Genomic DNA, 113,642 nt, shown 5'->3' on the forward strand with positions numbered 1-113,642 from the left:
GGTGACGTTGACCTTGTCGCCAGCGACTTCGACCTTGGAGGCGAAGGTGCCCTGGGCGTAGCCAGTCAGCGCCGCCAGCATCTGGCCGGTCTGGTTGTTGTCGCTGTCGATGGCCTGCTTGCCGAGGATGACCAGCTGCGGCTGCTCTTTGTCGACGAGGGCTTTCAGCGACTTGGCGATGGCCAGGGAATTCAGCTCGTCGTTACTCTCGACCAGCACGGCGCGGTCTGCACCGAGGGCCAGCGCGGTACGCAGTTGCTCCTGCGCGCCATTCGGGCCGACCGAGACCACCACGATCTCGCTGGCGACGCCTTTCTCTTTCAGGCGGACGGCTTCTTCCACGGCGATTTCGCAGAAGGGGTTCATGGACATCTTCACGTTGGCCAGATCGACGCCGGAGTGGTCCGCCTTGACGCGGACCTTGACGTTGTAATCGACCACGCGCTTGACGGCTACGAGGACTTTCATTCGGGAACTCCAGAAAAAAACCGGGCCTTGCGGCCCGGAACAAGGGGTGACTCTGTGCAGGTTCGGTCCGTAGGGCGCATAACCGCTTGCGGTTATCCGCCGTCATTCGGGCCAGCGGCGGATAACGCTGGCGCGTTATGCGCCCTACGTTCTGTGTTTTAGGCAACGTCCATCAGTCGACTGAACGCCTGCAGATGATGGTCGTCGTCGCCGAACTGGTGGCTGATCATCACCAGGTGCTTGGCGTAGTGCGAACCCAGGTACTCGTCGGTGAGGCCGATGCCGCCGTGCAGCTGGATGCACTGCTCGGAGATGAAACGCCCGGCACGGGTGGTGATGTACTTGGCCGCCGCCAGGGCGCGGCTGCGCTCGGCGCTGTCGGGCTGGTCGGCAACGCAGGCGGCGAGGATCGCCATGCTGCTGGCCTGGTCCAGCTCGGCGCGCATGTCCACCATGCGGTGCTGCAGCACCTGGAAGGTGCCGATGGCGACACCGAACTGCTTACGGGTCTTCAGGTATTCCAGGGTCAGCTCGCAGGTAGCCTCCATGGCGCCGACCGCCTCGGCGCACTGCGCGGCGATGGCTCGGCCCTGCTGGTAGCGCAGCGCGTCGAAGGCCTTGCCGGGCTCACCCAGCACACACTCGCGGGCGACGAAAGCACCGTCCAGGTAAAGCTCGCAGGCCTTCAGACCATTGGCGGTCGGGTAGACGCGGCGCTTGACGCCCGCTTCGCTCGGGTCGAGCAAGAACAGGCCGATGCCCTGCTCGTCCCGTTCGCTGCCCGACACGCGGGCCGAGACCAGAACCAGCCCGGCGCTGTGCCCGCCGATCACCGCAACCTTGCGCCCGCTCAGACGCCAGCCACCGTTCACCGGCTCGGCGCGGGTGGTCACGCTGTTCAGTTCGTAGTGGCTCTGCGGTTCCTCGAAGGCCACCGCCAGTTGCAGCTCGCCGCTGGCAACGCGGGTGAGCAACTGGTCCTTCTGCGCGTCGTTGCCCAGCTGGGCCAGCAGGCCGCCGGCGAACACCACCGATTGCAGGTAAGGCTCCAGGCACAGGCCACGGCCCAGTTCGGTGTGTACCAGCAGGCTGTCCACACCGCCACCAAAGCCACCGTAGGCTTCGGGCAGGGAAACACCCGTCAGGCCCAGCTCGCCGAGCTGGCGCCAGAAGTCGGTGCTGTAGCCCAACTCGCTGCGGCGATAGGCCTCGCGCTGTTCGAATCCGTAGGCGTCACGTACCAGACGCGCCGCCGTGTCTTGCAGCATCTGCTGCTCTTCATTGAGTTTGAAGTCCATGGTCGGCTGCCTCTCAGAGCCCGAGGTTCACTTTGGAAACGATGTTCTTCTGGATCTCGTTGGAGCCGCCGTAGATCGAGAGCTTGCGCATGATGAAATACTGGCTGGCGGCGGTGGTGCTGTAGTCGGTGTGCAGCAAATCGCCGGCGCAGGCCTCCATCTCCTCTTCGAGGAACGGCAGCGCATAGGGCCCGACGGCCTTGCGCAGCAGGTGGGTGATCGCCTGGCGGATCTCGGTGCCGCGCACCTTGAGGATCGAGCTTTCCGCACCGCTGCCAGCGCCTTCGCGCGCGGCGGCGAGGATGCGCAGGTTGCTCATCTCGGCGGCCATCAGCTGCATCTCGATTTCTGCCACCTGGGCGCGGAACAGCGGGTCGTCGATCAGCGGCTTGCCGCCCTTGCGCTCGCGCGCCGCGATGCCCTTGAGCTGACGCAGCAGCTGCTTGGAGAAGCCGATGCCGGCAAGCCCGGTGCGCTCGTGGGTGAGCAGGTACTTGGCGCAGGTCCAGCCGTCGTTCTCCTGGCCCACCAGGTTCGCCACCGGCACCTTGACGTTGTCGAAGAAGACTTCGTTGACCTCGTGCTCGCCGTCCAGGGTGATGATCGGGCGCACGGTGATGCCGGGGGTCTTCATGTCGATCAGCAGGAAGCTGATGCCGCGCTGGGCCTTGGCCTGCGGGTCGGTGCGCACCAGGCAGAAGATCCAGTCGGCGTGCTGGGCCATGGTGGTCCAGGTCTTCTGGCCGTTGACGATGTAGTGCTCGCCTTCGCGCACGGCGCGGGTCTTCAGGCTGGCGAGGTCGGAGCCCGAGCCCGGCTCGGAATAGCCCTGCGCCCACCAGTCGGTCATGTCGAGGATGCGCGGCAGGAAGTAAGCCTTCTGCTCCTCGGTGCCGAAGTTGATGATCACCGGGCCGACCATCACTGCGCCGAATGGCAGCACCCGCGGCGCGCCGAAGATCGCGCACTTTTCCTCGAAGATGTACTTCTGCACCACGCTCCAGCCCGTGCCGCCGTGCTCCACCGGCCACAGCGAGGCGTGCCAGCCGCGATCGTTCAGGGTGCGCATCCAGAAGACGTTGTCTTGCTTGCTCAGGCGCTTGCCGAGCTTGACCTTGGCAGCCAGTTCGGCCGGCAGCTTGTCGCGCAGGAAGGCCCGCACTTCCTCGCGGAAGGCCAGCTCTTCGGGCGTGTAGTGGATATCCATCGAGGTGTTCCTCAGACCTGTTGTTCTTGTGCGCCGCGCAGGGGCGGCGGGTTGGGTGCTGTGGTCGAGTATCGGGATGCGGCGCGGGGCTGGCTGTAGTTCGTTCGGACCAATTTCGGAGGGGATTTTCCTCCCGTTCGGAAAGCAGAAAGCCCGCACGGCATGGGCCGGACGGGCTTTCTGTGATCTTCTGGCAGTCCCGTGCTCGGGCCTCCCCCTCACCCCAGCCCTCTCCCTCAGGGAGAGGGAGCCATCCGTGCCGGCTGACGCATGGGTTTCCTCCTGCACCGCACGGTCCCCTCTCCCCCTGGGAGAGGGTTAGGGTGAGGGCTGCGGATGACCAGGCTGAATCAGTGCTAATGCCTGGCTCCGCCCCCCTCCCTAGCCCTCCCCCGCAAGCGGGAGAGGGGACCGTTCGGCGCGGTCGGTTAGATAGAAGTCAGCCGGAAGACCCAGAGAACTAGAGCGCCGCCTCGCTCCCCAGGAACGCCGTGACCTGGCTCGACAACGTCCCGCCGTTGCCATGCAGCAGCGCGATATCGGCCTTCTTCAGCTGCCGCGCGCCGGCCTGGCCGCGAATCTGCGTCACCGCTTCGAGGATCAGGAAAATCCCGTACATCCCCGGATGCACGCAGGACAGGCCGCCACCATTGGTGTTCACCGCCAGCTCGCCACCGGGGGCGATGCGCCCGCCCTGGACGAAACGCCCGCCCTCGCCCTTCGGGCAGAAACCGAGGTCTTCGAGGAACAGGATCGTATTGATGGTGAACGCGTCGTAGAGCATCACCAGGTCGATGTCGGTGTGGCTCACGCCGGCCATCTGCATGGCGCGCGGGCCGCTTTCGGAAGCGGCGGTGACGGTCAGGTCCGGCATGGCGACGATGGAACGGTGCCACTGCGCACCGCCGGCACCGAGGAAGTACGCCGGCTTGTTCGGCAGGTCACGGGCGCGGTCGGCGCGGACCATGATGCAGGCACCGGCGCCATCGGTGACCAGGCAGCAGTCGGCGGCGCTCAGCGGGTCGCTGACCATCCGCGAAGCCAGCACGTCGTCCATGCTCAGCGGGCCACGGGCGAAGGCTTCCGGATTGAGGTTGGCCCAGCCGCGCGCGGCCAGTGCCACTTCCGCCAGTTGCTCGCGGGTGGTGCCGTACTGGTGCATGTGCCGGCTGGCCGCCAGCGCGTAGGAAGTGATCGGGTGGCGCGGCTTGTAGGCCGTCTCGTGCCACTGCGGCTCGCTCATCGACACCAGCTTGCCGCCAGCGGTGCGCTGGTTGGAGCCGTAGCAGATCAGCGCCACGTCACACAGGCCGGCCTGCAGCGCCAGGGTCGCCTGCAACAGGTGCCACTCGAAGCTGGAACCGCCGACGTTGGTGCCGTCGACGAACCTGGGCTTGATCCCCAGGTACTCGCAAACCGACAGCGTCGGGAAGGCATGGGAACTGGTGGCGGAGAACACCGCATCGACGTCGGAGAGTTTCAGCCCGGCATCGGCGATGGCCTTCAGCGAAGCCTGGCCGAGCAGTTCCATGGCGCTGAAGCCGTGGGCTTCACCGATCCCGGCGCTGCCGATGCCAACGATGGCGGTCTTGCCGCGAAGGGACGAATTCATGCCTGCACCTCTTCGATCAGGTCGAACACCACGAGCGCCTGCCCGTCTTCCTCGATCACCCGCGCCTTCACCCGGCTGCCGACGGGCGCGGTTTCCCGGCCTTCGATGCGCGACATCATGCGCACGCCTTCGTCGAGATCGATCAGTGCCACGTTATGGCTGGCGTTGCGCGAGCGGTTCACGGTGATGGCGTAGATGCGCCCGGTGCCGGCGGCCTCGACCCATTCCAGGTCGGTCTCGCCGCTGCCGGGAATGGCCACGCGCGGGTAGAACACATGGCGGCCAGTGGAAGCGCTGCGCTGGAGCATGAAGCGACCCTGCTGGAGGAACCGCTGGTACTGCGCCTCCGGCCCGACGGGCGCGGCGGCTGGGGGAGTCTCGGCCATGACAGGCTCCTGATTCACTTCTGATCGACGCGGCCGTGCAGGCTGCGCGTGTTGTTGATGAAAGTGCCCTTGCCGCGCGCCACCAGCTTGTCGCCGTCGAGCAGGTCGCAGCTGGCCACGCTGATGCTGCGGCCGAGCTTGTGGATCTGCACATGGACCTCGATCCAGCGCCCCGGCAGCGCCGGGCTCAGGTAATCCATGTCGAGGTTGATGGTGGCCGGTGGCAGCTCGCTGCCGGCGGTGAGCTTGATCGCCGTGCCGAAGCCGGTGTCGGCCAGGGTCGCGAGGAAGCCGCCGTGGGCGATGCCCAGCGGGTTCAGGTGCTCGGGCAGGATGCGCGCGGCCACCATGCGGCGCTCCAGATTCACGTAGACGCCCTGGCAGTTGGTGACGAAGCCGGGCCGCTCCATGGGCTGGAAGCCGGCAGGAACAGCGCCCTCCTCCTCGACGAAATCGGTAGCGCTCATGCCTCACCTCCCAGGTAACCACGGGCACGCTGCAGGCTGGCCCGGCACTCGCGGACCATGCGCTCCAGCAGCTCGGCGCAGCTGGGGATGTCGTCGATCAGGCCGACGCACTGCCCGGCGGTGACGATGCCGTCGTCCGCCTCGCCGCTCTCCAGCGCCGCGCGGCCACGGGCGCCGGCCACCAGGTGGCGGATGTCCTCGAACTGCGCGTTGCCGCGTTTCTCGATGCTCACCACTTCCTCGGAGATCGGGTTGCGCAGCACCCGTGCGGTGTTATGCAGGGTGCGGAAGATCAGCCGGGTGTCGCGTTCGGTGGCGCCGACCAGCGAGCGCTTGATGTTCTCGTGGATCGGCGCTTCGAGGGTGGCGCAGAAGCGCGTGCCCATGTTCACCCCTTCGGCGCCCAGCGCCAGCGCAGCAGCCATGCCTTCGCCATCGGCGATGCCGCCGGAAGCGATCACCGGCACCTGCAGGCGGCGCGCCGCCAGCGGGATCAGCACCAGGCCGGAGACATCGTCCTCGCCCGGATGCCCGGCGCACTCGAAACCGTCGATGGACACGGCGTCCACGCCCAGGCTCTGCGCCTTCAGCGCATGGCGCACGGCCACGCATTTGTGGATCACCGTCATCCCGGCCGCCTTGGCGCGGGCGATGAACTCGCCGGGGTTGTTGCCGGCGGTTTCCAGCACCTTCACGCCGCTGGCGATGATCACGTCCAGGTAGCGCTCGTAGGGCGGCGGGTTGATCGACGGCAGCAGCGTCAGGTTCACGCCGAAGGGTTTGTCGGTGAGCGTGCGGCAGCGCTCGATTTCCTCACCCAGCGCCTCCGGGGTCGGCTGCGTCAGCGCGGTGAGGATGCCCAGCCCGCCGGCATTGGAAACGGCGGCGGCCATCTCGGCGCGGCCCACCCACATCATGCCGCCCTGGATGATCGGGTAGCGGATGCCGAGCAGTTCGGTAATGCGTGTTTTCATGTTGCTGTCTCGAAATTCGGTTGGATGGGAACGCTGCCGGGAGCGGCGCACGCTCCCGGACAACGGACACTCACTGGTCCAAGATGATCACCGAGCGGGCCAGCTCGCCACGCTTGAGCTCGTCGAAGGCCTGGTTGATCTGCTCCAGCTTGATGCGCTGCGAAATCATCTCGTCGAGCTTCAAACGGCCCTGCATGTAGAAGTCCACCAGGCGCGGCAGGTCCACCGGGAAGCGGTTGGAGCCCATGAACGAGCCCTGCACCTTCTTCTCGCCGAGGAAATCCAGGCCAGGCAATTCGATCTTCACACCCGGCTTGATCATGCCGATGATGGTCGCGCTGCCGCCACGACGGAGCATGCCGAAGGCCTGCTCGGCGGTCTGCTTCAGGCCGATGCATTCGAAGGCGTAGTGCACGCCGCCGCGAGTCATTTCCAGCACCTGCTTCACGGCATCGCCATCCTTGCCGTTGACCACATCGGTGGCGCCGAAGGTCCTGGCCAGCTCCAGCTTGGAATCGAGCATGTCGATGGCGATGATCCGCGCGGCACCGGCCAGGGCCGCGCCATTGATGGTTGCCAGGCCAATGCCGCCGCAACCGATCACCGCCACGGTTTCACCGGGGCGCACGTTGGCGGTGTTGAACACCGCGCCGGTGCCGGTGATCACCGCGCAACCGAGCAGCGCGGCGCGGTCCAGTGGCATGTCCTTGCGGATCGCCACGCAGGCGTTCTCGTGCACCAGCATCTGCTCGGCGAAGCCACCGAGGTTCATGAACTGCGGAATCGGCTTCTGTACGTAGCTCAGGCGCGGCTCTTCGTCGCTGCCGCGCTTGGTGCTGGGCGACTGGCAGCGGTTCATGTGGCCGGTCACGCAATCGCTGCAGCAGCCGCAGAACGCCGACAGACAGGTGACCACGTGGTCGCCCGGCTTGACGCTGCGCACATCGGCGCCGACCGCCTCGACGATACCGGCCGACTCATGGCCGAGCAGCACCGGCAGCGGATAGGGATAGGTACCATCGACCACGTGCAGGTCCGAGTGGCAGACACCGCTGGCAACGGTGCGGATCAGCACCTCGCGCGGACCGGGCTTGGAGATGCTGACCTCTTCGATGGTCAGCGCGGCACCCGGTTGATGGAAAACGGCAGCCTTCATAAGGGAAAACCTCTTGGGCAGTGGTCGCGGACCATACCGCGCCCTGTGGGTCTTAACGGGTGATCAGGGAGGCGACTATCTGCTTGACCTGCTCGACGTAGGGCGGACGCATCAGGTCGGGACCATCTACCGGCTTCAACACCGCCTTGGCGTGGCTGAAGGTGCGGAAGCCATCGCGGCCGTGGTAGGAGCCCATGCCGGAAGGGCCGACGCCGCCGAACGGCAGGCTTTCGATACCGACGTGCTTGATCACGTCGTTGATGGTCACCCCGCCCGAGGTGGTGCGGCGCAGCACCAGCGCCTGCTCGTCGGCGTCGGCGCCGAAGTAGTACAGGCCCAGCGGACGCGGGTGGGCGTTGATGTAGGCGATCACCTCGGCGATGTCCTTGTACGGCTTGATTGGCAGCAGCGGGCCGAAGATTTCGTCCTGCATCACCTTCAGCTCGTCGCCGGGGTTGCGCAGCAGGGTCGGCGCCAGCTTGTGCCCGGTTTGCGCGGCGAAGTCCTCGCCGGCCGGGTTCAGTTCGATCAGTTCCACGCCCGCCGCGCGCGCTTCGTCCAGGTAGCCCTGCAGGCGCTGCTGGTGGCGGACGTTGATTACCGAGGTGTAGTCAGGGTTGTCACGCAGGCTCGGGTAGAAGCGTGCAACCACTTCGCGGGCGCTGGCGATGAAGTCGTCCAGCGACTCCTCCGGGACGAACACGTAGTCCGGCGCCAGGCAGATCTGCCCGGCGTTGTGCAGCTTGCCGGCGATGATCTTCTGCACCGCGGCCTGGAAGTCGGCCGAGCGGGAAATGATGGTCGGCGACTTGCCACCCAGCTCCAGGGTCACCGGCACCAGGTTCTCGGCGGCGGCGCGCATGACGTGGCGGCCGATGCTGGTGGCGCCGGTGAACAGCAGGTGGTCGAAGGGCTGGGCGCAGAACGCCTGGCCGACTTCCGGCCCGCCGGTGATCACCGCGACTTCGTCCTCGGCGAATACCGAGGCGATCATCCGCGCGATCAGTTCCGAGCTGTGCGGGGTGAATTCCGAGGGCTTGATGATCGCCCGGTTACCGGCGGCGAGTACCCCGGCGAGGCCGGTGAAGACCATGTTCACCGGGAAGTTCCACGGCGTGACGATGCCCACCACGCCCAGCGGCTGGTACTCCACCCAGGCTTCGCCACGCTCGCAGTGGCGCGGCTCGGGCTGCATCCAGCCGAGCAGTTGGGCCTTGGTCTGCTTCAGGCTCATCAGCGGCGAGAGCACTTCCACCACGCGGGAGAAGTCGTCGCTGCGCTGGCCGAAATCGGCGCGCACGGCGGCGATGATCTGGTCCTGGTGATCGACCAGCAGGCCGATGGCGCGGTCGATCAGTTCGATGCGCCGTTCGGCGCTCATCGGCTCGCTGGCCAGGTGGGCGGCGCGCTGCTTGTCGAGCACGGCGCGGATGGCGGCGCCGGGGCTGGTCTGGGTCATGGCGGGTATCTCGCTCGTTATTGTTGGGGTTCAGTCGTCGCGGCGCGACGGCCACTGGTATTGCGGGGCTTCCTTGCGCAGGAAGCGCGCGGAGGCTTCCTTCACGTAGCCGGACGTGAGCGCCACGGCCTGGGCGGCGGCTTCGGCGTCGAGCTGGGTGGCCAGGTCGTTCTCGAAGCTGCGTGCCAGCAGGCGCTTGCTCATGGCAAAGGCCGGCGGCGACATCTGCGAAAGAGCACGGGCCAGCTCCTCGGCGCGGACGGCGGCACGTTCGCCTTCGTGCCTTTCCAGGGCGATGCCCAGTTGCACGGCCTCAGCGGCGCCGATCTCGCGGGCGGAATAAATGATCTCGCGGGCGTGCTGCATGCCCACCAGGCGCGGCAGCAGCCAGGAGGCGGCCAGGTCCGGCACCAGGCCGATACGCGCGAAAGCCATGCAGAAGCGTGCGCGCTCGCTGGCGATGACGAAGTCGGCGGCCAGCGCCAGGCTGAAGCCGGCGCCGTAGGCCACGCCGTCCACCAGCGCGACCACTGGGCGGTCGAAGTCGGCCAGCGCGGCCAGCAGGCGGTTGGTCTCGGCCATGCGCATGCGCACGGCGGCGGCCTCGGGCGTGCCGCCCATGCTGCTGACGTCGCCGCCGGAGCAGAAGGCCCCGCCAGCGCCAGAAAGCAGCAGCGCGCGGACCTCAGGGTTGCGCCGTAGCACAGTGAGTGCGTCGATCAGCTCGGCAATCATCACCGTGGATAGCGCGTTCTTGCGTTCCGGACTGGCCAGCGTCAGGCGCGCCAGTCCGTCTTCGATAGAGAGCTCGATGCTCGACATGCGTACCTCGCGGCAGGCATCCCGGCGGGAATGACCGGGCCGCGCGAGGCGGCCCGGTCCACCCGCATCACAGGGTGCGGGCGATGATTTCCTTCATGATTTCGTTGGAGCCGCCGAAGATGCGGCCCACCCGGGCGTTGGCGTACATCCGCGCGATGGGGTACTCGAGCATGTAGCCGTAGCCGCCGTGCAGTTGCAGGCACTCGTCGATCACCTTGCAGTTCTGCTCGGTGCTCCACCACTTGGCGATGGCTGCGGTTTCACCGGACAGTTCGCCCTTGAGCACCTTGACCATGCAGTCGTCGACAAAGGCGCGGGCGATGACGGCGGTGCTCTGGCACTCGGCGAGCTTGAAGCGGGTGTTCTGCAGGTCCAGCAGGGTCTGGCCGAAAGCCTTGCGGCTGCGCACGTACTCGACCGTCTCGGCCACCGCGCGCTCCATGGTCGCCATTGCGCCGAGGGCGATGATCATGCGTTCCTGGGGCAGTTGCTGCATCAGCTGGACGAAGCCCTTGCCCTCCTCCGGGCCCAGCAGGTTGGCGGCCGGCACGCGCACGTCGTCGAAGAACAGCTCGGTGGTGTCCTGGCCCTTCTGGCCGATCTTCTCGAGGATGCGGCCACGGCGGAAGCCGGCCAGGTCCTTGGTTTCCACGACGATGATCGAGGTGCCCTTGGCGCCCTTCTCCGGGTCGGTCTTGGCCACCACCAGGATGATGTCGGCGTGGTAGCCGTTGGTGATGAAGGTCTTCGAGCCGTTGATCACGTACTCGTCGCCGTCACGCACGGCGCGGGTCTTGATCGCCTGCAGGTCGGAACCGGCACCCGGCTCGGACATGGCGATCGCCGCCACCATCTCGCCTCGGGCCATCTTCGGCAGCCACTCGAGCTTCTGTTCCTCGCTGGCGTAGCGCAGCAGGTAGTGCGCGACGATGCCGCTGTGCACGTTGGTGCCCAGGCTGGAACACATCGCCCGGCTCTGTTCCAGGGTAACGATGGCGTCGTGGGCGAAGGTGCCGCCACCGCCGCCGTACTGCTCGGGGATGCTGGGCAGCAACATGCCGAACTCGCCAGCTTTGAGCCACATGTCGCGGTCGATGTACTGCTGCTTCCACCAGCGCTCTTCATGGGGCGCCAGTTCGTTGGCGATGAAGCGGCGGATGGAGTCCTGGAAGATCACCAGGTCGTCGGTGATCCACGGCGATTGAGTGGCGCTCATGGCGGCTCCTCGGCAGTCGGTTCAAGAATTCGGGAAGAAGGCCGGCCGCGCTAGGCGGCCGGCAAAAGGGACGGTCAGGGACGACCGCCGCCGACAATCAGCACCTGGCCGGAGACGTAGTTCGACTCGGGGATGCAGAACAGGTACACGCCACCGGCGGCCTCTTCCGGGGTGCCGGCGCGGCCCATGGGGATCAGCGAGGCGGCGTTCTTCGCCATCTGCTCGCTGATGCCGACCTTCAGTTCGCGGCCGCCGACGTTGATGGTGGCGCCCTCGCCCGCCGCGGCGGAGGTCAGGCGGGTTTCGATCAGGCCGAAGGCGACACTGTTGACGCAGACCTTGTAGCGGCCCCACTCCTTGGCCAGGGCCTTGGTCAGGCCGTTGATCGCGGATTTCGCCGCCGAGTAGTTGGCCTGGCCGGGGTTGCCCATCACGCCGGAAACGGAGGAGATGTTGACCACCTTGCGGAACACCTCGCGGCCTTCCTCGGCTTCCTTCTTGGCGGCTTCGCGGAAGTGCCCGGAAGCGGCGCGCAGGATGCGGAACGGCGCGGAGACGTGAACTTCCATGATGTCGTCCCACTGCTGGTCGGTCATCTTCTGGATCACGTTGTCCCAGGTGTAGCCGGCGTTGTTGACGATGATGTCGAGGCCGCCGAAGGACTCCAGGGCGGTCTTCACGAAGCGCTCGCCAAAGTCCTTTTCAGTCACGCTGCCGACACAGGCGACGGCTTTGCCGCCTTCGGCGACGATCTGCGCGACCACTTCCTCGGCCGGGGCGGCGTCGAGGTCGTTGACCACCACGGCAGCGCCGTCGCGGTGCAGTTTGAGGGCGATTTCACGACCGATGCCACGGCCGGAACCGGAAACGATGGCAACCTGGCCGGCGAGTTTTTTGTTCATTGTTGTTCTCCTGTTTCAGGCGTCCAGGGCCACGACGGCTTCGCCGGACAGTTTGATTTCACCCGCCTGGTTGCGGGTGGTGATTTCCAGGCGCAGGGTGCCGGCGGCCTCGTCCTTTTCCAGCACGCGGCCGGAGCAGGTGATGGCGTCGCCCAGCTGGGTGATCGCGGCAAAGCGCACCGAGTAGCTGCGCAGGCGCTCCTGCGGCACCCAGTTGGTCAGCAGCCGGCCGAGGTAGGCCATGGACAGCATCCCGTGGGCGAACACGTCGGGCATGCCGGCCTTCTTCGCGAAGTCGATATCGACGTGGATCGGGTTGTGGTCCCCCGAGGCGCCGCAGTACAGCGCCAGGGTGGTACGGTTCACCGGGTCGGTGGTGAAGCTCGGCAGTTCGTCGCCGACGGCGATTGCATTCAGGTTCACGTTCGGCTCCTTATCCGTTGCGTACGACGAGGCTGTTGCGCAGCTCCGCCACCAGCTCGCCGGCACCGTCGGTGACGCGGGTCTCGCGCACCACGAACTCCAGGGCGCCGCCCTTCTTGTCGTAGATGTCGACGATCTTCGTCTCGAAGGAGAGGCGCTCGCCGGCGAAGGCCATGCGGTGGTAGGTGAAGCCCTGCTCGGCGTGGAGGATGCGGCCGAGGTCGATGTTCAGGCGCTTGAGCACCGAACCCGAGCCGCCGGCTTCCATGTCCAGGCAGAAGAGGAAGGTCGGCGGCACCGGCAGGCCGGGGTAGCCGGCGTCGCGGGCGGCGGTTTCGTCGCTGTAGCGCGCATCCGCCTGGCCGGTGGCCTTGGCGAAGAAGCGCAGGCGCCCCGCCTCGACCAGCTGCGTGTGGCTGGAGACCACCGCGCCGATATGGCTCTTGTCGATCATGCTCGCGGCTCCCGGATCACTGGCGCTGGAACAGGGTGACGACGCAGGCGCCGCCCAGGCCCAGGTTGTGTTGCAGGGCGAAGCGCGCGCCGTCCACTTGGGTGGCATCGGCGGTGCCGCGCAGCTGGCGAGTCAGCTCGAAGCACTGGGCAAGGCCGGTGGCGCCCAGCGGGTGGCCCTTGGAGAGCAGGCCGCCGGAAGGGTTGGTGACGATGCGCCCGCCGTAGGTGTTATCGCCGTCGAGGATGAATTTCTCGGCGGTGCCTTCGGGGGTCAGCATCAGGCCTTCGTAGGTGAGCAGTTCGTTGGCGGTGAAGCAGTCGTGCAGTTCCACGACCTGGATATCCTGCGGGCCAACGCCGGCCTTCTCGTACACGGCGGTCGCGGCATTACGGGTCATGTCGTAGCCGATGACCTTGCGCATGTCGGCTTCGTCGAAGGTGCTGTTGCGGTCGGTGGTCATGGCCTGGGCGGCGATCACCACGTCGGTGCGCAGGCCGTGCTTCTTGGCGAAGGCCTCGGAGCAGACGATGGCGGCGGCCGCGCCGCAGGTCGGCGGGCAGCATTGCAGGCGGGTCAGCGGGTCGAAGATCATCGGCGAAGCCATCACTTCATCGACGCTGACCACGTTGCGGAACACCGCCAGCGGGTTGCGCGCGGCGTGCTGGCTGGCCTTGACGCGAATGCGGGCGAAGGTCTCGCGGCTGATGCCGTATTCCTGCATATAAGCGCGCCCGGCACCGCCGAAGAACTGCGCGGCGCGCGGAGCCTGTTCGTCGAAGCCCTGTACCTGGGTCATGGTCTTGACGAAGCGGTCCATCGGCACGGTGCGGTCGGTGTAGGCGCCCTTCAGCGCGCCGGGCACCATCTGCTCGAAGCCCAGGGCGATGGCGCATTCCACCGCGCCGCACTCAACAGCCTGGCGCGCCAGGAACAGCGCGGTGGAGCCGGTGGCGCAGTTGTTGTTGACGTTGACCACCGGGATGCCGGTCAGGCCGACGCCGTAGACAGCGGCCTGACCGCAGGTGGAGTCGCCGTAGACGTAACCGACGTAGGCCTGCTGCACCAGCGCATAGTCGATGCCGGCGTCGGCCAGCGCGGCCTTGGCCGCATTGGCGCCCATGATGTGGTACTCGTCGCTCTGGCCCGGCTTGGTGAAGGGGATCATGCCGACCCCGGCCACCACTACTTTATTGCTCATGTGTTTCTCCTTGGGGATGGGCTTGTTGCGCGCGGTCAGTTGACAGCGCGGTTCTGGTCTTTCCAGTAGGGGGCGCGCAGCTCGCGCTTGAGCACCTTGCCGGCCGCCGAGAGCGGCAGCGCGGCAACGAACTCGACCGATTTCGGGCACTTGTAGCCAGCGATGTGCTGGGCGCAGTGGGCGCGGATGTCGTCGGAGCAGATGTCGCTGCCAGCGCGCAGCACGACCACCGCGTGTACCGCTTCGCCCCAGCGCTCATGAGGGATGCCGATCACCGCGCAGCTCTGCACGGACGGGTGGCGGGCCACCACGTTCTCGACCTCGGCCGAGTACACGTTCTCGCCACCGGTGACGATCATGTCCTTGAGGCGGTCGACGATGAACAGGAAGCCGCGCTCGTCCATGTAGGCGCCGTCGCCGGTATGCAGCCAGCCGTTGCGCAGGGTCTTGGCGGTTTCTTCCGGGCGGTTCCAGTAGCCGAGCATGACGTTGGGGCCGCAGACGATGATCTCGCCGACCACGCCGCGCGGGACTTCGTTGCCCTCCTCGTCGACGATCTTCACCAGGCCGCCGAAGCCGCCACGCCCGGCGCTGCGCACCAGGCCGCTGGCGATGCCTTCGGCCTGGTGGGTCCATTCCGGGCTCACCGAGATCACCGGCGAGGATTCGGTCATGCCGTAGGCCTGCATGAAGGCAATGCCGGGGAACTTGGCCAGCGCCTGTTCCAGCACCGGCAGGGAGATCGGCGAGGCGCCGTAGGCCATGCGCTTGAGGCACGACAGGTCGTGGCGCTCGAAGTCCGGGTGGTTGATCACCGCCTGGAGCATGGTCGGCACCAGCAGCATCTCGTTGATGCGCTCGCGCTCGATGGTCTGCAGCACTTCCAGCGGATCGAACATCGGGATGAACACGTTGACGTAGCCACCGATCACCTGGCTCAGGCAGCGCGCCATCGCGGCGGTGTGGAACATCGGCGCGGCGTGCAGGGTGCGCGAGTCATCCTCGGCGGGGAACTCGGCCATGCGCGCCACAGCGGAGGACCAGAGGTTCATGTGCGACTGCATTACGCCCTTGGGCAGGCCGGTCGTGCCGCCGGTGTACATGATCGAGGCGAGGTCGTTGCCGCCGCGCATGGCGTCCTCGATGGGCTCGTGGCTGGCAATCAGGCCTTCGAAGGAGTGCATGCCCTCGGGCGCCGCACCGTCACCGACGTGGATCAGCACCGGGGCGCTCTTGGCGCCGGCGCGGATGCCTTCGGCCTGGTGCAGGAAGTGGTCGTCGATCAGCAGGATTTCGGTCTGGCAGTCGTCCAGCGAGTAGACGATCTCCGGCACGCTCCAGCGGATGTTCACCGGGTTGAGCACGCCGCCGCCCCACCAGGTGGCCAGCATGTATTCCAGGTAGCGGTCCGAGTTCAGGGCCAGCATGCCGACCCGGTCGCCGCTGCGCATGCCCAGTTGCTGCAGGGCCGCGGCCAGGCGCGAGACGCGCTCGCCCTGTTCGCGGAAGGTCCGCGTGCGGCCGCGGAAGATGGTCGCTACGTGGTCCGGGTCCTGCTGCAGCATGCGCTGCAGGCCTTGGGTCAGGTACATGGCAGGTCTCCAATCGTGTTGTTCTTGTGAGTTCGATACTAGGGAGGGGCGTTGAGCGCGGCGTCGGTCGAAGGGATGAAGCTGCGGGGGATTGGCGGGTGGTTCGAAGGGACTAGGGGGGTAAGGCGTTGGGGGGAATCGATCGCGGACGGAGTCCGCTCCTACGCACACGGGTGGCGCGGTGCAGAGTCGTAGGGCGGCGGGGCAACCGGTGAGTTCGCTGCTGGGCGGTTCGCGAGCAATAACGGTGGCGTCCCCCTCGCTCCTACAGGGACGCGCCGGACCGCTCTTCGTAGGAGCGAGCTTGCTCGCGAAGCGAACTTGCCGGCAGCGCCATAAAAAAGGGCCAGGCGCCCGAAGCCGCCTGGCCCTCCCCCGTACAACTCCGTATCAGCTGACCTGCATCTCGCCCAGCGAAGCCACGCGGCTCGGCTCCGAGGCGTTGCGCTCGGCCAGCAGCAGGTCGGCGCACTTCTCGCCGACCATGATGGTCGGCGCGTTGGTGTTGCCGCCCACCTGCAGCGGGATCACCGAGGCATCGGCCACCCGCAGGCCCTGCACGCCACGCACACGCAGCTGCGGGTCGACCACCGACTGTTCGTCGCCACCCATCCGGCAACTGCCCACCGGGTGGTAAACGTTGTCGCAGTGCTCGCGGATCATCCGCTTCACCGCTTCGTCGTCGCTGCCGTCGAACTTCAGGTGGCCATGGAACAGCGGCTTGCCGCCGAAGCGCGTGAGCACCGGCTGTTCGAGGATCTGATGCACCAGCTTCACGCCCTTGAGCATGGTCGCCATGTCGCGCTCGTCCTGCAGCAGGTTCAGCTCGATCAGCGGGTCGTCGCGCATGTCGGCGCTGTGCAGGCGGACCTGCCCGCGGCTGTACGGGCGCAGCACGCAGACGTGGATCGAATAACCGCTGCCGTAGTGGAAAGTGCGCCCGTGGTTGTCACCGGAGGACATCACGAAGTGCAGCTGGATGTCCGGGTCGGCCAGTGCCGGGTCGGTCTTGAGGAAGGCTCCGGCCTCGGTGAAGGTGCGGGTGAACAGACCGCCGCGCTCGCGCTTGTACTTGCGCCACTGCCCCAGGTAGCTCAGGGCACCGCGCACGGTCACGCCGAACAGGTCGGTGCTGAAGATGCGCTTGTGCAGGATCAGGTCCGGGTGCTCCTGCAGGTTCTGCCCCACCTCGGGCGCGTCATGCAGCGGAGCAACTCCCATCTGCCGCAGGTGCTCGGCCGGGCCGATGCCGGAGACCATCAGCAGTTGCGGCGAGACCAGCGTGCCGGCGCAGACGATCACTTCCCGCGAGGCATGCAAGGTCACTTCCTGGCCGTCACGTTCCACCAGCACGCCAGTGGCACGCTTGCCCTGGAACAGGATGCGCAGGGCGCGGCTGCCGGTCAGCACCTGTAGGTTCGAGCGCCCGCCGTTATGCGTCGCATCGCCGGCATTGCCACGGTGCAGGTAGGCCCGCGCAGCGTTCCAGCGCTCGCCGTTGAACTGGGTGACCTGGAAGTAACCCACGCCCTCCTGCTGCGGCCCGTTGAAGTCGTGGTTGTAGGCGTGGCCGGCGCTGGCCGCAGCCTCGATGAAGTGGCGCGCCCAGGAGCACGGCGAGCGCGGGTCGACGACATGCAGTGGGCCGCTGCCACCGTGCAGCGCGTCGTCCTTGCCGGCGGCGCGCTCGTTGTTCTCGGCGCGCTTGAAGTAAGGCAGCACCTCCTTCCAGCTCCAGCCTTGGCAGCCGGCAGCGGCCCAGCCGTCATAGTCGGATGGCGTGCCACGCAGGTACAGCATGCCGTTGATCGAGGAGCTTCCGCCCAGCCCGCGCCCGCGTGGCAGGTAGCTGGCGCGCCCGGCCAGGCTGGGCTGCGCGGTGCTTTCGTAGGCGTAGTTGTAGTCGCCCTTGCGCGGAATGGTCAGCACCAGCCCCACCGGCACCGTCACCTTGCCGGTGTGGTCGTGGCCGCCGGTTTCCAGCAGCGCGACGCTGCAACCGGCATCGGCCAGGCGACCTGCCACGGCGCAGCCGGCAGAGCCTGCGCCTACCACTATATATTCGTACAAGCGTTCCATCGGTTCACCTTTCTTGTTGTTGTGCTTTTGGCCCCCGCCGCTGCGGGGTTCAGATGACACCGGCCTGCTGCAGGTCGGCGATGCGTTCGTCACTCAGCCCCCAGTCGCGCAGCACCGCTTCGCTCTGCGGCTCGCCCGGCGCCTGCGTCGGTGTTGCGGCCGGGGTGCGGCTGAAACACGGAGCTGGCGCGGGCTGAAGTACGCCGTCGAGTTCCAGGTAGGTACCGCGCTCGCGGTTGTGCGGGTGCTGCGCGGCCTCGGCCCAGTCGAGCACCGGGGCGAAGCAGGCGTCGCTGCCTTCGAGCAGCTCGCACCACTGGGCGCGGCTGCGTTGCAGGAACAGTGCGGTGAGCTTGACCTTGAGCTGCGGCCACTGACGCGGGTCCATCTGCTGCTGGAACTGCGGATCGTCGATGCCGCAGCGCTGCAGCAGTTCGGCGTAGAACTGCGGCTCGATGGCGCCCAGGGCGATGAAGCGGCCGTCGGAGCATTCGTAGGTGTCGTAGAAGTGCGCGCCGCCATCGATCAGGTTGGTGCCGCGTTCGTCACTCAGGCGGCCGGAGGCGCGGAAGCCGTACATCATCGCCGAGAGCAGCGCGGTGCCATCGGTCATGGCGGCGTCCACGACTTGCCCCTTGCCGGAGCGCTGCGCTTCCAGCAGCGCGCAGAGCACGCCGAAGCCCAGCAGCATGCCGCCGCCACCGAAGTCGCCGATGTAGTTGTGCGGCACCACCGGCTTCTCGCCGGGCCGGCCGATGGCGTGCAGCGCGCCGGCCAGGGCGATGTAGTTGATGTCGTGGCCGGCGGCCTGGGCCAGCGGGCCGCTCTGGCCCCAGCCGGTCATGCGGCCGTAGACCAGCTTCGGGTTGCGCTGCTGGCATTGTTCCGGGCCCAGGCCCAGGCGCTCCATCACGCCGGGGCGGAAGCCTTCGATCAGGGCGTCGGCGCCTTCCACCAGTTGCAGAAGCGTCTCCACGCCCTCGCTCCGGCGCAGGTCCAGGGCGATGCTGCGGCGACCACGACCGAGCACATCGAAGCGCGCCCGCTCGCCCAGCGCCTGGCCGGGACGCTGCACGCGGATCACCTCGGCGCCCATGTCGGCCAGCAGCATGGCGCAGAACGGTGCCGGCCCCAGGCCGACCATCTCGATTACCTTCAATCCCGTCAGCGGGCCCGCCATCGCATCGCTCCTGTCTGGCTGTGCAAGCGCCGGGATATCCGGCGGCTCCCAGCCTAGCGACGGGCCGACGGCCAACAATGGTTCGAACGGACGAAAACGCTGCCTAGTCCGCTCACGGGCGCTTGCGGGTCAGTGGCGTGCCTCAAACTACCGAGTAGTTCGAATGAACGACTGCGATTACGCCGCCGGCCGTGGCAAGATGCCGCGATACAGAACAACAAACGAGCCGGCGGCGCGCCCAGCGCAGCCACACGACCGGCCAGCGGAGTCGCCATGTCTGACCAGTTTTCCGCCAGCTCTTCCAGCCCTGCCGCTGGGGTCGCTGGGGCCACCGCGCCGCTGCGCATCCTGTCGAGCAAGTTCGCCACGCCGACCGCCTCGTCCAGCCACCTGCCGCGCCTGCACCTGCTCGATCAGATGGAGCAGTCCAGCGCACGGCTGATCCTGCTCCGCGCCGCCGCCGGCTTTGGCAAGACGACCCTTCTGCAGCAGTATCGCGAGCGTTGCCTGGCCCAGGAACGCCAGGTGCTCTGGCTCAACCTGGATGCCGCGGACAACGACCTGCAGCGCTTCGTCGCCCACCTCGCCAACGGCCTGCGCCAACTCGATGCCGCGCCGCCCGCCGAGCCGCTGGGCCTCGCGCAGCAGATGCAGGGGCTGCTGGAAGAACTGTCGGACCGCACGCGCCCCTTCGCCCTGCTGCTGGACGAGTTCGAGGCGATCCATAACCCGGCGGTGCTCAACTTCGTCCAGCAACTGATCGACTGCCTGCCACCCTGTGGCGTACTGGTGCTGGCCTCGCGCTCGACGCCGGACATCGGCCTGGGGCGCATCCGCGCCCGTGGCCAGTTGCTGGAGTTCAACCCCGGCGCGCTGCGCTTCTCCCTCGAAGAAGCGACCCGTTTCATCCGCGACAAGCGCGAGCTGCCGCTACGCGACGCCGAGATCGCCACGCTCTACCGCTGCACCGAGGGCTGGATCACCGCCATCTACCTCGCCAGCCTCTCGCTGCAAGGGCGCACCGACCACGCGGCCTTCGTCTCCAGCTTCTCCGGCAGCAACCTGGAGCTGGCCGAGTACCTCACCGAGGACATCCTCGCGCGGCAGACCGAGCCTTGCCGGCAGTTCCTCCTGCTCACCAGTGTCCTCGACCAGCTCAGTGTGCCGCTGTGCAACGCCGTCACCGGCGGGCGGGACGGCCAGGAAATGCTTGCCCACCTGGAGCGCGCCAACCTGTTCCTCTTCCCGCTGGACAACGAGCACCAGTGGTTCCGCTACCACAGCCTGTTCGCCAGCTACCTGCGCGATGCCCTGCAGCGCTACTACCCCGGCCACGCCGCGCAGTTGCACCAACTGGCGGCGCAGTGGTACCTGAGCGAGCAGCGCCCGGTACCGGCCATCGACCATCTGCTGCAAGCCGGCGCCCGCGACGAGGCGGCGCACCACCTGAGCCGTCATGTCGGCGAGTTCATGGACGTCGGCCGTTCGCGCCTGCTGCTGCGCTGGCTCGATCAGATTCCGCCGCAGACCCTGCAGCGCTACCCGAACCTGTGCCTGGGCTATTCCTGGACCCTGGCCCTGCACCGCCGCTACACCGACGCCCTGGCCAGCATCGCGCTGCTGCGTGGCGCCACAGAGGACGGCGAGCAACCGGCGGCCCTGGAGGCGGAAACCATCCGCTGCCTGCTGTTCGCCGTCACCGACCAGGTGGAAGCCTGCTGCGAGGCCGGCTTGGCGCATATCCAGCGCATCCCCGATGACGAGCAGTTCCAGTACGGCGTGATCGCCAACTGCCTGGGCTACAGCCTGGTCTCCACCGGGCGCTACGAAGAGGCGCGGCGCCTGCTGTCGCGGGCCATCCTGCGCTGTTCGCAGAGCCGCACGCAGTCCATGGGCAGCGTGGCCAGTTGTCTGGAAGGCGCGCTGGACATGATCCAGGGGCGCCTGGGCAACGCGGTGGCGCGCCTGCAGGCGGCCTTCCCGACGCAAGTCGCTGGCGGCGCGGAAAAGATCCTCGCCGGGCGTCCCTCGCTGGAAATCACCCTGTCCATCGCCCTCTACGAAACCGATGCGCTGGATGAAGTGGAGCAACTGCTGGGCGACGTGCTGCCCCACGCCAAGGAGAGCAGCCCGCCGGATTCGCTGATTTCCTCCCATGTGCTGCTGGCCCGCGTGGCCCTGCTCAAGGGCGACCGCGATGCCTGGCTGCGCCTGCTGGCGGACCTGGAGCAAATCGGCCTGCAAGCCGGCTCGGCACGGGTGATCTGCTCGGCGTGGCTGGAGCGCGCCCGCGCGGCGACCCTGGAGAATCGGCTGGAGTCGGCACGCCAGGCCTTGCGCTACGCCGAGATCCATGGCGACTGGGAACGGCCAGGTATCCTGCTGCATGGCAACGATGTCGACACCCCGAGCATCGCCCGCTTCCGCCTGTGCATCGCCCAGGGCGACTGCGCGGAAACCGAGCTCGAACTGCGCGCGGCGATGGTTGAAGCCCAGAGCCGCCAGCACCATCGCCGCGAACTCAAGCTGCGCCTGCTGCATGCCCTGGCGCTCAGCGCCCTGGAGCGCACCGAGGAATCCTTCGAGGCGCTCAGCGAGGCGCTGCGCTTCGCCAGCCACGAAGGCTTCATGCGTACCTTCCTCGACGAAGGCCCGCGCCTGGGCAGCCTGCTGCAACGCTGGGCGGTGCCGCATCAGGCGCAGTCGCGGGCGCTGGGCATCGAGCCGCGCTTCCTCACCACCCTGCTGCAACGCTTCGTCGGCCACGGCGAAACGCCGAGCAACGGCCAGGCGGCCGGCGCCGCCGGTGAAGGCCTGACCACCCGCGAAATCCAGGTGATCCGCCTGCTGGCGGCGGGGCACCGGAACAAGGTGATCGCCGAGAAGATGTTCCTCTCCGAATTCACCGTGAAATCGCACCTGCGCAACATCAACGCCAAGCTTGGCGCCCAGGGGCGTACCGAGGCGGTGGCGATTGCGCGGGCGCGCGGCCTTCTGGATTGATCACCGCCATTCCCCTGCAGCGGACCGGACCCTGCCCTGGCCCGATGCAACGAACAGGCGCCCCCACCCACAAAAAAGGCCGCCCGAAGGCGGCCTGAAAGTGCGGTGACACCGCACACTGTGACCACTTACTGCTTGGCGGCCCAGGCGTTGAAGCGCTGCTCCAGTTGCTCGCCATGGTCGGCCCAGAAGGCCGCATTCATCGCCACCTGGCCGGCCAGGTTGGCTTCGTCGGTTGGCATGTTGGCGCGGCGCGCAGCGTCCACCAGCGGGACGGCGGCGCGGTTCACCGGGCCGTAGGCGATCTGCTGGGCGTAGTTCTTCTGCTGCTCGGTCTGCAACGCGTACTGGATGAAGCGCAGACCTTCCTCGGTGTTCTTCGCACCCTTGGGAATGGCGAAAGCGTCCATGTCGTAGATGCCGCCGTTCCACACCACGCGCAGCTGGCTCTCGTTCTGTACTGCGGCGATCCGGCCGTTGTAGGCGGAACTCATCACCACGTCGCCCGAGGCGAGGTACTGCGGCGGCTGGGCGCCGGCTTCCCACCACTGGATGCTCGGCTTGATCTGGTCGAGCTTCTTGAAGGCGCGGTCCTGGCCTTCCTTGCTCCCGAGCACGGTGTACACATCCTTCGGCGCCACGCCGTCGGCCATCAGGGCGAACTCCAGGGTGTACATCGCGCCCTTGCGCAGGCCGCGCTTGCCGGGGAATTTCTGCGTGTCCCAGAAGTCCGCCCAGCCGGTCGGCGCGCTCTTGAGCTTGTCGGCGTTGTAGGCCAGCACCGTGGACCAGACGAAGAAGCCCACGCCGCAAGGCTGCACAGCGCCATCCAACAGATCGGGAGCGAGCCTGGCGATATCCGCCTGCTCGCCGATTTCCTGCAGCAGGCCGTCATCGCAGGCCCGCGCCAGTTCCGGCATTTCCATCTCCACGACATCCCAGGAGACGCTGCCGGTGTCCACCTGCACCTTGACCTTGGCCATTTCACCGTTGAACTCGTCGGCGATCAGGCGGCTACCGCTCTGCTGCATGTAGGGCTGGTAGAAGGCCTTGACCTGGGCGGCCTTGTTGGCGCCGCCGTGGGAGACCACGGTGAGGTCGGCGAAAGCAGGGAAAGTCGCCGCGCAGCCAAGGGCGCAAGCGAGGGAGGAACTCAGGATCTTGTTCATTGTTATGGTCTCCGGTGAGTAGACGGCCCGCCTTGCGGCAGGCGGCGCCATCCGGGCCTCCAAGGGCTCGCATGGCGCACTGCCAGCTAGTCTTGGGGCTCGCAGGCAAGCTCCACAATCAGACGGAACTACAATTCGGAAGGCCCCGCTCGTATCCCGGTACGAAGCCCGCAAGGCTCGTTCAAGCCAGGCGCGACAAGGCCTCGCGCTTGGTGGCATCCTTGCCGGCCGAATCACCCGTCATCCCGTTTGCGGACCTGCCATGCCTTTTCATATCCAGGACATCCTCGACAACGCTTCCCTGCGCACTCGCCTGCTCGGCGGCAGCGAGGGCGTCGGCCGGCGCCTGCGCTGGGCGCACGTGTGCGAACTGGCGGACCCGAGCGAGTGGCTGGGTGAAGGCGACCTGCTGATGACCACCGGCATCGGCATTCCTGCTGCGGCCCAGGCGCAGCGGGACTACCTGCAACGCCTCGCCGGGGCGCGCATCTCGGGGTTGATGATCGGCGAGAACATGCAGGCGCCGGCGGATATCCAGGCCTTGCAGGACGAAGCGTGCCGGCTGGGTTTTCCGCTGCTGATGACCGATTACGCGGTGCCCTTCTCCGCCGTGACCCGCGCCATCGTCGACGCCAGCAAGCAGGAAGAACACGAACGCCGCAGCGCCGTGACGCGCATCTATGAAAGCGCCCGCATCGGCCTGCGCGGGTTCGGCCTGGCCGCACTGTTGAAGCGGCTGTGCAGCGACGTGCGTGCGCAGCTCTATCTGTTCGATTCGGCCAGCCTGCAACCCTGGCAGGAGGGCCTGCCGCCGCTGCCCGAAAGCTGGCGCGCAACCCTGGCCCAGCGCCGCTCGGTGCCAGACACCGTGACCCGCTGCAGCAATGGCGAGCAGGAAGCGCTGGTGATGCCGTTGCCGTCGCTGACCACCTGCGAGATTCTCGCCACCGGCGGCGAGCTGCTCGACTACGGCCTGCTGCACCACATCGTGGCAGTGCTGGGCATCGAGCTGGAGCGCGCCCAGGTCGAGCACGAGCGCATGCTGCGCCTGGGCTCGGAATTGCTGGATGACCTGCTGCAACAGCGCCTCACCGAGCGCGCCGCGCAGGAACGCCTGGCGCAGCTGCATTGCCCGGTGGAAGCGGCCTGCATCGTACTCGCACGGGCTGCCGGCGAACTACCGAAACACTGGCAACAGCGCCTGCAGCGACTGGGCGCGGGCCTGCTGGTGCGCAACCAGGGCAACGAGCTGATCCTGCTGCTGGACGACCCTGCTCGCGCTGCGGCGCTGCAAGCCGAACTGGCGTGCACCCTCGGCCGCAGCAACCCGCTGGGCCACGCGCTGCGGGCGCTGGAGGCGTTGCGCGAGGCGCGACTGGCGCTGGCCCATGCCACCGCACAGCGCCCGCTGGTGGCCTATGCCGATGCCCAGGGCGAACAATCCTGGCTGCCGGCAAGCCTGGAGGAAGCACGCCGAGTGCATCGCCGGGTGCTGGGTGCGCTGGCGGATTATGACGCACAACAGGGCGGCCAGTTGCAGCACACCCTGCGGGTTTTCCTCGAACAGAACCGCTCCTGGCAGAAGGCCGCGCAACTGCTCAACGTGCACAAGCAGACGCTGGTCTACCGCATCCGTCGCATCGAGGAAATCACCGAGCGCTCACTGGATTCCACCGAAGACGTGGCCGTCCTCTGGATCGCGCTGCGCTCGGCGCAGATTGCCGGAATCGACACCGGACTCAGGGAATGATCACGAAACTCTTGCGCACGGTCTCGCGGATATCCCAGGTGCCCTGACAGTTCGCCGGGAACAGCACGGCATCGCCGGCGCGCAGTTCGATCGGCTCGCCGTCGTCTGGGATGAACAGGCAATGGCCGCTGATGAAGTGGCTGAACTCCCGCGACAGCACCTGGCGCCGCCAGCGGCCGGGCGTGCATTCCCAGACGCCAGTGAGCAGGCCGCCCTCGCCCTCTTCGGCATGGGTCGCGGCGCTGGAGACCGGTTCGCCCTGGGGCTCTTTCACCGGTTGTGCAGTGGGAAGTTCAAGGCCGGCAGTACCGGTGAGCAGGATCGGTTGGGGCATGGGGCTTTTCTCCTAGAGGTCCTTGTCTTCGAGCCCTGCCGGGGCAAAGCCGGCCAGGGTACGGTCGAGCCAGCCGCCTTGGCGGTTCTGCGCCTCGGCCTGCTCCTTGCGGTGCACAGCACTGCGCACCATCAGGCCGCCGATATAGCGCAGCGGTTCGAGCGGGAAGCGCTTGGGCTGCCGGCCAACCAGGCCGCAACGGCTCCACTCGTCATCGATGCCCAGCGCCAGACTGGCGAGGATGCGCCCGCCCAGGCGGCTCGGGCCGACGCCGTTGCCGCTCCAGCCGATGCCGTAGACGATGTGCGGCGCACCGTTCAGGTGGCCGAACACCGGCAGGCTGTCGTAGGTGCGGTCAATGGGGCCGGACCAGCTGTGGGTCACCGCTACGTCGTGCAGTTGCGGGTAGGTGCGGCGCAGGTCCTGCTCGGTGTCTTCGCTGAGCTGCGGGTTGTGGTCGTAGCTCTCGTCGATGCGGCTGGCGAAGCTGATCATCCCGGTGCCCTTGCCGAAGGCGATGCGGCCGTCCTGCGTGGTGCGGTAATAGTCGACCATCAGCTGTGAATCGGTGACGGCTTCGCCGCCGGTCCAGCCGATCTGCTCCAGACGCTCGGGGATCGGCGCGGTGGCGACCACGGTGCTGGTCACCGGCAGGATGGTCCGGCGCAGTTCGGGAATCGCCGCCGCCCAGGCATTGGTCGCCATCACAACCTTCGGTGCGCGCAGTTCACCGCCGGGCGTGCGAATCACCGCCGGCTGGCCGCGATCCAGGCTGAGCATCGGGGTGTTCTCGAAGATCTGCACGCCCTTCTCCAGCGCCACCCGGCGCAGGCCGCGCACCAGGCGGGCCGGCTGCACGGTGGCGTTGCTGGCTTCGAGCACGCCTTCGAGGTGTTTCGCGGAGCCGGCGCGGCGCGCCACTTCGCTGTCGGGGAGTGACTGGAACACCGGCTCGCCGAGACGTTCGCAGGTTTGCTGCACGCCCTTCCAGGCGCCGCGCTGCGCATCGGTGGTGGCGGTCCACAACCAGCCGGCGCGGCGGAAGTGCGCGTCGATGTCATGGGCCTGGCAGAACGCCTCGATCTCGCCGATGGCTGCCGCCGAAGCGCGGGCCAGGCGCAGTGCCTCGTCCTTGCCGCACTGCGCGGCGAGCGAGCTGATCTTCGGCCACCAGGACATGACGAAGCCGCCATTGCGCCCGGAGGCTCCGCCGCCGCAGATGTCGCGTTCGATGATGGCGATGCGGCAGTCGGGCTTGAGTTCCAGCAGGCGCAGCGCGGTCCAGAGGCCGACGAAGCCACCGCCGACGATCGCCACGTCGACCTCTAGCAGGCCTTCAAGCGCAGGCAGCGGTGTCAGCTCGGAGGCGATTTCCTCCAGCCACAGGGAACGTTTCATGTGCGGATTCCAGATTGAACGGTAGTGGCGCCACTGTCCTGCGTCAGGCCAGTGGCGAACAATCGTCCATTCCATGCAATCCGGGGGAAGGCCTCATACGAAGATATGAAGCGTGTGAGCGAATGCGCTCTTCGCCCTGTACCGTGCCTGAGCTCACCCCCCCAGCCCTCTCCCTCAGGGCGAGGGAGCAGACCGTGCCGGCTGACGCTACGATGGTTTCATCCTGCGCCGAACGGTCCCCTCTCCCGCTTGAGGAGCGGGGCGCGCAGCCAGGGTTAGGGTGAGAGGCTCTGTTCCTTTGGGAGCGGGTTTATCCGCGCGGATCAGGCCTTGGGCTTCTTCGGTGCCAGGCCCGGCTTGGAGAACTTCACGATCAGCCAGTTATCCGATTTGCCGTGCTTGACCGTAACCTCGGCCACGCGAATGCTCGCCAGCACCGTGGCCAGTACCTGGCGGGCGTCCAGGCCCGGCTTGATGTATTGGTCGAGCTGTTCGTAGAGGCGATAGCTGATCATGCCGTTGCGCAACGCATGGGTCTCGAAGTCGCCGATGGCCTTGGCGTCGGCCTCGGTGCGGTTCGGGTTCAGGGTGTGCGCCAGCACGTCGACGACGTTCTTGTCATCGGCGATCGCCACCAGCATGAAGCGCTTGGCCACTTCCTGCAGCACGCGCCGGTACGCAGCGTCGTTGTACTCGCTGTACAGCACCGCCTCGACCAGCTTCTGCTTGTCGAAAGTCAGCGCCAGGCGGAAGCGCGTGCCGGCGTAGTCCACGCCGTCCTTGCAGCGCGCGGTGACGCCCATGGGCTGCAGGCATTCGACGAAGCCCTGCGGCTTGCCGAAGCCCTTCTGCGCTGCGCCATAGTTGTACTTGCCGAACAGCGGCTCAGCCGCTGAAGCCCAGCCCGCCACGCACATCAACAGTGCGCCCATTGCCCATCTGCCCATCACACACCAGCCCCGTTCAATGCCCATTCCAAACTCGTCTCACTCGATGCAAGGCACGCGAGGATAGAGGATTCGGCGGCGTTATGGCGCCCCGGCACCGATGACTGGCCACTGGAGAATGCAGGTTTGCGAGCAAGCACCTCGCGAGCGGTCGATTGGCGCGGCCCACAGGAATCCCTATAATCGGTAACGCGTTACCCATAAAACAACTCGCCAATGGTAACGCGTTACCCAGGACATGCCGCCCCATGAAAGACGCCAAGGACAGAGCCACCCGCGACGCCTTCGAAGCCCCGCGCAAGGGTCGCCCCCGCAAGGAGGGCGCCATGACCAACGCCGAGAAACAGGCCGCCTACCGCAAACGCCGAGCGGAGGCCGGTGGTGGCGCCGTGATGCTGAACAATGAAGAAATCTGGCTGCTCTGCCATGCCCTGGATGGCAAGGTCTGGGAAGCCGATGCCGAGCAACGCCAGAAGCTCATCGCCCGACTGCGCAAGCGGGTAGTCTGAGCCCCGGCTTGAGCCCACCGAACTGGCGGCGGCGACCGGCCTGTAACGAGAGTCCGCCAAGTTCATGACTCATCGTGTAGAAGCGCACTCTGCCCACGATGCTTCCAGGCCGGCGTCGATGTGCCTCGGGAATGGCGATCGCGAACGGAATCCGCTCCTGGGCACAGGATAATTTCAAAACTTTGGCTATCTATTAGAAATTTTATATTCCTTCAGGTTATGAGATAGACCAATTCATTCCTTCTCCGCGCCACTCCCGCGCTGCCACACTCGGCCTCGCCGGCGGGCCATCCCCGCCGCTCTGGAACGGGCCTTTCCACCCTTTAGGGCCCGTACTCGATCATCACGGGAAACCGTCGCACGAACGGCGCCCGAGAAGGAGCTGGATATTCATGAAGAAACTCACTGCCGTTACCGCCCTCGCCCTGGCCGTCCTCTCCGGGCTGGCCCACGCCGACCGTCTGGACGATATCAAGAAGGCCGGCGTGCTGCGCGTCGCCGCGTTCGACAGCAACCCGCCGTTCGGCTTCGTCGACGGCAAGAGCAAGCAGATCGAAGGCCTCGACGTGGATTACGCCAAGGCCCTGGCTGACAAGCTCGGCGTCAAGCTACAGGTACTGCCGACCAACCCGGCCAACCGCATTCCGCTGCTCACTGCCAACAAGGTCGACCTGGTGCTGGCCAACTTCACCATCACCCCCGAACGCGCCGAGCAGGTGGATTTCAGCATCCCCTACTTCTCCTCCGGGCAGCAGTTCATCGTCCGCAAGGGCAGCCTGAAGTCGCCGGAAGACCTGAACAAATGGCGCGTCGGTGTCGACAAGGGCACGGTCAACGAAGGCGTGCTGCGCGACAAGTTCCCCGGCGCCAAGGTCATCGCCTACGACGACACACCGTTCGCCTTCACTGCCCTGCGCAACGGTCAGGTCCAGGCCATCACCCAGGACGGCCCGAAGCTGATCGGCCTGCTGGCCAACGTGCCGGACAAGGACAAGTACGAAGTGCCGCCGTTCACCATCTCCAATGACCTGATCGGCGTTGGCATTCCCAAGGGCGAGAAGGCCCTGGCCGCGTTCGTCAACCAGAGCCTTACGGAGCTGGAAGCCGGTGGCCAGGCCCAGACCATTTACGACACCTGGTTCGGCCCCACGACCAAGACGCCCCTGGCGCGCCTGTACAAGATCGGCGACAAGAGCTGATCCCCGCCGCACGTAGCGCACCACCGCACGCCCCACAGCCGTGGGGCGTTGCCGTTCCTACCTCGACTGGATTCCCAAGATGTTCGGCGCACTGCTCGCCCCGACCTACCTGAGCTGGCTGCTCGACGGCTTCCTGCTCACCCTCGGCATTTCCCTGTTCTGCTCAGTTGTCGCCACCCTGCTCGGCGCGCCGCTGGCGGTTGCCCGGCAGGCGAAGTCGCGTTGGCTGGCGTGGCCGGCGCGGGCCTATCTCGCGTTGTTCCGCAATACGCCGCTGCTGGTACAGCTGTTCTTCTGGTACTTCGGCGTGCCGGCGCTGCTGCCGGAGGACTTCGTCTTCTGGCTCAACACGCCCCATGAGCTGGGCTGGCTGGCTTGGCCGTCCTTCGAATTCCTCGCCGCCGCCTGGGGCCTGACGCTCTACACCACGGCGTTCATCGCCGAGGAGTTTCGCGCCGGCATCGCCTCGGTCAGCACGCAGCAGCGTGAAGCCGGCATGGCGCTGGGCCTGCGTCCGATCCAGGTGTGGTGCTGGGTGATCCTGCCGCAGGCGCTGCGCACCGCGCTGCCGCCGCTAATGGGGCAATACATGAACGCGCTGAAGAACTCCTCGCTGGCCATGGCCATCGGGCTGGCGGAACTGTCCTACGCGTCGCGCCAGGTGGAGACGCAGACCTTCAAGACCTTCCAGGCCTTCGGCATCGCCACCCTGCTGTACATCGGCGCCATCGCGCTGATCGAGGCGCTGGGCCAGGCGCTGCAGCAGACCCGCCGCTACCGCCAGGGAGCCTGACATGGACTTCTCCGTCATCCACGACAACCTCTCCTACTTCCTCGTCGGCGCCTACCCGGACGGCCCTCTGGGCGGCGCTGCGCTGACCATCCTGCTCGCGCTGGCCTCCGGCATCGTCTCGGCCATCATTGGGCTGGCGCTGGGTATCGCGCTGTCGGTGCTGCGCGGCAAGCCGCGCCTGCTGCTGGTGGCCGTCCTCGGGTTCTTCCGCGCGATCCCGGTGCTGATGCTGATCTTCTGGGTCTACTTCCTGCTGCCCATCGTCCTGCACATCGACGTACCGGCGCTGGGCACCGTGGTCTGCGCGCTGTCGCTGATCGGCGGCGCCTATCTTGCGCACTCGGTGCACGCCGGCATCGAAAGCCTGCCCAAGGGCCAGTGGGACGCCGCCCGCGCGCTGGGCCTGCGCCCCTGGCAGGTGCTCACCCTGGTGATCCTGCCGCAAGCGCTGCCGATCATGCTGCCGTCCTTCCTCAATCAATGGGTCTCGCTGATCAAGGACACCTCCCTGGCCTACGTGATCGGCGTCGGCGAGCTGTCCTTCGTCGCCACCCAGGTGAGCAACCGGGTGATGGTCCACCCCACGGAAGTATTCCTGTTCGTCGCCCTGCTCTACTTCCTGCTGTGCTCAGCGCTGGACCTGATGGCGGCGTTGCTGGGGAGGCTGGGGCCGGACTCCCGCAAGGCAGTGTGAGGCTCAGTACTCATCGTGCCGCCGCCACCAGGGCCCCTGCTCGTTACGCCCCAGCGGCGCGCGATCGAGCCATTGGAACAGACCCCAGAGCGCATCCAGGCCACGGGCGTAGGTGGAGTAGCTGTGGTAGAGCGCGTCGCCGTCGCGCACGAAGGCACTCATGCCCGGGAGGTCACGGGTGAACGTCGCCACATCGGTGCCACAGCAGGCGGCCGTTTCCACTACGGGTGCGGGTGCCGGGCCAGTGGCGGGGCCTTCGCGGCGGAAGTTGTAGTCGACCTCCCCGCCGCGCTGCTGCGCCTCGGTGAAGGACACGTTGAAGTCGTAGTTGAAGCCACTGCCGTGGGATGACGCCCAGGGGAAGCTCCAGCCCATGCGCCGGCGGTAGGCCAGCAGTTTTTCCAGCGGCGCGCGGGAGACCGCCACCAGGCTCACGTCGTGGTTCGCCAGGTGGGTGGCGTAGCCATCGAAGCCATCGGCGATGTTCGAGCAGGACGGGCAGCCGGCGCGGTAGTCCGGGCCGAACATGAAGTGGTAGACCAGCAACTGCGAGCGACCGGCGAACAGGTCCGCCAGGCTCGCTTCGCCCTGCTCGGTGTCGAAGCGGTAGTCCTTGTCGATCAGCACCCAGGGCAGCGCCTGGCGTTTGCGCGCCAGTTCGTCGCTGCGTCGGGTCAGGGCCTTTTCCTCGGCCAGCAGTTCCAGGCGCGCGGCCAACCATTCTTCGCGGGTGCCTGTAGCGTGGGCAGTCATGGCAGTTCTCCTCCGCCAGCGGCGGCTCGGTGGGCATGGCTTAGACTAGGCTGCTGGCCGACGACGACGGGAGTGACAAAGTTGGCAGGATTTCCATGGATTCGCTGATCACCGCGGCGGCTCGTGCCCTGGCAGCGGGCGACCCGCTGGGCGCGCTGAACCGCGTGGCACTGCGCGAAGACCCGCCGGCGCTGGCCCTGCGCGGCATCGCCATGGCCCAGCTGGGCGATTTCCCCCGTGCGCGCACCCTGCTGCGGCGAGCCGCCCGCGCCTTCGGTGCCCACGAGCCAATAGAGCGCGCGCGCTGCCGGGTGGCCGAAGCGGAAGTGGCGCTGGCCAGCCGCGAGCTGAACTGGCCGACCGCACCGTTGGAGCAAGCGGCGCAGGTGCTGCACAGCCATGGCGACAGGATCAACGCCGCCCATGCCCGTTACCTGCTGATCCGCCGTGCGTTGCTGATCGGCCAGCTCGATCAGGCCCATGCCGCGCTTGCCGAGCTGGAGCCGAAATTGTTACCGGCTCCGCTGCGCGCAGTGCATTGGCTGATTGCATCCGGTATCGCCGTCCGCCGGCTTCAGGCCGGTGAGGCACGGACCGCTTTGCGCAAGGCCGCCGAGGCAGCTGTCGCATCGGGCATTCCCGCCCTGCGCGCAGAGGTCGACTCGGCGGCGCGCATCCTCGAGTCGCCAGCAGCCAGGCGGATCGGCCGAGGGGAGACACACCTGCTGTCGCTGGATGAAGTGGAGGGCCTGCTGCGCTCCGACGCTCTGGTGGTGGACGCCTGCCGCTTTCGCATCGGCAGCCTGTCGCTGGGCAGTCGCCCAGTCCTCTTCGCCCTCGCCCGCGCGCTGGCCGAAGCCTGGCCGGGCGATGTATCGCGTACCGAGCTGATCGGTCGGGTATTTCGCACCCTCCACCCGGACGAAACCCACCGCGCGCGCCTGCGGGTGGAAATCGGCCGCTTACGCCGCCTGCTGCAAGCCCTGGCCGGCATCGAGTCGACGCCTCGCGGTTTTCGGCTGGTCGCCGCCAATCCGGTGGTCCTTGCGCCACCGCTGGAGGACGCCAACGCTGAGGTGCTGGCGCTGCTCAGCGATGGCCAGGCCTGGTCCAGCTCGGCCCTGGCCCTGGCCCTGGATACCAGCCAGCGCAGCGTGCAGCGGGCCCTCGAAACGCTGGCCGAAGCCGGGCGGGTGCAGGCGCTCGGACAAGGGCGCGCGCGGCGCTGGACGCTGCCGCCAGCGCCGGGATTCGCGACGACCTTGTTACTCCCCGCGCCCTTCGGTGTCTGAATAGGCTGAAGGCTCCCACCCACAACGTGCAGGGCTAGACCATGACTACCCACTACAAGCAAACCCCGGCGCAAATACTGCAGGAATACGGCCCCTTCCCCGGCGTCAGCGCCGTCCACGGCCTGACCTACGACGGCCAGCGCGTCTGGTTCGCCGTTGGCGAGCGCCTGCAGAGCCTCGACCCGAAGGACGGCCATCTGGAGCGCACCATTGACGTGCCCGCCCACGCAGGTACCGCCTTCGACGGCAAGCACCTGTACCAGATCGGCGAAAGCATCATCCAGAAGATCGACCCGGCCAGCGGCAAGGTGCTCTCGACCATCCCGGCACCGGGGAATGGCGGCGATTCCGGCATGGCCTGGGCGGAAGGCTCGCTCTGGGTCGGCGAGTACCGCGCACGGAAGATTCATCAGATCGACCCGGAAACTGGTGAAGTCCTGCGCACGATTGATTCAAATCGTTTCGTCACCGGGGTGACCTGGGTCGAAGGCCAACTCTGGCATGGCACCTGGGAACCGGAATCGACCTACAGCGAGCTACGCCGCATCGACCCGCAGTCCGGCGCGGTTCTGGAGCAACTGGACATGCCTGAAGGCGTGCACGTTTCCGGCCTGGAAGCCGACGGTGGCGAGCGCTTCTACTGCGGCGGCGGCAACAGCGGCAAGGTCCGCGCGGTACGCCGGCCGCGCTAAGGGCGGCAATCTGGGCTAGTGTGGGCGCCTCACTGGAGATGGCCGCACTGGCCCGGAGATCGAGCATGGATTGGCTGGAACACCGAATCCCCCCGCCCCTGGTGGCGATCATCACTGCTGTGCTGATGTGGTTGGCGGCACGCCCGATCGACCCACTCGGCAACCGGCTGTGGCTGGCCCTGCTGGTGGCACTGGCCGGGGTTGCGGTGTGCCTGGCGGGCGTGGCGTCGTTCCGCCGCGCGCGCACCACGGTCAATCCGCTGAAGCCGGACAGCGCCTCCTCCCTGGTGGTCGCCGGCATCTACCGGCACACACGCAATCCCATGTACCTGGGCTTCGCCATCGTGCTGCTGGGTTGGTGCGTGTTCCTCGGCTCGGCCCTGGCGGTGCTCGGCGTGGCCGCTTTCGTGCTATACATCGGGCGCTTCCAGATTCGTCCGGAGGAGCGTGCGCTGCGCGGGCTGTTCGGTGCGGAGTTCGACGCTTTCTGCGGCCGGGTGCGACGTTGGGTCTGACGCTGTTTCTGACAGACATCAGGCAAATCGCCATTGCCTTCTGACCGACAGGGATGAGATATTTGCAAATGCTAAGTATTCTCATCCATGAAAAGCTCACCAAGGCCTGCCGTGTCCCCTTCGCTCTTGCTGGTGGAAGACGATTCCCGTCTTCGCCTGGACCTCGAACGCCACTTCTGTCAGCGCGGTTTTAACGTCACTACTTGTGCCAACGGTGACCAGGGCCTGGTCGCCGTCCACCAGAACGATTTCGACCTGGTCCTGCTGGACATCATGCTGCCTGGCGTCGATGGCCTGTCCCTGCTGGATACCTTGCGCAGCGCACGCACTACGCCGGTGATGCTGATGTCCGCCCTCGGCGCGGAACAGGACCGCATCACCGGCTTTACCCGTGGCGCCGACGACTACCTGCCCAAGCCTTTCAGCCTGGCGGAGCTGGACGCGCGTATCGACGCCCTGCTGCGCCGGGTCAACCTGGATCGCACCCGTACGGCACAGCCCGAGCCGCAACGGCATAGCTCGCTGCAGTTCGACGATGAACTGCAGGACGTTTCCCGTAATGGTGAACACGCAGGTCTTACGCATTCCGAGTACCGCCTGCTGGCCACGCTGAACGCCCATGCCGGCGAGGCGCTGAGCAAGAGCTTCCTCTACCAGAGCGTGCTGCACCGTGCTTACACGCGCCTCGACCGAGGGCTGGACGTGCACGTCTGCAACGTGCGCCGCAAGCTGGCCGCCATCGGTGCGCAGCAGGTGCAGATCCAGGCGGTTCGCGGCCAGGGTTACATCCTGGTAGACGCGGAACGGCACTGATGCGCCGTCACCCGCTGCTGTGGAAGATTGCCGCGCTGCAGGTCGGCTTCTGCCTGCTGCTGACCTGGCTGATCTGGACCTGGGGTCTGTCGCTGGAGCGCAGCACCTACTTCCTCGGCAACGAGGACCGTGACTATCTGGCGCGCTACGCCCAGCAGGCCGAAACGATCTGGCAGCAACAGGGCGCCGAAGGCGTGGAGCGCTTCCGCCATGAGCTGTCCACCGCCGAGGACACCTGGGTCGCGGTGATCGGTTCACACCTGCAGAGCCTGGGCAGCACGCCGCTGACGGCGGAGGAATCCAGCCACCTGACCTTCATGCGCAAGCTGGACTGGCCGATGAGCCGGCGCCTGCAAGACGAGCTGCCGTACGTCAGCATCGAATTCCCCGAGCATCCCGAGCGCGGCCGGCTGGTCATGCAGTTGCCCGAGCGACTACTGCCCAGTGGCCTCACGCCCTGGACCCACCTGTTCAGCCACGGCGTGGTGCCGACCCTGCTCGCCGCCCTCCTCGGCCTGCTGATCTATCGCCACCTGGTACTGCCGCTCAATCGCCTGCGCGCCCGCGCCGATGCGCTGCGTGCGGACGACCTGGACAGCGAAAGGCCCGGCACGCCGCTGGCCCACCGCCGCGACGAGCTGGGCGAACTGGCGCAGGCCTTCGACCACATGGCCGAGCGCCTGCGGCACAGCCTGGCGCAGCAACGCCTGCTGCTGCGCACCCTGTCCCACGAGTTGCGCACGCCACTGGCGCGCCTGCGTATTGCCCATGACAGCGACCTGCCCCCAGAGCAATTGCGCGAACGCCTGGACCGCGAAATCCACGACATGCAGCGCCTGCTGGAAGACACCCTCGACCTCGCCTGGATGGACACCGAGCGCCCGCAACTGGAGCGCGAACCGGTGCTGGTGCTGTCGGTGTGGGAAGCGCTGAGCGAGGACGCCTGCTTCGAAAGCGGCTGGGAACCCGTGCGGCTGCCCTGCTCGTTGGGCATCGACTGCGTGGTGCAGGTGCATCTGGACAGCTTCGCCCAGGCCATCGAGAACCTGCTGCGCAACGCCATCCGCCATTCCCCGCGCGACGGCAGCGTGCGCCTGGACGGTTGGCGCGAGGGCGCGTCCTGGCACCTGTGCGTCAGCGACGACGGCCCCGGTGTCGCCGAAGAAGACCTCGAACGCATCTTCCAGCCCTACCAGCGGCTGCAGCCGTCCGAGTCCAGCGGATTCGGCCTCGGCCTGGCTATCGCCCGACGCGGCGTCGAGCTGGCGGAGGGGCGGCTATGGGCTGAAAACGGCACTGCCAAAGGCCACTCCGGTCTCTGCCTGCACCTGCTGCTGCCTGCCGCAGCGATGAGCAACCTTGGCCAGCAAAGCCTCACAAGTGTTTAGAAAGTTAATGCGCTTTACTAGCAAATAGCAGTCATTATCATTTGGCGATCTTTTAGTTGCCGGAGATCACCGATGTCCTCCCGTTCGATGCCGTTCCTTCCGCCCTTCCTGCTGCTGTCCAGCGGCCTGCTGTCTTTCGCCGTACAGGCCGCCAGCGCCGACTCTGCTGTCGCCGAGTTCGACAGCGAGACTATCGTCGCCACCGCCGCGGAGGAAGCCAAGCAGATGCCGGGCGTGTCGATCATCACTGCCGAGGACATCAAGAAGCGCCCGCCGGCCAGCGACCTGTCGCAGATCATCCGTACCATGCCGGGCGTCAACCTCACCGGCAACTCCACCAGCGGCCAGCGCGGCAACAACCGGCAGATCGACATCCGCGGCATGGGCCCGGAGAACACCCTGATCCTGGTGGACGGCAAGCCAGTCGGCAGCCGCAACGCCGTGCGCTACGGCTGGCGTGGCGAGCGCGACTCGCGCGGTGACACCAACTGGGTGCCGGCCGACCAGGTGGAGCGCATCGAAGTGCTGCGCGGCCCGGCGGCGGCGCGCTACGGCAACGGCGCGGCGGGCGGCGTGGTGAACATCATCACCAAGCAGGCCGGCCAGCAAACCCACGGCGACGTCACCGTCTACAGCAACTTCCCGCAGCACAAGGATGAAGGCGCTACCCAGCGCATGACCTTCGGCCTCAACGGCCCGCTGACCGACACCCTGAGCTACCGCGTGTACGGCAACGTCGCCAAGACCGACTCGGACGACTGGGACATCAACGCCGGCCACGAATCCAACCGCACCGGCAACCAGGCCGGCACCCTCCCCGCCGGCCGCGAAGGCGTGCGCAACAAGGACGTCAACGGCCTGCTCAGCTGGCACCTGACGCCGGAACAGACCCTCGACTTCGAAGCCGGCTTCAGCCGCCAGGGCAACATCTACACCGGCGATACGCAGAACACCAACAGCAACGCCAACGTGAAGTCCATGCTCGGTCACGAGACCAACCGCATGTACCGCGAGAACTACTCGATCACCCATCGCGGCAACTGGGACTTCGGCAGCTCCATGGCCTACCTGCAGTACGAGAAGACCCGCAACAGCCGCATCAACGAAGGCCTGGCCGGCGGCACCGAGGGCATCTTCAGCAACACCGACTTCTACACTGCGACCCTGCGCGACCTCACCGCCCACGGCGAAGTGAACCTGCCGCTGCACGCCTGGCGCGACCAGACCCTGACCCTGGGCAGCGAATGGGTGCAGCAGAAGCTCGACGACCCCAGCGCCAACACCCAGGCCACCAGCGAAGGCGGCTCGGTGCCGGGCCTGACCAGCAGCAACCGCGACACCACCTCGCAGGCGCAGATCTTCTCGCTGTTCGCCGAGGACAACATCGAGCTGATGCCCGGCACCATGCTCACTCCGGGCCTGCGCTGGGACCACCACAGCATCGTCGGCGACAACTTCAGCCCATCGCTGAACCTGTCCCACGCGCTGACCGACACCGTCACCCTGAAGGCCGGCATCGCCCGCGCCTACAAGGCGCCGAACCTGTACCAGCTGAACCCCGACTACCTGCTCTACAGCCGTGGCCAGGGCTGCTACGGCCAGAGCACCAGCTGCTACCTGCAGGGCAACGAGGACCTCAAGGCGGAAACCAGCGTCAACAAGGAACTGGGCATCGAGTTCCAGAAGGACGGCCTGATCGCCGGCCTGACCTACTTCCGCAACGACTACAAGAACAAGATCGAGTCGGGCCTGTCGCCCATCGACCAGGCCAGCGGCGGCAGCGGCAGCTATGCCAACGCGGCGATCTACCAGTGGGACAACGTGCCCAAGGCGCTGGTCGAGGGCCTGGAAGGCACCCTGACCATCCCGCTGATGGAACAGCTGAAGTGGAGCAACAACTTCACCTACATGCTGCAGTCGAAAAACAAGGAAACCGGCGACGTGCTCTCCGTGACGCCGGAGTACACCCTCAACTCGATGCTCGACTGGCAGGCCAACGACGCGCTGTCGCTGCAGGCCAGCGTCGCCTGGTACGGCAAGCAGAAGCCGAAGAAGTACGACTACCACGGCGACCGCGTCACCGGCAGCGCCAACAACGAGCTCTCGCCCTACGCCATCGCCGGGCTGAGCGGCACCTATGTGTTCACCAAGAACCTGAGCTTCACCGCCGGGGTGGACAACGTCTTCGACAAGCGCCTGTTCCGCGAGGGCAATGCCCAGGGCGTGAACGGCATCGAAGGTGCCGGCGCCGCCACCTACAACGAACCGGGCCGCACGCTGTACACCAGCCTCACCGCGTCGTTCTGATTAGAGAAACAGCCTGATGAGAATTAGCCTCCTGGCCCTGGCACTGGCGTTCGCCGTGCCGGGGCTGGCAGCGCACGCCGCGCCTGCCCCCGACCAGAAAATGGACACCCACCTGCTGCAACGCAACGACCTGGCCTACCGCTTCAGCGAGCTGAAGCTGGACTCCGCCGACGGCCAACGCCACTACCAACTGTGGATCGCCCGCCCCAACCACCCCGCCCCCGCCACGGGCTACCCGCTGGTGTGGATGCTCGACGGCAACGCCGCCATCGGCGCGCTGGACGAGAAGCTGCTGGCCGAGCTGAACGACGGCAAGGCCCCGCTACTGGTCGCCGTCGGCTACCAGACGCCTCTGCGCATCGACCGCAGCGGGCGCACCCGCGACTACACCCCACCGCGCCCGCAACTGGCCGAGCAGAAAGACCCGCTCACCGGCGACCCCAGCGGCGGCGCCGACGCCTTCCTCGACCTGATGCGCGACCGGATGCTGCCGGCGGTGGCCGCGCAAGCGCCCATCGACCGCGCACAACAGACACTCTGGGGGCACTCCTACGGCGGCCTGCTGACGCTTCACGCGCTGCTCACCCGCCCGCAGCAGTTCAGTTTCTACGCCCCGGCGAGCCCTTCGCTGTGGTGGGGCGACGGGGCCATCCTCAAGGAGCAGGACGGCTTCGCCCAGCGCCTGGCGGGCCATTCCGCGCAATTGCTGCTGATGCGCGGCGGCCAGGAGCCCTTCAAACCGCGCGAAGGCGTCACCCCCAGCGCGCCCCGCGCCGCCCAGCAACTGGTGGAAGAGGTAGGCAAGGCACCGGGCATGCAGGCGCAGTTTCATGTTTTCGACGGCATGAGCCATGGGCAGACGCTGGAGGCTTCGCTGAAGTATCTGTTGCAGGTGCGGTTCGTGGAGTGAGCTGAAAAGCTCTCCGCAGGCTGATTGGGCCCTCTCCCCAGCCCTTGCCGTTCAGGGAAAGGATCGGGGAGAGGGCCCGCCCGACGCCAAACTTCCCCTTGTAGGAGATTCTATGTCTACCCCAGCGCCGATCTCGCTGACGGGCCTCCAACGTAGGATGTGGTGGAGCGCAGCGATACCCATGCTGTCGGTGCCCGGAATCGATGGGTATCGCTGCGCTCCACGCCATCCTACGACGTGTTCCTTCTGACGCTTGTGTGAAAGGCGACACCCTTCAATCAAGCGCCGCAATCGCCTCCAGCTCGTGTAGTACGCCCGGGCGGATAACGCTGGCGCGTTATGCGCCCTACGGTCTGTAGCGAGCTCGCTCACGAACCGCCCCGCGCCAATGTTTCCTTGCAGCGGGCCATGCCCGCCATCCTTCGGCTCGCCCTCCTGCAGCGCGCCCCGCGTCTTTGCGCATTTCTGATATCGCCCTCCCCCACGCCCTTCGTACCTTCTCCCTGCCCGCCGCACCTGACGGCGGGCGCGTGCATCCCCCTAAAACAACAAGAAGGGCCGCTCCATGACTCCACGCATCCAACCGTCGGCATGCGCCGACGCCCTCCCTTGCCCGCTGCGCTCCGGCGCGCGCGGCTGACTGCCGTTCACTCATTCGATCAATTACAGGCAAGGGACAACCATCATGCTCAAACAAGGCGTACTCCGCTGGCCCCAGATCGCCGGGCTCGGCATTTCACTGGTCATCGCCGGGCAGTTCTCCGGCTGGAACTACGGCCTGGCCAGCAGCGGCTGGGCCAACATGCTCGTCGCCACCCTGCTCATGGCCGTGCTCTGCGGCGGCCTGGCGCTGTGCGTGTGCGAACTCTCCACCGCGCGACCCCATGCCGGCGGCGTGTTCGCCTACGCGCAGCTGGCCTTCGGGCCCTTCGTCGGCTACCTGGTCGGCGCCGCCTGTGCGCTGGCATTGACCATCGGCACCGGCGCTGCGGCCAACTTCCTCGCCGCCTACATGGAGTCGGTGTTCGGCTTCGGCGGCTGGCCGGTGCGCATCGGCCTGTTCGCGGTGATCATCGGCATCCACCTCATCGGCGTCGGCGAGGCCCTCGGGCTGACCCTGCTGGCCGGCGCCGTGGCGGCCATCGCGCTGCTGGCCTTCGGCGGCGCCATGCTGCCCCACGTGCACTGGGAAAACCTGCTGCCCAGCGCCGGCAGCACGCTGCCGGGCGTGAGCGTGGCAGGCGTGTTCGCCTGCGTGCCCTTCGCCATCTGGATGTTTATCTGCCTGGAGCAGGTCGCCTCCGCCGCCGAGGAAGCCGCCGAACCGGGCCGCAGCATGCCGCGCGGGATCATCGCTGCCGTCGGCACCCTGCTGGTAACCGCGCTGACCGTGGTGATCAGCGCGCCGGGCGCTGCCGGGGTGGAAGTGGTCGGCAACGCTGGCGACCCGCTGTACGCCGCGATGACCCACGGTGGGCTCTACGGCGAGCGCGACTGGCTGCCGCTGCTGGTTGGTTCCGGCGCCGTCTGCGGCCTGCTGGCGACCTTCTTCTCGGTGGTGTTCTCCGCCTCCCGCCAATTGTTCGCGATGGCCCGTGACGGCTTCTTCCCCGCCGCGCTGGCCCGTACCAACCGCCGGGGCGCGCCCTACGTCGCCCTGCTGGTGCTGACCGTGATCGGCCTGCCGCTGACCCTGGTGCCGCCGGAAAAACTCCTGCTGTGCATCGTCCTGCTGCTGGGCAGCTGCCACCTGGTGCTGTTCGCCGCCTACTTGCGCCTGCATCGCACCCAGCCCGGCCTGGTGCGCCCGTTCCGCCTGCGCGGCGGCCCCGTCGTGGCCAGCGTCGGCATGCTGCTGACGCTGGTGGTGATCGCCGCCTGCTTCCAGCTGGAAGTGGCCATGCTCAGCGCCCTGGCCCTGGTGGTCGTCGCGTTGATCCTCAATTACCTGCTGCGCGCCGCCAGCCGCGCCGGCAAACCCCTGGAGAATGCCGAAAATGTCTGAACCGACCCTGCTGCAACGCCGCCACCAGGTCATGGGCGACGCTTCGCCACTGTTCTACGACGAGCCACTGGAACTGGTGAAAGGCGAAGGCGTCTGGCTGATCGACGCCGCCGGCAAGCGCTACCTGGACTGCTACAACAACGTGCCCTGTGTCGGTCACTGCCACCCCAGGGTGGTGGCGGCCATGGCCGAACAGGCGGCAACGCTGAACATCCACACCCGCTACCTCAACGAGCGCGTGGTGCGTTACGCCGAGAGCCTCACCGCGACCTTCGCCGAGCCGCTCGATAGCCTGATGTTCACCTGCACCGGCAGCGAGGCCAACGAGCTGGCCCTGCGCATGGCGCGCTTCGCCACCGGCAACAAGGGCGTGATAGTCAGCGACTACAACTACCACGGCAACACCACCACGCTGGCGGCCGTGACCACCGCCCTGCCCAGCTCCGAGCCGTTCTCGACTCATGCGCGGGCCGTGCCGATCCCCTGCCTCTACCATGCCGACGGCACGCCCGAGCAGGTCGCCGACCGTTACGTGGCCAAGGTCGCCGCAGCCATCGCCGAGCTGCAGGCAGCCGGCGTCGGCCTGGCGGCCATGCTGATCGACACGCTGTTCGCCAACGAAGGCATTCCGCGCCTGCCAGCCGGCTACCTGGAGCGCGTGGCGAAGCTGGTGCGCGATGCCGGCGGACTGCTGATCACCGACGAGGTGCAATCGGGTTTCGCCCGTACCGGCGAGCACATGTGGGGCCACCAATCGCACCCACTGGTGCCGGACATCGTCACCCTCGGCAAACCCATGGGCAACGGCTTCCCCCTCGCGGGCGTGGTGACCAACCGCGAGAGAGTGGAAACCTTCGGCCGCAGCAATATGTACTTCAACACCTTCGGCGGCTCGCCGGTGGCCGCCGCGGTCGGCCAGGCGGTGCTGGACGTGATCGCCGAGCAGGACCTGCAAGGCAACGCCCTGCGCCAGGGCGCGAAGCTCAGCGCCGAACTGCACCGCCTCGCCGAGCGCCACTCGATCATCGGCGACGTGCGCGGCCAGGGCCTGTTCTTCGCCGTGGAGCTGGTGCGTGACCGCGCCAGCCGCGAGCCGGCCGGCCTCGAAGCGCGGCGCATCGTCAACACCATGCGCCAGCGCGGCGTGCTGATCAGCAAGATCGGCGGCGACGACAACATCCTCAAGATCCGCCCGCCGCTGGTATTCGAGGCCGAGCACGGCGAGCGGTTCATCGACACCCTGGACCAGGTCCTGAGCGAACTCTGAGGAATTGCCATGAGTGACTTATCGAAGACCGATTTCGCAGCGCTCGACCACGACCGGCAGATCGCCTGCCTGCGCGACCTGGCGCTGGACGCCCTGCGCCACTGGGACGGCGATTTCATCGGCCTGGAACTGCTCAAGTACCGCGAGAACGCGGTCTTCTGCGCCACCCGCAGCGACGGCACGCGCAGCGCCCTGCGCGTGCATCGCGGCGGCTACCACAGCGAGGCGGCACTACGCTCCGAGCTGACCTGGATGGAGCAACTGGCCGCGGGAGGCATCGGCGTGCCGAGCATCATCCGCACCCGCAGCGGTGAACACCTGGCTGAAGTGCGCAGCGCTGCACTGCAGGAATCACGCTTCGTCGACATGCTCGGCTGGCTCGGCGGCCGAACTCTGGGCTCGGCCGAACAGGGGCTGAGCGCCGACGGAGACATCGAGGCGCTGTTCCATCAGGCCGGCGCCGTGGCCGCGCGCATCCATCTGAATTCGGCGCAGTGGCGTCAGCCCAACGAGTTCACCCGGCACGCCTGGGACGAAGAAGGCCTGGTGGGCGCCAACCCGTTCTGGGGGCGCTTCTGGGAGCTGGACCTGCTCAGCGACCCGCAGCGCGAACTGCTCCAGCGCGCCCGCCAGGAAGCGCGCCAGGACCTGCGCCACTACGGCCGCAGCCTGGGCAACTTCGGCATGATCCACGCCGACCTGGTGCCGGAAAACCTGCTGCTCGACGGCGGCGAACTGCAGTTGATCGACTTCGACGACGCCGGTTTCGGCTGGCACATGTTCGAGCTGGCCACTGCGCTGTACTTCTGCCTGGACGACCCACGCCTGGCGCAGATCCAGGCGGCGCTGCTGGCCGGTTACGACTCGGTGAAGCCGCTGTCCGCCGCCGACCGCGCCGCGCTGCCGCTGTTCCTCGCCCTGCGTGGCACCACGTACCTGGGCTGGGTGCACACCCGACGCAACAGCGAGACCGCGCGGGAGCTGGGACCGATGCTGATCGAGCGCGCCTGTACACTGGCCAGCGCCTACCTCGCCGGCCGCTGAATCTGGCAGAGCGCCGCAAGACCCTGGCGTGCAGGCACAAGCCTGCGCGCCAGCGCTGACCGATACTCGGCGCACCACCGAGGTGAATCGCCATGACCGGCATAGCCCGCCACCAGGCAACCGACTCCGATGAACTGGCCTGCGCCCTCGCCGGCTGGAGCCAGGACTACACCCAGCTCGGCCACGGCCGCCTGCAGGCGGAGCTGCTGCATGTGCAGTTGCCCGGCGCCTCGCTGATCTACGAACACTCCAACCTGCACCTGCACGAGAACATGGCGCCGCCCGCCGGCCACCTGGTGATCGGCATTCCCCTGCGCGCCAGCGACGATTCGCGCTTCAACGGCCAGGCCCTGCACGACGACACCCTGCTGGTGCTCGAAGGCGGCCGCGAGCTGGAAATCTGCGCCGCCGGGGAAATCCACATGCTCGGCCTGACCTTCAGCCAGCCGCAACTGGAGCGCCTGCTCGGCGCCGAGGAGCGCGAGCTGTTCGAGCGCGCGCTGCAGCAAAGGCGATTGCAGCTGTCACCCACCGGCGCCGGCGATTTGCGCCGCAGCCTGTGCGACGCCCTCGCCGCCTTCGAAGGCGAACCGTGGCGGGTGGACGACCCACAGCAGGCCGGCCATGCCGTCGCCCTGGTACTGAGCCACGTATTGCAGGCGCTGGAAGAAATCCTCCCTGGCAATGACCGCAAAGGCGCGCCGCGCTCGCTGCAGCAACATCGCCGGCTGGTGCTGGCGGCCATCGAGCGCATGCAGGCGGACCTCTCCGAGCCACTGTCGCTGCTGGAACTGAGCCAGCGCCTGAACACCAGCCAGCGCACCCTGCAGTACTGCTTCCGGCAGATCTGCCAGAGCACGCCGCAGCAGTTCTTCCTCAGCCTGCGCCTGGCCGAGGCACGCCGCCGACTCAAGCTGGAGCCGCAGCAGAGCATCACGAACCTGGCGCTGGACCTTGGGTTTGCCAGTTCCAGCCATTTCTCGGCTTTGTATAAGCGGCTGTATGCCGAACAACCCTCCGTCCTCTCCCGCGCACGCTGAGCTTTTGCTCTTCGTAGGAGCGAGCTTGCTCGCGAACAAACTCACCGGCAGCTCCCGCCTCAAGCGGGTTCGAGAGCAAGAGCTAGGCGCCCCCCTCGCTCCTACAAAAGCACCATCGTCCGATCTGGCAACCACACCCAATCACTTGGCAGACAGGAGCAACGGCACAGGGCCAGCCCTTACTTAGCATCGGCAGAAGACACATCCCCTCAATCGACAATAACGAAACGGATGCCTTCACCATGACCCACGCCGCCGTGCTGCGCCCCACCCTGCTCGCCCTGCTCATCGCCGGGGCCAGTTCCGCCAGCGCCTACGAGCTGTACGCGACCGACGACACGCACCTGAACGCCGACCTCTCGGCGACCTTCGGGCTGTTCCACAGCCAGGAGCGCTACAACATGACCGGCACCCTGGATGAGGGCTCGTCGTCCTGGCAGGAGGGCTTCATCAAGTACGGCCTGAGCGGCGACCAGAAGCTGGGCGGCGCGGGCACCGCCTACGGCGCCTTCAACCTGCTCAGCTCCGGCACCTGGGGCGACGGTGATGCCGCCGGCTTCAGCGACGGCTCCGAGCGCACCACCAAGATCGAGGACGCCTACGCCGGCTGGCGCTCGGCCGGGCTGTTCCCGGTGCTGGGCGAGGACGGCATCGACCTGTCCTTCGGCCGCCAGAACATCGTGGTCGGCGACGGTTTCCTGATCGACGGCGACGCCCTGAACATGGGCAAGGGCCTGGCCGACGGCGAATACAACCGTGGCGGCGGCTACTACCTGGCGGCGCGCCGCGACTTCGACGAGACCGCCGTGCTGCGCATCGGCGGCAAGGAAGGCTGGCGTGGCGACCTGATGAGCCTGAAATCGGACAACCGTGCCCAGGCCAACACCGAGCTGTACGCCGCCACCCTCGAACACGTCGCCCCGGAAGCCACCTTCGGCCTGACCTACATCGACGTCACCGATGTCGACGAGCGCTACGCCTCGCCCATCCAGCTCGACCGCAAGGACATGAAGGTCTACAGCCTGCGCGGCACCGGCAACGCCGGCGTGGAGAACCTGTTCCTCTCCGGCGAATACGCCTGGCAGGACAAGCGCAACGCCCAGTACAGCGACGACAGCGAGAACGCGTGGTACCTGGAAGCCGGCTGGACCTTCTCCGACGTCACCTGGAAGCCCTATATCAGCTACCGCTTCAGCCGTTTCTCCGAAGGCTACGACACCCTCTTCTACGGCTTCAGCCGTGGCTTCGGCACCTGGTTCCAGGGCGAGGTGGCGGGCAACTACTCCGGCCCGTTCAACAGCAATACTCGCGTGCACAACGTCGGCGCCAAGGTCACCCCGCTGGAGAACCTCTCCATCGGCGCGCAGTACTTCGACTTCCACACCCTGGACACCGACCTGGGCAACACCGACGGCCGCGAGCTGGACCTCTACGCCGAGTGGGCGATCAACGAACACCTGGTGATCATCCCGCTGGTGGGCCTGTACCAACCGAAGAAGAGCGCAGCCGAAGGCGGCACCCAGATCGGCAACGACAACAGCAACCTGTACAGCCAGCTGCTGTTCTCCACCACGTTCTGATCCCCGGCTTCAAAGCCAACGGAAAGCCCGCCATGCCCAGCCTTCTGGCGTCCATCCAGGGCGTTTCACCTGGCCGGCCATCGAAACGGCGTGCGCGGGCTGGCCCGGCGCACCCAGGAGCCGGTGGACGTGAGCGAGCCCCCTCAGGCCCGCCGGCAGCAAGGATGGGTGGAGCAGTTCCGCGTCTGCGTCAGACCTTGCTGCACATCGGGGTCTGGCGCAGGTACTTGATGGTGTGCTGCTCACCCTTGGAGTCGAGATAGACCATGGTGGCCTGGCTGACTTCGCAGCGCTCGTCGGGTTGGGAAATGCTCAGCACCTTGGCCACGTCCAGCGGCATGCCGTAGTGGTACACGGCCGCATCGTCGGCGAAGGCGCTGAAGGACAGCAGCAAGGCAGGTATCGCGAAGAGTGTGGAGAGAGTGGATTTCATGGCAGGAACCTCAGGGATCACGCGGGTCGCGTCGCTCGTGGCCCACTGCCATAAATCTAGCTGACCGGACCTTTCCTACACAGATCGACTTCGGCAATGCATTTCTTCAGATCGCGCAACAATGGCGGTTTTCGAGCATTCCTGCCTTGCGATTGTCACGTCAGCTGAAGGTTGATCCACCACACCAGAGTGGCCGGCGTGCCTCGCCGTAGGATGGCGTGGAGCGAAGCGATACCCATGCTGTCGGCGCACCGGATTGATGGGTATCGCTGCGCTCCACGCCATCCTACCTATGCGCTCCCTGCCAGGCCTGATGCGCGCTCCTACAACGAGTCGGACACTCCGCAGCGACTCAGATCGGCGGCGCCGAGCGCAGCATCACCGACTTCAGCGCGAACGCCGACTTGATCCCCGCTACGCCGGGGATCTGCGTCAGCGTGTTGGTGAGGAACAGCTGGTACGCCGACAGGTCCTTCACCACCACCCGCAGCATGTAGTCGGCGTCGCCGGTCATCTGGAAGCAGCTCATCACCTGCGGCGCCTGGACGATGCGTTCCTCGAACCGTGCGAGGTAGTCGCCGGTCTGTTTTTCCAGGGACACCGAGACGAACACGCTCATGCCGCCGGACAGGCGCTCCTCGTCGAGGCGCGCGAAGTAACCCTGGATGTACTGCTCCTCCTCCAGGCGGCGCACCCGGCGCAGGGTCGGGGTCAGCGACAGGCCGATGTTCTGCGCGAGATCGCGCCAACTCAGGCGGCCATCGTCGGCCAGGGCGCGGAGGATTTTCAGGTCGGTGCGGTCGAGATCAGCCATTTTTCCTCAGTACTACGGAAGGTTGTTTTTATAGTTCAAACACACTAATCCGTAAGCTAAGAGCTAGTCAATTTGGAGCAAAAAACCAATCGGTCACACCTATACTGAAACCACAACTACAACAACCGAGGACCTCACCATGAGTGATGTCACCACCCGCCCCGCGACCCCGCGCGGCACCTGCACCGCAGCCCTACCCGGCCGGGTGCGCCCGCCAGGCATGGCTTCTTCCGTTCGCTGATCCACACCCACGATCACAACTGGAGACCCGCCATGACCGACTACGCTCCGCTCCGCCTGCACGTCCCCGAGCCCACCGGGCGTCCGGGCTGCAAGACCGACTTCTCCTACCTGCACCTGTCGCCTGCCGGCGAGGTGCGCAAACCCGCCATCGATGTAGAACCGGCGCAGACCACCGACCTGGCCTTCAGCCTGGTGCGCGTGCTCGATGAAGACGGCAACGCCGTCGGCCCCTGGGCCCCGGACCTGAGCCACGAGCAGCTGCTGCGCGGCATGCGCCTGATGCTCAAGACGCGCCTCTTCGATGCGCGCATGCTCACCGCCCAGCGCCAGAAGAAGATGTCCTTCTACATGCAGTGCCTGGGTGAAGAGGCCATCGCCACCGCCCACACCATGGCCCTGCGCGACGGCGACATGACCTTCCCGACCTACCGTCAGCAAGGCATCCTGATCACCCGCGACTACCCGCTCAAGGACATGATCTGCCAGTTGCTCTCCAACGAGCAGGACCCGCTCAAGGGCCGCCAGCTGCCGATCATGTACTCCAGCCGCGAGAAGGGCTTCTTCTCGATTTCCGGCAACCTCGCCACCCAGTTCATCCAGGCCGTCGGCTGGGGCATGGCCTCGGCGATCAAGGGCGACACCAGGATTTCGTCCGCCTGGATCGGCGACGGCGCCACCGCCGAATCCGACTTCCACACCGCCCTCACCTTCGCCCACGTCTACCGCGCGCCGGTGATCCTCAACGTGGTCAACAACCAGTGGGCGATCTCCACCTTCCAGGCCATCGCCGGCGGTGAAGGCACCACCTTCGCCAACCGTGGCGTGGGTTGCGGCATCGCCTCGCTGCGGGTCGACGGCAACGACTTCCTCGCCGTCTACGCCGCCTCGCAATGGGCCGCCGAGCGCGCCCGCCGTGGCCATGGCCCGAGCCTGATCGAGTGGGTCACCTACCGCGCGGGCCCGCACTCCACCTCGGACGACCCGTCCAAGTACCGCCCCGCCGACGACTGGACCAACTTCCCGCTGGGCGACCCTATCGCCCGCCTCAAGCAGCACCTGATCGGCCTCGGCATCTGGTCCGAGGAACAACAGGAAGCGCTGAAGAAGGAACTGGAAGCCGAAGTGATCACCGCGCAGAAAGAGGCCGAACGCCACGGCTCGCTGGTGGACGGCCACGTGTTCAGCGCCGCCAACCTGTTCGACGACGTCTACAAGGACCTGCCGGAACACCTGCGCCGGCAGCGCCAGGAGCTCGGGGTATGAATGCCGTGAACCAGCAACACGAGAACGCCCAGGCGGTCACCAGCATGTCCATGATCCAGGCGCTGCGCTCGGCCATGGATGTGATGCTCGAGCGCGACGACAACGTCGTGGTGTTCGGCCAGGACGTCGGCTACTTCGGTGGCGTGTTCCGCTGCACCGAAGGCCTGCAGAAGAAGTACGGCACCTCGCGGGTGTTCGACGCGCCGATCTCCGAGAGCGGCATCATCGGCGCTGCCGTCGGCATGGGCGCCTACGGCCTGCGCCCGGTGGTGGAAATCCAGTTCGCCGACTACGTCTACCCGGCCACCGACCAGTTGGTCTCTGAGGCCGCGCGCATCCGCTACCGCTCGGTCAACGACTTCACCGTGCCGATGGTGGTGCGCATGCCCTGCGGCGGCGGCATCTACGGCGGGCAGACCCACAGCCAGAGCCCGGAGGCGATGTTCACCCAGGTCTGCGGCCTGCGTACCGTCATGCCGTCCAACCCGTACGACGCCAAGGGCCTGCTGATCGCCTGCATCGAGAACGACGACCCGGTGATCTTCCTCGAACCCAAGCGCCTGTATAACGGCCCGTTCGACGGCCACCACGACCGCCCGGTGACCCCCTGGTCCAAGCACCCGGCCAGCCAGGTTCCGGAGGGCTACTACAGCGTTCCGCTGGACAAGGCCGTCATCGCCCGCCCCGGCTCCGAACTGACCGTGCTGACCTACGGCACCACCGTCTACGTGGCCCAGACCGCCGCCGAGGAAACCGGCATCGATGCCGAGATCATCGACCTGCGCAGCCTCTGGCCGCTGGACCTGGACACCATCGTCGAGTCGGTGAAGAAGACCGGTCGCTGCGTCATCGTCCACGAGGCTACCCGCACCTGCGGCTACGGCGCCGAGCTGATGTCGCTGGTCCAGGAAAACTGCTTCAACCACCTCGAAGCCCCCATTGCGCGCGTGACCGGCTGGGACACTCCCTACCCGCACGCCCAGGAATGGGACTACTTCCCGGGGCCCGCCCGCGTCGGCGCGGCCTTCAAGCGCGCCATGGAGGTCTGAATGGGCACTCACGTCATCAAGATGCCGGACATCGGCGAAGGGATCGCCGAAGTCGAGCTGGTGGAGTGGCATGTCCAGGTCGGCGACGAGGTCCACGAGGACCAACTGCTGGCGGAAGTCATGACCGACAAGGCCACCGTGGAAATCCCCTCGCCGGTGGCGGGCAAGATCATCGCCCTGGGCGGCGTGCCCGGCCAGGTAATGGCCGTGGGCGGCGAGCTGATCCGTCTGGAAGTGGAAGGCCACGGCAACCACCGCGAAGCCGCGCAGCCCAAGGCCCACGAAGAAGCGCCGGCCAAACCGGAAGCCAAGCCGGCCCCCGTCGCCGAAGCACCCAAGCCTGCGCCGCGCGTCGAGAACAAGCCGGTCGCCCCGGCCGCGCGCCCGGCCCCTTCGCCAGCCCCGCGCCGCGCACCGGGCGAGAAGCCGCTGGCCTCGCCAGCGGTGCGCCAGCGTGCCCGCGACCTGGGTGTGGAACTGCAGTTCGTCCAGGGCAGCGGCCCGGCCGGGCGGATCCTCCGTGAAGACCTGGAGCACTACCTGGAACACGGCGGCGCGACCATCGCCTCCGGCTATACCGCGCGCCATGACGAACACCAGATCCCGGTGATCGGCCTGCGCCGCAAGATCGCCCAGAAGATGGCCGAGGCCAAGCGGCGCATCCCGCACTTCAGCTACGTCGAGGAAATCGACGTCACTGATCTGGAGTCCCTGCGCGTCCACCTCAACGCCAAGCACGCGGCGGCACGCGGCAAGCTCACCCTGCTGCCCTTCATCGCCCGCGCCATGGTCGTCGCCCTGCGCGACTTCCCGCAGCTCAACGCGCGCTATGACGACGAAGCCGACGTGATTACCCGCTACGGCGCGGTGCACCTGGGCGTTGCCACCCAGAGCGACAACGGCCTGATGGTGCCGGTGCTGCGTAACGCCGAATCCCGCGACCTGTGGGGCAACTCCGCGGAAGTGGCGCGCCTGGCCGAAGCCGCGCGCCATGGCAAGGCCAGCCGCGAGGAACTCTCCGGCTCGACCATCACCCTGAGCAGCCTCGGCGCGCTGGGCGGCATCGTCAGCACGCCGGTGATCAACTACCCGGAAGTGGCCATCGTCGGCGTCAACCGCATGGTCGAGCGGCCCATGGTGGTCAACGGCCAGGTAGTGGTACGCAAGATGATGAACCTGTCCTCGTCCTTCGATCACCGGGTGGTCGACGGCATGGACGCGGCGGCCTTCATCCAGGCCGTGCGCGCCCTGCTCGAACATCCCGCCACCCTGTTCATCGATTGACTGGAGCCCTACACGTGAAACAGAACCAGACTCTCGAAACCACCCTGCTGGTGATCGGTGGCGGCCCCGGCGGCTACGTCGCGGCGATCCGCGCCGGCCAACTGGGCATCCGCACCGTGCTGGTGGAAGGCGCCGCCCTGGGCGGCACCTGCCTGAACATCGGCTGCATCCCGTCCAAGGCGCTGATCCACGCCGCCGAGGAATACCTCAAGGCCCGCGAGTTCGCCGGCCAGTCGCCGCTGGGCATCAGCGTGCAGGCGCCGAGCATCGACATCCAGCGCACCGTGGAATGGAAGGACGGCATCGTCGACCGCCTGACCACCGGCGTCGCTGCACTGCTGAAGAAGCACGGCGTCACCGTGGTCAACGGCTGGGCGAAGATCGTCGACGGCAAGACCGTCGAGGTCGACCTCGCCGAAGGCGGCACCCAGCACATCCACACCGAGCACCTGCTGCTGGCGGCCGGTTCGAAATCCGTGGAACTGCCCTTCCTGCCGGTGGGTGGCAACGTCATCTCCTCCACCGAAGCACTGGCCCCGAAGGCACTGCCCAAGCGCCTGGCGGTCGTCGGCGGCGGCTATATCGGCCTGGAGCTGGGCATCGCTTATCGCAAGCTCGGCGTGGAAGTCACAGTGGTGGAAGCGCAACCGCGCATCCTGCCGACCTATGACGAGGAACTGACCAAGCCGGTCGCCAATTCCCTGCGCAAGCTGGGCATCGAGCTGTACCTGGGCCACAGCGTGATGAGCCTGGAGCCGGACGGCAAAGGCCTGCGCGTGCAGGACGGCGCCGGTTCCCAGCGGGTGATCGAGACCGACCAGGTGCTGGTCGCCGTCGGCCGCCACCCCAACACCGCGGGCTGGAACCTCGACACCCTGCGCCTGGACATGAACGGCCGCGCCGTGAAGATCGACGACCAGTGCCGCACCTCCATGCGCGACGTCTGGGCCATCGGCGACATCGCCGGCGAGCCCATGCTGGCCCACCGCGCCATGGCCCAGGGCGAGATGGTCGCCGAGATCATCGCCGGCAAGCGCCGCGCCTTCACCCCCACGGCGATCCCGGCGGTGTGCTTCACCGATCCGGAAGTGGTGGTGGTCGGGCTGTCGCCGGAACAGGCCCAGGCCGCCGGCTACGAAGTGCTGACCGCGAGCTTCCCGTTCGCCGCCAACGGCCGCGCGATGACCCTGGAGTCCAGCGACGGCTTCGTCCGCGTGGTGGCGCGCAAGGACAACCACCTGATCCTCGGCTGGCAGGCCGTGGGCAAGGCGGTGTCGGAGCTGTCCACGGCCTTCGTGCAGTCTCTGGAAATGGCCGCCTGCCTGGAAGACATCGCCGGCACCATCCACGCCCACCCAACCCTCGGCGAAGCTGTGCAGGAAGCCGCGCTGCGCGCGCTGGGGCATGCGTTGCACGTCTGAGGCCTCTCTCTCCAGAACGCCAGGCTTCCCCCTTCTGACCCGCCCATTGGCGGGTCTTTTTTTGCCTGCCAGCGCTTTGTAGGACCGAGGGGGACGCCTAGCCCTTGCTCGCCAACGGCGGGCCACATCCACCGCCCTGAGCACCCAGCGCGAGGCATTTCGCCAAGCGCGCTAACAAGGTGTCCGGTGCGATGCGCATTGAATGACCGCGCAGACAATGTTCTACGAAGAACACCACGGCCTACCGGTAGGAGCGAGCTTGCTCGCGAACATTCCCCACGGGGCTACGGCCGTACGTAGCGCAACACGGCCCGCGAATCCTGTCATCGAGTGCGCGCAGGATGTTTCTGTTGATCGAGCGGACCGCCTCAGAGCCGGAGGAGGATTGGCCGCAGTGGAGGTACTCGAAGCTGACGATGCCGCAAAGCAGAACCCCGCCAATCGACGGGGTTCTGCTTTGAGCGCTTACTTCTTCAACGGCGTCAGTACAGGGGCGTTCTCGTCCAGCAGCATCCAGACCAGCAGCTTGGCCGGCTTCTCGTTGCTGGCGTTGCGCGACACCAGGTGCGGCGTATTCGGCGCCTCGTACCAGGACTGGCCGGCCTGGTAGGTCACCGGTTTCTGCCCTTCCAGCTGGGAGATCACCGCGCCTTCAAGCACGTAGGCGAACACCGAACCACTGTGTACATGGGCACCGGAAGCCTGGCCAGGTGAGTAGGTGACGGTGATCATCAACCCTTTCTTGCCCGCCGCGTCGGGAAGTTTCTGCTCCTGCTGGACATCGATCTTTTCCTGGGTGGCATCGTGGGCGAAGAGCGGCAGGCTGAGCGCCAGGCCGAGGCCGGCGAGCAGGAGTTTCACGGAAGTGGTGGCGGGCATGGCGACGTTCTCGGCAGTGGGAAGATGAGTCCACGCTACGCCCGCTGCTGGTGAGGGCCAACAGCCAATTCGGCGGAAGATCGGGGGGCCATTGGGGCGTCCGTGCCGTGCGGTTCGCGAGCAAGCTCGCTCCTACGAAGAGCTTATCGGTACCACCTGTAGGAGCGAGCTTGCTCGCGAACGGACGCGCAGCGGCCACAAAAAAGCCCCGCACGATGGCGGGGCTTTCATGGCACAGCGACAGAATCAGCCCAGCAACGCACTCAGGTCCAGCACCCCATTCTTGCGGGGCGGGCACCAGTAGTAGCCGCCGGTCAGCGGCCGGCTGAAGCGGTACAGCGCATCGGTGATGCCATCCTCCAGCCCGCTCATGCGGCGCAGCTGCACCTCGAAGGCGTCCAGGGTGCAGCCGAAGGCGAGGAACATCAGCCCGGCGTCCTGGCCCTGGGTCCAGGGCATGGAGCGGCGCACGATGAAGGCTTCCGGCTCGAAGCTCTCCTGGGCGGTGCGTTTGACGTGGGCGGACTCCGGCGCGTCGTCCAGTTCCTCGTTGTCGCTCAGGCGGCGGCCCATGATGTCGTCACGCTCGTGCTGTGGCAGCGCGGCGAAGCCCTGCAGCTGATGACGCCACTGCTGGATAGCAGCAAAGCTGCCGCCGGCCAGGCCCGCGCCACCTTCGACAATGGCGGCGGCGATGGCATCGTCGTCCTGCGGGTTCTCGGTGCCATCCTCGTAACCGGTCAGGTCATGGCCGCTGCCGTGGCGGAAGGCCTCGAGCAGGCTGCTCAGTTCCAACGCAGGGGCCAGCAGGGCTTGCAGTTCCTGGGTGCGCAGCAGCAGGTCGCCACGCTCGGCACCGCGCAGCCAGATCCACAAGGCATGCGGGGTAGACGGGTTGTCGACACCCACGCCGGAGATCGCCGGGAACTCGCGCAGCCCCTCGATACGACGGCCCAGCGCGCGCACCAGCGACTCGCCGAAGCCGACCACCGCGCGTTCGCCATCGGCGAACTGCATCAGGCGATCCAGTGCGGCGGGCAGGTCCTGCAGCGACTTCAGATCGAAGAACAGGTGGCGGGCGTGGGCGGGAACCGGGGTGGCGAGAATGCCGGGCTGGTAAAGGCTCATGACAGCGTCCTTGAACGAAAGAGCGGCGATTCTAATCGCGCCGCGCGCGAATCCAAACCGCTCTGTATCAAGGACTGGGCGATCAGTTCGCGGATGTGTCGGGCTTGCGCTTGTGCCGATGCCGCCGGTAGCGCCACAACGCCAGACCACCGAACACCAGCACCACCGCGACGAACACCGGCAGACGGTACGGCCGCAGGTTACCCAGCCACTGTTCCAGCAACTGGCCGGCCCAGTACCCGGCGCTGGCGAACAGCAGCGCCCAGCAGAAGGCGCCGAGCAGGTTGATCAGCGCGAAGCGCAAGGGCCCGACTCGGCTCGCGCCGATCAGTAGCGGCCCGGCCAGGCGCATGCCGTAGAGAAAGCGCACCGCGAAGATCGACAGGTGCGGATAGCGTTCGATCAATCCGGTGACCCGATCGATGGCCAGCCCGCGCCGTTGCAGCCAGGGCACGGCGCGCGCGCCGGCACGCCGACCGCTCCAGTAGAGCAGTTGGTCACCCAGGCTGCCCGCCAGCGTCGCCCAGAACACCACCAGGGTGAAACCGAGCAGCCCCTGGTGCGCCGCGATACCCGCCAGCAGCAGGATCGATTCGCCCTCCAGCAGGCAACCGATGAAAAGCACCGGATAGCCATAGCTGGAAAGCAGTTGGGCGAGGTCGAGATGCTCGAACATGAATGTCCTTCGAAAGCGTGCCGTGCCAAGAGCCTAGCGGCTTGGCGAATGTTCTGCTTATCGAACACCACCTGTAAAAAATAAACGACCAAACGGTCAACAAGGATCGTTAGCAACCAATCAAATCAATCCTTTAACTACGCCATTCGTCTTGAGATGTAATTTTTTTCGCTCATGAGCAATTCAAGTGTTTGACATATTTGACGGATTTGGCAGACTGCGGCCCGTTGTCGCAACTGGTTACGTTTTTCCGGCTCCCACTGCCTGGTGCACCGGATGACCTCGGCCGCGCAACCCAACAAAAACAACTTTGTCAGTCGTGGCCCACCTGCCCGAGTTTCGTCTCGGCAGTACGGTTCCCGGCGAGCCAACGGAACGAACAAATGCTGATCTGGTTTGTAGCGGTGTATCTGGTGATCACCGTAGCTGTCGGTTTCTACGCAACCACCCGCGTGCACAACTCCTCGGACTATGCCGCCGCTGGCCGGAGCATGTCCTTCCCCCTCGTCGTGACCATGGTGTTCGCCACCTGGTTCGGCTCCGAAGCCGTGCTGGGCATTCCGGCCACCTTCCTCGAAGAAGGCTTCGCCGGGATCATCGAAGACCCCTTCGGCTCCTTCGGCTGCCTGATGCTGGTCGGCATGATTTTCGCCCGCCCGCTGTACCGCCTGAACCTGCTCACCATCGGTGACTTCTTCCGCAAGCGCTTCGGCCAGCACGTGGAAATCTTCACCAGCCTGGTGATCATCATTTCCTACATGGGCTGGGTCGCCGCACAGATCACCGCGCTGGGCGTGGTGTTCAGCGTGCTCTCCGACGGCGGCATCACCACCACCCAGGGCATGATCATCGGCACCATCATCGTCCTGCTGCACACCCTGTTCGGCGGCATGTGGTCGGTGGCGCTGACCGACTTCCTGCAGATGATCATCATCGTCTGCGGCCTGTTCTACCTGGTCTGGCTCATCGGCGACATGGCCGGCGGCCCGGTCAACGTGATCAGCCACGCCGCCAGCGAAGGCAAGTTCACCTTCCTCCACGGTACCTCGGCCAAGGACATCGTCGCCTTCCTCGGCGCCGCGGTGACCATGATGTTCGGCTCCATTCCGCAGCAGGACGTGTATGCCCGCGTGATGTCGGCCAAGACCGAGACGATCGCCAAGCGCGCCACCATGACCGGTGCCTGCTGCTACCTGGTCTTCTGCATGCTGCCGATCTTCCTGATCTACGCCGCGCAGATGATCGAGCCGGAGATGGTCAAGCACTGGCTGACCGAAGACTCCCAGCAGATCCTGCCGCGCCTGATCCTGGAGCGTACCCCGCTGTTCGCCCAGATCATGTTCTTCGGCGCCCTGCTCTCGGCCATCATGTCCTCCGCCTCGGGCGCCCTGTTGGCCCCGTCGGTGACCCTGACCGAGAACATCGTCAAGCACTTCCTGCCCAACATGAATGACCGCCAGGCCCTGCTGGCCATGCGTTGCAGCGTACTGGCGATGACCGTCGCCACCTGCGTGTTCGCGCTGTTCTCCAACGCCAGCATCTACGAGATGGTCGGCAACGCCTACAAGGTGACCCTGGTCGCCGCCGTGGTGCCGCTGTTCTTCGGCCTGTTCTGGAAACGCGCCACCACCCAGGGCGCCCTCACCGCCATCGCCTGCGGCCTGATCGGCTGGGTGTCGCTGGAGCTGGGCTACCAGGAAGGCGACTTCTGGCCGCCGCAGCTGGTCGGCCTGATTCTCAGCGCCATCGGCATGGTTGTCGGCTCACTGGCTCCGCAGCTCAGCGCACACCGTGGCGAGAGCGTGTCGGACATGGCCGCTGCCGCCGCCAGCAACTGATCGCCTGAACGGTAACGAAGAAGCCCCGCCTTGTGCGGGGCTTTTTTGTGCGCGACTGAACGCCGTCGCGCCTTCAAGTCAGCTCCGCTACCTGGGCTGGCGCGGGAGCAACTGCCTTCTTCTGAAAGTCCGTGCCTGGTTTCCCCCTCTCCCCCGCCCAGGATGCGCTGACTCGCCTGAACGGTTGAATGCCGTCGATGTGACGGGCACCGCAAGCCTGCCTATCCTGAACCTCGCACCGTCGAGGATCGACGGGTAGTCTGCACACCCCCCATCCGAACCGGCCCGTTCATGGATCAAGCCCTGATATTTCGCTCACGCTGCACCCGGCAGGCCAGGCCATGAAGCGCTGGAGCCGCAATCCGCTGACCCTGCGGGCGCTGATACTGGTCTTCGTGCTGCTCGCCGCACTGGCAACCCTGGGAAACAGCCTGGTGGTGGCCTACAACGTGCAGCGCAGCGCGCTGATCCACTCGACCCTGGAAGCCAACCGCGCCTATGCCGCCAAGGTGGCATCGAGCATCGGCGAGTTCCTCGGCTCGGCTCGGCGCAACCTGGCCTACAGCTCCGGGATACTCGCCAACCACTTCGACGAACCCGCGGTGCTGCATGCCGAGGCGATGCGCCTGCAGGCCCAGGACACCTTCTTCAACTCCATCATCATCGTCGACGCCAGCGGCGAGGTACTGCAGGCCCACCCCGACTCCCTGCAGATCGTCGGCACCACGTTGCGTTCGGAAGCCGTGCAGGAGGCGCTGCGCCTGAAGCAGCCGATGATCAGCCAGGCCTACGAGTCCATCGCCGGCAACCTCGTGGTACTCCTCTCGCAGCCCATCATCAGCCCAAGCGGCAAGTACCTGGGGCTGGTCGGCGGCTCGGTGTACGTTCTCAAGCCCAGCGTGCTGCACAGCATCATCGGCAGCCACTTCCAGCAGGAAGGCACCTTCGCCTTCGTCGCCGACGCCAACCGCCGCCTGTTGCACCACCCCGACCGAAAGCGGATCGGCGAGCTGCTCGGCCACAGCACCACGGTGGACGCGGCGTTGCGCGGCGAGAGCGGTTCCATGGAGGTGAACAACTACAAGGGCGTGCCCATGCTCGCCGGCTACGCCCAGGTGCCCGCTGCCAACTGGGCGGTGGTCGCCCAGCAGCCGCGCGAGCTCAGCCTGTCGCCGCTGCACCTGCTGATGAAGGACATGCTCCTCGGCCTGATCCCCGCCAGCCTGATCGGCTTGCTGGCGATCTGGGCCGGCACCCTGCTGATCACCCGCCCGCTGCGCCAACTGGCGCGAAGCGCCGAGCAGTTGTCGAATCCGGAAACGCCCCGCGAGTTGCAGAGCATCAACACCTGGTACCGCGAGGCCGCGGCGATCCGCAAGGCGCTGCTGACCGGTGTCGGGCTGATGCAGCAGAAGCTCGGCCAACTAAGCCAGGAAGCACAGAGCGATGCGCTGACCGGCCTGGCCAACCGCCGCGCGCTGGGGGTGGCGCTGGAAGCGCTGGAGCAATCCGGGCTGGCCTATTCGGTGTTGGCGGTGGACATCGACCACTTCAAGCGCGTGAACGACACCTGGGGCCACGATGCCGGCGACGAAGCCCTGCGCCGGGTCGCCGCCGTCCTGCGCGACTCCTCCCGCGCCGGCGACCTGGCCTGCCGCGCGGGCGGCGAGGAATTCGTCCTGCTGCTGCCGCAGACCTCCCTGGAAACCGCCGCCGCCATCGCCGAACGCATCCGTGAAAGCGTGGCCGTCACGCAGATACCCCAGGTGGGCCTGGTCACCCTGTCCATCGGCGTCGCCGATTTCGGCGCACTGGCGCTGACCCCGGACGCGGTGCTCAAGCTGGCCGACCAGCGCCTCTACCGCGCCAAGCAGACCGGCCGTAACCGCGTCGTCAGCGGGGACGCGACCTAGGCCAGTGCCTCCCCGTCGATGTGCAGGGCGACACCGCCATCGACCAACTGCGCGCCTGATTTCAGCTGCTGACCAGCAGGCTCAACACCGCGCGCAGCTTGCCGGGCTTCACCGGTTTGTTCAGCAGCGGCATCCCCAGCCGCTGCAAGGCGCGGCGGCAGTCGTCGCTGCGGTCGGCGGTGATCATCACCGCCGGCAGTTCGCGCTGGAAATATTCGCGCAGCCCGCGGACCGCCTCACAGCCGGTACGACCGTGGTCGAGGTGGTAATCGGCGAGGATCACCTCGGGCGCCTTGCCATCCAACACCTGCAACGCCTCCTCGTAGTTCGTCGCCACCAGCACCTCGCAGCCCCACTGCCCGAGCAGCGCCGCCATGCTGGCGAGGATCGCCGCTTCGTTGTCGATCACCAGCAGGCGCCGGCCCGGCAGCGGATCGCCGGTGACCGGGCGCGGGCCGTTCTCCGCCAACGCGGGCGGCGGCAGGTCACGTACCAGCGGCACTTCCAGGGAGAACACCGAACCACGCCCCGGCACCGAGCGCACCTGCACCCGACAGCCGAGGATGCCGGCGATGCGGTCGACAATCGCCAGCCCCAGCCCGACGCCCCGGCGCTCCGCCGCACGGCCGGTGTCCAGCTGGTTGAATTCGAGGAAGATCGCTTGCAGCTGGTCCGCCGGAATCCCGCGCCCGGTGTCCCAGACTTCCAACCGCACGTTGCCGCCACGTCGGCGCGCCGCCAGCAGCACGCTGCCGTGCTCGGTATAACGGCAGGCGTTGCTGAGGAAGTTGCGCAGGATGCGCGACAGCAGGCGGTGATCGGTGCGCACCGCCAGCGCGGGAATTCGTGAGCGCAGACGCAGGCCAACGGCGCGGGCCACTTCATCGAACTCCGAAACCAGCGGGTCGAGCAGCTCGCCCAGCGGGTAAACGTCCAGGTCCGGGCGGATCGCGCTCTGGTCCAGGCGGGCGATTTCCAGCAGGTCGGTCAGCAGGTCCTCGGCGCCCTCCAGTGCCTGGTGCGTGCGCTCCACCAACACCTGCTCGGCATTCGGCAGCTGGCGTTCGCGCAGGGTCGAGACCAGCAGCCGCGCGGCGTTCAACGGTTGCAGCAGGTCGTGGCTGGCGGCGGCGAGGTACTTGTCCTTGCTGTTGTTGGCCGTTTCGGCGGCGTCGCGGGCCTCGCGCAGTTGCTGGTTCAAGCCTTCCAGCTCGCGGGTGCGCTCGGCGACGCGCTGCTCCAGTTCCTCGTTGAGGCTCTGCAGCCGCTGCTGGGCCTGGACGCGTTCGCTGATGTCAGCGACGAAGCCTTCCACCAAACCGTCTTCATCGGGCTTGATCAGCAGGTTCATCAGCACGATCAGGTGGCTGCCGTCGCGACGGCGCAGACGCGTCTCGTAACCGAACAGGCCGTCGCGCTCGCGCAGCAATTCACGGATGCGGCGCATCTCCGCCTCGCCGCCAACGAACAGCTGGCTGGCCATGTCCTGCAGGTTCCACAGCACCTGCTGCGGGTCGTCGTAGCCGAGCATCCGCGCCAGCGCCGGGTTCGCGGCGCGCAAGCCCTCGCTCAGGCTGGCCTGGAAGATGCCGTGGACGGCGTGTTCGAAGAGCCATTTGTAGCGGTTGCGCTCGGCCTCCAGCTCGTCCAGCCGCGCCACCAGCTCGGGGTAGTGGCTCTTGCGCGCAGAATGGCTGCCCAGCCCGAGCAGCCCGGCCAGGGCCTGTTGCTGCTGCTCGTCAGAGGGCCTCGCCATACACCACCTCGACATCGCGCAGGCTGGATTCGCGAGGGTTGGTGAGGATGCACGGGTCCTGCATCGCGTGGCGCGAGAGGAAGGGAATGTCGGAACTGCCGACGCCGTGCAGGCCGAGGCTCTCGTGGAAGCCCACGGCATGCTTGAGGGCGATCAGGTGCTCCACCAGGCGCTGGCGCACCTGGGCGTGGTTGAGCCCACGGCAGTCGATGCCGAAGGTCTCGGCAATCACCTTGAAGCGCTCGGGTGCGGCGCTGTAGTTGAAGGCCACCACGTGTTCGACCAGCACCGCGTTGCACAGCCCGTGCGGCAGGTCGAGGTAGCCGCCCAGGCTGTGGGACATGGCATGCACCGCGCCGAGGATCGCGTTGGAAAACGCCAGCCCGGCCTGCATGCTGCCGAGCATGATCTTCTCGCGCAGGGCGATGTCCGCCGGATTGGCGATCATCTGCACCAGGTTGCCGTTGATCAGCCGCATGGCCTCCAGCGCATGAGGGTCGGTCAGCGGGCCGTGGCCGGTGGACACGAACGCTTCGATGGCGTGCACCAGCGCATCGATGCCGGTGCAGGCGGACAGGAACGGGTCCATGGTCAGGGTGGTTTCCGGGTCGATCAGCGACACGTCGGGCACCACCGCCTTGCTGACGATGGAGAATTTCATCCGCTCATCCTGGTTGGAGATGATCACGAACTGCGAGACGTCCGCCGAGGTGCCGGCGGTGGTCGGGATCAGGATCAGCGGCGGGCTGGGCACGCGCAGGGTGTCCACGCCCTCGAATTCGAGGATGTTGCGGCCGTGGGCGGCAACGATGCCGATGCCCTTGGCGCAGTCCATCGGGCTGCCGCCGCCGACCGCGACGATGACATTGCAGCCTTCGCTGCGGTAGACCTCGGCGCCGCGCATGACTTCGTCCACGCGCGGGTTGGGCGACACATCGGTGTAGCGGCAGAAGGGAATGTCCTGGGCGGCCAGGCTGGCTTCGATGTCCGCGACCCAGCCGGCGGCGACGACACCGGGATCGGACACCACCAGCACTTTGCGGGCGCCGAAGGTTTTCACGTAATTGGCAACATTGTGCCGGCATCCGGCACCGAAAATGATCTCTGGCGAGACGAATTTGCGCAGCTGGCTGAGCTCGTGGGACATCGGAGGCTCTGTCGTTATTGTTATGGGATGTTTCCGGCAGCCTACTGCATCCGTCAGGGTTTGCAATGCGACCTTGGCAGACGGCTCTGACAGCCAGCTCCGTCAGACATCAACCCGTCATCGCGCCGCCAACAGCGCCTGGTAGAAGCGCCACTCAGCCTCCAGCGCATGGGCCAGATTGGCCGCCTGGCGGAAGCCGTGGCGCTCCCCGGCGTAGCGGTGCACCTCCACCGGCACGCCGCGCTGGCGCAGGCTGTCGACCATGGCGTCGGTCTGTGCTGGCACCACCACCGCGTCCAGCTCGCCCTGGAAGAAGATCATCGGCGCGCGGATATGCTCCGCCAGCAACACCGGCGTGCGCTCGCGGTAGCGCTCGGCGTCCTGTTGCGGGTCGCCGATCAGCCAATCGAGGTAATCCGCCTCGAACTTGTGGGTGACCCGCGCCAGCGCCTGCGGGTCGCTGACGCCGTACAGGCTGGCGCCGCCGCGCAGGCCCGGCAGCCGCGCCAGGGCCATCAGCGCGCTGTAGCCGCCAGCACTGGCGCCGCGCACGAACACCCGCTGGCGGTCGATGCGCCCCGCCTTGCCAAGGAAGTCCAGCGCCGCGCCGATGTCCTCCACTTCCACCTGCCCCCAGCCCAGGTGCAGGCGCTCGCGATAGGCGCGGCCGTAGCCGCTGCTGCCGCGATAGTTGAGGTCGGCCACGGCGAAACCGCGGCGTGTCCAGAACTGGATGCGCCCGTCGAACACCGGGTAGCTGGCCGAGGTCGGCCCACCGTGCAGGAACACCACCAGCGGCGGCTTTTCTTCCTCCCCGAGTGCCGGGTAGAAGAAGCCGTACCCGCATTCGTCGCCGCCCACCGGGTAACGGAAGGCCTCGCCACGGGACAGCTCGGCCTCGGCCAGTGGCTTCTCGCCACCGGCGAGCACCTGAACGGAGCCATCCACCCGACGGATCGCCAGCAACGTCGGCAGACGGTCCGGCGCGGCGGCGATGCAGTAGAAATGGCGCTCGTCCGCCGCCAACGCGCGAAAACGGCTGTACTCGGGCGCCAACCGACGCTCAGCGCCGCGTCCGTCATACAGCACCAGCACGCCGCGCCCCTCCTCGTAGCAAGTCGCCAGCAGGCTGCCCCCCGGCAGCGGCAGGAAGGTGCGCCCGCCCAGTTGCCAGGGCGCGCTGGCGTGGTCGGCTGCGGCGAACGGCAAAACCCCGAAGCCTTCGTGACAGGGTTGCCAATAGCCTGCGCGGTCGCTCAGCCAGTACAGCCGGCCGTCTTCGGCGAAACGCGGCTGCTGGATGGATTCGTGGTGGGCGTGCCCGGCCAGGCAACGCTGTTCGCCGGCAAATGACTCGCACAGGCGGGTGCGCGTCCAGGGCTGGTGCGGGCGGTCCCATTCCACCCAGACAACGCGCTCGGCGCTGGCGTCGGCCACCGGGGAGGCATAGAAGTCCGCGCCAGCGGCGATCACCCGGCGTCGACCATCGGCGTCCAGCCGCACGATGCGGTGGCTCACCCCGCTGCTGCCGTTTTCTTCCTCGACCGCCAGCAGCGCATTCCACGCCGGGACGTAGTGCAGGTCGCCGTAGCGGCAGTCGTCGCGGTGGGTGATCGGTCGGGGGGCACCGCCCAGGCGCAGCCAGCGCACCTGCTGGTCGCCCTCTTCCACCCAGGCCACGCCGTCGGCGGTGGCACAGCACGAGCCGCCACCGTACTCGTAGACGCGGCTGCGCAGCGAGGCACCGGGCGGTGTCAGTTCGACGCTCTGCCCCTCTCGCCGGAGGAACAGCCGGCAGCGCGCGCTGGCAGGGTCGAATGCGGCCCACAGCAGCCCGCCGTGGGCCACGTGCAGCTCGGCAAAATCCCCGGCGGCAGCGACCGCGCGCTCGGCGCTCCAGTCACCGTTCTGCATCTCAGGCCTTGCAGATCAGTTGCGAGGCGCGCTCGTTGCGCAGGGTCAGTGCGCTGAGCGGCGCGGTCGTCGTTTCTGCTTCCCGGCGGGCGTCGAGGATGATGCCGTGGTGGGCTGACTTTGCGCACACCGGGTCGGTCGCCTCGGCATCGCCGGTGAGCATGAACGCCTGGCAGCGGCAGCCACCGAAGTCGCGTTCCTTCTCGTCACAGGAGCGGCAGGGCTCGGGCATCCACGCGTCACCGCGGAAGCGGTTGAAGCCGAAGGACTCGTACCAGATGTGTTGCAGGCTGTGCTCGCGCACGTTGGGGAACTTGACCGGCAGTTGCCGTGCGCTGTGGCACGGCAGCGCGGTGCCATCCGGGGTGACGTCGAGGAACACGCTGCCCCAGCCGCCCATGCAGGCCTTGGGGCGCTCTTCGTAGTAGTCGGGCACCACGAAGATCAGCTTGCACGGATGCCCTTCGGCGGCCAGGCGCTCGCGGTAGTCGGCGGTGATCCGCTCGGCGCGCTGTAGCTGTTCGCGGGTCGGCAGCAGGCCGGCACGGTTCAGCTCGGCCCAGCCGTAGAACTGGCAGGTGGCGAGTTCGACGAAATCCGCCTCCAGCTCGATGCACAGCTCGATGATGCGATCGATGCGGTCGATGTTGTGCCGGTGGGTGACGAAGTTCAGCACCATCGGGTAGCCGTGGGCCTTCACCGCGCGGGCCATGGCGAGCTTCTGGGCAAAGGCCTTGCGCGAGCCGGCGAGCAGGTTGTTCACCTCCTCGTCGGCGGCCTGGAAGCTGATCTGGATGTGGTCCAGCCCGGCGTCGGCGAACTCCTTCAGGCGCTTCTCGTTCAGGCCGATGCCGGAGGTGATCAGGTTGGTGTAGAAGCCCAGCCCGCGTGCGGCGGCGATCAGCTCGGCGAGGTCCTGGCGCACCAGCGGCTCGCCGCCGGAGAAGCCCAGTTGCGCCGCGCCCATCTCACGGGCTTGGCGGAACACCTCGATCCACTGGGCGGTGGTCAGCTCGTCGCCACCCTTGGCGAAGTCCAGCGGGTTGGAGCAGTACGGGCATTGCAGCGGGCAGCGGTAGGTCAGCTCGGCCAGCAGCCAGAGTGGCGGGCCTACCGGCGCTTCAGCGCAGCTCGATCCAGAATTGCGCATGGGCCACCTCGAGGAATGCCAGGATGTCTTCATCAATGCCCGGTACACCGGGGAAATCGGCGCGCAGGCCATCGATGATGCCGGCGACGTCGCGCTGACCGTCGACGCGGTCAAGGATCGCCCCGGCGCTGTCGTTGAGCTTCACCATCCCTTCAGGATAGAGCAGCACGTGGCAGCCCTGGGCCGGTTCGAATTGCAGGCGGAAACCCCGGCGCAGCGCCGGGACGCTGTCCAGCGAAGGCAGACTCATCACAGCAACCCCCTGTGCCACACGCGCTCGGCCGTCACCGTGTGGTACGGCGGGCGCTCCAGTTCATAGGCCATGCTCATCGCGTCGAGCATGCTCCAGAGCACATCGAGCTTGAATTGCAGGATTTCCAGCATGCGCTCCTGGGCCTCGCGGGTGCGGTAGTGCTCCAGGGTGATGCGCAGGCCGTGCTCGACGTCGCGGCGCGCCTGGGACAGACGCTTGCGGAAATAGTCGTAGCCACTGGCGTCGATCCACGGGTAATGCTGCGGCCAGCTGTCCAGGCGCGACTGGTGAATCTGCGGGGCGAACAGTTCGGTCAGTGAGCTGCTGGCCGCTTCCTGCCAACTGGCGCGGCGGGCGAAGTTGACGTAAGCATCCACCGCGAAGCGCACGCCGGGCAGCACCAGTTCCTGGGACAGCACCTGCTCGCGGTCCAGCCCGACCGATTCGGCCAGGCGCAGCCAGGCCTCGATGCCGCCCTCCTCGCCGGGCGCGCCGTCGTGATCGAGAATGCGCTGCAACCATTCGCGGCGCACCTCGCGGTCCGGGCAGTTGGCGAGGATCGCCGCGTCTTTCAGCGGGATGTTCAGCTGGTAGTAGAAGCGGTTGGCCACCCAGCCCTGGATCTGCTCGCGGGTGGCGCGGCCTTCATACATGGCCACGTGGTACGGGTGGAAGATGTGGTAGCAGGCGCCCTTGGCGCGCAGCGCCTGCTCGAATTCGGCGGGGCTCATGGCTTCGCGGGTCATCTTGGCAGCCCTTTAAAGGAAGATGCCCATGCCGTCGAACGCCACCTCGATACCGCGCGCGTCCAGTTCGGCGCGTTCGGGCGAGGCGATGTCGAGGATGGGATTGGTGTTGTTGATGTGGATGAGCACCTTGCGCGGTCCGTCGATGCCGTCGAGCACCTCGATCATGCCGCCGGGGCCGCTCTGGGCCAGGTGGCCCATCTCACTGCCGAGCTTGTCGCCCACTTCGCAGACGCGCATCTCGTCGTCGCGCCACAGCGTGCCGTCCACCAGCAGGCAGTCGGCGCGCCGCATCCACGCCAACAGTTCGTCGTCCACCTGGCCCAGGCCCGGCGCGTAGAACAGCTTGCCGCCGGTGGACAGGTCCTCGATGAACAGGCCGATGTTGTCTCCCGGATGCGGGTTGCCCCGGTGTGGCGAATACGGCGGTGCACTGCTGCGCAGGGCAATGGCGGTGAGGCGCAGGCCCGGGCAGGCCGGGATGCTGAAAGGCTCTGCGTCCAGTTCGATGAGCTTGTGCTTCAGCCCGCCGTTCCAGTGCGACAGCATGGGGAACAGCGGGAAGCCGGTGGACAGGTCCTGGTGGACCATTTCCGTGCACCACACCTCGTGCGGGCAGCCCTCGCGCAGGCTGAGCAGGCCGGTGGTGTGGTCGATCTGGCTGTCCAGCAGGACGATGGCGGCAATCGACGAATCCCGCAGGCGCCGCGCCGGCTGCAGCGCCGGGAAGGACGCCAGTTGGGCGCGGATGTCGGGGGATGCGTTGCAGAGAATCCAGTTGGCGCCATCGTCGGACAGCGCGATGGACGACTGGGTGCGTGGCTGCGCAATCACGCTGCCGTCGCGGACGCCGCGACAGTTGCGGCAATTGCAGTTCCACTGGGGAAAGCCGCCACCGGCGGCTGACCCGAGAATTCGGATGTGCATGACAGAGCCCTATGGGCAGGGGCCCCGGCGAACCGGGGCCGCGTGGATCAGCGGTTGGCGAAGTACAGGGTCACTTCGAAGCCAAGGCGCAGGTCGGTGAAGCTAGGCTTGGTCCACATGGGTCTGTCCTCTTTTTCACTAAGGCTGTTTTTGTTAGGCAAGGTGCCGGCAGGACCGGCAAGTCGAGTTAAACACCAGGGTCAGGCACTCCGAATGATACTTTCGAAGGAGATTCCCCCCTGATTTGGTAGCGGGCCACGACAGCCATTGCTCGGGCATTCGTCGTCGGTAACCCTCCGGTCTAGACTAGACAATCCTCGGAGCAGTCCTACGCGGAGCCGATTCCCTACAAAAACAAGCGGCGGGCTGCTGGGCAGTCGCATCGCGCAGTTGCGGGAAGTGGACGTCACCCGGTTGCTCACCCTGAGTAATGAAAAAGCCCCGGCATGCCGGGGCTTTTCGCTTTCAGGCCGGGGCTTACTGACCGCCCGGCTTCTCCGCGTCTTCCGCTTCGATCTCTTCCAACGCCAGTTCCAGCCCCCAGCTCGATGCCTCGACCGGCTGGGTCGCCGGCGGCGGAGCGACAGGTGCCGGCGCAGCCGGCTTGGCAGGCGCTGGTGTGGCAGCGCTGCCGACGCTACCCGGGTTGTCCTTGTACAGCTTGAGCTTCAGACGCAGGTTGTTCGCCGAGTCGGCGTTCTTCACCGCCTCTTCCTCGGTGATCGCCCCTTCCACGGCCAGGTCGAACAGCGCCTGGTCGAAGGTCTGCATACCCAGGGCGCGGGACTTGTCCATGATCTCCTTGATCGAGCTGAAGTCGCCGCGCTTGATGATGTCGCTGATGGTCGCCGTGCCCAGCAGCACTTCCACCGCGGCGCGGCGCTTGCCGTCCTGGGTGCGCACCAGACGCTGGGAAACGAACGCCTTGAGGTTGTTGCCCAAATCGTTGAGCAGCTGCGGCCGGCGCTCCTCGGGGAAGAAGTTGATGATGCGGTCCAGCGCCTGGTTGGCGTTGTTCGCGTGCAAGGTGGAGATCGCCAGGTGGCCGGTATCGGCGAAGGCCAGGGCGTGCTCCATGGTCTCGCGGTCGCGAATCTCGCCGATCAGGATCACATCCGGGGCCTGGCGCAGGGTGTTCTTCAGCGCGGCATGGAAGCTGCGGGTATCCACGCCCACTTCACGCTGGTTGATGATCGACTTGCGGTGCCGGTGCACGTATTCGATGGGGTCTTCGATGGTGATGATGTGGCCGCCGCTGTTGCGATTGCGGTGGTCGATCAGCGCCGCCAGGGAGGTCGACTTGCCCGAGCCGGTGCCACCGACGAAGAGCACCAGGCCACGCTTCTCCATGACCACCTTGAGCAGCACTTCCGGCAGATTCAGGTCGGCGAACAGCGGGATGTCGAGCTTGATGTTGCGCGCCACGATGGACACTTCGTTGCGCTGCTTGAACAGGTTGATACGGAAGCGGCCGACGCCCGGCACGGAAATCGCCAGGTTCATTTCCAGCTCGCGGTCGAACTCCGCGCGCTGCTCCTCATCCATCAGCCCATAACCGATGCGGGCGACATCGCCGGCCTTCATCGGCTCGTTGGACAGGGGCTTGAGCACCCCATTGAACTTGGCGCAGGGCGGCGCGCCGGTGGAGAGGTAAAGATCCGAACCATCCTGGGTGGCCAGGATCTTGAGCATCGCTTGGATATCCATTGAACTGCATCCGTACGCAAGGTGGCGGTGGACGCTGTCTGTCAGCAGCGTCCTATAGATAAGAATTGGCTTATCGACTCTATGGAGCGCCCCTGCACCAGACAATGCAACCCATCGCAAAATGCGACCTGCATCACTGCTCCCGTACAATGCAGCGCAGACGCTTTCATCGAGGAACGAAACAATGCCCGTCGCCATGGCCCGCCACATTCTGGTCAAGACCGCCGCCGAAGCCGAGCAGATCAAGCAGCGCCTGGCCAAGGGCGAGGATTTCGCCGCCCTGGCGCGCAAGCATTCCACCTGCGCCTCCGGCAAGCGCGGCGGCGACCTGGGCGAGGTACGCCCCGGCCAGATGGTCCGCAGCATCGACCAGGTGATCTTCAAGAAGCCGCTCGGTATCGTTCACGGGCCGGTGAAAAGCCAGTTCGGCTACCATCTGGTCGAGGTCTACTTCCGTGACTGATCGAAAGCGTGACTGACCGAAGGAACGCACGCCCATGACACCGCAACAGATAGCCCGCTTCTGCCTGGAACTGCCCGGTGCCCGCGAAGACATCAAGTGGGGCAGCAACCGGGTGTTCTCGGTGGCCGGCAACAAGATGTTCGCCATCCTCGACTTTCTCGACAGCGGCAACGGCGGCCTGGCTTTCAAGGTCGGCCCCGAGCTGTTCCTGGGCTACGTCGACCGCCCCGGCATCCGCCCGGCGCCCTACCTGGCGCGGGCCTTCTGGATTGCCCTGCAGCGCCCCTACCCCATGGGCGACGCCGAACTGCGCGAAGCGCTGACTCGCTCGCACCAGCTGGTGGTCGCCCGCCTGCCCAAGCGCCAACGCCTGGGCCTCGTGCTGGAGCAGCTCTGATGCGGACCTTGAACTGGGAAGGTATCTGGCATGCGCCGTCCGCCAGCTGGGAATCGCTGCAACTGGGCGAGCGACGCGCCGAGAGCCAGCTGCGGGCCATCGACGAAGCGGGCGGGCCGTCCTATCAGCTCGATTACCAGCTGGAGTGGGACGCCCAATGGCGCCTGCGGGAAGCGCGGTTCAGCGTGGAAAGCGCCCGAGGCGCGCACCAACTGCACCTGCTGACCGATGGCGCTGGGCACTGGCGCACCGCTGAAGGCGAGTCACTGACGGCGCTGGACGGCTGCCTGGACATCGACATCTGGCCGTCACCCTTCACCAACACCTTCCCCATTCGCCGCCTGCAGCTGGCCGAAGGCGAGCGCCGGGAGCTGGCAGTCGTCTATCTGGAGGCGCCAAAGCTCAAGCCGGTGCGCATGCGCCAGGGCTACACCCGGATTGACGCCCACCACTACCGCTACGAGAACCTGGAAGGCACCGACTTTCAGGCGATGCTGACAGTGGATGACGAAGGCTTGGTGATCGATTACCCCACGCTGTTTCGTCGGGTCTGACAGACTGCCTTTGTAGGAGCGAGCTTGCTCACGAACCACTTGACGCTGGAGCGGCCGGGGAATCCCTTCGCGAGCAAGCTCGCTCCTACGAAGAGCCGCGCAGGGCGGATAATATTCCAGGTAGTTCGTTAGCTAGCTTTCCTACATGTCAGACGCGGTCCATCATGTAGGACCACTCGCCGTACCGAACCGCTTCACATGCCCACCAACTCCCACTCGTCCACCACCCTGCAAGTGGTCTCCGTCGTTCTGTTCACCTTCATCGCCTACCTGACCATCGGCATACCGCTGGCCGTGCTGCCCGGTTACGTGCACAGCGATCTGGGCTTCGGTTCGGTGATGGCGGGACTGGTCATCAGTATCCAGTACCTCGCCACCCTGCTCACCCGCCCCTACGCCGGCAAGGTCATCGACACCCTCGGGCCCAAACGTGCGGTGCTCTACGGCATGCTCGGTTGCGCCGGCAGCGGTGCGCTGATGCTCGGTTCCTGGGCGCTGCAAGGTCAGCCATTGATCAGCCTCGGCCTGCTGATGGTCGCGCGGCTGGTGCTGGGGACTTCGGAAAGCCTGGTGGGCAGCGCTTCGATCGCCTGGGGCATCGACCGCGTCGGCGCGGCGAACACCGCGAAGGTGATTTCCTGGAACGGCATCGCCAGCTACGGCGCCCTCGCCATTGGCGCGCCGCTGGGCGTGCTGATGGTCGACGAGCTCGGGCTGGCCAGCCTGGGCGGCAGCGTCGTCCTGCTGGCCGCGCTCGGTTTCGCCCTGGCATGGCCCAAGCGCGCCGCCGCGCTGGTACACGGCGAACGCATGCCCTTCCACCATGTGCTCGGCCGGGTACTCCCGCACGGCATGGGCCTGGCGCTGGGCGGCATCGGCTTTGGCACCATCGCCACCTTCATCACCCTGTACTACGCCAGCCTTGGCTGGAAGGACGCGGTCTACTGCCTGACCGCCTTTGGCGGCTGCTTCATCGGTGCCCGCCTGCTGTTCGCCAATGCCATCAACCGCCACGGCGGCTTCCGCGTGGCCATCGCCTGCCTGTCGGTGGAAAGCCTCGGCCTGCTCCTGCTGTGGAGCGCGCCGACACCGTGGCTCGCCCTGGCCGGCTCGGCGCTGACCGGTTTCGGCTTCTCCCTGGTGTTCCCCGCGCTGGGTGTGGAAGCCGTGGGACTGGTGCCCGCCTCCAACCGTGGTGCCGCCCTGGGCGCCTATTCGCTGTTCATCGATGTCTCGCTGGGCATCACCGGCCCGCTGATGGGCGTCGTGGCCAACGGCTTCGGCTTCGGCTCGATCTTCCTCTGCGCCGCCCTCGCGGCATTCAGCGGGCTGATCCTCAGCCTCTGGCTCTTCCAGCGTTCCTATCGCCAGCCCTGATCGGCGCTGCGCGGCAAAAAGCCGCGATTGCGCCCATTGCCTTCGAGCCACCGCGATCCGGCGGCCATCGCCGCTGATCAGGTCAACATGACATCCGCGTGACAGAGGCTGGACGAAAAAGTTCGAACCTCTGCTATTATCGCGCCGCGCCGGGGCGACCACGCCCCGAATACAACCAAAAGAACATGCCAGCACAGGACTCCACCTACCCCGATCACGCACTTCGGGGCGGAGAGCTTTTTCCTTCTGATCGCTGGCGCTGCACCCTTAAGGAAATCAAGATGCTGAACCACCGGATCAGTCTGCTCGCATTGGGGATCCTCGCGTCGACCGCTGCAATGGCCGATGACCAGTCCGCCGCCAAGGGCTTCACCGAAGACAGCCACCTGGACCTGTTCTTCCGCAACGCCTACATGAACCGCGACTACAAGCACGGTCGTGACGACAAGGCCGAGTGGGGCCAGGCCGCCACCGCCACCTTCACCTCCGGCTTCACCCAGGGCACCGTTGGCTTCGGCGTCGACGCCTTCGGCATGTACGCCGTACGTCTGGACGGTGGCCAAGGCAAGAGCGGCGCCGCCGGTATCGACTTCTTCAAGCAGGGCGACAGCGGCGAAGCCGCCGACGACCTGGCCCGTGCCGGTGGCGCGGTGAAGGCTCGCTTCTCCAACACCGTGATCAAGTACGGCGACCAGATGCCGTCCCTGCCGGTGCTCAGCTACGACAACTCCCGCCTGCTGCCGGAAAGCTTCACCGGCACCCTGATCACCTCCAAGGAGATCGAAGGCCTGGAGCTGAACGTCGGCCGCTTCACCTCGGAAACCCGCAAGAGCGCCGAAGGGCGTGACAGCGGCGGCCTGAAGCGCATCGACGTGTTCGGCGGCAGCTACAAGTTCACCGACAACTTCAGCGGCTCGCTGTACGGCTACGAGAGCGAAGACGTCGCTCGCAAGCAGTACATGAACCTGAACTACGTCATCCCGGTGGCCGACAAGCAGTCCCTGACCCTGGACTTCAACGGCTACCGCACCCGCGTGAACGAAGACTTCGCTTCCGACAACGGCATCGATGGCACCAAGAACACCATCTGGAGCCTGTCGGCCGCCTACAACATCGGCGTCCACACCTTCATGGTCGCGCACCAGCGCAACAACGGCGACTCCGGCTACAACTACGGCTGGTACCAGAACCAGGGCGGCCTGGGCGACGGCGGCACCACCATCTGGCTGGCCAACTCCTACTGGTCGGACTTCAACGGCGAGGACGAGCGTTCCTGGCAGGGCAGCTACAGCCTGGACTTCTCCGAGTACGGCGTACCGGGCCTGAGCTACACCGTGGCCTACGTCTACGGCGACAACATCAAGACCGCCGAGACCAGCAACGGTAAAGAGCGCGAAATCTTCAACCAGCTGAAGTACGTCGTACCGAGCGGCCCGGCCAAGGACCTGTCGGTCAAGCTGCGCGGTTCCTGGCTGCGCGTGTCCAACGACGCCCGCTCCTACAACGACGACGGCAACGAAGTGCGCGTCTTCGTCGAGTACCCGGTCAACATCTTCTGATGACCTGATCAGGCTCGAAAGAAAACGCCCCGTGGCAGCAATGCCACGGGGCGTTTTTCGTTCCGGCGCCTTTCTATTACAGGCGGCCTACTCCAGGGTCCGACGCCTCGGCAACCACGGCAGCGGCGGCAAGGCCATGCGCAAGATGTGCAAGCACAACAGCAGGATCAGCGCGCCGGCCACGAAGGAGCCGAGCCGCTGGGCCGGTTCGAGCGAGTCATTGAATACGTTGAAGAACAGCATCGCGCTGCCACCCAGCATGCAGGCCAGCAGGAACACGGAGAGGATGTAGATTTTCAGCGTCAGCAGCCGCCAATGCCAGCGCATGCGGCGGCGAACAGGCACTTCATCGCGAGGAAGTTGCGGCATGATCCTTTGCCTCCTGACAGTTTTCTGACGGACTCAAGCAGTCACGGCATGCGACGTCGAGATACTGGCAGGATGCTAGCCATCCGCGCGGGAATTGCCAAGGCGCGCAACGCAGGACCCGCAGGTCACAGGCTGCGCGCCGATGAATGGCTGGCGCTTAGCGCACCACGCTATTGATGTCCTGGCGGTTAAGCGAAGTACGCATCTCCTCGTACCACTCCGGGATCACGTCCTTCAGGCGCTCCTTGGCGTCCTCCAGCTTGAACGGCTGGGTATAGCGCTTCTTGCGGTAGGAGTAGATGTAATAGGTGCCGTTGCGGTAGAGGATGCGGTCAAAGGTATAGAAGCCGATGTGCGTGCCGTTGCAGCGCGCGGTCAGCACCATGTCGCCCTCTTCGTAGGGCAGCACGCCCTCGGCGCACTCGTAGGTGAAGAACTCGCGCACGTCGTCCCAGTTCACGCCGTCGCTGCTGGCGTGCAGGAAGGCTTCGGCCTGCTCCTCTGACTCGTCGGAGTGGTCGCTGTACCAGATGAACAGCGGAATGCTCTGGTTGGTCTCGTCGCCCAGCCAGCTTTCACCATCCAGGTACTGCGCGCTGCGCGCCAGGCTCGCCTGCACACGGCGGTGGCTCTGGCGGTACTCGTCCAGCAGCTCGTCAAAAGCCGGTACGTCCTCGCCCAGCACGACGCCTTCCATGCCCTTGATCTCCACAACGCGCGCCAGGTATTCGGCGTACAGCGCTGCATCCTGGATTACCGCGCAGGTATCGCGGGTCAGGCTCAGGCCGATCTCGGTGAAGTTGGCACTCCCCAGGATAACCACGTCCGGCTCGATCAGGATCAGCTTCCAGTGCACGCTGTTCTGCGCACGGAAGTCGACGTGCAGGGTGACCTTGGCGCCCGCGTCGCGGACGCAGAAATCGATGAAGTCCGGCGAAGTAAAGGAGTTGATGGTGCCTACCAGCAGGTCCAGGCGATTGCCCTTCTCCACCAGTGTTTCGATCAGTGACTCGGTTTCACTGGCGGAGGCCGAGACCACGGTGATCAGCTTGTCACTGACCTGCTCCAGGTACTGCTTGAGCGAATGTTGAGCGTTAAGGATTTTCATACAGCCCCCACCAGAATTCTGAACACCGAATTCTGATGCAGGACAATGGGGGGTTTCAACTGTCTGATATCACCCTACGCCCGCAGAGTGGGGACCACAGAGGCAAAGCATGCAGCGCAGGCCCGGCTGTGGCATAATGAGCGGCTTTGCCAGGCGCCTGTCGATCCTGTTCGACAGGCGCGCCTTCCCTGCCCGCCCGCGCCGTCCGCGCCCGGCGCGCACCATGTCCAGCCAAGGGTTACCCAGTTGATTTCCACCGCCAATATCACCATGCAGTTTGGCGCCAAGCCGCTGTTCGAAAACGTTTCCGTCAAGTTCGGCAACGGCAACCGCTACGGCCTGATCGGCGCCAACGGATGTGGCAAGTCCACCTTCATGAAGATCCTCGGCGGTGAGCTGGAGCCTTCGGGCGGCCAGGTAATGCTGGAAAACGGCGTACGCCTGGGCAAACTGCGCCAGGACCAGTTCGCCTATGAAGATTTCACCGTCATCGACACCGTGATCATGGGCCACGAGGAACTGTGGAAGATCAAGGCCGAGCGCGATCGCATCTACTCCCTGCCGGAGATGAGCGAAGAAGACGGCATGGCCGTGGCCGAACTGGAAGTGCAGTTCGCCGAGTTCGACGGCTACACCGCCGAATCCCGCGCCGGTGAGCTGTTGCTGGGCCTGGGCATTCCGCTGGACCAGCACTTCGGTCCGATGAGCTCCGTCGCTCCAGGCTGGAAGCTGCGTGTGCTGCTGGCCCAGGCGCTGTTCTCCGATCCGGACCTGCTGCTGCTCGACGAACCGACCAACCACCTGGACATCAACACCATCCGCTGGCTGGAAAACATCATCACGGCGCGTAACAGCACCATGATCATCATTTCCCACGACCGTCACTTCCTGAACAGCGTCTGCACCCACATGGCGGACCTGGACTATGGCGAGCTGCGCCTGTTCCCGGGCAACTACGACGAATACATGATGGCTGCCGAACAGGCCCGCGAACGCCTGCTGTCGGACAACGCCAAGAAGAAGGCCCAGATTGCCGAGCTGCAGACCTTCGTCAGTCGCTTCTCGGCCAACGCTTCCAAGGCCAAGCAGGCTACCAGCCGCGCGCGCCAGATCGACAAGATCCAGCTGGAAGAGGTCAAGCCGTCCAGCCGAGTCAGCCCGTTCATCCGCTTCGAGCAGCACAAGAAGCTGCACCGCCAGGCCGTGACGCTGGACAAGGTCAGCCAGGGCTTCGACGGCACCGCGCTGTTCAAGAACCTCAGCCTGCAGGTGGAAGCTGGCGAACGCATCGCCATCATCGGCCCCAACGGCATCGGCAAGACCACCCTGCTGCGCACCCTGGTCGGCGAGATGGCACCCACCGCCGGTGAAGTGAAGTGGACCGACAGCGCGGACGTGGGCTACTTCGCCCAGGACCACGCCGAGGACTTCGAGGACGACTACAACCTGTTCGACTGGATGGCCCAGTGGACCCAGGGCGGCGAGCAACTGGTGCGCGGCACCCTCGGTCGCATGCTGTTCTCCAACGACGAGATCAAGAAGTCGGTCAAGGTCATCTCCGGTGGCGAACAGGGCCGCATGCTGTTCGGCAAGCTGATCCTCAAGCGCCCCAACGTGCTGGTGATGGACGAACCGACCAACCACCTGGACATGGAATCCATCGAGTCGCTCAACCTCGCGCTGGAGAACTACCCGGGCACGCTGATCTTCGTCAGCCATGACCGCGAGTTCGTGTCCTCCCTGGCCACTCGCATCATCGAGCTGTCGGAAAACGGCGTGACCGACTTCAGTGGCAGCTACGACGACTACCTGCGCAGCCAGGGCGTGATCGTCTGATCATTACCCCGTCGCAAGAAAAAGCCCCGCCAAGTGCGGGGCTTTTTCTTGGGCGTTTGATCTTCGTAGGTGCGAGCTTGCTCGCGAACCGCACCCCACCAGTGTTTCAGTGTGCGCGGAGAGCAATCGCGAACAAAGTCCGCTCTACACAAGCCCTAGCCATTTCGCGTAGCCGTAGGAGCGGACTCTGTCCGCGATGCTTTCAGGCCCGCACCTGGCTCTGCTCGCGAGCAAGCTCGCTCCCACAACAGATCAGCGGCCCGACGTCTTCATCGTCGCGCCACCCAGGCTGACGTCGAAGAACTCCGCCGCCGAGGCCGCCAGGTCGCGATGGATAGCCTGGCGATCCAGCCCCTGAGTGTCAGTGCACAGATCGGGAGTGGCCTCTTTCTCCTCCTCCGAGCAAGGCGACATGAACACAAAATGCCCCGCCCCATCGAGAACCCGCAGGTCTGCTTGCTGTGGCAGCTTGCGTGCCAGGGCACCAGCGTTCTTCTTCCAGTCGAGGATGTGGTCGTTGTTGCCGGTATAGAGCAACACCGGCACCTGCACGTCCTGCAACTCATGAACGCCATACATCAGACTCAGCGGCGCGAGCAGGAGCAAGGCGCCGACGCGCGGATCAGCCATAGGCACGAGGTCGTTGCGGTCAGCGCGCACCTCGCCGTTATCGCTGCAGGCGTCGCGGTCGTCCGGGCGCTGCCGGCAGTACTTGATCAGCCTGTCCAGGCGCGGCTGCGCGCCGGCGAGGATCAGCGCGGTTTCGCCGCCTGCCGAGTAACCAATGACGCCCACCTTGTGCGGGTCGACAATACCCGCGACCTTGGAGTCCAGCAGCGCGGCGCTGATGGTTTCCGAGACCTGCAGTGGCCGGCCATAGAGGTTGCTCAGCGCGCCCAGGCGGCTGTGATCCCGCAGGTTGTCACCAGGGTGCAGCAGCGTCAGCACCACGAAGCCTTTACGCACCAGCGCCTCGATCAGATCGCGATGGGCCAGCGGGGTGCCGTAGTTGCCGTGGGACATCACCAGCAACGGAAAGCGTCCGTTGGCGGTCTGGCCTTCATAGGCAACGTCGAGGATGAAATTGCCCAGGTGCAGGGGTTGCTCGGCGGCGCGCGTCGGGTAGAACACAATAGCCTTCATCGGCTGAAGGTCCAGCGGATCGCTCACCTGCAGGCGATGGAATCCCACGTTCCAGCCGGGCGACGCCCAGCAAGCGGTGCTGCCCGCGGTACCGATAGTCACGAGCAGCAGAACCCAGAACAGACGCCTCGCCATGGTGCAAACCGTCCTGACAGGTATCCAGATCAGGCGCCACGGGGCTTATCTTAGGAAAGAAACCACCGGGCACCGCCAAACGAAAATATCAGCATAGTACGCGCCAGTTTTCAGCGACCTGAAACGGACAGCTCCATGAAAAAGACCGCCTTGTGGGCGGTCTTTTTCATGGATGACGGACTATCAGGCCATCGCTTCCTGGGGCTTGCCCAGCAGACGATCGATTATGACCATCACGGCCAGCATCGCGACCGAGGGGATCAGCCAGGCGAGGCCCTGTTCGGCCAGCGGCAGGTGACCCATCCAGGCCGGCATCCAGGCGTCGAGCTTGGCGCCCTTGAGGGCGTCGATGATGCCGAAGAGGAAGGAGATCGCCATCACTGGAGCGACGATGCGGGTCTGCGAACGCCACAGGCTGGCGCAGAAGCTCAGCGCCACCAGCACAATGCACGGCGGGTAGATGGCGGTCAGCACCGGGATCGAGAACTGGATGAGCTTGGTCAGGCCCAGGTTCGACACCAACAGCGAGAAGCCGGCGAGGATGATCACCAGGCTGCGGTAGGACAGCGGCAGCACGCGGCAGAAGTACTCGGCACAGGCGCAGGTCAGCCCCACAGCGGTGACCAGGCAGGCCAGCGCGATGAGCACGGCGAGGAAGGTGCTGCCCAGCGAACCGAAGGTGTGCTGCACGTAGGCGTGCAGGACGGCAGCGCCGTTGGCGGCACCTGCGGCGATGTCGTGGCTGCCGGCCCCCAGGCGGAACAGGCTGATGTACACCAGCGCCAGACCGACGCCGGCGATCAGGCCGGCGATGATGGCGTAGCGGGTGATCAGACGCGGAGACTGCACGCCACGGGAGCGGATCGCGTTGACGATGACGATGCCGAAGACCAGCGCGCCGAGGGTGTCCATGGTCAGGTAGCCATTGACGAAGCCCTGGGAAAACGCCGCAGTCTGATAAGCGGGCTCAGCGACACCAATGGGGCCGGCCGGCAGCATGAAGGCGGCGATGCCCAGAGCAGCCAGGGCGACGATCTTCAGCGGTGCGAGGAAGCGGCCCACGGTATCGAGCAGCTTGCCCGGATACAGCGAAATCACCAGCACGACCAGGAAGTACACCAGGCTGTAGAGGAACAGCGGCAGAGCGCCCTCCCCGGTCAACGGCGCCAGGCCGACTTCGAAGGAAACGGTAGCGGTACGCGGGGTGGCGAACAGCGGCCCGACCGACAGGTAACAGACAGCCGCCAGCAGCCCGCCGGCGACGCGGCCGATCGGGTGGCTCAGAGTGTCCATCGAGCCACCGACCTTGGCCAGTGCGACGACGGTGATCACCGGCAGGCCGACTGCGGTGATCAGGAAGCCCAGCGCCGCCATCCAAACATGTGGCCCGGACTGCAGGCCCACGATCGGCGGAAAGATGATGTTGCCCGCGCCGACGAACAGCGCGAAGGTCATAAACCCAAGTGCCAGGATGTCCTGGCCTTTCAAGACTTTCATGAAGGGAAATACCACAGTGCTGAAACGGTTTCGTGGTCTCCCAAGGCACAACGACCGTACAGGCGCGACAAAGCCGCATCGGACGGGATCGGCTGACTCACGCTGGGCGAGCCTGCATATCCTGTGATGCTGCTGTCATCGGTACGGTGATTTGTTCTTGGAAGTCCGATAGCAGAGGTTTTCCATGGGCTCGTGGCCCGGTTGCTCCTGCATTCTGGTTATCCCGCCATCCTTGACGGTCAGGAACGCCGTCGCCTCCGGGTAGGAGTTGACGGTGAGCGAGCCTTCCCTTGTGGGGAACGCGACGCTTCATATAGTTGCTAGCCTAACGATCTATTCCGATGAACTGCACTGACATACGTCAGATCGTCCGCGCAATGATCGGCGATGTCGCCTGAGCGACACTTTGTCAGACGCATCCTTAACGACAGAGGCCACCCGAAGGTGGCCTCTGTTGACGGACGGTTAAATAAGCGAGGTGCTTACTTGACCGGCCAGCCGGTCAGCTCGGCCAGGGCCTTGCCGATGTCAGCCAGGGAACGCACGGTTTTCACGCCAGCGTCCTGCAGGGCCGCGAACTTCTCGTCCGCAGTGCCCTTGCCACCAGAGATGATCGCGCCCGCGTGGCCCATGCGCTTGCCGGGCGGTGCGGTGACACCAGCGATGTAGGACACCACCGGCTTGGTCACGTTGGCCTTGATGTAGGCAGCCGCCTCTTCTTCGGCCGAACCACCGATTTCGCCGATCATGACGATGGCTTCGGTTTTCGGGTCTTCCTGGAACAGCTTCAGGATGTCGATGAAGTTGGAGCCCGGAATCGGGTCACCGCCGATGCCCACGCAGGTGGACTGGCCGAAGCCGGCGTCGGTGGTCTGCTTCACGGCTTCGTAGGTCAGGGTGCCGGAACGCGACACGATGCCTACCTTGCCCGGCAGGTGGATGTGACCGGGCATGATGCCGATCTTGCACTCGCCGGGAGTGATCACGCCCGGGCAGTTCGGGCCGATCAGGCGTACGCCCAGCTCGTCGCACTTGACCTTGGCTTCCAGCATGTCGATGGTCGGGATGCCTTCGGTGATGCAGACGATCAGCTTGATGCCGCCAAAGGCCGCTTCCAGGATCGAGTCCTTGCAGAACGGAGCCGGAACGTAGATGACCGATGCATCAGCGCCGGTGGCTTCCACAGCTTCCTTGACGGTGTTGAACACCGGCAGGCCCAGGTGGGTGGTGCCGCCCTTGCCGGGGGTCACGCCGCCAACCATCTTGGTGCCGTAGGCGATGGCTTGCTCGGAGTGGAAGGTACCCTGCGAGCCGGTGAAGCCCTGGCAGATGACTTTGGTGTCTTTATTGATCAGGACGCTCATTACTTACCCTCCGCGGCCTTGACGACTTGCTGGGCAGCGTCGGTCAGGCTGGTCGCCGCGATGATGTTCAGACCGCTTTCGGCCAGGACCTTGGCGCCGAGGTCGGCGTTGTTGCCTTCCAGACGAACGACAACCGGGATTTTCACGCCGACTTCTTTCACGGCGCCAATGATGCCTTCGGCAATCATGTCGCAACGAACGATGCCGCCGAAGATGTTCACCAGAACGGCAGCGACGTTGCTGTCGGACAGGATGATCTTGAACGCTTCGGTCACGCGCTCTTTGGTGGCACCGCCGCCAACGTCGAGGAAGTTGGCCGGCTTGCCGCCGTGCAGGTTGACGATGTCCATGGTGCCCATGGCCAGGCCAGCGCCGTTGACCATGCAGCCGATGTTGCCTTCCAGCGCGACGTAGTTCAGTTCCCACTTCTGCGCATGGGCTTCACGAGCGTCGTCCTGCGACGGGTCGTGCATGGCGCGCAGCTTGGGCTGACGGTACATGGCGTTGGAGTCGATGTTGATCTTGGCATCCAGGCAGTGCAGGTTGCCGTCTTTCTTGATCACCAGCGGGTTCACTTCCAGCAGCGCCAGGTCGTAGTCCTGGAACAGCTTGGCCAGGCCCACGAAGATGTGGGTGAACTGCTTGATCTGGTCGCCCTTCAGGCCCAGCTGGAAGGCCAGCTCGCGACCCTGGTACGGCTGAGCGCCAACCAGCGGATCGATGGTGGCCTTGAGGATCTTCTCGGGAGTCTCGTGCGCAACCTTCTCGATGTCCACGCCACCTTCGGTGGAGGCCATGAAGACGATGCGACGGCTGGAACGGTCGACAACGGCGCCGAGGTACAGCTCCTTGTCGATGTCGGTGCAGGATTCCACCAGGATCTTGCTGACCGGCTGGCCGTTGGCGTCAGTCTGGTAAGTCACCAGACGCTTGCCCAGCCAGTTGGCGGCGAACGCCTTGGCGTCCTCTTTGCTCTTGACCAGCTTCACACCGCCCGCTTTACCGCGGCCACCGGCGTGTACCTGAGCCTTGACGACCCACTCGGTACCACCGATTTTTTCACAGGCTTCTGCGGCCTCTTCGGGGGTGTCGACGGCGTAGCCCTTGGATACGGGCAGGCCGTACTCAGCGAACAGCTGCTTACCCTGATATTCGTGGAGATTCATGCTTGTCTACCGTTTTCGTCTTGGGTATTGCGCATTCGGCGCGGCGCTCGTGGCACCACGCCACCTGTGACCGAGTCCCCCTCGGGGGAGAAACGATCCGGCGGAGTGAACGGCAGCCCCTCGCAAAAGACTGCCGCCCTCCCCGCCGTGGTCCCGTTCCTTAGCGCTTCTTGCGGTTGGCGATGTGGATGGCGTGGCCATTCACTGCCAGGGCCGCTTCGTGCAGCGCTTCGGACAGAGTCGGGTGGGAGAAGACCATCATGCCCAGGTCTTCGGCACTGGTGCCGAATTCCATGCCGATCGCGCCCTGCTGAACCAGCTCGGCGGCGCTCGGGCCGATGATGTGGACGCCCAGTACGCGGTCGGTCTTGGCATCGGCGATGACCTTGACCAGACCGGTGGTGTCGTTGGCTGCCATGGCGCGGCCGCTGGCGGCGAACGGGAAGGTACCGACGTTGACTTCGACGCCTTCACCCTTGAGCTGCTGCTCGGTCTTGCCGACCCATGCGATTTCCGGGTGGGTATAGATCACGGCCGGGATCAGGTCGTAGTTCATCTGAGCCTTGTGGCCAGCGATGCGCTCGGCAACCATCACGCCCTCTTCCGAGGCTTTGTGCGCCAGCATGGCGCCACGGACCACGTCACCGATGGCGTAGACGCCCGGAACGCTGGTCTTGCAGTGGTCGTCGACGTAGATGAAGCCACGCTCGTCCAGGGTCACGCCGCTGTCGGCGGCCAGCAGGTCGGTGGTCACCGGGCGACGGCCCACGGCCACGATCAGCTTGTCGAAGGTTTCCTTCTGCTCGCCGTTGGCGTCGGTGAAGGTCACGGTGACCTGCTTCTTCTTCACGTCCGAACCGGTGACGCGAGCGCCCAGGCGGATGTTCAGACCTTGCTTGGTCAGGGTCTTCAGGGCTTCCTTGGCGATCTGCTCGTCGGCAGCCGGCAGGAACTTGTCCAGGGCTTCGAGAACGGTGACTTCAGCACCCAGGCGAGCCCAGACCGAACCCAGTTCCAGGCCGATGACGCCCGCGCCGATCACGCCGAGCTTCTTCGGTACGCTCTGGAATTCCAGGGCGCCGGTGGAGTCGACGATGATGTCTTCGGTCAGCGGGGCCGGCGGGATTTCGACCGGTTTGGAGCCCGAAGCGATGATGATGTTGTCGGCTTCCAGAACCTGGGTCTTGCCGTCCAGGCCGGTCACTTCGACCTGCTTGTTGGCCAGGACCTTGCCGTGGCCTTCGAAGGAGGTCACGCCGTTGGCCTTGAACAGGGTGGCGATGCCGCCGGTCAGGTTCTTGACGATGTTGGCCTTGCGACCAATCATCGCCGGAACGTCCATCTTCACTTCGCCAGTGGAGATACCGTGGACGTCGAAGCTCTCTTTGGCTTCCTTGTACTTCCAGGAGCTGTCCAGAAGCGCCTTGGACGGAATGCAGCCTACGTTCAGGCAGGTACCGCCGAGAGCGACCTTGCCCTCTTTACCGATGTACTTCTCGATGCAAGCGGTCTTCAGGCCGAGTTGGGCGGCACGGATGGCGGCTACGTAACCGCCGGGGCCGGCACCAATCACAACCACGTCGAATTTCTGGCTCATGTCTCAATCCTTATTCCGGTGAAGCGGACGGCCCCTTTCGGGGCCGTCGTGTAGTACGGGGCCGTCGTGTGAACTGATGTATCAGACGTCCAGCAGCAGGCGAGCCGGATCTTCCAGCAGATCCTTCATGGTGACCAGGAAGCTTACCGCTTCCTTGCCATCGATCATGCGGTGATCGTAGGACAGCGCCAGGTACATCATCGGCAGGATGACCACTTGACCGTTAACGGCCATCGGGCGCTCCTGGATCTTGTGCATGCCGAGGATGGCGGTCTGCGGCGGGTTGACGATCGGAGTCGACAGCAGGGAACCGAATACGCCACCGTTGGAAATGGTGAAAGTACCACCGGTCATGTCTTCGATGGACAGCTTGCCGTCTTTGGCTTTCTTGCCGAAGGTGGCGATGCCGTTCTCGATCTCGGCCAGGCTCATGAACTCGGCGTTGCGCAGAACCGGTACGACCAGACCGCGGTCGCTGGAAACTGCCACACCGATGTCCTGGTAGCCGTGGTAGACGATATCGTTGCCGTCGATCGAGGCATTGACGCCCGGGAAGCGCTTCAGGGCTTCGGTGGCGGCCTTGACGAAGAAGGACATGAAGCCCAGGCGGACGCCGTTGTGCTTCTTCTCGAACAGGTCCTTGTACTTGTTGCGCAGGTCCATGATCGGCTTCATGTTGACTTCGTTGAAGGTAGTCAGCATGGCCATGGAGGACTGGGCTTCGACCAGACGCTCGGCAACCTTGGCGCGCAGGCGGGTCATCGGAACGCGCTTCTCGACGCGGTCGCCAGCGGCAAACACGGGAGCGGCGGCAGCAGCCGGAGCGGCGGCCTTGGCGGCCGGAGCGGCAGCCGGGGCGTTCTTCTTGGCTTCGACAGCAGCGACGACGTCTTCCTTAGTGACACGACCGCCCTTGCCGGTGCCGGCCAGGCTGTTCGGGTCGATGCCGTTCTCTTCGGCCAGCTTGCGGGCGGCCGGCGAGAGGATGTTGTCGTCACCAGCGGCAGCGGCGGGAGCCGCGGCGGCCGGAGCAGCAGCCGGGGCCGAGGCAGCAGCCGGAGCGGCGGCGGCAGCACCGCCTTCGCTCAGCTTGCCCAGCAGTTCAGCGGAGAGGACGGTATCGCCCTCGTTCTTGACGATCTCTGCCAGGACGCCGTCGGCCTCGGCCAGCACTTCGATGACGACCTTGTCAGTCTCGATGTCGACGATCAGTTCGTCACGCTTGACGGCTTCACCGACCTTCTTGTGCCAGGTGGCGACGGTGCCGTCGGCAACCGATTCCGGGAAGGTTGGGGCTTTGATTTCGATAGCCATTATGTGTGTTTCCTTAAATTCGGTATCAACTGCGCGTTGGCGTTAAACGGTGAAGGCGTCCTGCAGCAGTTTTTCCTGCTGCTCGGCGTGCATCGAAGCGTAGCCGCAAGCCGGAGCTGCCGAGCCTTCGCGGCCCGCGTATTCCAGGTTGAGACCTTTCTTGTGCGCGGCGATGACACGACGCATGTGGTGCTGCGAGCAGAACCAGGCCCCCTGGTTCATCGGCTCTTCCTGGCACCAGACGATGTGCTTGAGGTTCTTGTACTGCGACAGCACCTCGGCCAGATCGTCTTCCGGGAACGGATACAGCTGCTCGAGACGAACGATCGCGATGTTCTCGAGACCTTCGGCACGACGCTTCTCCAGCAGGTCGTAGTAGACCTTGCCGCTACACAGCACGATGCGGTCGACTTTCTTCGGATCCAGGCTGTCGATCTCGTTGATCACGGTCTGGAACGAACCGTCGGCCAGATCTTCCAGGGTCGAGATGGCCAGCTTGTGACGCAGCAGCGACTTCGGAGTCATCACGATCAGCGGCTTGCGCAGCGGACGGATCACCTGACGGCGCAGCATGTGGTAGACCTGAGCCGGAGTAGTCGGCACACAGACCTGGATGTTCTGCTCGGCGCACAGCTGCAGGTAACGCTCCAGACGCGCGGAGGAGTGCTCCGGACCCTGGCCTTCATAGCCGTGCGGCAGCAGCATGGTCAGGCCGCACAGGCGCTGCCACTTGGTCTCGCCACTGGTAATGAACTGGTCGATCACGACCTGCGCACCGTTGGCGAAGTCACCGAACTGCGCTTCCCACACCACGAGTGCATCCGGGGTAGTGGTGGCGTAGCCGTATTCGAACGCCAGCACGGCTTCTTCCGAGAGGTAGGAGTCGTACAGGCTGACGCGCGGCTGACCGTCGAACAGGTTGGCCAGCGGGATGTAGACCGAGTCGTCCTTCTGGTTGTGCAGCGCCGCGTGGCGGTGCGAGAAGGTGCCGCGGCCGACGTCCTGACCGGTCATGCGTACCGGGTGACCTTCGAACAGCAGGGTGGCGTAGGCCAGGTTCTCGGCGAAGCCCCAGTTGATCGGCATGCCGCCGGCCGACATTTTGGCGCGGTCTTCGTAGATCTTCTGCACCTGACGCTGCATGACGAAGCCGTCCGGTGTCTCCAGCAGCTTGTTGGACAGATCCTGCAGGGTCTTCAGGTCGCAGCGGGTATCGTGACGCGCGGTCCAGGCATGGCCGACGTACGGACGCCAGTCGACGAAGAGCTCCTTGTTGGGCTCCTTCACCAGGCTCTTCACCACGTGCTGGCCGTTGTCGAGAGCGTCGCGGTATTCGTCGACCTTCTCCTGGGCCTGCTCGGCGGTCTGCACGCCAGCTGCAATCAGCGCGTCGGCATACAGATCACGGGTGGTGCGCTGCTTGGCGATCTGCTGGTACATCATCGGCTGGGTGCCGCTGGGCTCATCCGCCTCGTTGTGACCACGACGGCGGTAGCAGACCAGGTCGATGACCACGTCACGCTTGAACTGCATGCGGTAATCGACGGCCAGCTGGGTCACGAACAGAACCGCTTCCGGATCGTCGCCATTCACATGGAAGATCGGCGCCTGGATCATCTTCGCCACGTCGGTCGCGTACTCGGTGGAACGAGCATCGTCCTGACGGCTGGTGGTGAAGCCGACCTGGTTGTTGATCACGATGTGGAGGGTGCCGCCCGTCTTGTAAGCACGGGTCTGCGACATCTGGAAGGTTTCCATGACCACGCCCTGCCCCGCGAAGGCGGCATCGCCGTGGATGGAAATCGGCACGACCTTGTCGCCACTGCCATCTTTGCGACGGTCCTGGCGAGCGCGTACCGAGCCCTCGACCACCGGGGAAACGATTTCCAGGTGGGAGGGGTTGAATGCCAGGGCCAGGTGAACTTCGCCGCCGCTGGTCATGACGTTGGAGGAGAAGCCCTGGTGGTACTTCACGTCGCCCGAACCCAGCTGGACCAGTTTCTTGCCTTCGAACTCGTCGAAGAGGTCACGCGGATTCTTGCCGAGAGTGTTCACCAGGACGTTCAGCCGGCCACGGTGGGCCATGCCGATGACGATTTCCTTGACGCCATAGGAGCCGGAGCGCTGGATGATCTCATCGACCATCGGGATCAGGCTCTCGCCGCCTTCCAGACCGAAGCGCTTGGTGCCCGGGTATTTGGTGCCCAGGTACTTTTCCAGGCCCTCTGCGGCGGTCAGACGCTCGAGAAGGTGGGAGCGCGCGTCGACGGAATACGTCGGACGGCCACGGACGCCTTCCAGACGCTGGGCGAACCAGTGACGCTGTTCGGAATCCACGATGTGCATGAATTCGGCGCCGATGGTGCTGCAGTAGGTCTGCTTGAGAGCGTCGACGATTTCACGCAGGGTCGCTTCTTCCTTGCCGATGTAGAGTTCACCGGTACGGAAAGTAGTGTCGAGGTCTGCAGCGGTAAGCCCGTAATGTTCGAGCGACAGATCGGAGGGAGCAGTACGCACCCAGAGCCCCAGCGGATCAAGCGATGCCGCCTGATGGCCGCGCAGACGGAACGCCAGGATGAGACGCAGGACTTCGACCTGTTTCTTTTCGTGCTCGGTGCTGACGCTGCCGGCGGACACCGGTGCGGCGCGACGCTGGTTCTTGGCCAGGAGTACGAAATGATCACGGATCGAGGAATGCGAAACGTCGGGGGCGGGATTACCGTCGGCGGGGAGCTTCTGGAAGTACGTGCGCCACTCTTCTGGCACAGCGTTCGGGTCGTGCAGGTAGAGCTCGTAGAGCTCTTCGACGTAGGCAGCGTTTCCACCGGATAGATGGGCACTGTTCCACATCCGCTGCATTACGCTTTCGTGCATGCTTGGTCACCCTCGGTAAGGGGACTCCACCTGTGGAATCTCTGACGCGAAGTCTACACAGCGACTTCAAGCCACCGATTCCCGCAGATAGTCCGGGTACCAGCCCGGATGCCCCTGCTGGTCATATATACGATTTCAAATCAGACCACTGCTTTGTGAGCTGTGGTCCGTAGGTACTGCACCGCCGGACATGTTCCGGCGGCACAGGTGTCGCTCTTGCAATGATCTTTGGGCGCAAGGCCCGCCGATCAAGTGCCGCTTTGCAGCAGCATGTTACGGATGTGACCGATTGCCTTGGTGGGGTTCAGACCCTTCGGGCAGACGTTCACGCAGTTCATGATCCCGCGGCAGCGGAAGACGCTGAACGGGTCATCCAGGCTCGCCAGGCGCGCCTGAGTTTCGGTGTCGCGGCTGTCGGCCAGGAAGCGGTAGGCCTGCAGCAGCGCGGCGGGGCCCAGGAACTTGTCGGGGTTCCACCAGAACGACGGGCAGGAGGTCGAGCAGCAGGCGCACAGAATGCACTCGTACAGACCGTCCAGCTTCTCGCGCTCTTCCGGGCTTTGCAGACGCTCGATGGCCGGCGCTGCATATTTGTTCTGCAGGAACGGCTTCACGCTCTCGTACTGCTTGTAGAAGATGCGCATATCGACGACCAGGTCACGGATGACCGGCAGGCCCGGCAGCGGACGCAGGACCAGCTTGCCACCCTTCAGGCCAGCGGCCGACAGGGGGGTGATGCAGGCCAGGCCGTTCTTGCCGTTGATGTTCATACCGTCGGAACCGCACACGCCTTCACGGCAGGAACGACGGTAGGAGAAGCCCTCGTCCTGTTCCTTGATCAGCGCCAGCACGTCCAGGACCATGATGTCCTTGCCGTCGGTATCGACCTGGAAGTCCTGCATATAAGGTGCAGCGTCCTTCTCAGGGTTGTAGCGGTAAACACTCACTTGCAACATGGCGGGCACCCTTAGTAAGTACGAACCTTGGGTTCGAATGCCGGAACAGTTTTCGGCGCGAAGTTGACGGCACGCTTGGCTACACGCTTCTCACCCGGGAAGTACAGGGTGTGGCACAGCCAGTTCTCGTCATCGCGCTCCTCGAAGTCTTCACGGGCATGCGCGCCGCGGGACTCTTTGCGGGCTTCAGCCGCAATCGCAGTGGCTTCGGCCACTTCGAGGAGGTTCTGCAGTTCCAGCGCTTCGATACGCGCCGTGTTGAATGCCTGGCTCTTGTCGTTGATCTTGACGGTGGCGATGCGCTCACGCAGATCAGCCAGTTGAGCGATACCTTTCTGCATGTACTCGCCGGTACGGAACACACCGAAGTAGTTCTGCATGCAGGATTGCAGCTCGCGCTTGAGCGGAGCGACTTCTTCGCCGCTGGTGCGCTCGTTCACGCCGTTCAGGCGCTTGAAAGCGGATTCCAGATCGGACTCGGAAGCCTGGCGGTGCTCGATACCATCCTTGAGCGCCTTTTCCAGGTGCAGACCGGTGGCACGACCGAACACAACCAGGTCGAGCAGCGAGTTGCCGCCCAGGCGGTTGGCGCCGTGTACCGATACGCAGGCCACTTCGCCTACAGCGAACAGGCCTTCGACGATCTGCTCGTTGCCATTGGCATCGGTGGTCAGGGCCTGGCCATGGATGTTGGTGGCAACGCCGCCCATCATGTAGTGGCAGGTCGGGATAACCGGGATCGGAGCGACGACCGGATCGACGTGAGCGAAGGTCTTGGACAGCTCGCAGATGCCGGGCAGGCGGCTGTGCAGTACTTCTTCGCCGAGGTGGTCGAGCTTCAGCAGTACGTGGTCCTTGTTCGGGCCCACGCCGTTGCCGGCGATCACTTCCTTGACCATGGAGCGGGCAACCACGTCGCGGCCGGCCAGGTCTTTCGCGTTCGGAGCGTAACGCTCCATGAAACGCTCGCCATGGGCGTTGATCAGGTAGCCACCTTCACCGCGGCAACCTTCGGTGACCAGTACACCGGCGCCGGCGATGCCGGTCGGGTGGAACTGCCACATTTCGATGTCCTGCACCGGCACACCGGCGCGCAGCGCCATGCCGATACCGTCACCGGTGTTGATCAGGGCGTTTGTGGTGGAGGCGTAGATACGGCCGGCACCGCCAGTGGCCAGGACCACGGCCTTGGAGCGGATATAAACGGTGTCGCCGGTTTCGATGTCGATGGCGATGACGCCAACCACATGACCGTCCTGGTTCTTCACCAGGTCAACCGCGTACCACTCATTAAGGAAGGAAGTACCGCTCTTCAGGTTGGCCTGATAGAGGGTGTGCAGCAGGGCGTGACCGGTACGGTCGGCCGCAGCGCAGGTACGGGCAGCCTGACCACCCTTGCCGAAGTCCTTGGACTGGCCACCGAACGGGCGCTGATAGATGCGGCCCTGCTCGGTACGGGAGAACGGCAGACCCATGTGCTCCAGCTCGAACACGGCTTCAGGGCCGACGGAGCACATGTATTCGATTGCGTCCTGGTCACCGATGTAGTCGGAGCCCTTGACGGTGTCGTACATGTGCCAGCGCCAATCGTCATTCGGGTCGGACGAGGCGATGGCGCAGGTGATGCCACCCTGAGCGGAAACGGTGTGCGAACGGGTCGGGAAGACCTTGGTCACCACGGCGGTCTTGTGACCACCCTGGGCCAGTTGGAGCGCGGCACGCATGCCGGCACCGCCGCCACCGATGATGATGGCGTCGAAGGAAAGAGTACGAATGCTAGCCATGGATCAGTTACCCCAGAGAATCTGCACACCCCAGACGAAGAATGCGAACATGGCCATGCCGCATACTGCCTGGACGAGGAAACGCACGACGGTCGCGGATTTGCCCAGCGCCATCGGAGTCAGGTAGTCGGTCGTGATGGTCCACATACCGACCCAGGCGTGCACGCTCAGGGAAACCAGGGTCAACAGGCTGAAGATCTTCATCAGGCTGTGGGAGAACAGACCGTGCCACTGGGCGTAGGAAATGCCCGGATGCGCGATCAGGAAGCCCAGCAGGAAGAGAACATAAGCCGCGAGAACGACCGCGGAGACGCGCTGGACCATCCAGTCATAGAGACCCGAACGCGACAAGTTTGTGACGTTAGTTACCATACCCATACCCCCGCCAGAACGATCAGCACCACTGCGACAGCGATGACGATTTTCGAACCACGCTTACCGCCTTCCAGTGTTTCGCCAATACCTGCGTCCATGACGAGGTGACGAATACCGGCTACCAGGTGGTACAGCAGCGCAGACAGCAGGCCCCAAATCACAAGCTTGACCAACGGATGGGTCAGACACGCCTTCACCTGCTCGAAGCTTTCTTCCGAAGCGAGGGAACGATCCAGTGCGAACAGCAGCACTGCGATGCCCACGAACAGAATGACGCCAGAGATACGGTGGAGAATCGACGTGTAAGCAGTGATAGGGAGTTGGATGGTCCTTAGGTCTAGGTTTACGGGTCGTTTGCTATTCACGGCTTTTTTCACACTGAGAGCCCTTCTATGGATCAGGGCTAGTTGTCGGGAGGTGCACTTGTCAGGTACCCATCACCTTCGGGAGTGACAACCGCCTATGGAGCAAGGCTCGAGAGGCCTTGGCGGCTGGTCGCCGAGTATAGACAGTTAGGTTCCTAATGACAACGGAAAGACCTCCACCTAAGGACTAATTGCCGCACCCCCATAAAAGGCGTAAACAGGCAAATTTTTCCGGCAAAACAGAGGCTTGGAGGAGCCAAACTTCTCCGATTGTGCAAATTGACATTCGGATTTATCTCTCTATAGTGGTGCGGGCCCTGCGTGGGGGGTCGTACAGATGATTTCAAGCATAAATAGGAGGCCATAATGGCTGACAAAAAAGCGCAGTTGATCATCGAGGGCGCTGCCCCCGTCGAACTGCCTGTCCTCTCCGGCACGCTGGGTCCCGATGTTGTCGACGTGCGGGGCCTGACCTCCACGGGTCACTTCACTTTCGACCCCGGCTTCATGTCCACCGCCTCCTGCGAGTCGAAGATCACCTTCATCGATGGTGATAAAGGCGTACTGCTGCACCGCGGCTACCCGATCGAACAACTCGCCGAGAAGTCCGACTACCTGGAAACCTGCTACCTGCTGCTCAACGGCGAGCTTCCGACTGCCGAGCAGAAGGAAAAGTTCGTCGGCACCATCAAGAACCACACCATGGTTCATGAGCAGCTGAAGACCTTCTTCAACGGCTTCCGCCGTGATGCGCACCCGATGGCCGTGATGTGCGGCGTAATCGGTGCCCTCTCCGCCTTCTATCACGACTCCCTGGACATCAACAATCCGAAGCACCGGGAAGTCTCCGCGCATCGCCTGATCGCCAAGATGCCGACCATCGCCGCCATGGTGTACAAGTACTCCAAGGGCGAGCCGATGATGTACCCGCGCAACGACCTGAACTATGCAGAAAACTTCCTGCATATGATGTTCAACACCCCTTGCGAGACCAAGCCGATCAGCCCCGTGCTGGCCAAGGCCATGGACCGCATCTTCATCCTGCACGCCGACCACGAGCAGAACGCTTCCACCTCCACCGTGCGCCTGGCGGGCTCTTCGGGTGCCAACCCGTTCGCCTGTATCGCCTCGGGTATCGCTGCCCTGTGGGGACCGGCTCACGGCGGTGCGAACGAAGCCGTTCTGCGCATGCTGGACGAGATCGGTGACGTGTCGAACATCGAGAAGTTCGTGGCCAAGGCCAAGGACAAGAACGATCCGTTCAAGCTGATGGGCTTCGGTCACCGCGTGTACAAGAACTTCGACCCGCGCGCCAAGGTCATGAAGCAGACCTGCGACGAGGTTCTCCAGGAGCTGGGCATCAACGACCCGCAACTGGAACTGGCCATGAAACTGGAAGAAATCGCCCGCCACGACCCCTACTTCGTGGAGCGCAACCTCTACCCGAACGTGGACTTCTACTCCGGCATCATCCTGAAGGCCATCGGTATTCCGACCAGCATGTTCACCGTGATCTTCGCCTTGGCACGTACCGTGGGCTGGATCTCGCACTGGCAGGAAATGCTCTCCGGTCCGTACAAGATTGGCCGTCCGCGTCAGCTGTACACCGGCGCCACCGAGCGCAACTTCGTGGACCTCAAGGCCCGCTAAGCGCTTCGATGCTGTGAAAAGGCCGCCTTCGGGCGGCCTTTTTATTGCTGTCTCGTCCTGAAGCAACGCGTCCCGTCCTGACCAGGGCTTACGCCTTCGCCTCTATTTTCAGGAGAGCCCAGATGGCAGAAGGTTTGCGGCGCAGTCAGCGTGATTACACGCAGGCTTTTAAGGGGTACGAAGCTGTCGATATCCATAACCAGGAACGGCCTCGCCTTTCCCTGAAATGCAAAACGCCCGATGACATGCATCGGGCGCTTTAAGGTCTGGTCACGGCCCTGAAAGGCGTAAGCCTATTTCAGGACTGGACAAGGCGTCACTCAGGCAGCGGCGAACTGGCTGGCGATGCTCGCCTGGGCGCCAGCGATGGCGTTGCGGCGCGGTTCGTCACCGTAGGCCAGGCCTTCGGCACGGACCACCTCGATGTCGGTTATGCCGAGGAATTTCAGCACCAGTTCCAGGTAGTTCTCATGAGCCACACCGGTAGGTTGACCCGCATGGATGCCGCCGGCGGTGGAGACGATGATCACCTTCTTGCCGCCAGCCAGGCCTTCCGAGCCGCTCTCGGTGTAGCGGAAAGTCTTCCCGGCCACCGCGATGCGATCGATCCAGGCTTTCAGCTGGCTGGGGATGGAGAAGTTGTACATCGGCGCGCCGATGACGATGGCGTCGGCAGCGAGGAACTCCTCGATGCTCTTCTCGCCCAGGGCGGCTTCGTGCTTCTGCGCGGCGTCGCGCAGCTCGGCGGGGGTGCCAGCGGCGACCAGGCTGGCGGAGGACAGGTGGCTGATGGCGTCGGCGGCCAGGTCACGATAGGTGACCTTGGCGCCCGGCTCAGCGGCAGTCCAGGCAGCGACCAGTTCGGCGCTCAGTTGGCGGGAAGCCGAGTTGTCGCCAAGGATGCTCGAGTCGATGTGCAGCAGATTCATGTGTGTTCTCCAGGAAAGGGGCCAAGTGGGTTGGCGGAGGGATTCGTCGTTGGAGGCAAGATTACGCATGTAGCCAATCCTCGATAAGTCGGCAAAAATGCAATGATTCGTCTCACCAGCAGGACAATCCCATGCAGGACCTCAATGACCTTTTCTATTTCGCCAAGGTGGTGGAAGCGGGTGGATTTGCCGCCGCCGGGCGCCTGCTGGGGTTGCCCAAGTCACGCCTGTCGCGACGTGTAGCGGAGCTGGAGGCGCGCCTGGATGTGCGGTTACTGCAACGCACTACCCGCAAACTGGCCCTCACCGACCTGGGAGAGCGCTATTACCGGCACTGCCAGGCGATGCTGGTGGAAGCGGAGATGGCCGATGAGGTGGCCGCGCAATTGAGCGCCGAGCCGCGCGGGCGGGTGAAGCTGTCGTGCCCGGTGGCGCTGGCGGAAACCTCGTTGAACGAGATGCTGCCGGGGTTCCTGGCAGCCTATCCGCAGGTGAACCTGGAACTGATGCTGACCAACCGCCGCGTCGATCTGCTCAACGAAAGCGTCGACGTCGCGCTGCGCGTACGTGCACCGGGAGACGAAGACCTGTCGCTGATATCAAGGCGCCTGCGCCAGGCAAAAACCGCGCTGGTGGCCGCGCCGGCACTGCTCAAGGGGATCAAGCTGCGCACGCCGGAAGACCTGACCGCCCTGCCCGTCCTCGGCGCCATCGACAACGACCGGCGCGTGCACATGAAGCTGGTCGGTCCGCAAGGCGAGATAAAGGAAGTCGCCCTGGAGGCGCGCCTGGCGGTGGAAGACTTCAACCTGCGCAAGAACGTGGCGCTGGCGGGGCTGGGCGTGACGCTGCTGCCGCTGCACTATTGCACCGAAGAACTGGAGGACGGTCGCCTGGTGCGCGTGCTACCCGCCTGGAGCGAGCCGGAGGCCTACCTGCAGGCTGTGTACCCGCACCGGCGCGGCATTCTGCCGGCGGTGCGGGCGTTGCTCGATTATCTCGAGGAAGGGTTTTCGAAAGACGACTGGCCTGTCTGAAAAAGGCGTTTAACCGGGGCTCGCACCCAGGCCCATCAGTGCGCCGATCCAGCCCAGCAGACGACCACCACTGAGCCAGTCGATCCAGAACAACTGGTGCAGCAGGACGATCGCCCAGAACACCAGCTGGAAGGACAGCTTGCGAGTCTTGTGGCGGAACACCTGTTGCGCGACAAAGGCGCCCGGCCAGCCGCCGAGCAGCTCCAGCAGATGCAGACTCTGTTCAGGGGTGCGCCACTCGTTGCGCTCGGCGCTGCGCTTGTCGCGCCAGTAGGCGAAGAAGGCCAGCACGCTGAACACGGGATAGAGCAGCAGGAACCAAACGAAGTAGGCGTCCTTCAACCAGAGCACCGAGCCGATGACGGGCAACGCCAGCAGCACCGCCAGGGTCGCCAGCGCCCTGCCCAGCGAGCGCTTCGGCGCGCTGGGGAAGGCCACTTCGCGACCGCTGCGGGCACGCTCGCGGCTGGCTGGCGTGACGGGCTTGCGGCGAATCGCCGGGGTATCGATGGCCAGGCCGGCCAGGCGGGCATGGTCGGCGCGCGGGCGACCGTCCTTGCCGGTGCCTTCGACATAACAGACCTGGTCGCCCGCTTGTGGGCGGCGGTCGCCACGGAAGTCGGAGATATGCAGGAAGACTTCCTTGCCACCCGATTGAGGGCTGATGAAACCAAAGCCCTTGTCGTCGTCCCAGCGGCTGATGGTGCCGTTCTTTTCCACGTTCACTCGCTTTCGGATCAGGGTTTGACGCTGCTCCAGTCAATCAGGGCGAACTGCCAGGTTGCCAGGATCAGCAGGCCGAACACGATACGGTACCAGGCAAAGGCCGCATAGCTGTGGTTGGCAATGAACTTGAGCAGGCCACGCACGGCAATCATCGCGAAGATGAACGAGGTGACGAAGCCGATGGCGAATATCGGCAGGTCCGACGGCTGGAACACGTCACGGTACTTGTAGCCTGAGTAGACCGCGGCGCCGACCATGGTCGGCATGGCCAGGAAGAAGGAGAACTCGGTGGCCGCCTTGCGCGACAGGCCGAACAGCAGCCCGCCGATGATGGTCGCGCCGGAGCGCGAGGTGCCCGGGATCAGCGCCAGGCACTGGCAGCAGCCGACCTTCAGCGCTTCCTTCCAGGTCATGTCGTCAACGGTTTCGGCATGGATCACATGCTGGCGCTTCTCCGCCCAGAGCATCACCACGCCGCCCACCACCAGGGCGACAGCCACGGTGATCGGGTTGAACAGGTAGTGGTGGATGTAATCGGCGAAGGCCACGCCCAGCACCACGGCCGGGAAGAAAGCAATCAGCAGGTTGATGGTGAAGCGCTGCGCCTTGGGCTGGCTAGGCAAGCCGCAGACGATATCGATGATCTTGCGGCGGAACTCCCAGACCACGGCAAGAATGGCCGCCAGCTGGATGATTATATTGAAGGCTTCGGCACGTTCGCCGCCGAAACCGATGAGGTCCGCCACGATGATCTGGTGGCCGGTACTGGAGATCGGCAGGAACTCGGTAAGCCCCTCGACCACGCCAAGAAGGAAGGCCTGAAAGGCACTCCACAGATCCATACTACTTCCCCCGCGAGGCACATCGGCTCGCATTCTTCTAATGGTTTTACTCCGCTGCCTGCTCCTGGCGCGCAAGCGCCGCAGCGGCGTCGGCATGCTAATGCATTGGCTGCTGATCGCTACGAAATTCACAAAAATTTCTCTTCCGCGGCGTGGGCAGCGGAAGCGTTGGCACTTCGGCAAAAATGACCTGCCGTCCATCGCCAGGCAGATGCAGACAACCGCTATCCGAGCAGGTTCGCGCCATCATGCAAAATGCCTAATTCATTGAAAAGCGTGCAGTACTTCCGTACCAGAAAGCCTACAAACCACTTCCCTGTGTTAGCCCGGCGAAACACTCGACTCGCCGCAAACGCCTGCACCTTGCGGCTCAACCTCCCCCATCCAAAGTTGTGTATCAGGCGTGCAACAGAATTCGCTGAATCAGTGCTCCGGGCCCCGTGCTAGGGCCTGCGGCCTGATTTCGTACGCCAGCCCTGTATCAACGCCGAGACACATGCTCCGTGGTGGCTCACATGGCCTAGCGCCATGTCATTGATTCTCAATAGCTGATTAAAAGCGGCACGCCCCCTGCTCCACCTTGGTACCGCTGGCTAGGGCACAGCGCACCAAGAAGGAACCGCCATCATGGGGAACATCGACTCACGGATAGTCGGCATTTTCGTCACGCTTGCTTGCAGCGCGGCCAGCATACCGCTGTGCCCGATCGTCCAGGCTGGCGACGGCACCATCGTCCTGCAGCGCCAGGTGCAACCACGTGTCGCCACCCGGCCGACCGACATTCCCGACCCGAACCCGATCACCGTCAATCCCAACATCTCCGAGCAGATCGTGCGTCAGACCGGCAACGCCGAGCTGAACGACAGCGACTTTGCCGGCGTCACCAGCGGCTCCAGCCTGCAGCGGCACATCCTGCCCGGCGGCCAACTGGTGGGCATGGATAACGGCGCCAACCAGACCTTGAACGGCAATGGCATGGGCGCCGGCGCGGCTGGCGGCGGTGCGGGTATATCCAACTCAGTGAACCGTACCGTCCAGCAGGGACTTTCTCCCTTGCGCATGCTGACGGGGGATCGTTGAGATGAACGCCCGCCTGCTCGCTCTGCCCCTTCTGTTCTGTAGCGCCACGGCCTTCGCCGCCGACCCCTCGACCGTCAACAACGCCAGTATCGACAGCGCGGTGCGCAACTACCGTGGCGTCGCCAGCATCAACCAGGCCGCCGGCGACTCCCAGCAGCAGGCCAACGGCCGTGCCATCGCCATCGGCAGCAATGCACAGGCCACCACCCAGTTCCGCCAGACGGTCAACGCCAGCGTCGACCTCAACCAGGCCGCGTCCGCCAGCATCACCGGCAATGCCTTCACCAACGGCAACGGCGCACTGGGCGTGAACCAGGCCGCCGGGGCTGCCAACCAGCAAGTGAACGCCATGCGGATCAGCGTCAGCGCTGTCCCGCAGAGCGTCGATGACAGCGTGCTTTCCCAGCAGAACGTCGCGCTGCCAGTGAACTCAGGCTCGATGGATTCCACCACGGGTAGCCGGCAGGTCGTCACCAGCGACCAGGCCTTTGCCGGCAGCCGGGGTGTCGTCCAGATGAGCCAGAGCGCCGGGGTCGGCAATCGCATTGCCAACACCCTGAGCATCCGGGTCGCGGACTGACCCAAGCCAACTCAAATAACACTAGACACGCCAAACAAAGCAAAGGAGATACACCATGAAACCGTCAATGGCTCTGAAGCCGCTGGTTTTCGCTGTCGCAGCGATCATGGCTGTAGCTGTGCAAGCGGATAACCGCAATGGTAATGGTCATGGAAACGGGCATGGCAATGGCCACGGCAATGGTCACGGTCATGAACAACATCAACCCAAGCCTCCCTACGATCCCTACAAGGACCCACGGATCGAGGCAGGCGCCAGCGCAACGGTGGAAGACACCCAGGAAAGCAGCGACAACACCGTGGTGAACATGGGCACCAAGAACAACGCGACAGTCGACGGATCGTTGGGGAACGCATCCGGTAACGTGGGCGTCAACGTGGCCGCCGGCGACATGAACCAACAGGCCAACGCTGCTGCTCTGGCGACTGCCGATGAGAAGTTCATCTTCGGTACCGCCTATGCGTCGACCGATGTGACCCAGAACAACACGGATAACCGGGCCTTGAACCTCTCCACCACCAACAAGGCGTCGCTGAACAACTCCGGTAGCAACTCCTCCGGGAACATCGGCATCAACATCACCTCGGGCAACTACAACCAGCAGAAAAACGACATGGCAGCCGCCGTGTCCGGTGGTCGTAGTGCTGACTCCTACAGTGGCGCCACCCAGACATCCAGTGGCAACACCGTGGGCAACGTGGCCTTCCTGACTTACGAGAAGGAAACCCTGCGTTCCAGCTTCAGCGCCCATGGCACCTACAAGGGCGCAGGTGCAGGGTACGTGGTCGACGAGTCGGGCCGTGGCGGTCATGACGACAGCCGTAACAGCGGCGGCAGCAAAACCGACAAGGACCCACTGTTCTTCGTCGAGGCTGGCACTGTTGACCTCAGAGGCCAGGCCACCTATCAGGTGCTGATCCCCACCGGTTGGAAAGACCCGGTGCGCAACGATGCATCCATCAACAACTCGCTCAACAACGTGTCGGGCAACCTGGGCGCGAACGTTGCGGCTGGCGTAGGCAACCAGCAGAGCAACTCGCTGTCCATCGCCGCAGGCTGCAAATCCTGCCTGTAAGCGACACGGCGTAGCACCTGGAGGCTCCGGCGACGGAGCCTCCTTCTCCTGAGCCCCCCTCAAGGCGTCACGATCATGCGTACGTCCGCCCTGCTTTTGCTCGCCCTTTTCTCGCTCACGGCGCAGGCCGCGCAACTTCCGTTCGCCATTCTTCCCGGCGGATCGATGGCCTACAAGCACGTCGAGAGCATCCGCGAGCGCAAGTTCAGCAATCTGGTCCAGCAGAAGACCGACTTCAGCTGCGGTGCCGCCGCGCTGGCGACGATCCTCCGCCAGGCCTACGCGCTGGACGTGGACGAGGAGTTCGTGATCAAGGGCATGCTGGTCCGGGCCGACCCGGACCTGGTGCGCACCCAGGGTTTTTCGATGCTCGACATGAAGACGTACCTGGAAGGCATCGGCATGCGCGCACGCGGATACCGAATTCCCGCGGCATCTCTGGAGAAGCTGACGATCCCGGTGATAGTGCTGATGGATATTCGTGGCTACAAACACTTCGTCGTGATGCAACGCGCCTATAAAGGCTACGTCTACATCGGCGACCCAGTGCTGGGCCACAAGCGCTTCACTCAGGAAGATTTTCTCAAAGGCTGGAACGGCATCATCTTTGCCGTCATCGGTCCGGGCTACCAACAGGCCAACGCGCTGATGAGCCCACCCGACCCTCTGACGGCCAGGGACCGAATCAATGCGTTCAGCCCGGTCAAGGATGCGGAGCTCATGGAATTCGGCTTCATCCAGAGCGACTTCCTCTAAAGACCGCACAAGAACGGAAGGCAGGAATCCTTCCGGGAGAACCCCAATGAAAGTGATCCCGCTGCTTGCCGCCACCTGCATAGTGGCCTGCCTGCCGGTCCAGGCGGAAAGCATCTTCAAGCCGATCGAGTTGAAGGACCAGGAACTGGCCCAACTTCGCGGCAAATACGTGATGCCTGGCCGGGTCATCAGCTTCGGTATTGTCATGAGCAGTACCTGGAAGAACGCCGTGGGCGACAACATCGGCGCCAGGGTCAGCATGCAGATCCAGGAATCCACCATCAAACCGCAGTTCTATGTCACCACCATCGATGAGAAGAGCAACGCTCCAGCACCGGCCGCAGGCACCGGCACCGTCACCGGTGGCGCCGGCCTCAATCAGACTCAGGGCGTCACCCAGAGCGTCCGGGCCGCCGGTGATTACAACAGCGCGTCGAACAACGTCAGCATCGACGTGAAAGAAGCCAACCAGGCACCCGTCGTGGCCCAGGAGAGCACGCCACTGAACAATACGCCGATCTCCGCCAGCAACGGCGCTGGCACCGTCAGCGTGACGCCTGGCAATGGAGGCATCCAACTCGCGATCAACGCCAACGGCCAGGGCGCCGCCATGCAGCAACTGGCCGCCGGCGGGCTGCTCCAGGCCGTGCAGATGGTGGGTGGAAATAATGCCGTCAAAAACCAGGCACAGCTAAGCGTGGTCCTGAAAAACAACCTTCCGTCGTCTGGAGCGCTCGACTGCAACCTTGACCAGCTCAAAGGGCTTCGCACCATGGGTATGTGATCTACGCTCCAGTGCGACTGTGAGGTCCAACCTATAAGAAGGACAGCGCGCCATGCACCGATCGCTATCGCTAGGAACTGCAATCTGTGTATCCGCCTTACTCCCCTCGACCTTCGCCGCCGCGGCGACGGAAGCCGAGGTGGAGACGTTGAAACAGGAACTGCTCGAGCTCAAGCAGCGCTACGAGGCACAGCAGAAGGCACTGATGGTGCTCGAGCAACGGGTCAGGCAAGTGGAAGAAGCACCCGCCACACCCGCCCAGCCCAAGCGCCTGGTCACTTCCACCGGCAAGCCGACACCCCCCGGAACCGGTAATACCGTGGCCTCCAGTGGCAGTTCCTACGGCGAATCGCTCAAGGACGACGCCGGCCCGCCCAAGAGTGTGGAGAACCTCTACGACGAGGCCAGTGGATTCTTCGGCAACGGCGCCTTCAGCTTCGAGACGGGCATCACCTATACCCACTACGACACCAAGCAGTTGATCCTCAACGGCTTCCTGGCGCTGGACACCATCTTCCTGGGCAACATCGGCGTGGACAACATCAACGCCGACAACTGGACCCTGGACCTGACCGGACGCTACAACTGGAACAACCGCTGGCAGTTCGACATAAACGCCCCCGTGGTGTACCGCGAAAGTACCTTCGAATCGGCCGGCGCCGGCAACTCCACGGCGCAGTCCACCGACGAAACCGTGACCCGCGACCCGACCCTGGGCGACGTCAATGTCGGCATCGCCTACAAGTTCATGGACGAAACCGAGTCGCGTCCCGACGCGGTGGTCAGCCTGCGGATCAAGGCCCCAACCGGCAAGGAGCCCTACGGCATCAAGCTCAAGCGCGCCTCGGACAACGACAACCTCAACGTGCCCGAGTCCCTGCCCACCGGCAACGGCGTCTGGTCGGTCACCCCTGGCATCTCGCTGGTCAAGACCGTCGACCCGGCCGTGCTGTTCGGCAGTTTCTCCTACACCTACAACATGGAGGAATCCTTCGACGACATCAGCCCTACCCAGGGCGTGAAGCAGAAAGGCAAGGTCGACCTCGGCGACTGGTTCCAGATCGGTGCGGGCGTGGCCTTCGCCCTCAACGAGAAAACCAGCATGTCGTTCTCCTTCTCCGACCTGATCGCCAAGAAGAGCAAGATCAAGGCCGACGGCGGCGACTGGACCACCGTCACCGGCAGCGACGCCAACGCGGCGTACTTCAACTGGGGCCTGACTTACGCCTGGAGCCCCAACCTGACCATCGTGCCGAACCTGTCCATCGGCATCTCGCCGGATGCGCCGGATTTCAGCTTCAGCGTGAAATTCCCGTATTACTTCTGACGGCTCGGCTGTCCACATGCAAAGGCCCCTTTTCGGGGCCTTTGTCATTCCTGCCCGTGGCCCCTCCCATATGGCGTTGTCAGGCACGTAGGGCGCATAACCCGGAACGGGTTATGCGCCCTACGTATTGCCCTCCCCGGCGAACGCTTGCGTAGGATGGCGTGGAGCGCAGCGATACCCATCGGTTTTCGTGCACCGACAGCATGGGTATCGCAAGCTCCACCCATCCTACGTTCGTGCTTCACCGTGAGTTTCGATTTGGGGGAGTTTCGACGTGGAAAGGCAAGAAAGGCACCGCCCTAGCGCAACTGATGCTTGTGCAACAAACGATAGAAAGTCGGCCGCGAAATACCCAGCATCCGCGCCGCCACGCTGAGGTTGTCGCCGTGCCGGGCCAGGGCATCGCACATGGCCTGGCGTTCGGCGCCGAGCTTGTATTCCTCCAGGGTCACCAGCGGCAAGTGCGCCGAACGGCCCTTCTCCCTTTCCAGGCCCAGGTCGCGGGCCTCGATCTGTCGCCCCTCGGCCAGCACCAAACCACGGCGCACCCGATTGGCCAGCTCGCGCACGTTGCCCGGCCAGCTGTGCTCCGCCATCGCCGCCAGTGCATCGTCGGAAAAACGCCGCGGGCGGCGGCCGGTTTCGACGCTATAAAGGTGGGCGAAGTGATTGGCCAGCAGCGCCAGGTCGCCATTGCGCTCGCGCAGCGGCGAAGTGGAGACCTGCAGGACATTGAGCCGGTAGTAGAGATCCTCGCGGAACTGCCCCGCGCGGATCGCCTGCTCCAGGTCGACGTGGGTCGCCGCCAGCACCCGCACGTCAACAGTGATCGGCTGGCTGCCGCCGACCCGTTCTATCTGCTTCTCCTGCAGCACGCGCAACAGGTTGGCCTGCAGCTCCAGTGGCAAATCACCTACCTCATCGAGGAACAGCGTGCCGCCGTTGGCCTGCTCGAAGCGACCGATCTTGCGTTGGTGCGCGCCAGTGAAGGCGCCCTTCTCGTGGCCGAACAGCTCCGACTGGATCAACGACTCCGGCATCGCCCCGCAGTTGATTGCCACGAACGGCCGGATCGCCCGGCGCGACTGGCGGTGCAGCGTGCGCGCCACCAACTCCTTGCCAGTGCCGCTCTCGCCACGGATCAACACGGGAGACTCGGTCGGCGCGAACTTCGCCAACAATTTGCGCAACTCGCGCACGTCGCGGCTTTCGCCCAGTAGCTCGTGCTCGTGCTCATCGCTGGGCACGCTGCCGCGCCCGCGCAGACGCGCCATGCCGAACGCGCGGCCGAGGGTGACCTGCACCCGCGCCACATCGAAGGGCAAGGTATGGAAATCGAAGAACCACTCGCTGACGAAATCGCCCACTTCATTGAGTGGCAACGAGTCCGGGCTGAGCACGGCTATCCACTCCGTGCCGCTGCGGCTGATGAGTTCCTTGACGGACTCCCGGCGTTCGAGATGCCGGGGTTGCAGGCGCAGCAGGCCGACGTCACAACCGCGATTGCCGGCGTTATCCAGCTCGCAGCTATCTACCTCCCACCCTGCTGCCCGTAGTCCGGGTAATAACCTGCGGCAGTCGTCGCACGGATCGACCACCAGCAGGCGACGAAGATTCGTGGCTGCCTCGAGCATGCTCCCTTCCTTGGCGCCATTATTTTGAAAAACTTTAAAAAACAGATGGTTGGCGCTCCAATTTGTAACGCTAGCAATATCTTGACGGCACCCATTGACCGTTTTCCTATAAGGTCAATGACGAATCGATCTCACCACCCGCGCCCCCGTCGCTTGACTTCCAGGCGCCGCACGAACTCCTCCAGCACCAGCTTGTAGAGGTCATCTCCCAGGTACACATCCTCCACGCCGCAGTCGATGTTCGGGTTGTCGTTCACCTCGATCACCACCACGCGCTCCCCGGCCTGCTTCAAGTCCACGCCGTAGAGCCCGTCGCCGATCAGGTTCGCGGTCTTCACCGCCAATTCCACCACCTTGCGCGGTGCCTCGTGGACGGCCATGGTGCGGAAATCGCCGCTGATTTCCTGGGCCTCCGGGCTGTGGTCGTAGATCTGCCAGTGCCCCTTGGACATGAAGTACTGGCAGGCGAATATGGGTTTCTGATTCAACACGCCGATGCGCCAGTCATATTCGGTATAGAAGAACTCCTGGGCGAGCAGCAGCACCGAGCGCTCGAACAGTTCGGTGCTGGCCTTGAGCAGCTCCTGCTGGTTGCTCACCTTGATCACCCCGCGGGAGAAACTGCCGTCGGGAATCTTCAGCACCAGCGGGAAGCCCAGCCGCTGGCCGACCTTCTCCAGTTCCTGCGGATTGTCCTTGTAGAGGATCTCGGTGGCCGGCATGCCCAGCTTGTGGCTGCGCAACAGGTCGGCGAGGTAGACCTTGTTGGTGCAGCGCAGGATCGACACCGGGTCATCCATCACCACCATGCCCTCGCTTTCGGCCTTCTTGGCAAAGCGATAGGTGTGGTCGCTGACGCTGGTGGTCTCGCGGATCAGCAGCGCGTCGTACTCGGCCAGCCGCGAGTAGTCCTTCTTCTCGATCAGTTCGACATCGATGCCGAGGCTGCGGCCGATGCGGATGAAGTGCTTCAGCGCCTTGGGGTCGGACGGCGGGAGGGCCTCCTCCGGGTCATGCAGGATCGCCAGGTCATAGCGGTACTGCTTGCGCGAACGAGGCTTGCGCCAGATCTGCCGGCTGAAACCATCCAGCGCATTGGCGAACAACTCTTCCTGATCCTCGCGCAGCTTGTGGATGTTCCCGGGCTTCACGCCTTCGATATGCCAGCCACGGTTCTTGCGGAACTCCACCAGCAGCATCGGGCACGGCAGCGCCTCGAACAGCTGGCGCGCCAGCTCCTGCAGCGGCTCGATGTCGGTGCGGCCGAAATACAGCGTCAGGGTGAAGCCGTCGGTGCTGCCGTAAGGGTGATCGGCCAGCGCCTTGTCGAGGGTCTTCTCCAGGTCTTCCAGGGCCAGGCTGTAGAGCGACTTCTTCGCCAGCTCGCTGATGCTGCGCACCGAGGGAATCACCTTGTGCTCGCGCGCTTCGGCCAGCAGCGAGCAGTAATAGCCGTGGCCCAGGTACTTGTAGTTGCGGCACAGGTTGATCACCTGCACGCGCTTGCCGGTGTCGTCGTCGATGGGCATTTCCAGGTACTCCTGGGCGCTGACCACGTCGTCGCTGGGATAGTACGAAGCCCAGTCTTCCTTGCGCTCCACGATGATGAACAGCTTGCTCACGACACCTCCGAAGATGGCTGGCGCGCTTGCCGCGACCTGAGCCTGGGACAATACTGGTTGCTGCTTCGACCGCGCGGCGGGTCGCCCGTTCGCCGCCAGCACCGGACAAGGTGCGCCTTCGCAGATTAACGAATGCTTACCCTATGAAACTCCAGTTCCGCGCCGCCTCCGCCGACGACCTGCACGCCCTGGTCGACATGGAAAACCGCTGTTTCGAGCACGACCGCCTGTCCCGCCGCAACTTCCAGTGGATGATCACTCGCGCCCACGCCAGCCTCACCGTCGCCGAATCCGACGGCCAACTGCTGGGCTATGCGCTGGTGCTGTTCCACCAGGGCACTTCGCTGGCGCGCCTGTATTCGATTGCCGTGGACGAACGCGCCCGCGGCATTGGCCTGGGCCAGAAGCTGCTGGACCGCGCCGAAGCGGAGGCGCTGGAAAACGACTGCGCCTACCTGCGCCTGGAGGTGCGCCCGGACAACCGCGGCGCCATCGCCCTTTACCAGCGCAACGGTTACCGCCCGTTCGCCACGGTACGCGACTACTACGAAGACCACAGCGAAGCCTTGCGCTTCGAGAAGCGTATCCGCCACATCAACGAGCGCACCCATCGCCACGTGCCCTACTACCGGCAGACGACCGAGTTCACCTGCGGTCCCTCGGCACTGCTGATGGCCATGGGCGCGCTGCAGCCCGAGCGCCGCCTGGAGCGCCGCGAGGAGCTGCGCCTGTGGCGCGAGGCAACCACCATCTACATGACTGCCGGCCACGGCGGTTGCAGCCCGCAAGGCCTGGCGCTAGCGGCGCTGCGCCGGGGCTTTCGCGTGCGCCTGCTGCTCTCGGAGGACGGCCCGCTGTTCCTCGATGGCGTACGCAGCGAGGAGAAGCGCGAAGTGATGCGCCTGGTCCATGAAGACTTCAGCGCCGAACTGGCGCAAAGCGATGTGGAGCAACTGCTGGTCAACCAGCTGGACATCGAGGGCGCCCTGGAAGCAGGTGGGCAGCCCATGGTGTTGATCAGCAGCTACCGCCTGACCCGCTCCAAGTCGCCGCACTGGGTGGTGGTCACCGACTGCGACGAAGACTTCGTCTACCTGCACGACCCCGACGTCGATCACAGCCAGCACCGCGAGCCGCTGGACTGCCAGCACATCCCGGTGAGCCACGCCGAATTCGAGAAGATGAGCCGCTTCGGCCGCAGCAAGCTGCGCGCCGCGGTGATCCTCTACCCGCGCTGAGGCCTCGTTTCCAGCTAGGGCGCGCTGCGACAGGTGGTGAAGCACCCCACCGGCGCCACCGGTGCACGCAGCTCTGCTGCCGGCAGGTAGCCGTTGCGGGTGTAGAGGAAATCGAAGCCGAACAGGCTGAGCATCAGCAGGATCGGCAGGACGAGAGTGACGGCGATACGCATGGCGACGCTCCTCTTCTGGTTCTTGTAGCGCCATCCTAGGGCGCAGGCGCGGCGCGCAACCTACTACCTTGGTACTGCCCCACCGGTACTTTCTGCATATTTGCCGCGCCCCGGGCGCTTCCTATGCTGGCCGCACAAGAACCAGAAAGGAGTCGCCCCATGCGCCAGTTCGCCCTGCACGGCGTGGCCTATCTGTTTGCGTTAGCCTTCGCCGCCGTCTTCAGCCTCGACGTGCGCGCGGAGGATGCCCCCGCGCTGGAAATCCGCATCGGCTACCTGGGCTACACGCCCGATCCCGGCCCGCTGCTGTCCAACGTCATCCCCGAACCCAGCGACGCAGGCCTGCGCGGCGCAGAACTGGCGATCAGCGACAGCAACAGCACCGGGCGCTTCCTCAAGCACCTCTACCGCCTGGAAGCCGCCAGCACCGACACCCCGGAAAAACTGCTGACCGAAGCCCGGAGGCTGCACGACGCCGGCCTGCGCCTGTTCGTGGTCAACGCCCCGGCCGAGACCCTGCGCCAACTGGCCGCCACGCTGCCGGACAGCCTGCTGTTCAACGCCGGCGCCGCCGATGACGAACTGCGCGCCAGCCAGTGTGCGGTGAACGTGCTGCACACCCTGCCCAGCCGCCTGATGCTGACCGACGCCCTCACCCAGTTCCTGGTGCTGCGCAAGTGGACACGCTGGCTGCTGATCGTCGGCCAGCGCCCGGAAGACACCGCCTACGCCAACGCCCTGCGCCGTTCGGCCAAACGCTTCGGCGCGAAGATCGTCGAGGAAAAGCCCTTCACCTTCGCCAACGACCAGCGTCGCAGCGCCCAGGCCGACATGGCGCTGTTCACCCAGTCCAGCGAGGACTACGACGCCGTGCTGGTGGCCGACGAGCACGGCGACTTCGGCGAATACGTGCCCTACAACACCTGGCTGCCGCGCCCGGTCGCCGGCACTCAGGGGCTGGTCGCCACGGGCTGGCACAAGACCGTGGAAACCTACGGCGCCGCGCAGTTGCAGAAGCGCTTCGAGGAACACGCCGGGCGCTGGATGAACGACCGCGACTTCGCCGCCTGGATCGCCGTGCGCAGCATCGCCAGCGCCGTCACTCGCCTGCGCGACGCCGACCCCACCGCAATCCGCAAGCTGTCGCTCTCCCCCGACCTGCCGCTGGACGGCTTCAAGGGCTACAAGCTCGGCTTCCGCCCCTGGGACGGCCAGTTGCGCCAGCCGATCCCGCTGGTGCAGCCGCGCGCCCTGGTCAGTACTTCGCCTCAGGAAGGTTTCCTGCACCCCGCCAGCGAACTCGACAGCCTCGGCCTCGATGCACCGGAAAGCCAGTGCCATCTGGCCGACGCCAAGCCCTAACAAGAACACCCCATGAGGACCCTGCCCATGCCCCGCCTGCTTGCCCTCTCCTGCCTCAGCCTCGCGCTCGGCCTGGTGCCCACGGCCTTCGCCGCCACCGCCTACGTGTCCAACGAGAAGGACAACAATCTCAGCATCATCGACCTGGACACCCTGACCGTCACCGGCACCATCGACACCGGCAAGCGCCCGCGCGGGCTGGCGCTGTCCCACGACAACAAGCTGCTGTACATCTGCGCGAGCGACTCGGACACCGTGCAGGTGCTCGACCTCGCCACCCGCAAGATCGTCAAACAACTGCCCTCCGGCGCCGACCCCGAGCAGTTCGCCCTGCACCCCAATGACCGCTGGCTGTACGTCTCCAACGAGGACGATGCGCTGGTCACGGTGGTCGACACCCAGACCGCCCAGGTGCTCGGGCAGATCGACGTCGGCGTCGAACCCGAAGGCATGGCGGTAAGCCCGGATGGCAAGTGGGCGGTGAACACCAGCGAGACCACCAACATGCTGCACTGGATCGACACCTCGACCCAGAAGCTGGTGGACAGCACCCTGGTCGACCAGCGCCCACGCCACGCCGAGTTCACCCATGACGGTTCGCAGGTCTGGGTCTCGGCGGAGATCGGCGGCACCGTCAGCGTGGTCGACACCGCCAGCCGCCAGATCCTCAAGACCCTGCGCTTCGCCATCCAGGGCGTGCACCCGGACAAGGTGCAGCCGGTGGGCGTGCAGCTGACCAACGACGGCAAGCTGGCCTTCGTCGCCCTCGGCCCGGCCAACCACGTGGCCGTGGTGGATGCCAAGACTTTCGAGGTGCTCGACTACCTGCTGGTGGGCCGCCGCGTCTGGCACCTGGCTTTCACCCCGAACGAGAAGACCCTGCTCGCCACCAACGGCATCAGCGGCGATGTGTCGGTGATCGATGTCGACTCGCGCAATGTCACCAAATCGATCAAGGTCGGCCGCTATCCCTGGGGCGTGGTGGTGACGCCATGAATGCGCTGACGGTGCAGAACCTGAGCTTCGCCTACGGCCCGCGCCGCGCCCTCGACGGCCTGGAGTTCGAGCTGCCCGCCGGGCGCTTTACCGCCCTGCTGGGCCCCAATGGCGCCGGCAAATCCACCCTGGTCGCCCTGCTCACCCGCCTGTACGACCTGCAGCAGGGCGAGATCGAAGTGCTCGGTTGCAGTCTGGGCCGCCAGCCGCGCCTGGCCCTGCGCGAGCTGGGCGTGGTGTTCCAGCAGAGCACCCTGGACCTTGACCTGAGCGTGGAGCAGAACCTGCGCTACCACGCCGCCCTGCACGGCCTGCCGCGCAGCATGGCCAACGAGCGGATCGACGCCGAACTGGCCCGCCAGCAGTTGCAGGAGCGCCGCCGCGACAAGGTCCGCGCGCTCAATGGCGGGCACCGCCGCCGGGTCGAGATCGCCCGCGCCCTGCTGCATCGCCCGCGCCTGCTGCTGCTCGACGAAGCCAGCGTCGGCCTCGACCCGGCGGCGCGCCAGGCACTCAACGAACACGTACGCCGGCTGTGCCGCGAGGACGATCTCGCGGTGCTCTGGACCACCCATCTGCTCGATGAGGTGCGCAGCGACGACGCGCTGCTGGTGCTCGATCGCGGCCGCCTGGTCGCCCGTGGCGAGGCGCGGGACATCTGCGCGCCCGACGCCGGCAACCTGGAACGCACCTTCGACCGCCTGACCCGCCTGGAGGCCTGCGCATGAGTGCCCTGGAAAACCCGCGCTTCGGCCCCACCGCCTACTGGCAGTGCCTGCGCGGCATCGTCGTGCGCGAATGGCTGCGCTTCGTCCTGCAGCGCTCGCGCTTCCTCAGCGCGCTGGTGCGGCCTCTGCTCTGGCTGCTGGTGTTCGCCGCCGGCTTCCGCGCCGCGCTGGGCATCTCGATCATCGAGCCGTACGACACCTACGTCACCTACGAGACCTACATCGTGCCGGGGCTGTGCTGCATGATCCTGCTGTTCAACGGCATGCAGGGCTCGCTGTCGATGGTCTACGACCGCGAGATGGGCAGCATGCGCGTGCTGCTGACCAGCCCGCTGCCGCGCGCGTTCCTGCTCGCCAGCAAGCTGCTGGCTACCGCGCTGGTGTCGCTGTTGCAGGTCTACGCCTTCCTGCTGATTGCCTGGCTCTATGGCGTGCAGCCGCCGCCCATCGGGCTGATAGCTGCGCTGCCGGCGTTGCTGCTGGCCGCCCTGCTGCTGGGTGCGCTGGGGCTGCTGCTGTCCAACGGCATCCGCCAGCTGGAGAACTTCGCCGGGGTGATGAACTTCGTCATCTTCCCGCTGTTCTTCCTCTCCTCGGCGCTCTACCCGCTCTGGAAGATGCGCGAGGCCAGCCAGTGGCTGTACTGGCTGTGCGCGCTGAACCCGTTCAGCCACGCGGTGGAGCTGGTGCGCTTCGCCCTCTACGAGCGCTTCAACCCGCTGGCGGCGTGCGTCTGCCTGGGTCTGACGCTGCTCTTCGCCGGCCTTGCCGTGCTGACCTTCAACCCGCAGCACGCTGCCCTGCGCAAGGGCTGAAACCTACTACTTTGGTACCGGTTCGCCCCTCCGGACGTCGAATTTCCAAAGCCGCACAAGCGGCATCTAATGGCCATTACAAGAAGAACTATAGAGATACCGCCATGCCTCGCCTTGCTCCTGCCCTGCCCGGCTGCCTGGCCGCGTGCCTGTTCAGCCTGACCCTCGCGCTGCCGACCGCGCAGGCCGACGATGCGCCGCTGTTTTCCGCCGACGGCTATCGCCAGGGCCAGTACCGCAGCCCGACACCCGCCGCCGCCGACCACGCCACCACCCTCGACACCCCTGCCCTGCAGGCGCTGCTCAAGCGTGAACCGCAGACCCGGCTGGTAGACGTGTACCGCCGCACCTTCCTCAACGGCCAGTTCGTCGAGGATGAAAAACACCGCAACCTGCCCGGCAGCCTCTGGTTGGCCAATGTCGGCACCGGCACGCTGGAGCCGCCGTGGCAGGCCTATTTCGAGAGCAATCTCACCCGCCTCACCGAGGGCAATGTCCAGCGCCCGCTGGTGTTCTACTGCCGCTCCGACTGCTGGATGAGCTGGAACGCCATCCGCCGCGCCCATGCGCTGGGCTACGCCAGCCTCTACTGGTACCGTGACGGTATCGACGCCTGGGAACAGGCAGGACTGCCCCTGCAGGACGCCCAACCGCAACCGCTCAAGTGACCTCCGGCGCCTTGCCGCTCGCCACCCATAACGACAACAACGAGGTGTAGGCCATGTACAAGATTCTGATCGCCGACGATCACCCGCTGTTCCGCGAGGCCATCCACAACGTCATCGCCGACGGCTTCCCCGGCAGCGAAGTGATGGAAACCGCCGACCTCGACAGCGCCCTGGGCCTGACCCAGGAACACGACGACCTCGACCTGATCCTGCTCGACCTGAACATGCCCGGCATGCATGGCCTGAATGGCCTGATGAGCCTGCGCAACGAAGCCCCGACCATCCCGGTGGTGATCGTCTCCGCCGAGCAGGACAAGCAGGTCGTGCTGCAGGCCATCACCTACGGCGCCGTGGGCTTCATCACCAAGTCGTCGCCGCGCGTGCAGATGACCGAGGCCATCGAGCAGATTCTCAACGGCAACGTCTACCTGCCCTCGGACATCATCCGCACGCAGAAATCCTCGCCGCGCCGCAGCGGCCATGAGGAACACAGCATCCCGCCGGAACTGCTGCAGGCGCTGACCCGCAAGCAACTGCTGGTGCTGGAGCGGATGACCAAGGGCGAATCCAACAAACAGATCGCCTACCACCTGGAAATCGCCGAAACCACGGTGAAGGCGCACGTCTCCGCGATCCTGCGCAAGCTCAAGGTGCACAACCGCGTGCAGGCCATCCTCTGCGCGAGCGATATCGACTTCACGGCCTATCTGCGTCGCTGAACCAGGCGTGCCGCTGAAACCCTCCGTGCTGCCGAGACCGCTACCGGGAACCACTCGATGCCCTCCACCCGCACCCTGAGCCTCACCGGCCTGGCGATGATCGCCTTCGCCGGCAACTCCATCCTCTGCCGCCTGGCCCTCAAGGCCACCAGCATCGATGCGGTGAGCTTCACTGGCATCCGCATCTTCGCCGGCGCATTCATGCTCGGCCTGCTGCTGAAGCTGCGCCGCCGCGCGGCCAGCGAAGGCGGCAACTGGCGCGCGGCGGCGGCGCTGTTCGTCTATGCCGCAGCCTTCTCCTACGCCTACGTGCAACTGGACGCCGGCACCGGCGCGCTGCTGCTGTTCGGTGCGGTGCAGGTGACCATGATCCTGGTCGGCCTGCTGCGCGGCGAAAGCCTGCGCGGGCAGGCCCTGGTTGGCTTCCTGCTGGCCCTGGGCGGGCTGCTGGTCCAGTTGCTGCCGAGCGCCAGCGCTCCGCCGCTGGCGGGTGCGCTGCTGATGCTGCTGTCGGGCGTGGCGTGGGGGCTGTACTCGCTGCTCGGGCGCAAGGGCAGCGATCCGCTGGCGATCAGCACCGGCAATTTCGTCCGGGCCATTGCCTTTGCGGCGCTGCTGGCGGCGTTCTTCCACTCCGACCTGCGGGTGGACACGCTGGGCATCGTTTACGCCGTGCTGTCCGGCGCGGTGGCCTCGGGGATCGGCTATGCGATCTGGTACAGCGCGCTGCCGGGCCTGTCGGCCATCCAGGGCGCTTCGGTGCAACTGAGCGTGCCGATCCTCGCCGCGCTTTCCGGCGCGGTGCTGCTGGGTGAAGCCATCAGCCTGCGCCTGGCGCTGGTGTCGCTGGCGGTGCTGGGCGGTATCGCCCTGATCCTGCTGGCCAAGGTGCGTGCGCCCGTCGCCCAGCGCGCCTGACCTTGTCTTGCTTTTCGTAGGACCGAGGGGGACGCCCAGTCCTTGCTCGCGAACAGACTCCGCTGCGGGGCCAGGTTCGCGAGCAAGCTCGCTCCTACACGTCATTCGATAGATCGGCGCAGTCAACTCTTTCCCTTCAGATCCGTAGCGCGGACAACCACTCGCGGTCGTACCCGGTTTGCCTCTGCATGCCGCTAGCGCCTAGGTTGATCCCGGAGCTCGATGGAGCGGCAGTCGAACGTTATCCGCCCTACGGGGGCATCCGGAAGCACATCAGTAGGATGGCGTGGAGCGCAGCGATACCCATCAATCGGGTACGAGTACCGCATGAGTATCGCCTGGACGCCACCCATCCTACGCAGAGTTCATCCTGAAGACGGGGTGCTGGTCTCGATGCGAAACAACGTGCGATGCCTGTTCAATGCGCGCCATCGATCAGATGGCACAGCGCCGTCTTCAGCTTCATCGGCCGCACCGGTTTGTGCATCAGCGTGTGCCCCAGCTCACGCACCTGCTGCTTCAGCTCGTTGCTGTAGTTGGCGGTGATCATCAGCGCCGGCAGCGGCGTGCCGCGACGGGCGTTGATCGAGGCAACCGCATCGACCCCGTTCAGCCCGTCGTCAAGGTGGTAATCAACGATCAGCAGGTCCGACTCGGCGTGGAAGTTGTCCACCTGCCGCGCCAGGTCTTCCTCCGACAGCGCCGTCACCACCCGGCAACCCCAGGTTTCCAGCAGCGTGCGCATGCCGGCGCAGATCGAGGCGTCGTTATCCAGCACCCACACGCGGGAACCGCGCAGACGCTCCAGCAGGTCGTCGGCAGTGCGTTCCGGCTCCGGCGCGCTGCGCGCTACGCGACGCGCCAGGGGCACTTCGATGGCGAAGCGCGAACCTTTGCCCGGCACCGACACC

The 113,642-nt window shown here is 65.4% G+C and carries 103 protein-coding genes (1 of these 103 running past the window's edge); 46 read left to right on the forward strand and 57 right to left on the reverse strand.

Going from position 1 to position 113,642, the window contains the following annotated elements; all coding sequences use genetic code 11:
• The 18 genes from CTR55_RS25925 to CTR55_RS26010 all read right to left on the reverse strand — a co-directional run.
• On the reverse strand, nt 1–468 hold a 468-nt coding region (locus CTR55_RS25925), incomplete at its 3' end, for an electron transfer flavoprotein subunit beta/FixA family protein (protein ID WP_296290553.1).
• 158 nt (nt 469–626) lie between these two features.
• Entirely contained in the window at nt 627–1,766 is a 1,140-nt protein-coding gene (locus CTR55_RS25930) for an acyl-CoA dehydrogenase (protein ID WP_296290554.1), read from the reverse strand.
• 13 nt (nt 1,767–1,779) lie between these two features.
• Nucleotides 1,780–2,973, reverse strand: coding sequence for an acyl-CoA dehydrogenase family protein (locus CTR55_RS25935; RefSeq protein WP_296290555.1), 1,194 nt, complete (start codon nt 2,971–2,973; stop codon nt 1,780–1,782).
• A gap of 460 nt (nt 2,974–3,433) precedes the next feature.
• Nucleotides 3,434–4,585, reverse strand: coding sequence for a thiolase (locus CTR55_RS25940; RefSeq protein ID WP_296290556.1), 1,152 nt, complete (start codon nt 4,583–4,585; stop codon nt 3,434–3,436).
• On the reverse strand, nt 4,582–4,971 hold the full coding sequence (locus tag CTR55_RS25945) for an OB-fold domain-containing protein (protein ID WP_296290557.1): 390 nt from the start codon (nt 4,969–4,971) through the stop codon (nt 4,582–4,584). The genes CTR55_RS25940 and CTR55_RS25945 overlap by 4 nt, the downstream gene beginning before the upstream one ends.
• A gap of 14 nt (nt 4,972–4,985) precedes the next feature.
• Nucleotides 4,986–5,438 carry a PaaI family thioesterase gene (locus tag CTR55_RS25950; protein ID WP_296290558.1) on the reverse strand — a complete coding sequence of 151 codons (453 nt, stop codon included), beginning with the start codon at nt 5,436–5,438 and terminating at the stop codon, nt 4,986–4,988.
• Nucleotides 5,435–6,412 (reverse strand): nitronate monooxygenase family protein, encoded by a 978-nt coding sequence (locus tag CTR55_RS25955; RefSeq protein WP_296290559.1) that lies wholly within the window; start codon nt 6,410–6,412, stop codon nt 5,435–5,437. The genes CTR55_RS25950 and CTR55_RS25955 overlap by 4 nt, the downstream gene beginning before the upstream one ends.
• A gap of 70 nt (nt 6,413–6,482) precedes the next feature.
• The gene (locus CTR55_RS25960; protein WP_296290560.1) at nt 6,483–7,568 is read right to left on the reverse strand and encodes a Zn-dependent alcohol dehydrogenase; all 1,086 of its coding nucleotides are present in this window, start codon (nt 7,566–7,568) and stop codon (nt 6,483–6,485) included.
• Between the two features lie 52 nt (nt 7,569–7,620).
• Complete coding sequence (locus CTR55_RS25965) at nt 7,621–9,027, reverse strand: coniferyl aldehyde dehydrogenase (protein WP_296290561.1); 1,407 nt, start codon at nt 9,025–9,027, stop codon at nt 7,621–7,623.
• 30 nt (nt 9,028–9,057) lie between these two features.
• Entirely contained in the window at nt 9,058–9,849 is a 792-nt protein-coding gene (locus CTR55_RS25970) for an enoyl-CoA hydratase/isomerase family protein (RefSeq protein WP_296290562.1), read from the reverse strand.
• Between the two features lie 67 nt (nt 9,850–9,916).
• Nucleotides 9,917–11,065 carry an acyl-CoA dehydrogenase family protein gene (locus tag CTR55_RS25975; RefSeq protein ID WP_296290563.1) on the reverse strand — a complete coding sequence of 383 codons (1,149 nt, stop codon included), beginning with the start codon at nt 11,063–11,065 and terminating at the stop codon, nt 9,917–9,919.
• Between the two features lie 74 nt (nt 11,066–11,139).
• Nucleotides 11,140–11,967, reverse strand: coding sequence for an SDR family NAD(P)-dependent oxidoreductase (locus CTR55_RS25980; RefSeq protein WP_296290564.1), 828 nt, complete (start codon nt 11,965–11,967; stop codon nt 11,140–11,142).
• A 15-nt stretch (nt 11,968–11,982) separates the two neighbouring features.
• Nucleotides 11,983–12,390 carry a MaoC family dehydratase gene (locus CTR55_RS25985; RefSeq protein WP_296290565.1) on the reverse strand — a complete coding sequence of 136 codons (408 nt, stop codon included), beginning with the start codon at nt 12,388–12,390 and terminating at the stop codon, nt 11,983–11,985.
• 10 nt (nt 12,391–12,400) lie between these two features.
• On the reverse strand, nt 12,401–12,844 hold the full coding sequence (locus tag CTR55_RS25990) for a MaoC family dehydratase N-terminal domain-containing protein (RefSeq protein ID WP_296290566.1): 444 nt from the start codon (nt 12,842–12,844) through the stop codon (nt 12,401–12,403).
• A gap of 16 nt (nt 12,845–12,860) precedes the next feature.
• Nucleotides 12,861–14,045, reverse strand: coding sequence for a lipid-transfer protein (locus CTR55_RS25995; protein WP_296290567.1), 1,185 nt, complete (start codon nt 14,043–14,045; stop codon nt 12,861–12,863).
• Nucleotides 14,046–14,080: 35 nt separating this feature from the next.
• Nucleotides 14,081–15,637 (reverse strand): long-chain fatty acid--CoA ligase, encoded by a 1,557-nt coding sequence (locus tag CTR55_RS26000; RefSeq protein WP_296290568.1) that lies wholly within the window; start codon nt 15,635–15,637, stop codon nt 14,081–14,083.
• Between the two features lie 390 nt (nt 15,638–16,027).
• Entirely contained in the window at nt 16,028–17,716 is a 1,689-nt protein-coding gene (locus CTR55_RS26005; RefSeq protein ID WP_296290569.1) for a GMC family oxidoreductase N-terminal domain-containing protein, read from the reverse strand.
• 49 nt (nt 17,717–17,765) lie between these two features.
• Complete coding sequence (locus CTR55_RS26010; protein WP_296290570.1) at nt 17,766–18,896, reverse strand: CaiB/BaiF CoA-transferase family protein; 1,131 nt, start codon at nt 18,894–18,896, stop codon at nt 17,766–17,768.
• 273 nt (nt 18,897–19,169) lie between these two features.
• Between CTR55_RS26010 and CTR55_RS26015 the strand changes: the two genes are divergently transcribed.
• On the forward strand, nt 19,170–21,899 hold the full coding sequence (locus CTR55_RS26015) for a LuxR C-terminal-related transcriptional regulator (protein WP_296290571.1): 2,730 nt from the start codon (nt 19,170–19,172) through the stop codon (nt 21,897–21,899).
• 128 nt (nt 21,900–22,027) lie between these two features.
• Here the strand turns inward: CTR55_RS26015 and CTR55_RS26020 are convergent, their stop codons facing one another.
• Complete coding sequence (locus CTR55_RS26020) at nt 22,028–23,068, reverse strand: ABC transporter substrate-binding protein (RefSeq protein WP_296290572.1); 1,041 nt, start codon at nt 23,066–23,068, stop codon at nt 22,028–22,030.
• 262 nt (nt 23,069–23,330) lie between these two features.
• Here CTR55_RS26020 and CTR55_RS26025 point away from each other — a divergent pair, with 262 nt between their 5' ends.
• On the forward strand, nt 23,331–24,818 hold the full coding sequence (locus tag CTR55_RS26025) for a PucR family transcriptional regulator (protein ID WP_296290573.1): 1,488 nt from the start codon (nt 23,331–23,333) through the stop codon (nt 24,816–24,818).
• Here the strand turns inward: CTR55_RS26025 and CTR55_RS26030 are convergent.
• The 3 genes from CTR55_RS26030 to CTR55_RS26040 form a co-directional block, all read right to left on the reverse strand.
• Complete coding sequence (locus CTR55_RS26030) at nt 24,808–25,152, reverse strand: cupin domain-containing protein (protein WP_296290574.1); 345 nt, start codon at nt 25,150–25,152, stop codon at nt 24,808–24,810. The two genes, CTR55_RS26025 and CTR55_RS26030, sit on opposite strands and share 11 nt — an antisense overlap.
• A gap of 12 nt (nt 25,153–25,164) precedes the next feature.
• Nucleotides 25,165–26,550, reverse strand: coding sequence for an FAD-binding oxidoreductase (locus tag CTR55_RS26035; RefSeq protein WP_296290575.1), 1,386 nt, complete (start codon nt 26,548–26,550; stop codon nt 25,165–25,167).
• Nucleotides 26,551–26,873: 323 nt separating this feature from the next.
• A complete protein-coding gene (locus tag CTR55_RS26040; protein ID WP_296290576.1) occupies nt 26,874–27,482 on the reverse strand; it encodes a hypothetical protein in 609 nt (202 codons plus the stop codon).
• Nucleotides 27,483–27,745: 263 nt separating this feature from the next.
• Between CTR55_RS26040 and CTR55_RS26045 the strand changes: the two genes are divergently transcribed.
• From CTR55_RS26045 to CTR55_RS26060, 4 genes are all read left to right on the forward strand, one after another.
• On the forward strand, nt 27,746–28,006 hold the full coding sequence (locus CTR55_RS26045) for a hypothetical protein (RefSeq protein ID WP_296290577.1): 261 nt from the start codon (nt 27,746–27,748) through the stop codon (nt 28,004–28,006).
• A gap of 392 nt (nt 28,007–28,398) precedes the next feature.
• Nucleotides 28,399–29,205, forward strand: a complete 807-nt coding sequence (locus CTR55_RS26050) for an ABC transporter substrate-binding protein (RefSeq protein ID WP_296290578.1) — start codon at nt 28,399–28,401, stop codon at nt 29,203–29,205.
• A gap of 79 nt (nt 29,206–29,284) precedes the next feature.
• Nucleotides 29,285–29,998 carry an amino acid ABC transporter permease gene (locus CTR55_RS26055; RefSeq protein WP_296290579.1) on the forward strand — a complete coding sequence of 238 codons (714 nt, stop codon included), beginning with the start codon at nt 29,285–29,287 and terminating at the stop codon, nt 29,996–29,998.
• 1 nt (nt 29,999) lies between these two features.
• The gene (locus CTR55_RS26060) at nt 30,000–30,692 is read left to right on the forward strand and encodes an amino acid ABC transporter permease (RefSeq protein WP_296290580.1); all 693 of its coding nucleotides are present in this window, start codon (nt 30,000–30,002) and stop codon (nt 30,690–30,692) included.
• Between the two features lie 3 nt (nt 30,693–30,695).
• Here CTR55_RS26060 and CTR55_RS26065 read toward each other — a convergent pair whose 3' ends face one another.
• A complete protein-coding gene (locus tag CTR55_RS26065; protein ID WP_296290581.1) occupies nt 30,696–31,445 on the reverse strand; it encodes a thioredoxin family protein in 750 nt (249 codons plus the stop codon).
• 95 nt (nt 31,446–31,540) lie between these two features.
• Here CTR55_RS26065 and CTR55_RS26070 point away from each other — a divergent pair, with 95 nt between their 5' ends.
• The 12 genes from CTR55_RS26070 to CTR55_RS26125 all read left to right on the forward strand — a co-directional run bounded on the left by CTR55_RS26070 (nt 31,541) and on the right by CTR55_RS26125 (nt 46,298).
• Entirely contained in the window at nt 31,541–32,737 is a 1,197-nt protein-coding gene (locus CTR55_RS26070) for a helix-turn-helix domain-containing protein (protein WP_296290582.1), read from the forward strand.
• Nucleotides 32,738–32,778: 41 nt separating this feature from the next.
• On the forward strand, nt 32,779–33,429 hold the full coding sequence (locus tag CTR55_RS26075) for a glutamine cyclotransferase (protein ID WP_296290583.1): 651 nt from the start codon (nt 32,779–32,781) through the stop codon (nt 33,427–33,429).
• A gap of 65 nt (nt 33,430–33,494) precedes the next feature.
• Nucleotides 33,495–33,944 carry an isoprenylcysteine carboxylmethyltransferase family protein gene (locus tag CTR55_RS26080; RefSeq protein ID WP_296290584.1) on the forward strand — a complete coding sequence of 150 codons (450 nt, stop codon included), beginning with the start codon at nt 33,495–33,497 and terminating at the stop codon, nt 33,942–33,944.
• A gap of 111 nt (nt 33,945–34,055) precedes the next feature.
• Nucleotides 34,056–34,757 (forward strand): response regulator transcription factor, encoded by a 702-nt coding sequence (locus CTR55_RS26085; protein WP_296290585.1) that lies wholly within the window; start codon nt 34,056–34,058, stop codon nt 34,755–34,757.
• Nucleotides 34,757–36,145, forward strand: a complete 1,389-nt coding sequence (locus CTR55_RS26090; protein ID WP_296290586.1) for a sensor histidine kinase — start codon at nt 34,757–34,759, stop codon at nt 36,143–36,145. The genes CTR55_RS26085 and CTR55_RS26090 overlap by 1 nt, the downstream gene beginning before the upstream one ends.
• 72 nt (nt 36,146–36,217) lie before the next feature.
• On the forward strand, nt 36,218–38,452 hold the full coding sequence (locus CTR55_RS26095) for a TonB-dependent siderophore receptor (protein ID WP_296290587.1): 2,235 nt from the start codon (nt 36,218–36,220) through the stop codon (nt 38,450–38,452).
• A 16-nt stretch (nt 38,453–38,468) separates the two neighbouring features.
• Nucleotides 38,469–39,362: an alpha/beta hydrolase gene (locus tag CTR55_RS26100; RefSeq protein WP_296290588.1), complete on the forward strand. Its 894-nt coding sequence runs from the start codon at nt 38,469–38,471 to the stop codon at nt 39,360–39,362.
• A gap of 685 nt (nt 39,363–40,047) precedes the next feature.
• The gene (locus CTR55_RS26105; protein ID WP_296290589.1) at nt 40,048–41,367 is read left to right on the forward strand and encodes an amino acid permease; all 1,320 of its coding nucleotides are present in this window, start codon (nt 40,048–40,050) and stop codon (nt 41,365–41,367) included.
• Entirely contained in the window at nt 41,360–42,634 is a 1,275-nt protein-coding gene (locus tag CTR55_RS26110) for an aminotransferase class III-fold pyridoxal phosphate-dependent enzyme (protein WP_296290590.1), read from the forward strand. The genes CTR55_RS26105 and CTR55_RS26110 overlap by 8 nt, the downstream gene beginning before the upstream one ends.
• Before the next feature lie 9 nt (nt 42,635–42,643).
• The gene (locus CTR55_RS26115) at nt 42,644–43,678 is read left to right on the forward strand and encodes a phosphotransferase (RefSeq protein ID WP_296290591.1); all 1,035 of its coding nucleotides are present in this window, start codon (nt 42,644–42,646) and stop codon (nt 43,676–43,678) included.
• 92 nt (nt 43,679–43,770) lie between these two features.
• On the forward strand, nt 43,771–44,718 hold the full coding sequence (locus CTR55_RS26120; RefSeq protein WP_296290592.1) for a helix-turn-helix domain-containing protein: 948 nt from the start codon (nt 43,771–43,773) through the stop codon (nt 44,716–44,718).
• A 242-nt stretch (nt 44,719–44,960) separates the two neighbouring features.
• Complete coding sequence (locus tag CTR55_RS26125; RefSeq protein ID WP_296290593.1) at nt 44,961–46,298, forward strand: hypothetical protein; 1,338 nt, start codon at nt 44,961–44,963, stop codon at nt 46,296–46,298.
• Between the two features lie 190 nt (nt 46,299–46,488).
• On the opposite strand, the gene CTR55_RS26130 is transcribed toward CTR55_RS26125, so the two are convergent.
• Both CTR55_RS26130 and CTR55_RS26135 read right to left on the reverse strand, forming a co-directional pair.
• Entirely contained in the window at nt 46,489–46,731 is a 243-nt protein-coding gene (locus CTR55_RS26130) for a DUF2790 domain-containing protein (protein ID WP_296290594.1), read from the reverse strand.
• A 352-nt stretch (nt 46,732–47,083) separates the two neighbouring features.
• Complete coding sequence (locus tag CTR55_RS26135) at nt 47,084–47,545, reverse strand: Lrp/AsnC family transcriptional regulator (RefSeq protein WP_015477328.1); 462 nt, start codon at nt 47,543–47,545, stop codon at nt 47,084–47,086.
• A 273-nt stretch (nt 47,546–47,818) separates the two neighbouring features.
• Here CTR55_RS26135 and CTR55_RS26140 point away from each other — a divergent pair, with 273 nt between their 5' ends.
• From CTR55_RS26140 to lpdA (CTR55_RS26155), 4 genes are read left to right on the forward strand one after another with little or no spacing between them, the layout of a single operon-like run.
• The gene (locus CTR55_RS26140; protein ID WP_296290595.1) at nt 47,819–49,051 is read left to right on the forward strand and encodes a 3-methyl-2-oxobutanoate dehydrogenase (2-methylpropanoyl-transferring) subunit alpha; all 1,233 of its coding nucleotides are present in this window, start codon (nt 47,819–47,821) and stop codon (nt 49,049–49,051) included.
• A complete protein-coding gene (locus CTR55_RS26145) occupies nt 49,048–50,100 on the forward strand; it encodes an alpha-ketoacid dehydrogenase subunit beta (protein ID WP_296290596.1) in 1,053 nt (350 codons plus the stop codon). The genes CTR55_RS26140 and CTR55_RS26145 overlap by 4 nt, the downstream gene beginning before the upstream one ends.
• Entirely contained in the window at nt 50,101–51,384 is a 1,284-nt protein-coding gene (locus CTR55_RS26150) for a dihydrolipoamide acetyltransferase family protein (protein ID WP_296290597.1), read from the forward strand.
• Nucleotides 51,385–51,398: 14 nt separating this feature from the next.
• Complete coding sequence (gene lpdA, locus CTR55_RS26155; RefSeq protein WP_296290598.1) at nt 51,399–52,805, forward strand: dihydrolipoyl dehydrogenase; 1,407 nt, start codon at nt 51,399–51,401, stop codon at nt 52,803–52,805.
• Nucleotides 52,806–53,270: 465 nt separating this feature from the next.
• On the opposite strand, the gene CTR55_RS26160 is transcribed toward lpdA (CTR55_RS26155), so the two are convergent.
• The 3 genes from CTR55_RS26160 to CTR55_RS26170 all read right to left on the reverse strand — a co-directional run bounded on the left by CTR55_RS26160 (nt 53,271) and on the right by CTR55_RS26170 (nt 55,488).
• Nucleotides 53,271–53,684 carry a cupin domain-containing protein gene (locus CTR55_RS26160; RefSeq protein ID WP_296290599.1) on the reverse strand — a complete coding sequence of 138 codons (414 nt, stop codon included), beginning with the start codon at nt 53,682–53,684 and terminating at the stop codon, nt 53,271–53,273.
• Nucleotides 53,685–53,930: 246 nt separating this feature from the next.
• Entirely contained in the window at nt 53,931–54,812 is an 882-nt protein-coding gene (locus CTR55_RS26165; RefSeq protein ID WP_296290600.1) for a Dyp-type peroxidase, read from the reverse strand.
• Nucleotides 54,813–54,894: 82 nt separating this feature from the next.
• Nucleotides 54,895–55,488: a DedA family protein gene (locus tag CTR55_RS26170; protein WP_296290601.1), complete on the reverse strand. Its 594-nt coding sequence runs from the start codon at nt 55,486–55,488 to the stop codon at nt 54,895–54,897.
• 383 nt (nt 55,489–55,871) lie between these two features.
• On the opposite strand from CTR55_RS26170, the gene CTR55_RS26175 reads away from it, so the two are divergent.
• Nucleotides 55,872–57,326, forward strand: coding sequence for a sodium:solute symporter family protein (locus tag CTR55_RS26175; protein WP_296290602.1), 1,455 nt, complete (start codon nt 55,872–55,874; stop codon nt 57,324–57,326).
• A gap of 341 nt (nt 57,327–57,667) precedes the next feature.
• Nucleotides 57,668–59,239 carry a sensor domain-containing diguanylate cyclase gene (locus tag CTR55_RS26180; protein ID WP_296290603.1) on the forward strand — a complete coding sequence of 524 codons (1,572 nt, stop codon included), beginning with the start codon at nt 57,668–57,670 and terminating at the stop codon, nt 59,237–59,239.
• Nucleotides 59,240–59,300: 61 nt separating this feature from the next.
• On the opposite strand, the gene CTR55_RS26185 is transcribed toward CTR55_RS26180, so the two are convergent.
• The 9 genes from CTR55_RS26185 to CTR55_RS26225 form a co-directional block, all read right to left on the reverse strand.
• The gene (locus CTR55_RS26185; protein WP_296290604.1) at nt 59,301–60,995 is read right to left on the reverse strand and encodes a NahK/ErcS family hybrid sensor histidine kinase/response regulator; all 1,695 of its coding nucleotides are present in this window, start codon (nt 60,993–60,995) and stop codon (nt 59,301–59,303) included.
• Nucleotides 60,979–62,142, reverse strand: a complete 1,164-nt coding sequence (gene ercA, locus CTR55_RS26190) for an alcohol dehydrogenase-like regulatory protein ErcA (protein WP_296290605.1) — start codon at nt 62,140–62,142, stop codon at nt 60,979–60,981. Before ercA ends, CTR55_RS26185 begins: the two co-directional genes overlap by 17 nt.
• Before the next feature lie 117 nt (nt 62,143–62,259).
• Nucleotides 62,260–64,056, reverse strand: a complete 1,797-nt coding sequence (locus CTR55_RS26195; RefSeq protein ID WP_296290606.1) for a S9 family peptidase — start codon at nt 64,054–64,056, stop codon at nt 62,260–62,262.
• Nucleotide 64,057: 1 nt separating this feature from the next.
• Nucleotides 64,058–65,206, reverse strand: coding sequence for a pyrroloquinoline quinone biosynthesis protein PqqE (gene pqqE / locus CTR55_RS26200; protein WP_296290607.1), 1,149 nt, complete (start codon nt 65,204–65,206; stop codon nt 64,058–64,060).
• Nucleotides 65,178–65,456 carry a pyrroloquinoline quinone biosynthesis peptide chaperone PqqD gene (gene pqqD / locus CTR55_RS26205; protein WP_296290608.1) on the reverse strand — a complete coding sequence of 93 codons (279 nt, stop codon included), beginning with the start codon at nt 65,454–65,456 and terminating at the stop codon, nt 65,178–65,180. Before pqqD ends, pqqE begins: the two co-directional genes overlap by 29 nt.
• A complete protein-coding gene (pqqC, locus tag CTR55_RS26210; protein WP_296290609.1) occupies nt 65,456–66,205 on the reverse strand; it encodes a pyrroloquinoline-quinone synthase PqqC in 750 nt (249 codons plus the stop codon). The genes pqqD and pqqC overlap by 1 nt, the downstream gene beginning before the upstream one ends.
• A gap of 12 nt (nt 66,206–66,217) precedes the next feature.
• Nucleotides 66,218–67,132 carry a pyrroloquinoline quinone biosynthesis protein PqqB gene (pqqB, locus tag CTR55_RS26215; RefSeq protein WP_296290610.1) on the reverse strand — a complete coding sequence of 305 codons (915 nt, stop codon included), beginning with the start codon at nt 67,130–67,132 and terminating at the stop codon, nt 66,218–66,220.
• Between the two features lie 47 nt (nt 67,133–67,179).
• The gene (gene pqqA / locus CTR55_RS26220; RefSeq protein WP_003106462.1) at nt 67,180–67,251 is read right to left on the reverse strand and encodes a pyrroloquinoline quinone precursor peptide PqqA; all 72 of its coding nucleotides are present in this window, start codon (nt 67,249–67,251) and stop codon (nt 67,180–67,182) included.
• Between the two features lie 358 nt (nt 67,252–67,609).
• Nucleotides 67,610–68,839 (reverse strand): PilT/PilU family type 4a pilus ATPase, encoded by a 1,230-nt coding sequence (locus CTR55_RS26225; protein ID WP_296290611.1) that lies wholly within the window; start codon nt 68,837–68,839, stop codon nt 67,610–67,612.
• Between the two features lie 184 nt (nt 68,840–69,023).
• On the opposite strand from CTR55_RS26225, the gene CTR55_RS26230 reads away from it, so the two are divergent.
• From CTR55_RS26230 to CTR55_RS26250, 5 genes are all read left to right on the forward strand, one after another.
• On the forward strand, nt 69,024–69,302 hold the full coding sequence (locus CTR55_RS26230; RefSeq protein WP_296290612.1) for a peptidylprolyl isomerase: 279 nt from the start codon (nt 69,024–69,026) through the stop codon (nt 69,300–69,302).
• Nucleotides 69,303–69,336: 34 nt separating this feature from the next.
• Nucleotides 69,337–69,699, forward strand: a complete 363-nt coding sequence (locus CTR55_RS26235) for an MmcQ/YjbR family DNA-binding protein (RefSeq protein ID WP_296290613.1) — start codon at nt 69,337–69,339, stop codon at nt 69,697–69,699.
• Complete coding sequence (locus CTR55_RS26240; protein ID WP_296290614.1) at nt 69,699–70,253, forward strand: putative glycolipid-binding domain-containing protein; 555 nt, start codon at nt 69,699–69,701, stop codon at nt 70,251–70,253. The genes CTR55_RS26235 and CTR55_RS26240 overlap by 1 nt, the downstream gene beginning before the upstream one ends.
• Before the next feature lie 198 nt (nt 70,254–70,451).
• Complete coding sequence (locus tag CTR55_RS26245; protein ID WP_296290615.1) at nt 70,452–71,630, forward strand: MFS transporter; 1,179 nt, start codon at nt 70,452–70,454, stop codon at nt 71,628–71,630.
• 281 nt (nt 71,631–71,911) lie between these two features.
• Nucleotides 71,912–73,189, forward strand: a complete 1,278-nt coding sequence (locus CTR55_RS26250) for an OprD family porin (protein ID WP_296290616.1) — start codon at nt 71,912–71,914, stop codon at nt 73,187–73,189.
• An 87-nt stretch (nt 73,190–73,276) separates the two neighbouring features.
• Here CTR55_RS26250 and CTR55_RS26255 read toward each other — a convergent pair whose 3' ends face one another.
• Both CTR55_RS26255 and CTR55_RS26260 read right to left on the reverse strand, forming a co-directional pair.
• Nucleotides 73,277–73,558 carry a hypothetical protein gene (locus tag CTR55_RS26255; RefSeq protein ID WP_296290617.1) on the reverse strand — a complete coding sequence of 94 codons (282 nt, stop codon included), beginning with the start codon at nt 73,556–73,558 and terminating at the stop codon, nt 73,277–73,279.
• Nucleotides 73,559–73,715: 157 nt separating this feature from the next.
• Entirely contained in the window at nt 73,716–74,666 is a 951-nt protein-coding gene (locus CTR55_RS26260) for a phospholipase D-like domain-containing protein (RefSeq protein WP_296290618.1), read from the reverse strand.
• A 246-nt stretch (nt 74,667–74,912) separates the two neighbouring features.
• Between CTR55_RS26260 and CTR55_RS26265 the strand changes: the two genes are divergently transcribed.
• Nucleotides 74,913–76,502 carry an ABC-F family ATPase gene (locus CTR55_RS26265; RefSeq protein ID WP_296290619.1) on the forward strand — a complete coding sequence of 530 codons (1,590 nt, stop codon included), beginning with the start codon at nt 74,913–74,915 and terminating at the stop codon, nt 76,500–76,502.
• A 252-nt stretch (nt 76,503–76,754) separates the two neighbouring features.
• Here the strand turns inward: CTR55_RS26265 and CTR55_RS26270 are convergent, their stop codons facing one another.
• The 11 genes from CTR55_RS26270 to sdhC all read right to left on the reverse strand — a co-directional run bounded on the left by CTR55_RS26270 (nt 76,755) and on the right by sdhC (nt 91,084).
• Nucleotides 76,755–77,780: an alpha/beta fold hydrolase gene (locus CTR55_RS26270; protein WP_296290620.1), complete on the reverse strand. Its 1,026-nt coding sequence runs from the start codon at nt 77,778–77,780 to the stop codon at nt 76,755–76,757.
• A gap of 183 nt (nt 77,781–77,963) precedes the next feature.
• Complete coding sequence (gene brnQ, locus CTR55_RS26275; RefSeq protein WP_296290621.1) at nt 77,964–79,277, reverse strand: branched-chain amino acid transport system II carrier protein; 1,314 nt, start codon at nt 79,275–79,277, stop codon at nt 77,964–77,966.
• Between the two features lie 482 nt (nt 79,278–79,759).
• Entirely contained in the window at nt 79,760–80,641 is an 882-nt protein-coding gene (sucD, locus tag CTR55_RS26280) for a succinate--CoA ligase subunit alpha (RefSeq protein WP_038803160.1), read from the reverse strand.
• Nucleotides 80,641–81,807 (reverse strand): ADP-forming succinate--CoA ligase subunit beta, encoded by a 1,167-nt coding sequence (sucC, locus tag CTR55_RS26285; RefSeq protein WP_296290622.1) that lies wholly within the window; start codon nt 81,805–81,807, stop codon nt 80,641–80,643. The genes sucD and sucC overlap by 1 nt, the downstream gene beginning before the upstream one ends.
• A gap of 160 nt (nt 81,808–81,967) precedes the next feature.
• Complete coding sequence (lpdA, locus tag CTR55_RS26290; RefSeq protein ID WP_296290623.1) at nt 81,968–83,404, reverse strand: dihydrolipoyl dehydrogenase; 1,437 nt, start codon at nt 83,402–83,404, stop codon at nt 81,968–81,970.
• Nucleotides 83,405–83,485: 81 nt separating this feature from the next.
• Entirely contained in the window at nt 83,486–84,718 is a 1,233-nt protein-coding gene (gene odhB / locus CTR55_RS26295) for a 2-oxoglutarate dehydrogenase complex dihydrolipoyllysine-residue succinyltransferase (protein WP_296290624.1), read from the reverse strand.
• 42 nt (nt 84,719–84,760) lie between these two features.
• Nucleotides 84,761–87,592 (reverse strand): 2-oxoglutarate dehydrogenase E1 component, encoded by a 2,832-nt coding sequence (locus CTR55_RS26300; protein WP_296290625.1) that lies wholly within the window; start codon nt 87,590–87,592, stop codon nt 84,761–84,763.
• 248 nt (nt 87,593–87,840) lie between these two features.
• A complete protein-coding gene (locus tag CTR55_RS26305) occupies nt 87,841–88,548 on the reverse strand; it encodes a succinate dehydrogenase iron-sulfur subunit (protein WP_024765470.1) in 708 nt (235 codons plus the stop codon).
• Between the two features lie 11 nt (nt 88,549–88,559).
• Nucleotides 88,560–90,332: a succinate dehydrogenase flavoprotein subunit gene (gene sdhA, locus CTR55_RS26310; RefSeq protein ID WP_296290626.1), complete on the reverse strand. Its 1,773-nt coding sequence runs from the start codon at nt 90,330–90,332 to the stop codon at nt 88,560–88,562.
• A 3-nt stretch (nt 90,333–90,335) separates the two neighbouring features.
• Nucleotides 90,336–90,704 carry a succinate dehydrogenase, hydrophobic membrane anchor protein gene (gene sdhD / locus CTR55_RS26315; RefSeq protein ID WP_296290627.1) on the reverse strand — a complete coding sequence of 123 codons (369 nt, stop codon included), beginning with the start codon at nt 90,702–90,704 and terminating at the stop codon, nt 90,336–90,338.
• The gene (gene sdhC / locus CTR55_RS26320; protein ID WP_167523168.1) at nt 90,698–91,084 is read right to left on the reverse strand and encodes a succinate dehydrogenase, cytochrome b556 subunit; all 387 of its coding nucleotides are present in this window, start codon (nt 91,082–91,084) and stop codon (nt 90,698–90,700) included. Before sdhC ends, sdhD begins: the two co-directional genes overlap by 7 nt.
• Before the next feature lie 354 nt (nt 91,085–91,438).
• On the opposite strand from sdhC, the gene gltA reads away from it, so the two are divergent.
• A complete protein-coding gene (gene gltA, locus CTR55_RS26325; RefSeq protein ID WP_296290628.1) occupies nt 91,439–92,722 on the forward strand; it encodes a citrate synthase in 1,284 nt (427 codons plus the stop codon).
• Nucleotides 92,723–93,042: 320 nt separating this feature from the next.
• Here gltA and CTR55_RS26330 read toward each other — a convergent pair whose 3' ends face one another.
• Complete coding sequence (locus tag CTR55_RS26330; RefSeq protein WP_296290629.1) at nt 93,043–93,651, reverse strand: FMN-dependent NADH-azoreductase; 609 nt, start codon at nt 93,649–93,651, stop codon at nt 93,043–93,045.
• 131 nt (nt 93,652–93,782) lie between these two features.
• Here CTR55_RS26330 and CTR55_RS26335 point away from each other — a divergent pair, with 131 nt between their 5' ends.
• Complete coding sequence (locus tag CTR55_RS26335) at nt 93,783–94,688, forward strand: LysR substrate-binding domain-containing protein (RefSeq protein WP_296290630.1); 906 nt, start codon at nt 93,783–93,785, stop codon at nt 94,686–94,688.
• Between the two features lie 9 nt (nt 94,689–94,697).
• Here the strand turns inward: CTR55_RS26335 and CTR55_RS26340 are convergent, their stop codons facing one another.
• A complete protein-coding gene (locus CTR55_RS26340) occupies nt 94,698–95,408 on the reverse strand; it encodes a DUF1294 domain-containing protein (RefSeq protein ID WP_296290631.1) in 711 nt (236 codons plus the stop codon).
• 17 nt (nt 95,409–95,425) lie between these two features.
• Complete coding sequence (locus tag CTR55_RS26345; RefSeq protein ID WP_296290632.1) at nt 95,426–96,256, reverse strand: undecaprenyl-diphosphate phosphatase; 831 nt, start codon at nt 96,254–96,256, stop codon at nt 95,426–95,428.
• 627 nt (nt 96,257–96,883) lie between these two features.
• On the opposite strand from CTR55_RS26345, the gene CTR55_RS26350 reads away from it, so the two are divergent.
• From CTR55_RS26350 to CTR55_RS26375, 6 genes are all read left to right on the forward strand, one after another.
• Nucleotides 96,884–97,336, forward strand: a complete 453-nt coding sequence (locus tag CTR55_RS26350) for a hypothetical protein (RefSeq protein ID WP_296290633.1) — start codon at nt 96,884–96,886, stop codon at nt 97,334–97,336.
• Nucleotide 97,337: 1 nt separating this feature from the next.
• Nucleotides 97,338–97,916 carry an adhesin gene (locus CTR55_RS26355; RefSeq protein ID WP_296290634.1) on the forward strand — a complete coding sequence of 193 codons (579 nt, stop codon included), beginning with the start codon at nt 97,338–97,340 and terminating at the stop codon, nt 97,914–97,916.
• Between the two features lie 55 nt (nt 97,917–97,971).
• Nucleotides 97,972–98,991 (forward strand): heme utilization protein, encoded by a 1,020-nt coding sequence (locus CTR55_RS26360; RefSeq protein ID WP_296290635.1) that lies wholly within the window; start codon nt 97,972–97,974, stop codon nt 98,989–98,991.
• A gap of 75 nt (nt 98,992–99,066) precedes the next feature.
• Nucleotides 99,067–99,747: a C39 family peptidase gene (locus CTR55_RS26365; RefSeq protein WP_296290636.1), complete on the forward strand. Its 681-nt coding sequence runs from the start codon at nt 99,067–99,069 to the stop codon at nt 99,745–99,747.
• A 46-nt stretch (nt 99,748–99,793) separates the two neighbouring features.
• Complete coding sequence (locus CTR55_RS26370) at nt 99,794–100,531, forward strand: hypothetical protein (RefSeq protein ID WP_296290637.1); 738 nt, start codon at nt 99,794–99,796, stop codon at nt 100,529–100,531.
• 52 nt (nt 100,532–100,583) lie between these two features.
• Nucleotides 100,584–101,858: a hypothetical protein gene (locus CTR55_RS26375; protein WP_296290638.1), complete on the forward strand. Its 1,275-nt coding sequence runs from the start codon at nt 100,584–100,586 to the stop codon at nt 101,856–101,858.
• 299 nt (nt 101,859–102,157) lie between these two features.
• On the opposite strand, the gene CTR55_RS26380 is transcribed toward CTR55_RS26375, so the two are convergent.
• Entirely contained in the window at nt 102,158–103,492 is a 1,335-nt protein-coding gene (locus tag CTR55_RS26380) for a sigma-54 dependent transcriptional regulator (RefSeq protein ID WP_296290639.1), read from the reverse strand.
• A gap of 131 nt (nt 103,493–103,623) precedes the next feature.
• Nucleotides 103,624–105,114, reverse strand: coding sequence for a RimK family protein (locus CTR55_RS26385; RefSeq protein ID WP_296290640.1), 1,491 nt, complete (start codon nt 105,112–105,114; stop codon nt 103,624–103,626).
• A 110-nt stretch (nt 105,115–105,224) separates the two neighbouring features.
• Here CTR55_RS26385 and CTR55_RS26390 point away from each other — a divergent pair, with 110 nt between their 5' ends.
• The gene (locus CTR55_RS26390; protein ID WP_296290641.1) at nt 105,225–106,352 is read left to right on the forward strand and encodes a GNAT family N-acetyltransferase/peptidase C39 family protein; all 1,128 of its coding nucleotides are present in this window, start codon (nt 105,225–105,227) and stop codon (nt 106,350–106,352) included.
• 14 nt (nt 106,353–106,366) lie between these two features.
• Here the strand turns inward: CTR55_RS26390 and CTR55_RS26395 are convergent, their stop codons facing one another.
• Nucleotides 106,367–106,525: a hypothetical protein gene (locus CTR55_RS26395; RefSeq protein ID WP_296290642.1), complete on the reverse strand. Its 159-nt coding sequence runs from the start codon at nt 106,523–106,525 to the stop codon at nt 106,367–106,369.
• 159 nt (nt 106,526–106,684) lie between these two features.
• Here CTR55_RS26395 and CTR55_RS26400 point away from each other — a divergent pair, with 159 nt between their 5' ends.
• The 7 genes from CTR55_RS26400 (at nt 106,685) to CTR55_RS26430 (ending at nt 112,731) form a co-directional block, all read left to right on the forward strand.
• The gene (locus CTR55_RS26400) at nt 106,685–107,887 is read left to right on the forward strand and encodes an ABC transporter substrate-binding protein (RefSeq protein ID WP_296290643.1); all 1,203 of its coding nucleotides are present in this window, start codon (nt 106,685–106,687) and stop codon (nt 107,885–107,887) included.
• 27 nt (nt 107,888–107,914) lie between these two features.
• On the forward strand, nt 107,915–108,883 hold the full coding sequence (locus CTR55_RS26405; protein WP_296290644.1) for a YVTN family beta-propeller repeat protein: 969 nt from the start codon (nt 107,915–107,917) through the stop codon (nt 108,881–108,883).
• Nucleotides 108,880–109,611, forward strand: a complete 732-nt coding sequence (locus CTR55_RS26410; protein WP_296290645.1) for an ABC transporter ATP-binding protein — start codon at nt 108,880–108,882, stop codon at nt 109,609–109,611. The genes CTR55_RS26405 and CTR55_RS26410 overlap by 4 nt, the downstream gene beginning before the upstream one ends.
• The gene (locus CTR55_RS26415) at nt 109,608–110,426 is read left to right on the forward strand and encodes an ABC transporter permease (protein ID WP_296290646.1); all 819 of its coding nucleotides are present in this window, start codon (nt 109,608–109,610) and stop codon (nt 110,424–110,426) included. The genes CTR55_RS26410 and CTR55_RS26415 overlap by 4 nt, the downstream gene beginning before the upstream one ends.
• A gap of 104 nt (nt 110,427–110,530) precedes the next feature.
• Nucleotides 110,531–111,094 (forward strand): PQQ-dependent catabolism-associated CXXCW motif protein, encoded by a 564-nt coding sequence (locus CTR55_RS26420; RefSeq protein ID WP_296290647.1) that lies wholly within the window; start codon nt 110,531–110,533, stop codon nt 111,092–111,094.
• 53 nt (nt 111,095–111,147) lie between these two features.
• Nucleotides 111,148–111,813 carry a response regulator AgmR gene (gene agmR / locus CTR55_RS26425; protein WP_296290648.1) on the forward strand — a complete coding sequence of 222 codons (666 nt, stop codon included), beginning with the start codon at nt 111,148–111,150 and terminating at the stop codon, nt 111,811–111,813.
• Nucleotides 111,814–111,870: 57 nt separating this feature from the next.
• The gene (locus CTR55_RS26430; protein ID WP_296290649.1) at nt 111,871–112,731 is read left to right on the forward strand and encodes a DMT family transporter; all 861 of its coding nucleotides are present in this window, start codon (nt 111,871–111,873) and stop codon (nt 112,729–112,731) included.
• A gap of 418 nt (nt 112,732–113,149) precedes the next feature.
• Here the strand turns inward: CTR55_RS26430 and nahK are convergent, their stop codons facing one another.
• Nucleotides 113,150–113,642, reverse strand: the 3' end of a protein-coding gene (nahK, locus tag CTR55_RS26435) for a hybrid sensor histidine kinase/response regulator NahK/ErcS' (protein ID WP_296290650.1). 2,135 nt of this gene lie beyond the right edge of the window; 493 of the gene's 2,628 nt are visible here — the last part of the coding sequence; its start codon lies off the right edge, out of view; it ends in the stop codon at nt 113,150–113,152.

Source organism: Pseudomonas sp. (assembly GCF_002796985.1).
Classification (GTDB): Bacteria; Pseudomonadota; Gammaproteobacteria; order Pseudomonadales; family Pseudomonadaceae; genus Pseudomonas.

Coding starts and splice junctions, on each gene's coding strand:
- CTR55_RS25930 (WP_296290554.1), bottom strand. CDS start 1,766: ATGGACTTCAAACTCAATGAAGAGCAGCAGATGCTGCAAGACACGGCG.
- CTR55_RS25935 (WP_296290555.1), bottom strand. CDS start 2,973: ATGGATATCCACTACACGCCCGAAGAGCTGGCCTTCCGCGAGGAAGTG.
- CTR55_RS25940 (WP_296290556.1), bottom strand. CDS start 4,585: ATGAATTCGTCCCTTCGCGGCAAGACCGCCATCGTTGGCATCGGCAGC.
- CTR55_RS25945 (WP_296290557.1), bottom strand. CDS start 4,971: ATGGCCGAGACTCCCCCAGCCGCCGCGCCCGTCGGGCCGGAGGCGCAG.
- CTR55_RS25950 (WP_296290558.1), bottom strand. CDS start 5,438: ATGAGCGCTACCGATTTCGTCGAGGAGGAGGGCGCTGTTCCTGCCGGC.
- CTR55_RS25955 (WP_296290559.1), bottom strand. CDS start 6,412: ATGAAAACACGCATTACCGAACTGCTCGGCATCCGCTACCCGATCATC.
- CTR55_RS25960 (WP_296290560.1), bottom strand. CDS start 7,568: ATGAAGGCTGCCGTTTTCCATCAACCGGGTGCCGCGCTGACCATCGAA.
- CTR55_RS25965 (WP_296290561.1), bottom strand. CDS start 9,027: ATGACCCAGACCAGCCCCGGCGCCGCCATCCGCGCCGTGCTCGACAAG.
- CTR55_RS25970 (WP_296290562.1), bottom strand. CDS start 9,849: ATGTCGAGCATCGAGCTCTCTATCGAAGACGGACTGGCGCGCCTGACG.
- CTR55_RS25975 (WP_296290563.1), bottom strand. CDS start 11,065: ATGAGCGCCACTCAATCGCCGTGGATCACCGACGACCTGGTGATCTTC.
- CTR55_RS25980 (WP_296290564.1), bottom strand. CDS start 11,967: ATGAACAAAAAACTCGCCGGCCAGGTTGCCATCGTTTCCGGTTCCGGC.
- CTR55_RS25990 (WP_296290566.1), bottom strand. CDS start 12,844: ATGATCGACAAGAGCCATATCGGCGCGGTGGTCTCCAGCCACACGCAG.
- CTR55_RS25995 (WP_296290567.1), bottom strand. CDS start 14,045: ATGAGCAATAAAGTAGTGGTGGCCGGGGTCGGCATGATCCCCTTCACC.
- CTR55_RS26000 (WP_296290568.1), bottom strand. CDS start 15,637: ATGTACCTGACCCAAGGCCTGCAGCGCATGCTGCAGCAGGACCCGGAC.
- CTR55_RS26005 (WP_296290569.1), bottom strand. CDS start 17,716: ATGGAACGCTTGTACGAATATATAGTGGTAGGCGCAGGCTCTGCCGGC.
- CTR55_RS26010 (WP_296290570.1), bottom strand. CDS start 18,896: ATGGCGGGCCCGCTGACGGGATTGAAGGTAATCGAGATGGTCGGCCTG.
- CTR55_RS26015 (WP_296290571.1), top strand. CDS start 19,170: ATGTCTGACCAGTTTTCCGCCAGCTCTTCCAGCCCTGCCGCTGGGGTC.
- CTR55_RS26020 (WP_296290572.1), bottom strand. CDS start 23,068: ATGAACAAGATCCTGAGTTCCTCCCTCGCTTGCGCCCTTGGCTGCGCG.
- CTR55_RS26025 (WP_296290573.1), top strand. CDS start 23,331: ATGCCTTTTCATATCCAGGACATCCTCGACAACGCTTCCCTGCGCACT.
- CTR55_RS26030 (WP_296290574.1), bottom strand. CDS start 25,152: ATGCCCCAACCGATCCTGCTCACCGGTACTGCCGGCCTTGAACTTCCC.
- CTR55_RS26035 (WP_296290575.1), bottom strand. CDS start 26,550: ATGAAACGTTCCCTGTGGCTGGAGGAAATCGCCTCCGAGCTGACACCG.
- CTR55_RS26040 (WP_296290576.1), bottom strand. CDS start 27,482: ATGGGCGCACTGTTGATGTGCGTGGCGGGCTGGGCTTCAGCGGCTGAG.
- CTR55_RS26045 (WP_296290577.1), top strand. CDS start 27,746: ATGAAAGACGCCAAGGACAGAGCCACCCGCGACGCCTTCGAAGCCCCG.
- CTR55_RS26050 (WP_296290578.1), top strand. CDS start 28,399: ATGAAGAAACTCACTGCCGTTACCGCCCTCGCCCTGGCCGTCCTCTCC.
- CTR55_RS26055 (WP_296290579.1), top strand. CDS start 29,285: ATGTTCGGCGCACTGCTCGCCCCGACCTACCTGAGCTGGCTGCTCGAC.
- CTR55_RS26060 (WP_296290580.1), top strand. CDS start 30,000: ATGGACTTCTCCGTCATCCACGACAACCTCTCCTACTTCCTCGTCGGC.
- CTR55_RS26065 (WP_296290581.1), bottom strand. CDS start 31,445: ATGACTGCCCACGCTACAGGCACCCGCGAAGAATGGTTGGCCGCGCGC.
- CTR55_RS26070 (WP_296290582.1), top strand. CDS start 31,541: ATGGATTCGCTGATCACCGCGGCGGCTCGTGCCCTGGCAGCGGGCGAC.
- CTR55_RS26075 (WP_296290583.1), top strand. CDS start 32,779: ATGACTACCCACTACAAGCAAACCCCGGCGCAAATACTGCAGGAATAC.
- CTR55_RS26080 (WP_296290584.1), top strand. CDS start 33,495: ATGGATTGGCTGGAACACCGAATCCCCCCGCCCCTGGTGGCGATCATC.
- CTR55_RS26090 (WP_296290586.1), top strand. CDS start 34,757: ATGCGCCGTCACCCGCTGCTGTGGAAGATTGCCGCGCTGCAGGTCGGC.
- CTR55_RS26095 (WP_296290587.1), top strand. CDS start 36,218: ATGTCCTCCCGTTCGATGCCGTTCCTTCCGCCCTTCCTGCTGCTGTCC.
- CTR55_RS26100 (WP_296290588.1), top strand. CDS start 38,469: ATGAGAATTAGCCTCCTGGCCCTGGCACTGGCGTTCGCCGTGCCGGGG.
- CTR55_RS26105 (WP_296290589.1), top strand. CDS start 40,048: ATGCTCAAACAAGGCGTACTCCGCTGGCCCCAGATCGCCGGGCTCGGC.
- CTR55_RS26110 (WP_296290590.1), top strand. CDS start 41,360: ATGTCTGAACCGACCCTGCTGCAACGCCGCCACCAGGTCATGGGCGAC.
- CTR55_RS26115 (WP_296290591.1), top strand. CDS start 42,644: ATGAGTGACTTATCGAAGACCGATTTCGCAGCGCTCGACCACGACCGG.
- CTR55_RS26120 (WP_296290592.1), top strand. CDS start 43,771: ATGACCGGCATAGCCCGCCACCAGGCAACCGACTCCGATGAACTGGCC.
- CTR55_RS26125 (WP_296290593.1), top strand. CDS start 44,961: ATGACCCACGCCGCCGTGCTGCGCCCCACCCTGCTCGCCCTGCTCATC.
- CTR55_RS26130 (WP_296290594.1), bottom strand. CDS start 46,731: ATGAAATCCACTCTCTCCACACTCTTCGCGATACCTGCCTTGCTGCTG.
- CTR55_RS26135 (WP_015477328.1), bottom strand. CDS start 47,545: ATGGCTGATCTCGACCGCACCGACCTGAAAATCCTCCGCGCCCTGGCC.
- CTR55_RS26140 (WP_296290595.1), top strand. CDS start 47,819: ATGACCGACTACGCTCCGCTCCGCCTGCACGTCCCCGAGCCCACCGGG.
- CTR55_RS26145 (WP_296290596.1), top strand. CDS start 49,048: ATGAATGCCGTGAACCAGCAACACGAGAACGCCCAGGCGGTCACCAGC.
- CTR55_RS26150 (WP_296290597.1), top strand. CDS start 50,101: ATGGGCACTCACGTCATCAAGATGCCGGACATCGGCGAAGGGATCGCC.
- CTR55_RS26160 (WP_296290599.1), bottom strand. CDS start 53,684: ATGCCCGCCACCACTTCCGTGAAACTCCTGCTCGCCGGCCTCGGCCTG.
- CTR55_RS26165 (WP_296290600.1), bottom strand. CDS start 54,812: ATGAGCCTTTACCAGCCCGGCATTCTCGCCACCCCGGTTCCCGCCCAC.
- CTR55_RS26170 (WP_296290601.1), bottom strand. CDS start 55,488: ATGTTCGAGCATCTCGACCTCGCCCAACTGCTTTCCAGCTATGGCTAT.
- CTR55_RS26175 (WP_296290602.1), top strand. CDS start 55,872: ATGCTGATCTGGTTTGTAGCGGTGTATCTGGTGATCACCGTAGCTGTC.
- CTR55_RS26180 (WP_296290603.1), top strand. CDS start 57,668: ATGAAGCGCTGGAGCCGCAATCCGCTGACCCTGCGGGCGCTGATACTG.
- CTR55_RS26185 (WP_296290604.1), bottom strand. CDS start 60,995: ATGGCGAGGCCCTCTGACGAGCAGCAGCAACAGGCCCTGGCCGGGCTG.
- ercA (WP_296290605.1), bottom strand. CDS start 62,142: ATGTCCCACGAGCTCAGCCAGCTGCGCAAATTCGTCTCGCCAGAGATC.
- CTR55_RS26195 (WP_296290606.1), bottom strand. CDS start 64,056: ATGCAGAACGGTGACTGGAGCGCCGAGCGCGCGGTCGCTGCCGCCGGG.
- pqqE (WP_296290607.1), bottom strand. CDS start 65,206: ATGCGCAATTCTGGATCGAGCTGCGCTGAAGCGCCGGTAGGCCCGCCA.
- pqqD (WP_296290608.1), bottom strand. CDS start 65,456: ATGAGTCTGCCTTCGCTGGACAGCGTCCCGGCGCTGCGCCGGGGTTTC.
- pqqC (WP_296290609.1), bottom strand. CDS start 66,205: ATGACCCGCGAAGCCATGAGCCCCGCCGAATTCGAGCAGGCGCTGCGC.
- pqqB (WP_296290610.1), bottom strand. CDS start 67,132: ATGCACATCCGAATTCTCGGGTCAGCCGCCGGTGGCGGCTTTCCCCAG.
- CTR55_RS26225 (WP_296290611.1), bottom strand. CDS start 68,839: ATGGATATCCAAGCGATGCTCAAGATCCTGGCCACCCAGGATGGTTCG.
- CTR55_RS26230 (WP_296290612.1), top strand. CDS start 69,024: ATGCCCGTCGCCATGGCCCGCCACATTCTGGTCAAGACCGCCGCCGAA.
- CTR55_RS26235 (WP_296290613.1), top strand. CDS start 69,337: ATGACACCGCAACAGATAGCCCGCTTCTGCCTGGAACTGCCCGGTGCC.
- CTR55_RS26240 (WP_296290614.1), top strand. CDS start 69,699: ATGCGGACCTTGAACTGGGAAGGTATCTGGCATGCGCCGTCCGCCAGC.
- CTR55_RS26245 (WP_296290615.1), top strand. CDS start 70,452: ATGCCCACCAACTCCCACTCGTCCACCACCCTGCAAGTGGTCTCCGTC.
- CTR55_RS26250 (WP_296290616.1), top strand. CDS start 71,912: ATGCTGAACCACCGGATCAGTCTGCTCGCATTGGGGATCCTCGCGTCG.
- CTR55_RS26255 (WP_296290617.1), bottom strand. CDS start 73,558: ATGCCGCAACTTCCTCGCGATGAAGTGCCTGTTCGCCGCCGCATGCGC.
- CTR55_RS26260 (WP_296290618.1), bottom strand. CDS start 74,666: ATGAAAATCCTTAACGCTCAACATTCGCTCAAGCAGTACCTGGAGCAG.
- CTR55_RS26270 (WP_296290620.1), bottom strand. CDS start 77,780: ATGGCGAGGCGTCTGTTCTGGGTTCTGCTGCTCGTGACTATCGGTACC.
- brnQ (WP_296290621.1), bottom strand. CDS start 79,277: ATGAAAGTCTTGAAAGGCCAGGACATCCTGGCACTTGGGTTTATGACC.
- sucD (WP_038803160.1), bottom strand. CDS start 80,641: ATGAGCGTCCTGATCAATAAAGACACCAAAGTCATCTGCCAGGGCTTC.
- sucC (WP_296290622.1), bottom strand. CDS start 81,807: ATGAATCTCCACGAATATCAGGGTAAGCAGCTGTTCGCTGAGTACGGC.
- lpdA (WP_296290623.1), bottom strand. CDS start 83,404: ATGAGCCAGAAATTCGACGTGGTTGTGATTGGTGCCGGCCCCGGCGGT.
- odhB (WP_296290624.1), bottom strand. CDS start 84,718: ATGGCTATCGAAATCAAAGCCCCAACCTTCCCGGAATCGGTTGCCGAC.
- CTR55_RS26300 (WP_296290625.1), bottom strand. CDS start 87,592: ATGCACGAAAGCGTAATGCAGCGGATGTGGAACAGTGCCCATCTATCC.
- CTR55_RS26305 (WP_024765470.1), bottom strand. CDS start 88,548: ATGTTGCAAGTGAGTGTTTACCGCTACAACCCTGAGAAGGACGCTGCA.
- sdhA (WP_296290626.1), bottom strand. CDS start 90,332: ATGGCTAGCATTCGTACTCTTTCCTTCGACGCCATCATCATCGGTGGC.
- sdhD (WP_296290627.1), bottom strand. CDS start 90,704: ATGGTAACTAACGTCACAAACTTGTCGCGTTCGGGTCTCTATGACTGG.
- gltA (WP_296290628.1), top strand. CDS start 91,439: ATGGCTGACAAAAAAGCGCAGTTGATCATCGAGGGCGCTGCCCCCGTC.
- CTR55_RS26330 (WP_296290629.1), bottom strand. CDS start 93,651: ATGAATCTGCTGCACATCGACTCGAGCATCCTTGGCGACAACTCGGCT.
- CTR55_RS26335 (WP_296290630.1), top strand. CDS start 93,783: ATGCAGGACCTCAATGACCTTTTCTATTTCGCCAAGGTGGTGGAAGCG.
- CTR55_RS26345 (WP_296290632.1), bottom strand. CDS start 96,256: ATGGATCTGTGGAGTGCCTTTCAGGCCTTCCTTCTTGGCGTGGTCGAG.
- CTR55_RS26350 (WP_296290633.1), top strand. CDS start 96,884: ATGGGGAACATCGACTCACGGATAGTCGGCATTTTCGTCACGCTTGCT.
- CTR55_RS26355 (WP_296290634.1), top strand. CDS start 97,338: ATGAACGCCCGCCTGCTCGCTCTGCCCCTTCTGTTCTGTAGCGCCACG.
- CTR55_RS26360 (WP_296290635.1), top strand. CDS start 97,972: ATGAAACCGTCAATGGCTCTGAAGCCGCTGGTTTTCGCTGTCGCAGCG.
- CTR55_RS26365 (WP_296290636.1), top strand. CDS start 99,067: ATGCGTACGTCCGCCCTGCTTTTGCTCGCCCTTTTCTCGCTCACGGCG.
- CTR55_RS26370 (WP_296290637.1), top strand. CDS start 99,794: ATGAAAGTGATCCCGCTGCTTGCCGCCACCTGCATAGTGGCCTGCCTG.
- CTR55_RS26375 (WP_296290638.1), top strand. CDS start 100,584: ATGCACCGATCGCTATCGCTAGGAACTGCAATCTGTGTATCCGCCTTA.
- CTR55_RS26380 (WP_296290639.1), bottom strand. CDS start 103,492: ATGCTCGAGGCAGCCACGAATCTTCGTCGCCTGCTGGTGGTCGATCCG.
- CTR55_RS26395 (WP_296290642.1), bottom strand. CDS start 106,525: ATGCGTATCGCCGTCACTCTCGTCCTGCCGATCCTGCTGATGCTCAGC.
- CTR55_RS26400 (WP_296290643.1), top strand. CDS start 106,685: ATGCGCCAGTTCGCCCTGCACGGCGTGGCCTATCTGTTTGCGTTAGCC.
- CTR55_RS26405 (WP_296290644.1), top strand. CDS start 107,915: ATGCCCCGCCTGCTTGCCCTCTCCTGCCTCAGCCTCGCGCTCGGCCTG.
- CTR55_RS26410 (WP_296290645.1), top strand. CDS start 108,880: ATGAATGCGCTGACGGTGCAGAACCTGAGCTTCGCCTACGGCCCGCGC.
- CTR55_RS26415 (WP_296290646.1), top strand. CDS start 109,608: ATGAGTGCCCTGGAAAACCCGCGCTTCGGCCCCACCGCCTACTGGCAG.
- CTR55_RS26420 (WP_296290647.1), top strand. CDS start 110,531: ATGCCTCGCCTTGCTCCTGCCCTGCCCGGCTGCCTGGCCGCGTGCCTG.
- agmR (WP_296290648.1), top strand. CDS start 111,148: ATGTACAAGATTCTGATCGCCGACGATCACCCGCTGTTCCGCGAGGCC.
- CTR55_RS26430 (WP_296290649.1), top strand. CDS start 111,871: ATGCCCTCCACCCGCACCCTGAGCCTCACCGGCCTGGCGATGATCGCC.